Source organism: Mucilaginibacter sp. P5_A4 (assembly GCF_056400605.1).
Genome location: NZ_JBFUKX010000010.1, coordinates 1 through 115,343 on the forward strand (window position 1 = coordinate 1; position 115,343 = coordinate 115,343).

The window sequence follows — 115,343 nt, forward strand, 5'->3', positions numbered from 1 at the left end:
AAACTAACATCCGGGATTTGCATATTCAATACTTAGCATGGCGTTTACCTATCAGCGGGGTACACGCGACACGCGTGCACCAGCGAAGGATTATTAAAAGTTATAAAAATGCAAATCCCGGATGAAAGTAACATCCAGGATTTGCATGTTCAATATCTGTATAGCGGGCCACAAGACCGGAGCCTGCGGCAGCGAGATCCTTCCGGTAGCTGCGGGGCTTTATCTAATCAACTTTGCGTAGCTTAATAGGAGTTCCTTCGGGCAGATTATAAACTTGATTTGCAATGTTAAAATTGTTTAGAAGATAATTTGGGTATGTGCTTTTAAATAAATTTTCAATTTCATATTCACCACCAACTACAAATGGAATCGTTGGGCACAGTCTCTCATTATAATTAAGGTCAGACCATTGCTGAATCCATCCCAATAAGATACTTTCACCCGTGTAATAGTCAAAATCACTTTTTAATCGTTCAGTCCAATCGTCAAAGGATTTTCCTATATACTCCTTTTCACCTGTTTCAATATTAAAAAAAACAATTCCCTTAGATGAAAACCCAAATTGATTTCCAAAGACATCTTGAGCAAAGAAAAATTCATCAACCAAAATGGTTCGATAAATAAGTTGGATTTGTTTATTTAAAGAGAAAATATCATTAAAGCTTTCTGCTGTACCTACTGAATATATTTGTAAAGAGCGATTAAAAAAGAATCCTCCGTTAGCTACATTTTTTATAAAAGTAATATATCCATCATCTTGAACAGTTTCGTTTAATCCTAATATATCATCCTCACTAGGTGTTGTAGTGAGAAATTCATTATCTATATTATCAGTTAGAAATGTATATTTATTCATTTTTAGTTTGAAGGAATTATTTTAACTCTTGTTCCATTTGGTAATTTTTTTAATTGATTTCCAATTGACGCGCCAGCTCCTCTGTTATCTGATGGAGGAATGTGCTTAACGCTTGATCCTCCATTCCCATTATCAATTACGGCTGGTGGAACTTCATCTCTGTCTTTGTTCTGTTGAGTTGGAGTATCTTTTAACTTTTGCTTTCTTCGATCTTTTGCACCTTGTCTATCAACTGTACCTTCATTATTAACGCCATTATTAATCGCATCTTCTAAATGCTGAGCTGATTCTGGATATTTCTTTTTGGACACTTTAATTTCAACTGGTGAACCTCTCGCTGCCGCAAGCGTCCCCGGCTTGTGGCCCGTTTGCTAAGTATACACCATGCAGCTTCGTATATTGGTACCTTATGGCTATATATTCATTGTTAAAAATTAAAATCCCGGATGAAAACTAACATCCGGGATTTGCATATTCAATACTTAGCATGGCGTTTACCTATCAGCGGGGTACACGCGACACGCGTGCACCAGCGAAGGATTTGCATATCCAATACTTAGCATGCGGACCACAGGCCAGGAGGAACCTTGCAATAACTAGAGCGGTTTTATTCCTCAGAATATGTATATTCTTCATTATTTAAGACCTCTTTTTCTACCTTTTTCTGCACTGTTTTTACGATCTCCTCTGAGACATTGTAATTCTTAAACAAGATTATTAAAGCATCAAATATACATTCTAAGTATTCACTCAAATAATTCGTTGCATCATTAATCCTTTTGTAAGGCAGCCATAGTCCATAGTTTATAAATTTATTCCTCTTATCATATTCGGGGCCCCTGACTTCCACTTCTGTGATTCCAGAATTTGTAGCTATCACTAACCCGATATAGATATTGGGGTCTTTATCTTCTAATCCAAATGGCTTCATGATATCATCTATAATACTCTGCCTAATAAATTTATGTACTTTATGAGAAATCTCAAATTCAATTCCGGGTTCGTTGAACCAACTACCTATTGTTAATATCATATTAATTAGTTGTTCCTGGGTGATTTTGGTTACCTGGAGGGTATTTACCTTTTTTATTTATATAAGTTTGGACATTCTGTGGGCCAAGCTCTGTTGTTAGCTTAGACTGTCACTCCCTACCTACAAACTCGCAAAAAAGGAGATAATCAAACTTTAAGCAAATGTGGGTCTTCCCAAACATCTTCGTAGCTAGGCGCAATTAAAAACCTCCAGCCCGGAGCCAATCCTAAATATTTCAAAACTACAGGGCACCATTCCTTAAGGTGTTCAACATGTAATGGAACAAAGAAATCCGGGTCTGTTGAAAATTCCTCACCGGCCCAAATATACCATCCTGTYGTATCGCCTTCYAAAGGATGCCTAAGCCCATTTATTGGCCAAATTCCTTTTTTTACATTTACGGAAATTCCTACTTTAAGAAATGAAGGGGATTCATAGAAAGGTGAGCCATACTGCTCACATACTATTTTTTGCTCTTTATTGTAATCCACGTTGTTTTTTTTGTGCTTTAGAATATTTGGCCATCTCTGCGCCTTGTTTAGCCGAGCATGTTGGACACTGTGAGTTTACCGATTTTACATCTCTCATCTTCTTTTTATCTATGGTTCCAGTTTCATAATATTCCTTTACAAGTTCCGTTTTATGATTTGCAATTCTTTTTCCTCCAGTTGCGCTACAAGTTACGCAGGGCTTATTCTGTACTGAGGCCCTTTGTTCAGCTGTTGTTGCGTTATTGGGTCTTTTGTATGGTTCAGTCACTTTGGCGACTTGTCCAACCTCTCCCGGCTTCCCTTCACCACCCTCAAAACTCAAATTCAATATTGCATTAGCAACATGGACACCTAACTCAACTTTATCTGAACCTGAAGAGTTGCCTGAACTCATATCGGCAATCTTGTCGTCAATATCATTCAGACCAACAGCATCCATAATTTGGAACGCGATACCCTTTACCGCGGCCATATTGGGATGAGTCATTTTGTAGCCGCTTGTTGGAGGTCGCAATATTCCTTTTTGAGCGGACTGACTATCATCGGGATCCTCGCCTGCAGGAAAGTTACCACAGCACGGCACTCGACCATCAGGATCAGTTAACTTTACCGGATTATCAAACACATAGCCATATGGCGAAGTACTTTCCTGCCCAGCCTCAACTAAAGGATCCACACTCGTCCACCTCCCCACCACCGGATCATAAAACCTTGCGCCATAATCATACAGCCCCGTCTCTTCCTGCAGCTCCTTATGATTATAAAGGTACAAGTTTTTAGGACTTGGTACGGCGTTTTGCAAACTTTGTATAGTATACCCAAAAGCATAGTACTCCGTATGCTGCAAGTTTAAGGGCGTACGCTGGGCTGGGTCGTTGGGGTCCCAGGTCAGGGTTAAACGGGTGTCGCCCAGGTGATCTTTTAGGTCGTATTCGTATTTATATAACGTTCCGTTTTTCCTTGCCCGGCCTTCCTCGGTCTGGATAAAGGTGATGGCGCTTGTTCCGTTGTCGTATTCTATGCCGTTAACGTACTCGGTGGTGATGCTATTGCCCGTGGCAATATCTACAGCGATCTTCCGTAGCTTCCTGCCCGAGGCATCATAAATATAGGCCAGGGACACACCCGCTTTGGTTACCGTTTGCGGCAGGTTCAGCAAGTTGTAGCTGATCCCGGTGATACCCTTGTTCAGGTCTTTCAACTGGTTGCCGTTGCCATCATAGGTATATTCATTGGCCACCTTTACCGCATCGACGAAACCCCAGGTGCCGGGATAGGCAGCCGCATCGTCTACCCGCGTTTGCCGGTGGCCACTGTAGGTATAGGTCAGCGTGTCTACCTGGGTACGGCCGCCCACATTATCATACCTGCCCAGGGCGGTGATATTGCCCATATTGTCATAGGTGGCATACTCGCTGTGCAGACCGTCTTTGGATGCTGCGCCTGTGGATGAAACGGCATCGTTAAGCCGGTTCAGCTTATCATAGCGGTAATCATAGGTGAGGCTGCTGTAGGTGGTTCCAGATACCGGCGCTGTTTTGGTAGTTACGGTGGCTATATTGCCGTTGTACTGAGCCCGTGAAGAAATGGTATTGTCATACTTCAGCTCCATGCCAAACTGGTCGTTGGTGCTGCTGCTGGTCAGCCCGCCGTCTGCCGCAAGCGTTGGGTTATTGATATTGGTGAGCCAGCCTCTCGGGTTGTAGCGGTAGTTCACGTTCTGCAAAAAACTTGCTCCGCTGTTGATGGAATGCAGCGCCTTTTTAAACAGCTGCCCGGTCTCGTTATAGAAGCCTTGAGCCACAATGATCTTGGCCTGCGCTGCATTGGCGCCGTCCTTTAGCTGGCTATAGCTTACGCGCTTGCGGCCCATGTGGTCATAGGTGTAGCTGTCGGTAGAAGTCAGGTAGAGCACTTTGTCCGTTTTGCCCGCATTGGCTGCATAATGCGTCCGTACAATCGAAGTGGGCTGTTTTGTGAAGTTGTATATCGTGACTATATCGTCATAATTCCACTGGCTCAGCAGGTTTGCCCCGCCCAGGTAGTGTTGGCTGAAGGTGCGGATCACTTCACCTTCTTTATCATAGTAGTTTACCGTCCACAGGTAGTCGCCCGCGGTGTTCAGAACCAGAATTTTGGTGGCGGTTAATAGCCCCGCGGTTTGCTGACTGTAGGCCGCATTGGTGTGCTGGTCATACTGGGTAGGCAATCCGGGAATGCTGGTGTACGCATCGTAATAATTAACGCTTAAAACAGTGGTAAGAGTTGCAGGCCAGGCATTGGCCGAATAGCCGGTACCGGTGGCTACGGGCGTTTCCCAGTAAGCGGTTACCGCGTTCGCAAGGACCTGCACGGCTGCCAGATTATTTACGCCCGCCGTACTGCCCGTGTGCTGGTACACCCCAGTGAGTGCAACCCTTCCCATGGCATCATACTTGGTGACGGTCCATTCCTGCGGGGCTTTCATTCGTTGTACAGAATCCTGGGTGGCAATCGCCTGGTCGAGGCTGTTATAGATAACAAATTCCCAGCCCTTGCTCGGCACCTTCTTCTGGCTAAGTCGATTACGCGCATCATAGCGGTACTGGTAGCACTTGAGATCGATGTTGGCCTGCGAGATGGCGGCATTGTTGTCCGGGCTTACTCCTGGAGGCAGAACAAAGGCCAGGTTGCCCAGGTCATCGTACACGTAATAGGTCGACATCATTTCGGCTACCGTGATTATCATCACCCCGACCGTTTGCTTGAGGTTGTAGGTGCGCTTGAGCACTACATGGCCCTCCTTGTCCTTGTATTCCTCGGTGGTGCCAAAACAGCCGTCGCCCGGTTTCCAGTTTTCATCCCTAATGATAGTGACAGACAACTGGTTTGAGGGATAGGTAGCCGTGTTGCCCGTCCGGAGCAGGGAGCGGCTGCCGTTGGCGTTGATCGGGGCGGTATACAGAGCAACTTTGCGGCTGCCGGCGTTGGTGGAAGTGATGTTGCTTGTGCTGAAGGCGGTCTGGTCATTGGTGGAAAACACGCTGCGCAGTGTGTTTTTGCTGCTATTGGCATCCGGCGTACCCAAATTCTGCCAGGACGCTCCCGGCGCTCCCTGCTCGATCACTCGGTTCAGGGGCGAAGCCTCGAAGCCGGTCTGAGCGAAGGGATAGGGCGTTTTCACCACACCGCTATTCTGCTGCCCTTCTGCTGCGCCTCCTGTTGGATTATAATAATATCTTACCCCTTTGCCGGTGGTCAACGCGTCGTCCCGGTAAGTGCCGTAACTGGTGTTCGTGGTACTATAGGGTAAATACTTTATGACTTCCCGTCCGTATGCATCGTAGGCAAATGGCTGAATAATGTCGTAGCCCGAGGGCGATGCTTTTTGCTGTACCGTTTGCAGGGGGCGTCCAAGGCCGTCCAAGTACTGGATGGTGGTCATTACGGAGTCTTTGTTTCCCGTTAGGGCGTCAAGTTTTGTATTAGTGGTTATGACCTTTCGGGGCGCTCTCGTGCGCACGTAGTTCTGCGTGGCTGTTTGGGCAAAGGCGCTCAGGGCAAACAGCCATGCGGCTATGGCCGGCAGCATCCTGGTATATATTTTAAGGGGAGGTTGTTTCATGGTTCAGATTAATTGCCGGTGGTAGGTATATAGTTGTACTGGTAGTCTTTCAGTATATTCCGGCTTTGATCAAGCACCTGCCTAAGCCGGCCTACATTATCATAAATGAAATAGCTGATCTGGTTTTTAATGTCGCACTTGCTGCTCATGCCGGCCAGGGCTACATAGGTATAGGTGCTCATCTGCGCGTTAACGGGATAAAGCCTTACCTCGTCAACCAAACCGCTGCCGCCGATGGTGACCGACGTAGTACCGGTTACCCGGTATTCGTGGTACAACCAACCGGATATGGTATTGCCCGTAGCTGTGTTGCTTACCGTGCCGCCGCTTACCGTAACGGCAGCACCAGATTTTGACCAGAACGAAACCACGTAGGTAACCCCGGTGTTTAACCCCGGTTTTAACAGCGTATTACTGCTGCTTACCGTATAGCATTTTACGCCCATCGGCGCGGTTGCATCTGTAGTAGCCGCCGTATTGCCGTAAACCCAGTTGCCATAGCCGCCGCTGCCATAGCTTTCAAAATTGGTGTAAGCGATGCTGCCCGCATCAGCATTAAGCACTTCGGCTATAGGATAGGTATTGTACCCGGTATTATTTGCTTCCAGGTAGCCCCATATATAGCTTTGCAATGGGCCTGCAACCTGTTTTTCCTGAATGATATTGCCAAATCCATCATAACTATCAAAAGACACCAGTGGCTGGTAATGGCTGTTTTTGCTGATATTATTACTGCCTGCAAAGCTGTTTACAAAACTATTGAGCGGCGAAATGCTCTGCACCTGATAGACGGAATCCCGCAGCGGTTGGGTAGGTTTATATGTAGTAAGCACAGCCTTAATAATGCGTGCATTGCTGCCGTTGGCATTTGATTTTTGGGTGATCTCCTCGATGGGATAACTATAAATGCCGGCCATTTGCAGATTTTTGATCCCTCTTAACGAGCCGGTCGGGCTCCCCGTAATGGTATAGTTGTTAGGGTACAAAACTGTTTGGGTTATTTTTTCATTTTTACTGTTTATTGTTTGTACCTGGTTAAGCTGGAAGCTTGCTGTATCATACTGGTAATTGTTTACCGTTGTGTCGCATTTCAGGGTATCCGCCGAGCCATAGTTTTTCACTGTCTCACCCGCCAGGTAGTAAAAATTAGTATAATCGGTATACGGCCGGGCTACCAGTGCACCATCAATAAGTTGGTTGGAGTAATAAGGAAAATCCGGTTCATAGGATGATGGTTTGGGATTAAAGGCTGTCTTGATCTCGTTGGTAAAAACCTGCGAGCTGATACCATATTGACAGGTTTTATCCTGTATTTTGATATAGCTGCTGTCGGGCGCTTGTTTATAGGTTACCTGCCGCAATAAAAGCCCCCGCTCCCAGTCATGGCTCATAGGCGGCGCTACAGGGAAATCGGATCCAAAATCCATATCCCCGTTTGTTTGCGAATTGGTATAATAATACTCGGTTTTACCACCGCTCCCGTTTACCCCGTTAAATTCAGTTACGTGCGAATAGCCCACAACCGAGCCCTGCGTGGTTGCTAAAGGATAATTGGATACCGATGTCCTTGTAAAAAAAGTATCGGAATAAATGCCTTCCTGGGCGTTTCCTCCATTTACCGCTAAGTTATATTCATAATCCGGTAAAAAATCGATATAACCGCTGGATACGTTTTGCATGGGCAACATATACTGGTAGGTTTTGAGGTTGACCGGGGCGGTACCTGTTCCCGTATAATCAGCAATTTGTTTAACCCTAATACCCCCGGCTATATAATTTTTATACAAAGCCGGGTTGTTGGTATGCCAGTTGATATCTATGATGTATTTTACCGTTCCTGTCGGGTAAGCATGGTGCTTCCCGTCGGTTAATATAAGCCTGTAATTACCAGGTGACAGGTAAACCGTGATATCGCCATTTCTCACAGGTACCCCACTGCCGGGTATTGTATTATTCTGCGAGTCCATAAGCAACAAATTGGCAGTTATATCATCCGTGTTGACATCCCCTGAGTATAAGCCCGATGCATAGATACCTACGGGTACCAGGTTGCCGCCGGGTGATACAACGGTGATAATATCCTCGGGGTTATCATTGATATTATCCCAGTTATAATAGCCGCCGTTGGGATCATTGGATTTAGCCAGCTCATTATGAACGACAGGGTAACTGGCGGACGTTCCGTTCAGGTCCCGGTTAATTTGGTGATTCGCTTCATAAGTAAAAATAGTATATCCACCTGTAGGGTAATTTATCCGGGTTAGCATCCCCTTTAACATAGCCTCCTCATTACTGCTCCTGTCGGCCCCGGGCAAAATTACCGGCGCAGCGGCGCCATATGGCGTCATCGTGGCTGCTGGTATCAGCAATCCCTGGCCGTTAAAAAAATTGGCGGTGTTGCCATTATAGTATCCCCACCAATCCTGCTGGTAAAATATAGTAGATGATGACAGGTCAATGTCGGCGTTATATTGAAAACTATACTTTTCCTTTGGTGAGCCACCCAGCGTACCCAGTTGTCCTACCAGTGAATCAAGCCTCAAACGGGTACCTGCTACATTTGTATGATATAAATTGTAGGTTTTGGAAAAGCCATCGCTGTTGATGGAAATGGCATCGATCATTTTGCTGTTAGGAATATCCAGACGGCCGGTAGCAGCGGCAATGCTTAATGATCCGTTTTCGAACGTAATACCACTTAGCTTTACGCCATACATACTGCTGCTTGGTGTACAAGTGGTAAAAGGCATGGAAATTATTGGAGCGTTATAGTTAGAAACGCTATATAACATATACATACTTTGGCTTGGGGCCTGCCTTATTAAATAATTTTCGGCTGCGTAGGTGAAATTTACCTGGTGGCCTGTTGGGTCGATGATCCTTTTGATGAACCAGGAGGTAGCGTAATATTTTTTGTTGGATGTTGGGTTACAGGAATTGCCCGAATAGGTTTTTTCCACCGCCTCGTTGCCATCGCCGTCTGAGCCGAAAATGTATTTTATACCATCGGGCGTTACCGCTGTAAACGACCGGATATAGGGCCCGTTGGAATCAATGGTAAAAGTGAACTTTATTTTTTGCTGCGGTATCACCGTAACGTTGCCATAGGTGTCCATCACAAACCTACCCGAGTAACCTCCAAAATTGAAGTTATACATGTCCGCTTCCCCATCCATGCTGCCATCGGCTATCCTGTTCAGGTAGGTATTTAATTTAGCATCCGAAGTGTTGTTGGACAGGTTTGCCATAATATAAGTGATGGAATGAGCGGGATCTAAAAAACCCAGCGACTCCTCGTCGGCCAGCCCCCTGACGGTGCGGGTGATCACGCCGGCTGCGTTCAGGCTCCAGCCCAAACCTGCCGACGATGCAGATTCCTCCACCTTATTCCCCCCAGCATGGTAGCTTAAAGATATAGGCAGGCTGATTCCCCCGGATTTTATCGTATATAATGGAATGGAAACATTAGGCACCCCGGTATAAGGGCTTACCGGAATGCTCCCGTATTTGCCCAGTGCAGCCGCATCAGGAGAGGCCGGAATGGCCTTGGTGAGCGCTATACTTTCAGGTGGAAGAGATGATGATGTTTTCTGGGCATAAACCTGGCTTACGATAAGAAAAAAAAACAGCGTAAAAATTTTTTTCATAATTCTTGATCTTGAATGTGCTAAAGAGAATTTATTGGAGTAGTATGGCAGATTAATTGCCCCCGCGGCTGAGCGTGCAATGCACCATAGCCCCGTTTAAACTAATGTCCATGCCAATGGAATCGGGATAAACAATCCCGCTGTGCGGGATATCCACCCCATTCACAGTCACCTTAAAATGCAGCCCGGCGGTGTCCAGTTTCCCTTCTTCAATAGGGAACTCTCCCAGCGTGCTTTTGGCTATACCGGTAACGGAATCGCCAAGTAGGACAAAATTATAGGTCAATGGATAGGCCGTGTTGTCGGCAGTTAATAGGTTGCCGGTCCATTTGCCCGAAAGGTCGGGGAGAGCGGCGGAAAGTAAGGCTGTAAGGCAGGAAATGGATACAGCAGTGATAAATATTATTCGTTTCATAAATTGCGATAAGGTTATATTTAAGCACCGACAAAATACAATTTTAATAATACTTATGAAAAAATATTTTAATATTCATTAATTAATTTTAATTTTTAATAATAATATATTAATATAAATCGATAATTAATTCAGTTATGCTATTAATTAATTTTTAAGAGTTTAAAAGTAATAATTAAAATCACCCTATCCCCCCTTACCTGTCGACAACTCCAGGTAGATCTGCATGGTGAGTTTCTTTTCATTTTCGGCGCCCGAGCCTGGGGTTATCAGTTTAAAATCAACAGAGCGGACGATCCCTATTTGGTCTAAAGAATGTAACTGATTTAAAAACTTATTCAAATCAAAAAAATCGCCCTCAAAGTTTAATTTTTGGATGATAAACTTATCGGTATGGTAAAAAGCATCCTGGGTGGGTACTTCTATCAGTTTAACGTTTTGCTTTTCGGCTACAAGTGTTATGGTGCTTATAATATTGCTGCGTAGTAAGCTGGTATCGGCTTTATAAAGATTAAGGATGTTATTCAGGTTTGTGCTTTTTCGCTCCAGGTACCCGGGCTGGTAATCAAGGTTATTGGCTTTCGCAGCCTGCCCGGTTAATTGTGTGTGCAATAGCCAGGCTTCAACCGTTTTCCTGAACGAAAGCTGGTAGCTGATCATTAAAAACAGCACAATACCGGCTATCAATATATAATTCTTTTTTATCGGCAGGTTTTTAAGCATATCAATAATCTACTATAATGTTAAATTTCCCGGTACTCAACTCATTATTATAGTTATAGTTTTCTAACTGAACATTTTTAACCCATTTTTTTGTTTTTATCCGGGCTATCCATTCATTTACCTCAATTATTCGCGCCGAGCTTCCAGCCATCCTGATCCTGTGATCTATAAACTTTAATTCCTGACGGTTGCGGTTGCCCAGGTCGTCTACCGGGTTAATGGCTATCTCCTTCATAGTGATCTCGCCGGGAAGCAAGGCCGCAAGTTGGTCTACCAGCGTGGCCTTGTTAATACCGCCATCCCATCCCAAATCATTAAGCAATGTTTCCTTTTCCTTAATTTTATCTGTTAAAGCCTGCATATCGCTGCTGCTGTTCGCCGAAAGACTTACCTTTTCATTAAGCTGTATGTTTTCGGAATTTAGCCAGGAAAAAACTACAAAGTTAACGAGTAATAGAACAAAGAAAACACCAAGCACCAGGGCACCCTTTACTTTGAACTTTTTGGTATCGATTGTTTGCTGAAACCGCGCCTCCAGCGCCTCCACATTTGCCCTGATCAGCTCGAGTTTGGCAGCCAAAACCAATTGAAAAGCAGTGGCGTAAGGCAGTACCAGTTTTTGATCGATAACTTCCGAATCAAGCTTTAAGGTAAACGGAGCGGTGAATGACGGATCGAGGGATAAACCTGTCCAGTTCATGGCTTCATCGCGACTAATCTTATTGCCGTTAAATACCACCTCGTTTTCATAAATATTGAGCTGATTTAAAATATACGCTACAGGGAAAGGCCCAAGGCTTAGCATTAGTACTGTAAACCCCTGATGCTGCAATATATTGATCCAATGATCTGCAACTGTTCGCCTGATCATTGCCACAAACACCTGGTCGCCGGAAATAAACTGCTGCAGGTAAAAATCATTGCTATTCAAATCTGGCAAGATCCTGGAGATATCGTGCTGGTTATCTTCAGGTATCGCGGTAAGCTGTTTAAATAGGATTCCCTTCCCCGATAAATTTAACGCGAGTGGAATTTTGATATCAAGGTGCCGTGGAAGCACATCTATAGCATCCAGCTCAACCTTTTTTTCGATGGTGAGCTGCTTATGATCTGTAATCACCTGGCAACAGCTAATCTCACAGGAACCGTCCTTCTGGATATTTACTGCGACGCCGGCCGCCTGACTGATGCTATAATATTGCGCTAACAGATCCATTTGCTTACCGTATAATAGTGGACTTGATAAACAACACAGTAACCACTTTGGAGTTGGTTTTGGAGCGGCTGCTGAAGATCCATTTTAAAATAGGTATTCTTGACAGCAAGGGGATCCCCGAACCGCTGTCGTCGCTTTCTGTCCGCTCCAGGCCGCCTAATACTATTGTATCCTCGTTATGCACCCGCAAACTGGTCTCAAATTTACTGATCGCCTGTGGCGGAGGTGAACCATCAGTTGGGATGGATGTAAAATCGGATATATTTACCCTGATTCCCAAGGTAACCTGGTCATCACCGGAGACCACAGGTTTGATGGCGATTGACAGATCGGCATTAACCTCCTGGTAAACATTGGTAAATATGGATTGTGCGCTTTGAATAGAGGGGATCACGTTTTGCGTGGTATTTTTATAATAGCGCTTGCTACCAATACTTAATGTGGCCGAATGACCGTTCAGCGCGGTTAGTTTTGGAACGGAGCGTACATCTATATTGTTATTGGCTTCCAAAGCCTGTAACCTGACATAAAAATTGGGTACCACATGACCGAGGTTGAGCGAGGTCATTTTACCTACACTATTCAGGAAATCGTTCACTCCCCGGGCGCCAAAGGTATAATCCAGGCCGGGCAATACCGTTCCTCCTGTTTTTACGCTATCGGAAACTCCGGCGGAGATCCCTGTAGAAACAGTCCTGCTTTTGTGCACATCTATCATAGTCACCTCTATCATTACTACAGGTACCAATACATCCAGTTGTTTGATAAATCCTTCCACTTCATCAATTTGCGCACCTGAACCCGAAAGCAACAGGGTATTTTGCTCACGAAACTCTTTGATCTCGATACCTCTTTTCCAGTCGCTGGGGATCATGGTTAAAATGGTATCAATGGCACGGTTTTGCAGGTGAATTGCTCTAAAAGTACGTAAGCCTTCCAATTTACGATCACCTATAACATAGATGCCGTTATCGGCATGAAAGGTATACTCGGTACTTTTAAATAACAGGCTTAAAAGAGCATCATAGCTCACATCATTTACGTGAAGTGTGATGGTGCCTTTAATATCCGAATAAATAGAATAATTTTTACCCGTTTCCTGCGATGCCTGTTTAACCAGGTCAATGATGGGCGAATTGACCGCATCTGCAGAGATCAGTTTCTGCCCGTTAACTACCCTGACAAATAAACCGGTAGCCGCACCAGTTCCCTGCTGACCGGCATTGCGAAACGTTTTGCGTACCGCAGTATTTTTATCCCCATTTACATATACTTCCTCATTTTCATCCAAAGGTTGAAAAAGGTAAAAGTCGTCAGCAGTGTGCACCATTTTTATCTCGTTGGCGTAAGCAAGTTTACCCAGGGCGGCGTCAAACGGAGCGTCCGCAATGTAAGCGGTAACCATTTTGTTTTGCAATGAACCTGGTACTACAATGTTTTTACCCGATACCTGGGTTATTTTCCTGGCTACTGCCGGCAGACTATCATTAGCTAATGACAACGACAGCGTGTTATTAGCTGCATTATACTTCACCCCTATCTCCTTGGGAGGAGGCTTTAAAAACTGGTTGGGGTCTTTATATGGTGTAATATTTATAATGGACCCAATCACGGTAATATCCAGGTTGTACTTTTGGGCCAGCAGCACCAATATATTGGAGGCTGTAACGCCCGTAAAAGTATCCGAGATACTAAAATTCATACCAGGGTCCGAGCTGATGCTCAGGTTATTTGACCGGGCTATGGCGTTAAGGTATTCGTGTATGGGAACGCCGGTAACCAGCAGCTGAACTTTTTGATTAAGGCCCGGAACATTGCCGGCCAGGTCATCCAGTCGTTGTTTGATGATCGCTATCCTATCCTGCTGTTGGGCATATAGTTTTAATGATCCGGTTAAAATAAAAAAGCAACAAAGCAGACATGTAAATTTTTTCACCATGCAGTAAATCAATAGTTAAATAAAAGGGGATATATCTCATCAATGGAAGTTAATCCATCGCTAAACAGGCTAAAGGCGTTCTCTGCCAGGGTACGGATACCTCTTTCTTCTAAAAGGCCCTGAACATTCATGTTACCGTTTTTTATTTCCCTTGCCAGGTCAAGGTCTACCGGAATAACTTCATAAACCGCTTTTCTGCCCTTATAGCCGGTATAGTAACACTTTTCGCAGCCCTTGGGGGTATAGTGCAGGAGCACCTCATGATAAGGCTTAAACTGGCGGGGATACAGGGAAGCATCAAAATCCTTCCGGAGTTTGCAATGCGGACATAATAAACGGATGAGGCGCTGTGCAACAGTTGTGTTTAAGGTATTGGCCACCATGTAGGATGGAATCCCCATGTCAATAAGCCTGGAAACGGTTCCCCAGGCAGAATTGGTATGTATGGTTGATAATACCAGGTGACCGGTAAGCGCCGCCCTGATGGCCATATTGGCTGTTTCGGTATCACGGATCTCTCCTACCATGATCACATCCGGATCCTGCCGCAGAAATGTGCGTAATGCCGCGGCAAAAGTGAGCCCAATAGATTCTTTTAGCTGCACCTGGTTAACCCCCTCCAATGTATATTCAACAGGATCCTCAATTGTAAGGATGTTACGGGTTTCCTTATTCAGCAGCTTCAGGGTGGCGTAAAGGGTTGTGGTTTTACCGGAGCCCGTGGGCCCGCTGATTAGCAGGATACCGTTAGGCCTTTTTGCTCCCTGCAGGTAATTATCCAGGTCGAAAGGAGAAAATCCCAGGCTGTTCAGATCTATATCCGTAGCATCATTATTTAATAACCTCAACACAACCTTTTCGCCATACAGAGTGGGCAAAACAGAGGCCCGGATATCAAACTGGTGCCCCTGGTGACTAAAATTGATCCTGCCATCCTGCGGGAGCCGTTTTTCGGCTATATCCAGGTTGCCCATGATCTTTACCTTATTAATGAGCGCGGGGTAGTCATCCTCCTTCAGCAGGTAGCGTTCCACCATATTCCCATCTATACGGATCCTGACGCGGCACTTGTTTTCATATCGCTCAATATGAATATCACTGCTTTTCAGGTTCTTGGCCTCCCCAATCAGGTTCATCAGGAAATTATCCTCATCGTGATGTACGCTCACCTGGGCAGATCCCTTTATCGTGTTGTCCTTTATATAATACTTGGATAGTAACCGGGAAATATCGGCAGCAGCAATGGGCTCAAGCGAAATAGCGATACCCAGTAATACTTCCAGTTCGGCGGCAAGAGCGTCTGTATCTACATCATCATCACAGTATAACCAAACATGACCATGTGCACTGCCTTTTGGAAGCACACGATAATGCCAGGCCATATCCTTGGTGAGGATATGAATATGTTCGGTTAATAAAACAATCTGTAGGTCTGTGTTCATGGTATTAGGTAACGAAGCAGCCAGTAATCATCGGTAATATTTATATGAAAATACCACCAGTCGCCTGCTAAAAATACAATAAATAATAAGGATTGAAACCCGGCAAGCGGAATATATTTATTTTTATTTTTTGTTACAGATTGCCATAATATCCACATTAATAAAACAACAGGCATACTCGCGATATAAAAAAATATATAGTTAAGTACCGACAGGTAAACAGCAATAACAAGTTGGAACAAAACATCTCCCCACCCTATCAAACCATCGGTTATATTGATAAACCTACCCTTTTTAAAATAAAAATAAAGCGTTAAAACAGCCAGCACCAATACAAGAAAACATATATTATTTACAGTCTGCTGAAACACAATGGCAAAATTATGATGTTCGGGTACGTGTAGATACAATAACCCTATAGCCAACAAAGGAAATGCTATCCAATGTACCGCCCTGCACAATATATCCTGAATTAAAATGAAGGATAAAAGCAGCAAAAGAAAAATCTGTATAGTCAGCAGCACCTTAATCCGGGGTAACTTCTTTTAAGATCTTGTCCTGGTTCATTTCCCATACGTTAAAGGTACCGTTCTGGTTAAAATCAACTACAGCGGTAGCCCTGGCAGTAAAACCCGAATTGGAGGCACTGGAAATTTCTATCCGGTAATTAGCCCGGGCGTCTTTACCTTCGGTGGTTAGTTTCTCCTGGATAAAGCCCAGTTCGTTCAGGTCGTTGGTATATTTGGAGTGTTCGTAAAAATAGGTCTTTTCCAGCATCTGCACATGCTCAAGCTGTAGTTTGGCCTCGGTGGTCTTGGCCCTTGTAATTACAGGGAGCAGGTTTGGTAAAACCAGCAACACCAGGATACCGATGATGATGAGCACCACAAGAACCTCCATTAATGAAAAAGCCTGTAATGACCATTTAGGTTTTGGTTTAAGATACTTTTTTAGAAAAAACATGTATTGAAATATGTAATGGCTTAGGATCAAATCTACTATTATAATTTTGAGCCTAAGTTAATAAAATCTTCTTATTTACTAATTTATTGTTTTTAAGAAAACAATAAATTGGACGGTTATTAGCAATACGACAGAAATCATATATAAACATTTTGCTTTTTACTGGAATGTAACACTGGAAGAACTAATAAATGATACCGAAACCATAATGTTGTAACCTCGAATAATTATGCCTGTAGATTTTATATATAAAAGCCCTCAGAAACTAATCTAAGGGCTTTTTCGTGAAGCCGGAGTCAACACGAACGTGGCACAAACGGCTGTTTTTCAATGTCATTATCATGGTTTATCTGCCCGGATCACCAGGCGTTCACCAAATAGGCACTAACTGAGCCATATATTATGCTACTTAGTGTCCATAGCCATTTCTCCCGGAAAGTATCTCATCATTTAAAACGAAGAGACGCCAGCATTTCGCCTTTAGGGAGTTCCCGTGCAGTATAATGAAGGCTGAGCTCATGATTAACATTGTTCTTTTCCAACTGCAGCAGATCTTTTACCGATATTACCATATTTAAATCCGAACCGGTGGCATTGGCAAATTCAAATTTCTTCAATATATTCCCTTTCTCATCTTTGATGGCTATGCTCCTGTTGGTACCGGCCCCCTTTATAGTGCAATGTTTGTAAGTGATGCGTAGTTGGTCATTGTCGTTTGCCTTATCCAGTTGCAGCACTCTTAAGCTCAACGGCTGGTTCACCGCCTGTTTTAGGATGAGCTTGTTATTAAGATAGATCTCGTAACTGTCCAATCCGAACTTTGTTGTGAAACCAAATGCAGTGAAGCATAGTGTAATCAGCGTAAACATCTTAATAAACGCATGATTGAATGTTGTGTGTTGCATAATATAAATTTTAAATGAAATCCTTGATTATTTTCTGATAACAATATTAAGCAAACAGGAAATGAAGTAGAAAAATAGTAGACCAACAACCGGAATAGTAGACGTCAGGGTTTTATCATCATACTCCTCTACTTTTTGCGTAGTTTGTTGATGTGATTTTACTTGCTTTCCTTCAAAGTAAAACTTAAGGCAATTGAAAAAACTATGATATGTTTATAAATAAAAAGCTTATTTTCAACCAATGAGTAAATTAAATAAGGCATTCGAGCTTTTTGATGCTTATAATAAGCAAGATCCCCGTAGTTTTATATGGGAAGGTATAAGTGAACCACAGGAATATTTTTTTGCAGTTAAATTATATGAGTGGGTTTTAAAACTGGATCCCGCTGCTAATGAAGAACTATTATTAGCCTCCAGAAGTCAGCATATCGGGCGATGGGAAATCCCGCGTGAGGATTACCCGGACGGGCGCGATCCCTATCTTAAATGGCGTAAAAACCTTGCCCTGCACCATGCTGCTATTACCGGGCGTTTAATGAAAGAAGCCGGTTATGGCGATGAGGCAATAGATCGTGTTAAGCAAATCATCCTGAAACAACGAATAAAGGTTGACCCTGATGTTCAAACCATGGAGAATGCGCTTTGCCTGGTATTTCTGCAATTACAATATGAAGAATTTCGCAAAAAGTACGAGCATGAACCAGAGAAAATTATCAATATTCTTCGGAAATCATTATTGAAAATGGATGCGAACGGGCATCAGCTTGCACTGAAATTACCCTATTCGGCAAACGGACTTGACCTGATTAATAAAGCGTTAAGCAGTTTGTAGCTAACCACAGCCGAAATAAACCTGGCTGTTTCAAAATAAGTAATAAAAACGAAAGGCTGAATAACCATTTGCCAGGCAAATTAGATTATTCAGCCTTTTAAACTGATGCTGTGCAACCGCCTCCTTCGGGGCAGCTGCTTTTATTTAAACAGTCATAGTTTTATTGGGTAATGGTTACGGTGCCCATGTCTTTTACAGCGCCATTAGCAACTGTAATACCAGCCACTGTTTTGACCGCATAAGGACTTACCGGCACAAACTGTATATTATAAGTACCTGCAGCCAAGCCTGGGAAATAGAATTTGCCGGTCGCATCGCTCACAGTGCCCACAGTATCGGTGCCTGTAATGGCATACACTTTGGGAGAGGCTGCAGCGGGCGATACTATGCCGGTTAAAGCGCCGGATACGGCCTGTGGGATCGCTCTGATCACTGGTTTAAGCATATACTTACCGTTACCGGTAAGTACGATAGATCGGGCTACGTCGAAATCCAAAAGCATGGTATATGCTATACCCGCTGTTAAATTATCATGCACATTAAGTTTAACGCCGGATGTTTGACCGCTTGGCGTGGTCAAATCATAGGAGATACCGCCGATGATCACGCGATTGCCGGAATCATTAAGTACCAGCCGAATCTGCTGTATAGTGCCCGCAGGAATATCCTGATCAGCCAGTACGGTATCCTTGCCCAAACGGAATCGCAGAATATCGATCGGACCGCCATTCACATTTAATGTATGCTCGCCATTGTTGGTGATAACTACTACGCTTTTGATGTTCAGGATCACGGCATCAAAGGCGCCTGGGGCGTCAGTTAACTTCACCGTTATATGTGCGGTAGAACTGGAATTACTGTTTTTTTTACAGGCAAAAAATGAAAGGCTTAGGATTGCGGCAAATAAAAGTATTTTTTTCATCGTTGTATAATTTAGTTATAAGCTACAAGTCAAAACTTGTGCCCTAACGTTAAATGTATCGATAAACAGGCGTTTTGTATCGATGAATAGGGATTTTGCAGGCTACGATGAATTGAGTTGCTTCCACTTATCCTGAAATTAGGGCATTTCAAAAATATGATAAGTATTACACTGCATATCATAATCAGGAATAATGGTAAGTATATCAGGAGTCTGTATAAGCACAGCCAAATATTTTCACACGAACTTTGCACTACCAAATTAAAACCGGATGAAACTTGGAAAATTATTATTGGTGAGTCTGATATTGCTTATAGCGGAGGCAAATCTTCGCGCTCAGGCGGTTGACACCACCCAAAAGAAAGCAAAAAAATACCAGGCCAAAGCGCCGGAAACCCAGCCTTTTGGTTTAGCAGCCTTTAAGCGGTCAACCGGGACAACCGTTCGCTGGCTGGGCATGGCCGGATTCATGGTTAACAGCCGTGGCACCATCTTCATGATCGATCCGCTGTTGGAAGGCTATGATATGCCGCTGCTGATGAAGTTCCCCGTCCTGCCGAAAGACGTACCGCATGTGGATGTCATTATGGCAACTCATAGCGACAACGATCATTACAGCGTGGAGACCTTTCGCGATCTCAAAGCTGTAACTACTGCATACCATTCCACGGTATATGTCGATTCTCTTATGAAAAACGACGGGTTGGTTTCCAGTGGGCATCGTATTGGTGAAACTTTTAAGTTCGGGGTTGTAAGCGTAAAACTTACACCCGCTGACCATGCATGGCAGAACGCCTATCCGGGTACCAGCAAGCGGCATTTTGAACCGGAAGATGCCTGTGGTTTTTACTTCTATACTCCTGATGGTACGATCTGGGCACCGGGCGATTCGCGCCTTATGCCGGCACAATTGCACCTGCCTGCACCCGATTTGATCCTGCTGGATTACTCCGAGGACAGCGACTGGCATTTTGGGCTCGAAGGCTCAACAAAATTATTGAATGCTTATCCTCATGCCCAAGTGATCCTGGGACACTGGGGCTTTGTTGACGCACCTGATTTCAAACCTTTTAACGGCGATCCGGCAAGACTGGCGAAATTGGTTGTTAACCCCGGACGCATCCAGGTACTTGCACCCGGGCAGCCTTTCATACTGAGGTCTGCCAGAAAATAGTGAAAAACAATAACTTAAAAGAACAAGTTAAAAATGAAGAGCGTAAAACCCTGGCTATTATTCTGACCGTGGTTACAGCGGTCGGTAATGCTTCTTCCTCGCTAAGCCTAATGTTAAATTAACAAACGCTGATTAACCATGAATCAAGCAATCACCCGCATATTTTTAATACTTCTGATAACAATTACAAGTCTTACTATGAATGCACAGCAAAGTCACGAGTTAAATCCAAACGAAAAACATATTGTATTGATTGCTGCCTTTACCACAACGGGTAACCTGCCGCAATTGAAAAATGCCCTGAATGCAGGTCTTGATGCCGGATTGACTATCAACCAGATCAGGGAAGAACTGGTGCAGTTGTATGCCTACTGCGGTTTTCCTCGTAGCCTCAACGGTATCACCACTTTTATGTCGGTACTGGAGGAACGGAACTCAAAGGGTATACAGGATGCCGAAGGACAGGCCCCAACCACTGTAACAGGCAATAATGAAAGCAAATACGAGACGGGAAGGAAAACGCTGGAAACTTTAACGGGTAAGGCGCAGAACGGCCCGCTCACCGGTGCTAATGCTTTTGCGCCAGGCATTGATGCTTTTTTGAAAGAGCACTTGTTTGCCGACATCTTCGGGCGTGGCGTACTGACTTATCAGGAGCGTGAACTGGCAACGATCACCGTACTGGCGAGCCTGCCCGGACTGGAAGCACAGTTACAAGCCCACCTTGGCATGGGGATAAATGTCGGGCTTACGGAAGGACAACTGGAACAAGCTTTTGCCTTACTGGAAAGTAGCATCGGGAAACAGCAGGCAGATGCTGCACGTGCAGTACTGACTAAGCTCAAGGTCATTAAATAAAGATCTATGAAAATCAGCAATCATTTTTACAGAGCGACAGTGCGGGCATCATTGAGGATACTTGGCTGTTGCGGAATGTTATTCGTTTCTATTTTACATGCCAAAGCACAAACAGATATGCGCATGATCCGTATAGCCAAAATTGAAGTTGATTTGACACAACTCAAGGAATATAATGCAGCACTGAAAGAACAGATGCAAACCGCTGTCCGGCTGGAACCTGGCGTATTGACCTATTACGCGGTCGCCGATAAAAAAGACCCTTCGCGGATAACTATCCTGGAGATCTACGCCGACAGCGCCGCCTATCTAAAACATATTGCAACGCCTCATTTTAAAAAGTACAAGACTACCGTAGCGCATATGGTAAAGAAACTGGAACTGGTAGACGTTAACCTCGTCGGGAGTGCGAAGCAGCCCGGGTTATAGAACGTAACAGGAATTTTAACTTGTATGCAGAGGGATTTCATCCGAAGGATGCAATTAAGGCAAAAATATTAACTATAGAAATTGAATATGACAAACGTATTAATACTTGGAGCCGGCGGACAAGTCGCCGGGCATGTGATCGACAGGTTATCACAAAACCACTCCATCCATCTTACTTTGTATCTGCGTAATGCCTCACACCTGCAACATTTGGAGGGCGAACACATTAAGCTGATTGAAGGCGATATACTGGACGCCGAAAAACTTAAAAATGCTATGCAGGGACAGGATCTGGTCTATGTTAATATAAACGGTCAAGAAGATGTGATCGCCGAACAGACGGTAAAAGCCATGCAGACCTCAGGTGTGAAGCGTATTGTGTTTATTGCAGCTATTGGCATTTACGATGAAGTTCCCGGTGCTTTTGGCCAGTGGAACAAGCAGATGATCGGGCCTATACTGGAACGCTATCAAAAAGCTGCAAGCCTTATTGAGGCATCTGGCCTGGTATATACGATTCTTCGTCCGACCTGGTATACGAACAAAGATGAAGTTGAGTATACAATCACTCAAAAAGGCCAACCGGTTACCGGAACCGAAATATCCCGAAAAAGTATTGCTGACCTGGTGGTAAAACTTATAGAAAATCCTAAGCTTCATGTTAATGAAAGTCTCGGTATCGAAAAAGCCGGAACCGACGCTGATAAGCCTGGTTTTATGAATTAAAGAAATAAATGCGACACAAACGACAGGTAACTTTAAGGTAATAGGTTAAAATCCAACTTAGCGCTGTCTGTTTGTAATCCTGAACAGAGACTGCGAAATAACTCGGAAAGTCCAGGGGCAACAAAAAAATTTAGAATTAACAGAGGCTGTATCAAAATAAATTGATCAGCCTCTGTTTTTATTCGGATACCTGTTTTTAAGTGTTTTAATTAGGGTCTTCTTATGGGTTCATCCTTTTAAACATGCCTTGTAGTTCAACAGGTGTTGCTTTCGATAGCATTTCGCTGTATCCAAAAGTCAATTGATCTTTGCCTTCTTCCAGTTGTTGAAACACTGCATTAATAAAATCACTTACAGAAGGGTGCTCGCTGTGCAGCCCTTTACCGCCCAGGTCAGTGTTGAGGGCGGGCGGGATCAATTCGATGACCTCTATATTTTTTGATTTTAGCAGGTGTCTTAGCGATAGGGTGAACGAGTGAAAAAAAGATTTTGTGGCACAATAAACGGGCACCTTCGTAAGCGGCGAAAATGCCAACGCAGAAGTTACATTAATGATGGTGTCCAGTGACTTGAGTCCGGTGAATAGTGATATCAAGTGTAATGGCGCTAAAACATTTGTTTCAATTTCATTTTTTGCTTTATCATAAAAGCGCTCATCAGAAATATCCATCCAGTTTTGAATGCCTGCATTGTTTACCAATACGTTCAAATCACTATGGTGTTCAGCGATCCATTGATAAAGCTCTGTACGTCCGGACTCCTCCGATAGGTCGCAAACCTTTGTTATTACTGGCGGAAATTTGTCAGACACTTCTTGCAGCGCTTCTTTCCTTCTCCCGCAAATAATAACCTGGTTATTTTCCTGAATAAATTTTTCAGCCAATCCCAAACCGATGCCAGTGGCTCCGCCAGTGATTAAAATTTTGTTGTTTGATAATTTCATTAGTTTTTCCGTTAGTATTCGATGTTTCTAAAAGGCTTTTATTTTACTTAAACCGGCCTTTTACGGTTACAGTAAATGATTACTCCTATTGAGGAACAAAGCTCTTAATACTTTCGCTCAAGACTGTTATACGGATTCCTGTTTTACATACCATTATTCCGATTGGTGTGAAAAGCGGCCGACATATTTCGCAAAGAGCCATCAAATCCGGTTAACACTGAACTCCCTAAGCATTGCCAATGGTTTCTTTTCGATTCGCGTACCATCGTTACTAATTAATCATTGAAAGTTAATATAGCCTTACCAATACCAGTGGGAGTATAAACCAGCGCATCGTCTATCTCATATAATTTAAATTTTTTGCCAACTTTCGTTTTGAAATGCGGCATGTCAATAATATCAGGGATCAGCTTTAAGGCCTGCGAGAGTTGCTTTGGATCTCTGACGGTCTGTGAGCGGTTAGTGCTAAATGACTTAATTGTTAATCCTCTAAAAAGTATTTGACGCATAAAAATATGAAGCGGCGTATCATCATCCAACAGACCATAAGAGTAGATCATGGAGTCATTGGGCACCAGGTCTATAATTTTATTGACCGCGGCTCCGCCTACGCCATCGTAAACCGCGGTAGCCTTTAGCTTTAAAGCTATTTCTTTAAGCTGATCGTTAAAGTCCGGTTCATCCTGAGCCAGTACATATGTCGCACCAAGGCCCTTTAGTAATCGTTTGCCTTCCTCATTTCTAACTATGGATATCAGCGAAAATTGCAAGGCAAGGGCAATTCCCAACATCATAATGCCTGTAGTGGATGTTCCTGCTGTACTGATAATCCCTGTATTGCCTTCAGCTAATGATTGCATACGAAAAGCATAAGCCGTGATAATATTGGACAACGAACCGGCAAATTCCTCAGATTTGGCATTATCCGGAATAATAACACAACATAAATGGTGCATATGTGTATAATCCGACCAGCTCCCAATCGTCACGTCGGTATTATGTAAAGAGCGAAAAATTGCTACATGTTTGCCCAAATATTCTTTAGGAACACCTTCACCAATCCCTATTACTTCACCTACACCTGAAGAACCGTATACATCATGTAGGCTGCTGGCAGATCCAGGCGGATGTGGCCGGTTAATAAAAGCTTTGTCACCATGGCTAATGGCAGCATACTCCATACGGATAAGCAGATGTTCGGGCAGGGCTTTTTCCGGGCGTGGAATTCTGGTTAGCTCCGCACCACCATTAGGTATTTTACAGATTCCATTCATTAATTCTGTCATTTTTGTTGTTTTTTTTGCAGAAGTAAAACCTACACTCTTTTGGTATGCGTCATACAAAGAGCAGACTATAAACCCAACAATTGTTCAGCATTCTTACAACCGATTTTTTCTTTGGCCTCTTGTGAAATAGGCGCCGTTTCAAGAAACTGTCTGGTGTTTTTATCGATTAAATAAGGGTAATCACCTGAATAAATAATTCTGTCTGCCCCCAACTCCTCAATCACATATTTAAGTTGAGTGTTAGAAAAAAGCCCGCTTGGTGTGATATAGATATTGCTTTTATAATAATCGGAGATTTTACGATCTAATTTCAAAGTCTTGCCTAATTGATCGTCTAAGCGATTCAGGAAAAAAGGAACCAGTTCGCCCCAATGTCCTGAAATCAGTTTTAGGTCGGGCAGTTTATTAAAAATACCAGACACAATTAACCGGACAATTGCGATTCCTGAATCTAAATGCCAGCCATATCCTGCCGATGCAAACATAGCCCCTGCAACGGCAGGCCAGTTATCACTCTGATAATAATGCGCTGCGATATTTTTTGAGATGAAACCAGGGTGCATATATACAGGTACGTTTAATTCCTGGGCTTTGGAAAAAAGGGATAAAAATTCAGGTTCATCAAAAAAGCGACCATTGAAAGTTCCTGAAAGCATTGCACCTTTAAAACCTAATTCTTTCACAGTCCGGTTCAACTCTTCTCCGGCCGCAGTTGGATCAGCAACGGGCAAAGTGGCAAAGCCGGCAAATCTTGTTGGGTGCAGTTTTATTAAGTTAGCTAATTCATTATTGGCTTCCTGGCAAAGTTCAATGGCTAAGGTTTTATCTGTTATATTTTGAGGGCTTCCGGCACCATATGAGAGCACTTGCATATCAATGCCGCTTTCATCCATAAATTTTAGCCGTCGTTCTCCAACATCTTCCATATCATCACTGGTTGGCCCAATTTTCATTAACTCCTTTTGCAATGCATCGTTGGCCGCTATCCCACCATTTTCTTTGATGTTGAATGCTACTACTTTTTGCGAGATGCTTTTCAAGGTAAAATGCTCCTCAATGGTAATGATTTTATTTAATGGCTTCATGTTTATTTTAGTGATGATTTAAACTAGACTCATCGTAATGGAATCCTGTTTTAAAATAAGGAGCCTGGGATTATAATCCCAAACTCCTTTTAAGGGAATTGGTACTAATGAAAGAAATTATTTACCTGCGCCGTCATATACCTCTTTTACAATTTCTGACGCAGAAATAAGTTTAGGCCAGCCTGCATAAAATGCCAGTTGAGTCAATGCTTCACCCATTTCCTGCCTGGTAATGCCGTGCTCAACAGCCCTGCCCATATACATTCCCAGAAATTGGATATCCCCGGCCGCGATCATCGCGCATACCGTTGCCAGGCTTCTGCTTCTTGATGTTAATCCGGCACGCAGCCAAACTTCACCATATAACAATTCATTAGTATATTTAGCAAAACCTTCGGCTATTGGGGCGATGTTTTGCTTAATAAAAGCTACCCTATTTTCATCTCCCGGTAAAGCCTCATTTTTATCAAGCGTCAGTGGGTCGATTGAAGGTAATTCTGCTTGTGATATTCCATAGTTTACAAATACATCTTTTGCAACAGCCACAGCCGACATGGCGTTAGGCACTCCTGAATAGAAAGCAAGGTGAGTAATAATCTCTGAAAGTTCGCCCGGTGTAATACCGTTATTCAGCGCTTTAATAAAATAATGGGGCATTGCATTGCTTTGGTTTCTTGCTATCAGGCTTGATAGAGTAACTATGCAACGGTCATGCTTTGACAAACCCGGACGCTCCCAAACTTGGCCGACTAATTTTTCAGCAATATACTTTCCTAATGCAGGAGAGACACTACTCACATCAGCACTTGAAAATGCAGGTTTTGGAGCGGTAGCGCCGGTACCGTTTATTTTAAACGCCTTTACAATGGCTTCACCTACACTGGCGGCAGATTGCGGATTTTGGCCGGTAATCAACCTGCCGTCAATAGCGATGTTATTGTTCCAGTTGGGAGCGTGCTTGTAAACAGCGCTGTGTTTAATTAAAGCATCCTGAAGCAGGAATGGAACTACGTTGGTTGACTGCACTTCTTCCTCTTCGCCATTAGTAAAGCCTGCCACATTTTTGCCTGAGATCAAGTATGAGCCATCACTTAGTTTTACATTTACCAAAGCCGCAGGGCCGTGGCAAACTGCCGAAACAATTTTCCCGGACTCATAAAATTCCGGTACTAACTTTAAGATTGCGGGGCTATCAGCAAAATCCCACATGGTTCCGTGACCGCCTGCAAAGAATATGGCGTCATAGTCTGAAGCTTTTGCATCATCTAATTTCATGGTATTGGCGATAGCTTTACGAAAATCAGCATCCTCCCAATATTTGGCATTAACCGGATCATTGAAATCCTCTAAGCCATCTAATGGGGCTTCGCCGCCTTTTATAGATGCAATATCAACAACAACACCGCTTGCTTCTAATTTTTCCAGCGGATGGGTAACTTCACTCAGGTTAAATCCTGTTGGAATACCTGTAGCTCCTTTTACATTACAGCTTGTTACTACGAACAAGACTTTTTTTGAACCGTTTTCTTTGTTCATTTTGTTTTTCTTATGGGGATTTATTTAGATAATTATTATAGTGCCTGAAAAAAATCAATCAGCTTTGGTACAATCTGATTTACATATTCAGGTATGTCGTAAAGGGCAATGTGAGTTGCACCTTCTACAATGAATAATTCTTTTTTGCCTTTTGCGAGGCTGTAGGCCTGTTCGCTGAACAACCTGGTATCGGCCTTACTTCCGGCAATTAAAAGAATGGGTTGCGTAAGCAACGTGCTGATTTGGTCAAAGGCCGAGAAGGCTATCATTCTGTCGGTACCGGTAAATAAATATTTATTCACGGAATTTGGATGTTGTCCCCTTGGCGTTTTATAATAGTCATGACCTTCTCTCCATAGATCTGGCGTATTTTCATTGATCTCTTCTTTTGTTTCAGGTACCCAGTGCACGTAAAGGAGTTCTCCGCCATTTGCCTCTACAGTGCGCTGTTGCCCTACTTTTTTTAGCATATCCAGCAAAACAGAAGCGGGTGTCTCGTTTCCAAGAAAGTTTCGGAAGCCTTCACCCATAGGTGCTGCACTAATCGTTGCTACTGCTTTAAAGCGATGTTCTGTTTGTGCCACGCTGATGGCATAACCGCCACCTGCACAAATCCCGAACACCCCCATGCGGTCGGTATCAATGTAAGGAAGCGTTGATAAATAATCGGCACCAGCACGGGCGTCTTCCACTCTGGCAGTCGGCTCTTCCAGGTATCGGGGCTCACCCTCGCTTGCTCCCTGGTACGAAGCATCAAACGTTAATACCACAAATCCATGTTCCGCCAGCCGTGAAGCATACATCCCGATGGTTTGTTCTTTTACGCCGCCGGCAGGGTGGATACATACAATAGCGGGATATTTTTTTGTTTCAATAAAACCCTCCGGCAGATGTATTTCGGCTGCCATCTTCAGGTCTTTGTTTTTAAAACTTGTTGCTTTTTTCATTCTGGTAAATTGAATGCTTCGTTTTTTAAGGATGTAAATGAACTGTGAATGATGCCATCGGTGGGGCAAATTTGGGGTGAGCCTGTGTATAGCGCCCAGTACAATTATATCATTGATTTTTCCCAGGCACCCTGGGTATCAACTCCCGCCTTTGCTGCCAATGACTCTATCTTTTCTATTTCCTGAATAGTTAAAATAATTTTAGTGGCATTTAAAGCGTCTGCAATTTGAGAAGTTTTAGTTATGCCGATAATGGGTAAAGTGTTTTTAGCAATGGCCCACGCAATGGCAACCTGGGCAACGGAAGCATTTTTGCCGATGCCGATTTCTTTCATTATATCGGTTAGTTCTTCTACTTGCGGAAGTACTTTATTGTAGGTATTTGCCCTGGCACTACCTTCGGGAAGCGGGTTCCGGGTGTTGTACTTGCCAGACAATGTACCTTGTTCCAGCACCATATAAGCAAAAAAAGTGATGTCATGTACTTTGCAATAGTCAATTATCCCGGCATCTTCGGATGAACGGTATAAAAGACTATAATGGTTTTGAACGGCGGAAATACTAAAGCCTGCTTTTGTGAGGATACTGTTTGCCAGTTTAATTTCTTCCAGGTTATGGTTAGATACCCCAACGCTTTTTACTTTTCCGCTTTTAAGCAGCGGAATCAGTTCAGGAGTCCATTTACTAACGTCGGTGGGGTTATGAATCCAGTAAATGTCTATATAGTCCGTTCCTAAACGCTCCAAACTGCTATTCAGCATTTCCTCAACAGGGTTGCTGAAAGAACCCGCCATTTGTGGAGTGAACTTGGTAGATAACAGGATTTCTTCGCGGGGATACTGTTTAACAAATTCGCCTAAGATAGATTCGGATGAGCCCATGCCATAGGCTGCAGCAGTATCCCAAAGGTTAAACCCTGCTTTCATTGCTGTATCAAACACCTGCTTTAAATCGCCGGCGCTGAGGCTGTTACCGAAAACCTGGTCGCCTCCCGCTAAGCCTGTTCCCCATGACCAGGTACCTAATGCTATTGATGGTAATTTTTTCATTTCTCTCTATTTTTACTGATTTTGCAGAACTATATCAAATGATTCAATAGATCATTGGACGGAGCGAAGTTCTTTATACTTTTGCATCAGATAGTTATACAGATTCCTGTTTCTCTTACCATTATTTCTGTTCAGGAGTATTTCTCTACGACTTTTTGCAATACGTTTGACCCAATAAAAAAGGCCTTATGACTTTGTTTCATAAGGCCTGTGCTTGTCAAAAAATAGTTGCTAATTTTCAACAAATAAACGGGCATTTTAAGATTGGATATTAAAAACGACTTTGCCTAAAGCCCCCTCTTTGATTATAGTTTTATAAGCTTCCTTATAATCTGACATGGGATAGGTCTTGCTAATATGGATATCAAAGCCTTTTAATGCATAATTTGCCAATCGATTTAAACTTTCCGTATCTGATTTCATTAAAAGAATTTCATATTTCTTTCCAGATACCATATTATTTGAAAAAGAGTGCACAAAATTCCATAGCGAAGGGGTTACGGTAAAATATGTTGATTCAGGTTTCATCAATTTTTTAGCCTGGCTGAAAGATAATTTTGCAGAGAGTTCAATGATAACATCAAACTTCTTCTTTAAATCTGTTACTTTTTCTTTGTTATAATCAATCGTATAATCACTACCCCATTTTTTTAACAAATGATGTCCTTTTGCGCTTGAAACAGCCGTTACAATCGCTCCATGGCTTTTAGCGATCTGAATAGCAAACATACCTACTCCGGCAGACGCACCATTTATCAAAATTTCCTTCCCTTTTATGTTATTAAGGTTTTTAGTGAGCATCTGTAAAGCTGACTGGCCGACCGTTGGTATTGCAGCAGCTTGCTCAAATGTCAGATCCGCAGGCTTCTTAGCAATTTCTTTTTCATTCACCAGGATGTATTCTCCAAGGACTCCCTCTTTAAAAGGATTTGTTACGCCAAACACGTCATCCCCGGCTTTAAATTTTTGGATACCCGTACCTGTGCTTTCTATTGTTCCGGAGAAGTCGCAGCCAACAGATTTTGGGAATTTCTTGCCTGACATCAGTTTGACCTCACCCATCAAAATCTTCCAGTCAATAGGATTAATAGAAACTGCCTTTACCTTAACCAAAATTTGTTGCGTATCGGGAATTGGCTTATTTACCTCCACGGAATGTAAAACATCGACACTGCCGTATTGGTCGTAGATTATTTTTTTCATTGATTTAATTCTTTCTTAAAAATTTGTTGTTCGAGAAAATAATCAGTCACTCAATGACTTACAAGGTCGCGCATATAAAGCGCGATATCGATAACATTGAGGTGATCGTTTTTCGCTGTAAAATTACCGGAACGGAAATTGAATGTCGTTGACTTGGATCAACAAATTATAGGTGGGCAACTCTTCTTCTAACCCTGCTTAGCGTTTCTTTCCGCATGCCAAGAAAGTTTGCAATATAGTGCTGTGGAACACGCAGAAATAAGGATGGTCTTTCCTTAAGGATTTCCAAATATAACTCTTCAGGTGATGCCGATTTAATTCGGTTTGAATTTTCCATTATGGAGGCATTATCAGAAAAACTCTTATGCATTGTAAAGTTCTGAATCCATGGTGTTTTTACAGCGTTACACATATCATCGCCTGTTATACACAATAACTCGCAATCCTCAAGTGCCTGCAGGTTCATGTCCGTGGGCTTTTGCGTTATCATACTTTGGATCTGACCAACCCATGCATTTTCTTCATAAAATTGAAAAATTTTCTCATCACCCTGGCTATCCACCGAATATTCACGCAAACAGCCTTTTAAAGTAAACGACCAATACTTAGGAACTTTACCAGCTACGTAATGGAACTCACCCTTTTTTAAATAAACCGGTTTAAACAGGTTAAAAAAGAGCTCAAACTCATCGCTGGATATTTGAACGAAAGAGCAGATATGAGTATAAAGTATATCAGTGTTCATTTTAATTAAGGTTTATAAAACCCTTGATGTATCAAATTTGAAATGGGAATATTAAATGAAAATTCGTTAATTAAAGCAATATGCTATATTATAGATTTTAAAATGGCAATACGAAAAACAAAATAATGGTTGAAAAATAGCTACGCATTAGAATAGAGCTGGCGCATCTCATTTTTACAGTAATTTAGTATTAAAAAATGATAATGAACTCAGATCTGACGAAGTTGTGTTTTGTATTGCCGTAATTAGACGTTTAACAACTTTTGACAAAAGAATAGCTTTTACTATATCAAATGATTCGATAGATCATTGGACGGGGCGAAGTTCTTTATACTTTTGCATCAGATAGTTATACAGATTCCTGTTTCTCTTACCATTATTTCTGTTCAGGAGTATTCTGTTAGTTTGTTTGCAATACTTAATCTATTTTCACTTCAAATAACCGAAGTCATGGGAAATCCTCTTAGAATTGAAAGCGTGGCTCAGATCAATAACGACCGGGGGCAGAAGACCCTGCATCCATTAGTTAGTGTTCTTGACCAGTCGCTGTCGAAGCCTGTAAAGGAAGCGCGTTATATTTCCGACGTTTACATGATCTTTTTAAAAGATGAGAAGTGCGGGGAGATGAAATATGGCCGCAATCACTACGACTACGAAGAGGGAACACTTCTTTTCATTGCGCCCGGGCAAGTATTTGGTTTTGACGAAAGCGAAAACATGATACAGCCAACAGGCTGGGGATTGTTCTTTCATCCCGATTTGATCCGTGGAACCCACCTTGGCAAATGCATTAACGAATACAGTTTTTTCTCTTACGATGTGAATGAAGCGCTTCACGTATCCGATGCAGAAAGAGAAATTGTGCTGGAATGTTTTAATAAGATCCTGTATGAATTAGCTCACCCTATTGATAAGCATAGCAGGACGTTGATCGTCAGTAACATCGAAATGTTTCTGAATTATTCCATTCGGTTTTATGACCGGCAGTTTCTCACAAGGGAACATATTCATAAGGATGTATTGACTGGATTTGAGGGATTACTGAACGAATACTTCCTGTCGGAAAAGCTGCAAAACCTGGGATTGCCTTCTGTTTCGTATTGTGCAGCGCAACTCAACCTGTCTCCAAAATATTTCGGAGACCTGGTAAAAAAAGAGACCGGAAAATCAGCACAGGAGTATATACAGCTAAAATTGATTGATGCCGCAAAAGAACAGATACTTGATATCAGCAAATCAGTAAGCGAGGTGGCTTATAAGCTTGGCTTCAAGTACCCCTCACATTTTACCCGTTTTTTTAAACAGCACGTTGGGCATTCACCTAATGAATACAGGAATTCATTGAATTGACAAGAGTCGGAAATTCTCATATTCCCTTACCAAAGAGCAACTTACAGCGATTCTGTTACATTAACTTTCTAAAACTTACTCACCGAATTACGCTCCTTTTTATTGCGAAATGGTGAATAATATAGTCATTTGACTAAAAAACAAAAGCCTACAATCATTTGATTTGCAGGCTTTTAGTCTGTTTTAACATTGAACTTAGTGGAGCCGGAGGGATTCGAACCCTCGTCCAAACATGGTATAAGGTAAGCTTTCTACATGCTTAGCTTCTGTTTAATTGTAGGGAAGTGGAAGGTCAGCCGCATACCTGTACCGTCTTCCTTAGGTGCTTTATCTCGCCTGCTATGCACACCTTAAGCAGGCCAGTTCCATTTTTCGATGCCCCGGTTGCCGATCCAATGAAACGCAGAACCGGCGGGACAAAAGCTATTTAATTCTAAATTAAGCAGCTAAGGCGTAGTTATTTTCGCCATTTGTAAGTTTGAGCGTTCTGATTTAAGCGCTAATTCACCCAACGCGCTGCATGCTTACCTACTTATCTCCATCCTGTCAATTCCGGTCGACCCCATTTTTTTGAGCTCGCAGTTGCCGGTGGGCAGTTTGCAGTTAAGGGTACAAATATAAGTAAAAAAGCCGGCAAGTTGATGATAAACCAAAAATATTGATGGGCGGCAAAACTCATTTTAATCCCGAAAAACGCACTGATTTATGTTCAAAAAAATGGTTAATTGTCTGAAAAAAATGATAGAATTATCCAGAAAAATCTATAAAAATCCACATTTTATCGGGATATTTTTTTGAACCAAATTATTATCGTTCCCTGCCCCTTTCGCACCACTCTCCTACCCTTTTCGTCCACTTTATATTTCCCTCCGGAACACCTTCCAGGTACCAAAGGAACTGAGAAATTTCTTTCCTCTTTTTCATCCTCCGTCCTCCCTCCGTCTTCACCCCAAGTTCCATCTCAAATCTAATTTTGCAAAAAGCAGGCACAAGTTTTTTTTGCATCTAATCTTTTTGGTTCATTGTCGACGGATCAGGATTGCTAACTTTCTAAATGTTTCAAATTTGCCTCAAGCGATTTTAGCTTTTTAAAGAATTTAACTTTGTAATACCAATGCCCACCTATGAGTGATATAGCAGTTGCAAGTGCGCAGGTTATAAAAATGGTTTGTGGGGATAGATGCCAATCGGTGATGAACAGTTTAATAACAGCATAATAGAATGCAGGATATAAAAACAGGTAAATAATGTTAAACATCAAATAAAATCTTTTGAAGGCTGTAATAGTTTGTTTAAGGGTTACCTTTACATTGTCGCTATTGTATATAGTAAATATCTGTTCCTGCCTTTTATAACCCCATACAGTAACCATACAATAAAGCACCATTATAACCAGGTATGCAACAGACGCCAGAACGCCGGCCAGCCCGTGCAGGTAAATACCTTTAATTAGTGTAATAAGGAAAAACGCCGCCAGTACACCAATAAAAATTTGGATAATAAGCTTGCTGGTTTTACTCCAATAAATACTTTTGGAGTGTAGTTGGCCTAATGTGTCTGTTGTGTTCATAATAATTTGTTCTAATTTTTCTGGTGAAATTTTCTGTTGTTGAAATTCCTTATCCTGGATAGTGTTCCAGTGCGCTTTAAATTCGTCCAGTTCCATATTATCCGTTGTTTACAATTATTCTCAGTTTGGTACGTATTTTATTTAGGTTGAACCCAATGTTCGATTCGGAAAGACCCATAACTTCGCCGATCTCCCTGTAGCTGTAATCGTCCATATACAACATGGTAATGGCCCGTTCCACCTCCGGTAGTTTTTTTATAGCTTTATACATTTGGAGTACCTGTTCATTTTCTTCTTTATTGTCTATAGCAGCTATCTCAAACGCATTATCGTCAAATGCGGCAAATTTTTCGCGTTTCGTTTCTTTTCTAAGCCGGGTTATAGCATTATTAAGCGCTATACGGTATATCCATGTTGAAACTTTTGAGTCACCGTTAAACGAACCATAGGCTCGCCAAAGCTGCAATACGATGTCTTGAAAAAGGTCCTCTTTATCTTCGCGACTATTGCAATACATATTGCAAACCTTTAAAATCAGGCCCTGGTTATTGGTTATTAATAAAACAAACTGCTCTTTCAATTAATGATATTTATACAATTAGTCGCATGGGGTTGCAAAACCTTAGCGAATGTTAAAATTAATTTTTTGTAAGAAGGTATTTAGCTTCTCTAAAGGACCACATATTTATTTACATTTTTAAGTCGTTCAGAAAACAGGTCTTCGCTGTGCGCTACTTTTGCAATACATACGGGTTTTGCAAACTACAGGCATAGTAGTTCGAAGTCGGAGACATTCGAACAGCGGAACACTTCGGAGAGCGGGAAAATCTTGACTATTTATAACTTAACTATTTATAATATATTAGCTGTTATGAACCTATGCACAATAAATATCAATACTTCTATATTAGAAACGACTTCCCATTAAGCGTAAGGCACATACGTGAGAACAAAGAAACCTTCGACATGGCCATGTATTGATGTTGCACTAAATAAAATCTATCATATGAATTCAAGACTGACAATAAAAAAGTTAAAATCAATCTTATATTTCTTTCCGCATCTCTTTTTGCTGATAAGTTGTAAACAACGGACTATAGTCAGGCATGACGGCGAAAAAGACCTGATTTCCTTTAAGTCAATATTGGGTATTAATTACACAGAAGTGGCAAGGAGGTTAGGTAACGGTCTTTCATTTAACCAAGACGGTTATCAATTGGAACCCGATTGGCATATAAAATTGGTTTCAAACGACTCCGCATCGATATATAGCCCTACCAAAAAAAAATATATTAATTTCCCACTTACCAGGGGTTATGACTCTATATTTAATACTGCCAGAACTTGGTTTAAGGTAAAAAAAATGACACAAGATAGCCTGTTGTTACAACTTCTTGAAAGTCACGCAGATTCAATCGACACAAGAGGAACAAGGGTATTTATGACCTTCTATTCTGATAATTTTATAAAAAACGTCCTTCACAAGGACATTGCTGCTATAAAAGCACCGAGTAAACAGGATACGATGTTTGTAAAATCCCTTGTAGACTCTGCGGAAAAAGATTTTTATAAAGCTTTTTCCGCACGCCAACCTGCAATTGTCAAGAGTAAAAGTAGCCTTGTTAAAGTAAATTCCCGTCACGCTACAGGCGATATACTTAATAATTTTGATATATCCGATGATTACATGTATCCTACATACGACATCATTATTGATCGGGCATATACAAATTTTTATTATTCCTTTTCTATTATTGTTGATAGCCAGGGAGGTATTTATTATGAAAAACCCCTGGTGCCATTTTCTGGAAAAGGATATGAACTGGAGTACGTCGCTGGCTCAAAAGCCGTAATGCATAAATATTTTAAAAATTATTTTAAAATTTTGCCAGGATCTACCTTAGGGATGACACACCCGAGTAGTGTTAGTATCCATGTTGAAGGAAGAAAATAAGACTCGCTGATGTAATACATTGCTGACAGATATTCGAACAGCGGAACACTTCGGAGAGCGGGGCTTCACCCTCTTTGCGGCGTAAGCCGGAGAGAGGGTCGGCCATCCGTTAGCTAACGGAGTAGCCGGGGTGAGTTGTAGCCAGCGTTCAAAGCCAATGTTTGTATAAAACCGAACATGTCATGGGTAGTACGAAGCAATCTCCGGACTGTGCATGGTGGCTATGCATGGCGTATACTTAGCATGAGTACCACAAGGGTGGACCCTTGCAGTAACAGGCGAATTTTTAGTATCAGTAGGTGAAGAGATTTTCTTTCTCTATTTTAGGATCAACCCTTATGTGATGTATTTTATGGAGAAAATGAAAATTACTCTTTCTTATTACACAGAAATTAACGATTTCCTGGCCTCTATTCCATGGCCGGGACGAACAACTGATCCAGACTTTTACTGTTTGAGGTTAAAGCCACTCGATCAGGACCTGCAGATATACCGGCCACCTTTTAAACGTTCATTTTATTTTTTTGCCCTGCTATTCAATTCCGGTAAGATCGAAGTTACCTATGGCGATCAGACCATTCATGATCCTGATTCCTATCTCGTCTTTCATTCGCCCAATCTTGTGTATAGCTTTGCTCATAACAATGCACTGGAGGGTTATGTGATTTATTTTAAGCCGAAATGCTTCTCATTCTTCAAACCAGACTTTCACCAGCAATTTCCGCTATTTGATGTGTTACACACCAACCTGTTTAAGTTTGACCACGCCGCATTTAAACAGTTAGCACCACATTTTGAAGCTGTATTTGCTGCCTATGAAGGGTCGGCCAAAGCACAACATATTGAAGCAAGGTTAAAGTTGCTCGGTTTGCTCTACTACCTGGAAGACTTTGCGTTGGAAAAGAAAAAGGATATTCCAATGGCTACAGCGCAGCAAATCCTGTTGCGTAAATTTATTCAGTTAATTGATAACCATTATATCAATAAGCGCACCGTGCAGGAATACGCAGATCTGCTTTCGGTTACCGCTAATTATCTCTCCCAATCTGTCAAACATGTTTCGGGCAAAAATGCACTTACTTTTATTGCTGAACGCCTGGCCAGCGAAGCCAGGTCGCTTATTCAATACACCGATTTTGCGGTAGCCCAGATTGCCTACCAACTCAACTTTTCAGACCCCGCTAATTTTGGCAAATTCTTCAAAAAGCATGTAGGCTTGTCGCCTTCGGAGTTCCGGAAACAACGCAAGTAATTAAATTGACCTGTTTATCCAAGTTTTCGACCAAATCTTCTGCACCTGTTTAAGTTTTTTTGTTCCGATAATCGTAAACACTTAAAAAATTAAATGTTATGAACTACAATTCAGTTGTGGATGCTTACATGGTTAACTCGGAAGATTTTGCAAAACCGATTCTTGAGCACTGGCGCCTACTTATTCATGAAAATTGCCCGGATGCCGAAGAAACGATAAAATGGAGCCTGCCTCATTTTGATTATAACGGCGATAATATGTGCGTAATGGCATCCTATAAAAACCATTGCTCTTTCACGTTCCTGAAGGCCGAACTAATGACCGACCCGCGTTTGAAGGTAAACAAGGACTTGAAACCGATCCAAAGATTTTTAGGAAAGATCAGCAAAATAAGCGACCTCCCACCGGACGATGAATTTATAGTGATGCTTAAAGAAGCCATACAGTTAAACGAAAAAGGCATCAAGATAACAAGGAACAAGCCGGAATCTGATAAACCCAAGGTACTTGAAACGCCCGATTATCTGCTGGTCGCATTAGTATCTAACCCCAAAGCAAAAGAAGTTTTTGAAAGCAAATCCAACTCTTTCCGCAAGGAATATATTGTTTGGATTACCGACGCCAAAACCGACGATACACGACAAAAAAGAATAAAAGAAGCCTTAGAATGGATAGCCGAGGGAAAAGGCAGGTTTTGGAAACACCAAAAATAGACATCCTAAAATACCATACCACCTGGCCTCAAAACTATTGGGAATAAAAAACAAGAACCAGACTGATCATTTCCCTGTTTTTATTTCCTGTATTGTCTTTGATTATTGCGGGAATCCCACCTTAACGCAAGTCTTGTGTGCCGGAAATGCGGGCAAATGATTTGTAACAAAGCTTTTTCCATCGTAACATAACTCAAACTTATATCATTAAAGAACCTATTGATTTTAACAGAATAAATAGATTTGTAAATGTTCGCTATGTAGCCCCATTTAAATAGTTATGAAAAAAACTTCTATTATATTTATTCTATCAGCGATCATTTCTATGGGTTGTAGCAATTCGAGGACCATCGATAGGCATTTTATGCTATACAGTGATGATATTGACGATAATATAGACTTAGTGTATACCAATGACAATAGTGAAATGTTTACTGTTGTCGATAGAAAGATAATTGCTTTTAAGAAATGTAGTAATATTATTTTCATAACTCAACATCCTCTTAAAGCTGACAAAACAGTAGATGAGAAAATTATCAACTATTATATTGTTGATATGGATAGGGATTATTCTAATGAAAGTTTGAAACCATATTCAATAAGTAAATATAATTTTGATGATCAGTTTAAAAATTATTGCGGTAAAGGCGAACTTCAACGTCCGTGATTTTTTTGCCCGTTATCGTTAGCTTTTCTCCCTGTTCGGCAGGTGCAATTGCCATTTGCAGGATATAAAAATGTGTAGGATTTAACTTTGGAAGGTAAAATGCAAGGTTTATCCTGTCACAAGTTAGCCACCACACTGCCCAAATACACAAGCCTTGCGCAAAGGGGGTATTTCGCTTTTTTGCTTAGTTTAACAACATTCTTATATTTACTTATAACTAAGCATACCTTATCAGTCTTTACATATATTACAATGGAACGAAGAATAAACTGGTTACACATTACAGACCTTCATTATGGCCAAAGAGGTCAGAACATCTTATTACCTAAAATTAAAAAGGAACTTTTTAAAGATATCGAATACATAAAAGAACAAATAGGTAAGATTGATATAGTATTCTTTACCGGTGACCTAACCCAATCCGGCAAAAAGGAGGAATTTGACGAGCTGACGGTATTCTTAAATGAACTTTGGTCTCATTTTCATAAGCTTAACTCAAATCCATATTTGATTGCGATTCCTGGCAACCATGATGTCGAAAGACCGGATTTAAGCCGGGCAGCGGTAAAAGTATTACGCAACTATCACAATGACCCTGAGTTTCAAGATGATTTATGGAATGGTTTGGCAGAAAAAAGTGAGTATCATGAAGTTATAAGTAAATGTTTCGCAAACTTCACGAGTTGGTACAGGGAAATTAGCCTGCCAAAGCCTATTCTAAAAGAGGGTTTAATTCCTGGTGATATTTCAGCAAGAGTATTAATAAATAATATCACTTTGAATATAATTGGTCTTAATACGGCCTTTCTTGAGATTTCAAATGACGACTATTTGGGTAAACTCGCTATCCACCCCTCGCAATTTATCACGCTAGTCGGAAAAAATCCATTAGAATGGGTTGAAGAAGGAGATTTGTCTTTGCTTCTTACACATCATGATCCTAAATGGTATGATTCGCGGTCGGTGGAATATTATAATAATGATATAAATCCATCAGGCTCATTTTACAGTCACCTTTGTGGACACCTTCATGAAGCCAATACATTTGAGTATGGCCTAGTAGGGTCAGGTTTACGCAGAACTCAATTGGCACCTTCATTATTTGGCTTACAAAAAATAAACAATAACATAGACCGGATTCACGGATACTATGCCGGAAGCTATTTTATACAAGCAAATACCCTTATTGAGCAATTTTACCCAAGGAGGGCTAACAAGAGATATGATGGGAACTATGGAATAGATGCAGATACAGGATATCATCTTGGAAAATTGGGTTTTTTAGAATTCACCCATGCTACTGGCGAGAGTGACAATACAATCCACATAAATCCTGACACTATTACGGCAACAGATTTATCAGTTACAGAAGATGCAACAAAAACAACAACTCCATTTGTTGAGGAAAATATTTTAGATTTAAAAGGCGCGAAAGGAACACTAAAGGAACTTGAAAAAGTCCCCAAAATTAGCTACTCCCCACTCCCTCAACATTTGGGTATTAGGATAGTGGAACAAAGAAATTTTGCGGCACTAATGGAAAGGGAAAGGATTGTATGGTTGATTACCGATTGGGGACTTGATGAAACTGGTTTTATCGGCAGTGTTTCCGAAAATTTGCGACTAGAAAATTCCAGGAGCAGTTTTATTTTAAACTGCGAAGATATTGTCAATGATACAGAGTTAATCGCTGGCTTTAACGAACAATTTGGTATGACTTTACAGCGTTTTTGTAATCTGTCTGCTACCCTAAAAAACACACTTCTAGTACTCGATCACGTTAATATTAACTTGTATAATAAAGCAAATGCATACCATAGATTTTCAGAGATTTTAAAGTCAATTCTAGATTATTGCCCCAAAATGCATATCGTGGTATTAGCACGTCAAATACCAAACGTGTTATCTATCCAACATTATATAAGGCTTGCTCCACTTGATGCAGCCCAAATAAAATCCTACGTCGAACTTCACTCCGGCAACACACAGGAATTGGATGATCCGGATAATCTTCTAAAATTAATAGAAATTACAAGTGGACTTCCAAAGCATATTGATCGAGTAATAGAGACTCTGAAAATCACTACGTTTGAAGAGTTTGTAGAAGCTGAAAGGGAAACTCCTCCTGAGGAAATTTCGCCAGACGAAATACCAAAATCATTAAGGCAGGCAATAGGTATTTTATCGGATACTACAGATCGCTTTAAATTAAGAAGTTTTAAATTGCTTAAGATTCTTACAATATTGGCAAATGGGGAAACATTTAGCAATCTGAGTCGATTTGACGCTTCTCAGCCAATCTATCCGGACAATGCTAATGAATTGGAACAACTTTCATTATTGGAAGTCATTACAACTAGTAAGGTGTTGACCAAGGTCGCTGGCAACCCAACTCAACAAATAAAAATATTAAGAATACCAAGACAAATTCGGGATTATGTAAATACACTTATAACTGAAAATGAAAAGGACGACATAATAAGGTTTGCCTGTGATATGTACTTTGGAAGTAAGTGGCGTGAGGGCAATATTAAGGAAGCTTTCGGAACCTCTGTATTTGGTACAAATAAATTTTTCAACGTAGATAATTGTCACCTTATAATTAGTAGCTTGATGGCATCCGCTATAAAAAACAATAGCGAAATTGGCATTGACAGGGCGTCCTTAGTCGCTATCAATTTTTGCGATAATGTTTTCGACGTCGGGGATTATAAAAATACAATTCATACGGCAGAAGAAATTTATAACTGGTTAAAATCTACAGATCATAATCGTTCGAAGGCTCATATTGCGAAAATATTGGGAGAAGCATTAAGAATGCTCGGCAGCCATGACAAATCTAATTTAATGCTAAATGAGGCTTTGAATTTGGAAGGAGGACAATTGTCTAACCAACAGAAAAATAGAATTTACATAGACTTAGGATTTACTTATATTCAACAATCAAAGTTTGACAAGGCAATAGAATGTGCGAAAGCTATAGAAAAAACTGCGACTCCAAAACATGCACAGAGTATTCAGGCTAGGTATATTTTGGCACAAGCCACTTTAAAAGACTACGATCTCTTAAAAAAAATAAAGTCTTTGGAATCAGATGCAAAACGCGCTAATCTTACTACTCTGGTTAATACCTTGTCAATACACATCGCCGATTTAAGTGAGGATAGTGTAGAAAGCGAAAAACGCTATGATAAAATTTTAACTACAACTGGAGATGATTATAACAAGATAAGAGCAATCATCAGGAAATCTACAGAGACGTTGAAGTATAGCGAAACAACGTTGCCATTAAGTGATCTTCATTTATTGAACATGTCGTATTCTTATCTATACGCACAGCGCTTGGAAGTATTATTTACAAGTTGTCATAAGGCGCTATGGCTTTATTGCATAAAAGAGAACAGACAACAAGACCTACTAAATTTATTTAAACATAGTTCACTAGTTTGGCGTATTTCAGKAGAGAACGAATTAGAAAAATCGTACTTTGAGAAACTCGAAATTGCGGTCGGTGACTCCATTAACCAAATTGAAAGAGATGCTGTTAATAACGCTAATATAGATTATTATAACAGGAGGAAACTCGAATTTAATGACCAGAAATTGTTGATCTAAATATTATTCTAAGTCTGTGAGCCGCCTGCGAATAGAGCTAAATGTCCGTGAAAAGAGAGCCGAAATGCGACTTCACAGTATGGCTTCGCAAAGGCTTGGCGCTGCTCCGCTACCGCAAGCACTTCCCGCTGCCACAGGCCTCCGGGCCTGTGTGCCCGCATGCAAATCACGATGTTGTTGTAGAGCATTAAGCCTGTTTATTCCCCTGTGTTCGCGTTAGGGATTGAAATGGGTACCGTCCGTTGGCTAACGGAGTAATGCCTGCAGGCGTATGAATGTAAAGCCCGGCCCCGTTTCTATCAACGGGGAAACGCCCATTTGAAGTAGCAAGTAGTTAGTATCAAGTAGCAAGATAGATGGACAAAAGACAAAGGACTTTTGGACGAAGGATTAACATGGTTGAGGGCTAACGCCGTTTTTTTGGACGTTCGGACGTTCGGACTTTTGGATGCCCGGACTTTTGGATGTTCGGACTTTCGGATGTTCGGACTTTCGGCCAAAAGTCACTGTCTTGTCCAAAAGTTCTGCCCGAATTTCCGGCATACAGGGCGAAGAAGCATGGCGAATAATAGATGCTTCACTACGTTCAGCATGACAATTGGCTTTTTTGTAACAACGCCATTATAAGGCACCTCGCAAAAACGGCTGGATATATAAAACTATCTACCACTCCTCCCGCCACTCTTCCGTTACATCTCCATCATAAAATAGCCCTGCTGCTTCGGCTGCTTTTTGAATGTACTCGGTCAGGTCTTCGCGTTCCATGGTGTCAATAAAGTAGTCAAGATCTATATTTAGTTTGTCAAATGCTTTTACCACAGCTTCAATGGCTTTCCAAATGGCGTGTTCGTTTGTGGCTTTTTGTAACGCATCCAGGTAGTTATCTATCAGCTTATCGCTTTCAATAATAATCTCCTCGGTAAAAAACGCGCTGCCGTCATCCATTTGTTCTTTCCAGTTTATTGTGGGTCGTGGTATTTGTATCGGCTCCATAAGGCTTAAATTATATTTCTAATATACAGTGATTAGCAACACTTATGCAAAATAAAATAGGGGGCAGCAAATAAAGTGGGGAATTTTTTGCCGGGATAACACAAAGTGTAGCTGGGGGAGTTATTTTATCGGGCAAACGATTTATAAATGCCCCTATAAACAGCACATATTTTTAATTATCTTTACTTAAAATCCTTCTGCTGCCTAAATTAGGGTTACGTTTTAAATACATTTTAATAGCTATGAAAATCAAAAATAAACTGCTGTTTGGATTTGGCCTGTTATTCTTCGTAGTGCTTATTTTTGGCCTTGTTTCTATATATTACATCAAGGTGATATCAGAAACATCCAGTATTACTTTGAAGGATAACTATGCAACATTAAAATTCACCCGGCAAATGCGCGCCGTTTTAGATGAAAATGATTTGCCCCTACCCTTGCAGGCTGTTAAAACTTTTGATGAGACACTAAAAAAACAGGAAAACAACATCACCGAACCTGGTGAAAGCGCGGCAACAGGCAACCTGCGCAAGGCCTTCGGCTTACTTACCGACTCTTCGCTGGCTTTAAATCAAAAACAACAGGCCGAGCGGAATGCGCGCTTACAGCTGAAAAACATTGAAGGCTTAAACATGCATGCCATTGAGCTTAAAAATAATTATACCCATTCAACTGTAGATAAGTCGGCCTTTTTTCTTGGGAGCATGGTATTTATCACCTTTTTAATTCTTTTTATTTTAATTGTCAATTTTCCGGGCTTTATACTTAATCCGCTTCAGCAACTTGAAAACGGTCTGTTGCAGGTGAGTCAAAAAAGATATAATACCCGGCTATTTTTTAAAACAAGCGATGAGTTTACCAGTTTAGCCGAGGAATTTAATACCATGGTGACCAACCTTAGCGAACTGGAAAATGCAAACCTTTCGCAATTAATAGCGGCCGAATTGCGGATAAAATTACTGATAGAAGAAATGCCCGGGGCGGTAATAGGGCTTAATGAAAAACAGGAAATATTGTTTATTAACCAGGTGGCGAAAAATATATTAAACCTGGGCAACAAGTCGGTTACCGGCCAATCTGTGGCCGAGTTATCAAAAAGCAACAAATTGCTTAAATTGATACTGGAGAATAAGGATACCGAAAACCCTTTTAAAGCCAACCTGTTCGACAAAGCCTCGCATTTTCAACAAAAAACACTCGAAATTGTGGTACCCAATTTAAACCCCGACATGGATGGCCTGGCGATTGCGGGTTACTCTGCCGGCACTATCCTGGTTTTTAAAGAGGTAAAGGCTTAGTGTCGTGTTAACCGTTAGCCTTTAGTCGAAAGCCTTAAGTTCGAAGTCAAATTTGCGCAATCCAGTGATTATCAGTTCTGTGTCATTGCGAGTGGTAAAATCCGTGGACTCTGAAGGGGGAATGACGTTACTAAAAGGGCTGTCATGCTGAGTTGTAAAATTTCGCGAAATTCTGAAGGGGGAATGACGTTTTAAAAGGTTTGTCATCCTGAACGCAGTGAAGGATCTATTCGTAGACTGTACAGGGCGAAGAGGCATGGCGAATAATAGATGCTTCACTACGTTCAGCATGACAAAAGGCTTTTTTTTGCAAACATGTCATGGGTAGCCTGTCGAAGCATAGCGGGCAAAGGCCCCGCCGCACGAGTCTTCGACAGGCTCAGACTGACAGGCCTTTACACCTTGAAAGTCTAATACGTCATGGGTAGGAACGAAGCAATCGCATGCTATACAGAGCGGACCTGCACAGTTTGCGATTGCCGCGCTGCGCTCGCAATGACATCCACCCCTTAGCGCAAGGTGTGTATTAGCTTTTGGCTTTGTGCATTCTGCTTTTAGCTTTTATATGATAACAAGTAATGTTAACTGTATGACCGCCTACGAAGAAAAAGCTTATTTACTACTGAACAACTGGCAGCAAAAGATGCAAAAGAAACCATCTTTTACCAACCGGATAGCGAAGGGTATACAGAACAGGATTAACAACTTTATACCCGAAAAGGTTCACAAGGTAATAACAGTAACTATCGAAAAAATGGTTAAGGCAGTACTTTTCGGGGCTAAATATACAACCACCCAAAAGCTTGCTACCGATGCTTCCTTTCGATTAAGAGAAAGCTATATAAAACGGCAAATAAACTTTTATCAAAAAACTGCCACTGTCGAAGGAGCCGTTACAGGCGCAGGAGGCATACTAATGGGATTTGCCGAGTTCCCTATCCTTATTGGTATTAAAATGAAATTGCTTTTTAATATTGCGGCTTTATATGGTTTTGATGTAATGAATTATAAAGAAAGGCTATATATACTTTACATTTTCCAGCTTACCTACTCCAGCCAGCAACGGCGAAACGAGATTTACCATTTATTACAAAACTGGGAAGGCTACAGCGTTCTGCTGCCTGCCAATGCCGATGAGTTTGACTGGCGCACCTTTCAGCAGGAATACCGCGACTATATCGACCTTGCAAAAATGGCCCAGCTAATCCCCGTAATTGGAGCTGCTGTAGGCGCTATTGCCAACTACCAGCTAATAGCCCAATTAGGCGAAACCGCCATGAACTGCTATAGAATGCGCATGCTGAAACCGGGAAAAATAGAGAATTAGGGGGCTTTTATTTCCACGCGTCATGCGGGTATCCATCAGGGTAATCCTGGAAAAAATGGAGATGAGATGCCGGCTTTAGGGGCTCACAACAAAGATGTCATTGCGATCCGTCAGCCGACGGAGGCAATCGCGAACTGTGCAAGTCCGCTTTGTATAGCATGCGATTGCTTCGTGCCTCGCAATGACATAGATTATATCAAAAAATAGTACTGATAATCAGCAATTTACAATCACTATAAGAAACCAAGCAATCTCCGCCTTACAACGTAGCTTTGCAAATCCGATATGTATAGTTTAAAAACACAATAACTATTTCGTGGTAATCGTACCCATCTTCGCATATTCCACATCATTGGGTTCCCAAAGTTCAATTTTATTGCCTTCCGGATCCATCAGATGGACAAAATTGCCATAACTGACTCTTTCCACCGAATCTGTAGGTAAGATCCCGGAGGCTTTCAGTTTGATGAGCAACGCGTCCAGCTGTTCAACCCGGTAATTGATCATGAATTGTTTTTCTGATGGCTGGAAATACTTGGTCGTTTCCTTAAATGGCGCCCATAACGTAAAGCCTTTTTTTGTACTGTCAATACCCTGGTGCCATTCGAAGTTGGTGCCTGTTCCCACCATACGCATACCCAGGTTTTTTTCATACCAGGCTTTTAGTACCGCCGGGTTTTTGGCCTTAAAAAAGATTCCGCCGAGCCCAGTTACCCGTGGGCCGGAGATAGGTTGGCGGGTTAATTGACTGAAGCCGTAGCCCAACAAAAACGCAACCGACAATAAAGCGACGAGTGTGATTTTTTTCATCAGCAATAATTTTATCATTAAAGATAGTTAAATAATGCACCGGATTAACCAGGGTATTTTGCCAAATTAACCTGGTGGTAGGTAGTGACAACAGCGCCATTTGCGCCTCGATATGGAACTTCGGGGAGAATGGGAACCTATTAGAACACTTAGAGGGAATATTTGCTTTAAAATTTGAGTAACTCATACAGAAGAATAATAGCGAATTCGATAATCCAACGGAGATATTTTATACAATAAATTATAGAAGAATTGTTTATAATCAGTAATAATGGTTGTAAAATCAGTAATATGTATAAGTCCTCTATGAAAATAGTAATGTACCTTTATTGGAGTTGAAGTGGCTTCTCTTAAGGCGAAAGGCTTTACATCATATCACACCTAAGTTATAAATCAAATGAAAGGGACATCAAGACGAGACTTTATAAAAAGCAGCGCTACAGTAGGGCTCTCATTTTGGCTGGGCTTGTCTGCCAAGGGTACTATCCTGCATGCGACAAGCCAGGCGACAATTAAAAACTTCTCCCCTTTTATACTTGTTGAATCAAATGGACACATAACGATATTCAGTAACAAGCCTGAAATAGGTCAAGGTACCTTCCAATCTATCCCGGCTTTAATTGCTGAAGAATTTGAGGTCGATCTTAATAAGGTGCTGATTAAAAGCACCAATGGTGAAAGTGAATTTGGCGGGCAATTTGCAGGCGGGAGCAGTTCTGTGAGAGGTAGCTATACCCAAATGCGAAAAGTAGGTGCTTCCGCAAGGGAAGTTTTTACCAAAGCGGCAGCCAATAGGTGGCAAACGGATGTAGTTAATTGCTATGCTGAAAACGCAACCGTAATTAACAGGTTAAATAATGCCAAACTTTCTTATGGCGACCTTGTTGAAGATGCTTCAAAAATTGAATTATCAAAAGAACCGAAATTAAAAGAGGCCAAAGATTTTAAAATATTAACGAAGGCCGCTAAAAGGCAGGATATACCGTTAAAGACTAACGGTTCGGCGGAGTTTGGGATCGATGCGCGGGTTGCGGGCATGGTTTACGCCACAGTAGAAAGATGTCCTGTATTGGGCGGAACGTTAAAAAGCTTTGATGCAACTGGAGCGCTCAAGGTTCCTGGTGTACAAAAAGTTGTTGAGATAGAGCGTGTAGTAGGAAAGTATTCATCTGTCGGTGTCGCGGTTATCGCAAACTCTTACTGGGCGGCACTGCAGGGGCGCAAAAAGTTAAGTATTATTTGGGATTTTAAAGGGTTTGAAACTTTTGATTCTGCAGAATACGAAGCAAAACTCAGGAGCCTGGCCAGCGAGCCGGGCCTACCCGATAAAACAAAAGGCGATGTTGATGCTGTAAAAATAACAGCCCAAAATACGGTTGAGGCATTTTACGAAACGCCTCAGATAGCGCATCATCCGCTTGAACCGCTTAATTGTGTAGCCCAAATAACAGGTGATAAAGTAGAGATCTGGACATCAACACAAGTTCCCAGTGCGGTTACTGGTGGCCTTCCGGCAATGATCGGCTTTAAACCGGGAAGCGTAAAATTAAACAGCAAATTTACAGGTGGCGGTTTCGGCAGGAGGCTGCAGATTGATTATATCGCAGAAGCGGTTAACATTGCTAAGCAAACAGATAAGGCTGTTAAAGTGGTTTGGTCGCGTGAGGATACTACGGAGCAAGGTTCCTACCGGCCGATGACCTTCTCAAAACTAAAAGCTGGATTTAATGCCCAAGGCCAGCTGCTTACTTTTGAACATAAAGTGATCAGCCCCTCATATGGTGAAGCCCAGGCTGTTAAATATGATAAAAGTAAGGTTGACGGCATAATGGTTGAAGGAATTGGTGAACAGGCTTATGAAATTCCTAATGTGAAAACCTCATACGTCAGGGCCGATTATCACGTGTCCCTTGGGGCCTGGAGGTCAGTAACAAGTTCTACCGTCGCCTTTGCCCATGAATGCTTCATTGATGAATTGGCTTATAAGGTCAAAAAAGATCCCCTCTCCTTCCGGCTTGAGCTATTAACCAAACCGTCAGATACCAAAAAAGTATTGTTGAAGCTAAAAGAATTATCAAACTGGGATAAAGCATTACCCAAAGGCAAAGGAAGAGGCATTGCCGTATGGGAATTTTTTGCCGGACTTTGCGGGCAGGTGGTTGAGGTTACCTATAATAAGGATAAATCCATAAAAATAGACAAGGTCATTGCTGTAATAGATCTTGGCGAAGTAGTTAATCCTGATAACGTAAGGAACCAGGTTGAAGGAGYCATTGTAATGGCACTCGGCGCGGCTACCAAACCGGGAATTACGCTAAAAAACGGCCGTGTCCAACAGCATAATTTTTACGATAATCCTTTAGTACGTATTAATGAAGTGCCAAAGATTGAAGTACACATCCTTACCGACGGCGGCAAAATAAAAGGAGTTGGTGAACCAGGCTTACCTCCATTCGCGCCTGCATTAGCTAATGCCATCTTTGCGGCAACCGGAAAGCGGTTCCGCAAAATGCCTTTTGACTTAAAAGTGGGTTAAACAAATTGATTATAAACTAACACAAATACTATCCAATGATCAATCTAAATGTAAATCAAAAGGCGTATCAGGTCGAAGCTGATCCGAATATGCCATTACTGTGGGTGATAAGGGACATTATCGGTTTAACGGGTACAAAATATGGGTGCGGGGTAGCACAATGTGGCGCTTGCACCGTACATCTGAACGGCGAAGCGGTACGTTCCTGCGTTACAAAGGTTAGCCGTGCCGAAGGGCAAAAGGTGGTAACCATAGAAGGCCTTTCCAATAATAATAGTCATCCGGCACAGGTGGCCTGGAATGAGGAGAATGTACCGCAATGTGGTTACTGCCATTCCGGCCAGATCATGTCGGCTGCAGTACTGTTGCGTGAAAATGGAAATCCAAGTGATGATGATATAGATGCAGCTATGGCCGGCAACATCTGCCGCTGCGGCACCTATCTACGCATCCGTAAGGCTATCCATTTAGCAGCTGAATTACAAAGAAAGGAGGGCGCAAGCAAATGATGCAGCAAATAAAAGATAAACACGCTTACCGGAGTTCAGTAAGAGCGTTCACTATAATTGGTGTGCTATTATCAATGATATGTATAATGGCATTTACACTGAATTACAGCAATGATCCAAAAGTAAATGCCGGAGCAGGGCTGCCCGTAATCAGAAAAGACAGCGTCGCTTCTGTAAAAGCTTTTAAGCAGGTATATACCGTACTGATGAGTGCCAGATGTATGAACTGCCATCCATCCGGCAACATACCGTTGCAAGGCGATGACAGCCATCTGCATACCATGTCTCCACAACGAGGTGTTGATGGTAAAGGCGTATATGCCATGAAATGTTCCAACTGCCACCAGCCTACCAACACGCCCGGGCTGCATACGCCGCCAGGTAATCCAAACTGGCATTTGCCGCCTGCTGATATGAAAATGGTGTTCCAGGGTAAAACGCCGCGTCAGTTAGCGCAGCAATTAGTTGATCCTAAACGTAACGGGCATAAGGATTTGAAAAAGCTGATTGAACATGCGGACGATGGCTTAGTTTTGGCTGGCTGGAACCCGGGTGAAGGCCGTAAGCTTCCCCCAATGAGCCATGCAGCTTTCAAAAAAGCATGGTTGACCTGGTTAAATACCGGTGCCTATGCGCCAAAGAAGTAATAAGACGAACGTTCGTAAATAAATAATCACTTAACTCTTAACTACCTATGAGTACAAGTAATATATCAAGAAGGAACTTTTTACGCACAACGGGTGTTACCGGCGCTGCACTTTGCCTTGGCTTTTCATTCGTCTCGGCTACTGATAAGGCCGAAGTGGTCAACGCAGCGTCAGCCGACCCATCGGAGATAGAACTAAATGCATGGATAAAGATCGATGCGACGGGAAAAGTCACCCTGGTTGACCACCGTGCAGAAATGGGCCAGGGCTCTTACCAGTCTGTTCCGCAAATTCTTGCCGAAGAACTGGAGGTGAACCTGAATGAAGTGAACATTATATTTGCCCAAGGCAATAAAGAGAAATATGGAAGCCAGATCACCGGTGGTAGCTCTACCATCCGCGGCTCGTACAAAAATCTGTTAAAGCTGGGCGCTACTGCACGGGTAATGCTAACCACGGCAGCCGCTGCAAAATGGAAAGTTCCGATCACAGATTGTTATGCTGAAGCTGGCCATATCATCCATCGTCCATCCGCAAAAAAATTCCATTATGGCGAATTAGTTGCAGATGCCTCAAAGTTGGAGCCGCCAAAGGACGTAATATTGAAACCGAAGTCGGCATATAAATTGATCCGCCAGCCACTGCACCGTCAGGATACGCCGTTGAAAACAAATGGCACGGCAGGTTTTGGGCTTGATAAGAAGTTACCTGGAATGCTCTACGCTGCTGTAGAACGCAACCCACGGTTGCGTGGTAAAGTAAAAAGCTACGATGACACGGCGGCCCTTAAGGTACCCGGTGTTAAGAAAGTGTTTAAGGTAAAGATGGGTGTTTTTAAAACTTTTCGCGAAGGCGTGGTTGTTGTAGCTACTTCTACCTGGGCTGCATTGCAAGGCAAAAAAGCGTTACGTGTAGAATGGGATGATACCGGCTTCGATCATGTAAATACTGCTGATATTTTCAAAAGCCAGCAGGCGAAGCTAAATACTGAAGAAGGCCTGATCCTCAAAAAGCAAGGTGACCCGGATGCCGCGATAAGCGGTGCTTCAACTAAGCTGGATATTGTGTACCAAACACCTTACCAATCGCATAGCGCCATGGAGCCGGTGAATTGTGTAGCGCATTATCAAAACGATAAGGTGGAAATATGGGGGCCCATCCAGGCACCGGAATGGGTGCAGGAATATATTGCCGGACAGTTAGTCTGGACAAAAGAAAAAGTTATTGTCAATATGACTTTTTTAGGCGGGGGCTTTGGTCGTAAGGCTTTTATGGACTATCCGCACGAAGCCACCATGATCTCCAAAGAGATCGGCGCTCCAGTTCAGGTAGTCTGGACACGTGAAGATGATGCCACACAGGGACCGTACCGTCCTGGGATCAGCTATCGTTGCCAGGGAGCTATTGAAAATGGAAATATCAGTGCGCTTAAATTCCGAATGGCTGGTCAAAACAACGACCATTGGAGAGATGGGCCTAACGGAAAAGCTAACCGAAGTACATCAGAGGGTTTTTTAAAGCCCTATTATGATTCCATCAAGAATATCAGTTTTGCAGAAGTGATCTTTGAAACTCCTATCCCAACGATGTGGTGGCGCTCCGTGTATGCATCCACGAATGGCTTTGCTTATGAAAGCTTCTTAGACGAAATGTCGATTGCCGCCGGAAAAGATCCAATGGATTTGAGGAGACAGTACCTGAAAGATGCAAGAAGCCAGAAACTCATTGACAAGATGGAGGAAGTTTCTGGTTGGAAAAACCGGAAGAAAAATGAAGGTTACGGAACGGCTATTACAGAATGTTTTTCAAGCACAGTGGCTCAGGTAGTAAAAGTATCTAAAGATAACCAGGGAAAGTTAAAGATCGACCATGTATGGGCAGTTATGGATTGCGGCTGGTATGTGAACCCCGACATTGTAAAGGCGCAGGTTGAAGGAGCAATTGTAATGGGCCTGGGCGCGGCTACCATCCATGAGATCACCTTTAAAGACGGTTTGGTAGAACAACGCAACTTCTACGATTATAAAATGCCAAGAATTACCGACATTCCACCGATTGATGTTTTCATTATGGAAAATGATGAAAATGCAGGCGGCGTTGGCGAACCGGGTTTACCAGCCTTTGCGCCGGCTTTAACGAATGCCATATTTGACCTGACCGGAAAGCGTATCAGGAAATTACCATTTGATTTGACAACCGTTTAAACAGTTGTAATTTGACAGAGTTAAGGACATCGTGAATGCCTATGATAAGGCCATACAAGCCGGCAAACAAACAGCTTTGGCAACAAGTGGTGCATGCAGATGGGGCTCCTTATCACTGGGCCGGCGCATGTATGCTGGTAACTGAGGATGGCCAATTGACGGGCGTTATAAAATTATTTTTTGGCTGCTGCGTTGGCGGACCATTGCAGAATTACACTGCGGGCGGATTTGCAATCCAGTGCGATAAAATTAATGGTTGTAAAACTTTCCGCATTGGCTTTTAATTCAGTATTTTGTATTCATTCGGAGTATACCCCGAGTGAGTTGGTTTGCTAATGCCCAGATTTTCGTTGATATGCAAACTGGAGTCTTTAAACACCTTTGTAATAAACGTCGCTATACTCTTCCTGGAAATGGCGGTGCCTGTTTCGGGCTCGCCTTTGCGCGTCAAGATATAATCGACTTCATCGGTGCTGGTAAACCAGTCCGGTCTTAAAATCGTATAATCAAGGCGGGAAGCTTCTATGACATCGGCTAACTTTCGGTATGGGATCAGGACAGATCTTAACGGCACATCATAAATACCGATAGAACTGATTGCTACGATCCTTTTAACAACGGTCTCCTGCATGGCCTTAACAATATTCTTTGCCATCTCCTCCAGGTTTCCGGCAAGGTTCACATAGACGATATCCTGGCCGGCGACAGCTTCTTTTACACTATTGTAATCCATAGCATCGCCTTCAAAAACAGTGCAGCCCCCGGCATCGCTTTTTGAAAGCCTGTTCTTGTTTCTCACGAACAGCGTAAGCGATGTGTTATCTAACTGCTTTGCCTCTTCGATTACAGATTTAGCCAGGCTGCCTCCTGCCCCGATAATTAAGATCTTTTTCATGATAATTCTTTTGTATTGCTTGTTACCGCTGTTATAAACGTTTTTCGATTCAATTAGCTGGTTGTTATAGCAATTTCTGTATTACCAACTATTATTACTGATTTGAGAATATGGATAATTTGGAAAGCCATTGCTTTACCTTTTTTTGCGCCTCTTTTTCATATTGTCCCTGAATGACCAGTAACTTGCCGTCACGCTCTATACTACCTTTCATCGTAAACCCTTCCAGAACTTTGCTTTTTGGGCATAGTTCTTTGACGGTTTGAAATGTCGAGCCAACCCCATAGCCCGCGATTGTATTAAATGGGATGATAGTTTTGCCCTCCAGGTTATGCTGATGCAAGAAGCTTTTCACCGGCGGAGGCAACTGCATCCCCCAAGTGGGGAAACCGACAAATATGACATCATATTTGTCGATACCTTCAACCTGCGTTTTTAAAGGCGGCAGGTAGCCTGTTTCATTTTCTTTGGCTACCTGGTCTACCGTTGCTTTATAATTCTCAGGATAAGGTTTTTGCAGTTCTATCGGCACGAGCTTTCCGCCAACCTGCTGTTGGATAATTTGTGCGATTGCTTTGGTGTTATTTGTTCGCGAGAGATAAACGATCAGCACATTTTTATCGCTCCTGTTTTGCTGTGCTTTAGTACGTCCTGGCACCATGCACATCGTTAACAATAAAAAGGAAATAAACAGCAGTTTCATAGTGTTTGGTTTACTTGCCAACCCTTTGTTGTAAATGAGCCGGGTAGCGGTCGCCCTGAACATTCGTTTTGGCAAAGGCATCATCAATTGCCTTGACATCATCGCCGGAAAGATCAACCGTTGCACCGCCGATATTTTCTGTTAAGCGATGCGATTTTGTGGTTCCCGGAATAGGTACAATCCATGGTTTTTGTGCTAATAACCAACCCAATGCTATTTGCGCAGGGGTTGCTTCTTTTTGTTTGGCGATTTCGCCAAGCAGCTCAACTAACTTTTGATTCGCTTTCCGGTTCTCCTCATTAAAGCGGGGTACTGAATTGCGAAAGTCTGTACTGTCAAACTGCGTGTTTTCATTAATGGCTCCTGTTAAAAACCCTTTTCCTAAAGGACTGAATGGCACAAAGCCAATTCCTAATTCCTCCAGTGTTGGCATAATTTCTTTTTCAGGCTCCCTCCACCAGATCGAGTATTCGCTCTGCAAAGCAGTAACAGGTTGTACAGCATGCGCTTTACGAATAGATTCGGCGCCCGCTTCCGAAAGACCAAAGTGCTTCACTTTACCTTCCGCGATCAGCTCTTTTACCGTTCCTGCAACATCTTCCATCGGTACATTGGGGTCAACACGATGCTGATAGAACAGATCGATCACATCAGTTCTCAGACGTTTTAACGAAGCTTCCACAACCTGCCTGATCCGTGCCGGGCTGCTATTTAATCCTTTACGCGAGTCCCCGTCCTCAAATCCGAATTTGGTTGCCACTACAACTTCTTTGCGGAAGGGTGCCAGAGCTTCGCCCACTAATTCTTCATTAGTAAAGGGACCATAACATTCCGCTGTATCGAAGAAAGTTATACCTTGTTCGTAAGCCTCCCTGATCAGGTTTATGCCTTGTTGTTTATCTGTAGCAGGGCCATAGCCAAAGCTCAAGCCCATACAACCTAATCCCAGTGATGAAACTTCAAGACCGGTTTTTCCTAATTTTCTATGTTTCATTTTTTTCCTATTTGTATCTCGTGTAATGATATGTGCAAATGTCAGGCCTATTTTTAGCCTTATTGTTATACAGATTACTGGATTTCCTACCATTATTACTGATTGGCCTAACAACTTATCTTAACATGTAAGGGATAAACTATCTTTGGGTTAGTAAAGGAAATAGCAATGGAAAATGTGATGAGGATCGATACCATCGGTCAGTACAACGCGCTTAACAATAATGAGACGCTGCATCCGCTGGTTAATATAGTTGACCTGTCGAAGGCAGATAAAAGACCGAACCGCCGGAGTAATTATGGTTTTTATGCTGTATTTCTAAAGGAGATCAAATGCGGCGATCTGCAATATGGTTGTAACTATTATGATTACGAAGAAGGAACTTTGGTGTTTGTCGGTCCCGGACAGGTAATTGGAGTGGAAAACAATGGCGAACTTTATCAGCCAAAGGGTCAGGCGTTGGTCTTTCATGCGGATCTGCTTAAAGGCACTTCACTTGGCCGCCATATTACTGATTATAATTTTTTTTCGTATGAAGTGCATGAGGCGCTTCACCTGTCCAAAAGCGAGCGAAAAATCATCTATGATTGCTATGATAAGATCAGGAACGAGCTCCGGCGCGGCATTGATAAACACAGCAAAACATTGATCGTAAGTAATATTGAACTCTTACTTAATTATTGCATACGTTTTTACGACCGGCAATTTATTACCCGGGAAAACGTAAACAAGGGTACACTGCAAAAATTCGAGGAATTGTTGAATGAATACTTCAGTTCCAACAAGCCTTCAGAACTGGGCTTGCCAACTGTTGGTTACTGTGCGGATCAACTTAACTTATCGGCCAATTATTTTGGCGACCTGATCAAAAAAGAGACTGGAAAGTCAGCCCAGGAATATATACAATTGAAAACTATGGACGTAGCCAAAGAGAAAATATTCGACACCTCTAAATCAGTAAGTGAGATTGCATATGAACTTGGCTTTAAATATCCACAGCACTTCACGCGATCTTTTAAACAGCATACTGGTTTTACACCTCTGGATTATCGAATGATGAACTAGAAAATTGACCATTTCAATTGTGAAGATGTAGGATTGCATTTAATACGCTTCATCAGTGCGTTCTTTTTTCGGTATGTAAAAACAACATTTTCATTCACCCGGCGCTGCTTGCCATCGGCCAAAGCTATCAAAAAACTGTTGCCCAGGTAATTCTGTAGTGGCTGGCGCAACGAGGCATAGTTGTTATTCCGAAGTCGTTCAGCAAAGAGCGAATTGCAGAAAATTTAGACATCTTCGATTTTGTACTATCTGCTAACTGAAGCGTAATACCTGATCAAACCAAATTATATAAATCAAATCAATATGAAAAAATTATTATTAGTAACTACTTTACTATTTGCTTATTTAACACCAAAAGCACAAAACATGAAAAACTTACAGGAACTGTCAGACCGGGTCGCTCTTAAAGAATTAGTAGACACTTTTTCCATCCTTGCAGATAAAAAAGACGTGCATACCCAGGTACAACTTTTTACAACTAACGCCACCTCAGAAACCATTATCGGGGGAAACTCGGTATCCAAACTGACCGGCCGCAAACAACTGGAGGATGCATTTGGTGCTTTTCTGGTAAACTTTCAAACCGTCTATCACTTTAACGGCCAGCAAAAGGTGACGATTACCGGCGACAAGGCTGTAGGAACATCCTATTGCACCGTTACCCTGATCGGTACCGAGGACGGCAAAAAAATGAAAACCACCATCGGCGTTGTTTACGAGGACGAATTTGTGCGGGAAAACAATCACTGGCTGATCGCCAACCGCAAAGCGAATTTTGACTGGCAGGAAAAACAGCAAATGGCTCAATAGAACCTCAAGGGTCCCTCCTAAGTGAATTTGCGTTTCCTGCCGGATAATTTTATTCCGACTTTAATTTTATTAGTTTTTGAGGATCAAAAAAGTGGTTTAATGGCCCGTGTCCGTTACCGGTTTTTACGTCTTTACCATGTTCAATAGCATGTTGAACATATAGCTTACTTTGCATTACTGCTTTATTCAAGTTGTACCCCAACGCTATGAAAGATGCGATAGCAGAAGACAAACTGCACCCTGTTCCGTGTGTATTTGGGGTATCAATAGCTGTCGACCTGAAAATGCGCTCATCGCCGTGCTTATCCAGGTAAACATCAAACAGGTCGGGTCCTTTTAAATGCCCGCCCTTAACCAGTACTGCGTTACAACCGTATTGCATGATCTGAGTCGCCGCAGCTTTCATATCGGCAAGTGTGTTGATCTCAATTTCGGCCAGTATAGCCGCCTCATCCAGGTTTGGCGTAACAATTTGAGCTAATGGAAAGAGCTCTTTTTTCAACATTGCTGCCGTATCGCTTTCAATCAAACGGTAGCCGCTGGTGGCCACCATCACCGGGTCGAAAACAATGGGAACTTTGGGATAACCAGCTAATACTTCGGCAATGGCTATAGCCAGTTCGACACTGTGCACCATGCCAATTTTAACAGCCGATGGTTTTAAATCGCCCATTACAGCTTTGATCTGTGCTTTTACAAAATCAACCGGGATGGGATGTATGCCGCTAACCCCTAAAGTATTTTGTACGGTAACCGCGGTAATGGCCGTAGTGCCAAAACAGCCCAGGGCGCTCATGGTTTTCAGGTCGGCTTGTATACCGGCACCACCGCCACTGTCCGACCCGGCAATGCTGAGTACTACCGGATATCTGTATTTACTCATATATAAAGCTTAACTGTTGATTAAATAATGCCATTTTTTAAACTGTACATTTGGCCTTGGTACAGGGCTTTTATCAGCTGAATGGCCATTTTGCTACGTTGCCCCGTTTGGCAGCAGAACACCAGCTTTTTAATTGGGCGCAATAGCCCAATATGCTCTTTTAGCTCGTATAAGGGGATATTGATCCCACCAATATTATAATCTTCAAACTCATAAGTTTCGCGCACGTCAACAAGTTGTACTTCGCCCGGAGACCCGGTTAGCCAATTATTCAATTCACCCATGGTTATTTCAGAATGAGTGGCCGGGGCGGGTTCAATAATATTGATATCCAGCGATTTTGCCATTTTTTTCAGCTTTCCAACTTTAAAAACACTCGTGGTATTATCCAGCGCATTTATGGTCATTAATTTTCCGGATAAGGTTTCGCCGATACCACAAATCATCTTGATTGCCTCATTAGCCATATAGGTGCCGATGATTCCGGGTAATACACCCAGTACGCCTGTTTCGGCACAATTAGGTACTTCATCAACCGGTGGTGGTTCGGGGAATACATCCCTGTAATCGGGGCCACCCTGGTAATTAAATACCGCAACATGTCCCTCAAATTTGAATATTGAACCAAATACAAGCGGCTTATTTAATGCCACGCAGGTATCATTTACCAAGTATCGGGTACTGAAATTATCCGATCCATCTATAACCAGGTCGTAGTGCTTACAAATGCCTAACGCATTATCGGAGGTAAAACGCTCATTATAAGCTATAATATTCACGTATGGATTTAGCAACATAAGCTTTTCTTTGGCCGCATCGGCTTTCGATCTGCCTTTGTCGGCTGTAGTATATAATATTTGGCGATGCAGGTTACTCAGAGCTACCAAGTCATCATCCACAATACCGATCTCACCCAGACCCGCCGCAGCAAGGTATTGTAACACCGGGCAACCCAAACCACCTGCGCCAATCATTAGCACTTTGGCGTTTTTCAGTTTTTCTTGTCCGGATAAACCAATTTCGGGGAGGATGATTTGCCGGCTGTACCGTTTTAATTCTTCGCCTTCAAACATAATTACAGGGCTAAACTGTTATCCCAATCTTTCCAGACCGGCTCGTAACCCTGCGCTGTAATCATTTGCGCAACTTGTTGCGGACTGCGTTCATCACTAATTTCAAACTGTTCCAGCGACTCCGGCTCAACAGTATATCCACCAGGATTGGTTTTAGAACCCGCACTGATATTGGTAATGCCCAATTTGATGATATTGTTGCGGAAGTTTTCAGACTCCCGCGTTGATATGGAGAGTTCAACCTCTTCATTAAAGATCCTGTAGGCACATATCAGCTGTACGAGCTCGCGGTCGCTCATTTCTACTTTGGGTTCCAGGCCGCCGCTAAAGGGCCGTAAGCGAGGGAAAGAAAGACTGTATTTGCTTTGCCAGTATTTTTTCTCGAGGTAATTGAGGTGCAGTGCAGTGAAAAAACAGTCGGTGCGCCAGTCTTCCAGGCCTATCAATACGCCCAGACCCATTTTATGGATACCGGCCTGGCCCAACCGGTCGGGGGTTTCCAGCCGGTAATCAAAATTCGATTTCTTGCCCTTTGGATGATGTTTCTTATAATCTTCTTTGTGATAAGTCTCCTGGTAAACCAGCACTGTGTTTAGCCCATAAGGGGTTAACTGTTGGTAATCTTCCAGATCTAGCGGCTGCACCTCCATTGATATATGCGAGAATTGTGGCCGGACCAGCTCGAGTACTTTTTTAAAATAGTCTACATGAACGTTTTCATTATCTTCTCCTGTAACCAAAAGTACATGATTATAGCCCATATTCTTAATAATGCCCACTTCCTGCATGATCTCTATCGAAGAAAGCGTTTTACGCTTTACCTTATTGTCATAACTAAAACCACAATAGGTACAAATATTTTTACATTGGTTAGATAGGTAAAGGGGAACATACATCTGTATAACCTTGCCAAAGCGTTTCAGTGTTAATTGCTGGCTAATGGCCGCCATTTGCTCCAGGTAAGGCACTGCCGCCGGGGATATCAGCGCCTTGAAATCTTCCATTGTCCGTTTTTTAACTGACAGGGCCCATTCCACATCCCGACTTGTTTTGGCATAGATACTGGACTTGGTTTCGTCCCAGCTATAGGTTTCGAAAATATTTTTAAAGCTACTCATCTAAAAAGGAGGTTAAGGGGCTGCTTGCAACAGCATGGGTTACAGGCGAGGCCAGTTTGGCCTCGTAGGCCATGCGTCCGGCAATTACAGCCATCTTAAATGCTTCTGCCATTTGTACAGGATCACCCGAAACGGCAATGGCCGTATTCACCAATACGGCATCGGCCCCAATCTCCATAGCCCAAGCGGCATCAGATGGTGAGCCGATACCTGCATCCACAATAACCGGCACATTGCTCTGGTTGATGATGATTTCTAAAAAATCTATCGTTTTTAATCCTTTGTTACTGCCAATAGGCGAACCTAAAGGCATTACGGCCGAGGTACCTGCATTTTCCAATCGTTTACACAGCACCGGGTCGGCATGAATGTAAGGGAGGACGATAAACCCCAATGCTGCCAATTCTTCGGTTGCTTTTAAGGTTTCGATGGGATCGGGCATCAGATACTTAGGATCGGGGTGTATCTCCAGTTTGATCCAGTTAGTTTCCAATGCCTCCCTCGCCAGTTGAGCTGCAAAAACAGCCTCTTTGGCATTTCGCACACCCGATGTATTGGGAAGCAGGTTGATATGCGGATATTTGAGGCGGATGAGCAGATCGTCCTGGTCATTATTTCGGATATCCACACGTTTTAGGGCAACGGTTACCAATTCTGACCGGGAAGCAAGCAGGGCCTCTTCCATTAAAACAGAAGAGCTGAACTTACCTGTTCCGGTAAATAAACGTGAGTTAAAGGTTTTATCGGCTATTTTTAACATGATTTTCTGAAAAGTTTTAAATAACTTGTTTTAAAGAAGGGCTATTTAAGTGCTGATAAATTTGTTTTACAATTTGTTCGCGGTTATCCGCAAAAGTGATAGCTCCGGAAATGGCTACACCGTGAATTCCGGTTTGCCTTATTGCGGCAACATCATCCGGTAAAATACCACCTATGGCAATAACGGGTATGCAGATATTTGCTGCGTCCATTTGCTCAATAAACGTTTCATATCCGCTTAAACCCACAATCGGGCTAAGTTTTTTTTTTGTTGTGGTAAACCTGTAAGGGCCGCAGCCAATATAATCAACGCCTTCATCTGCCCTTTGCTGTATATGGGCAAAAGTATTGACAGTACCCCCGATGATCATTTTATCGCCAACAATACGCCTTGCCTGGGCTACTGGCATATCCTGCAAGCCAAGGTGTACGCCATGGGCACCTGCTGCTAACGCAATTTCAGGATGGTCGTCAATAATCAATTTAGCGCCATACTGATTGCATAGCTTAATCGCCGCCATGGCATATTCAAGGATGACACCATCGGGCTGATCCTTAACCCGGAGCTGTATCCATTTACACCCTGCCGCTAATGCCTGCTGAATAGCGGCGAGGTGCGACCCATTTCCGGATTGCTGCGAGATATAGTGTAGTTTATCGATCATTGTTGAATATTTTTAATAAGTATATACTTCGTTAAGTGCCCGAAAATTGCTTATCGCCAAAGCTGGGTCTGCCCATATCGTACCTAAAATAGCCGCTCCGTCAAAACCCATAGCCCCGATCTTTATTAAATTGGAGCCGTTAACCCCTCCCAAAGCAAATACTTTAGGTTTGATATTGCTTTTGTCCAGTTTAAAATCAGCAGGCAGGGTACTTTTATAACCCGGTTTTGATATGCTGTTGAATACCGGTCCATAAAAAACATAATCAAAGTCAGGTATTAAAGGCAGCTGCGTAATGTCATGCACAGAGGTACTTAAAGTATATCCCCCGGCTTTTTGCAAAGCCCATTTTTCATCATTTGATTCTTCTCTGTCACCTTCCGTATAATGCAGCCTTTTGATACCATAATCAGTTGCGATCTCATGAAATTGATGCAGCGATATGCGGTTATAAAACTGCGGCGCTATCCCTTCGATCAGTTCCCTAACCGATTGAATATCGCTTTCCGGTTTCCGGATATGAAAGTATTTTAAACCCACCTGAAACAGATTGTTGATGATAATGCTTTCATCATCAACAACAGCTGGGAGTGAAATAACGACTAGTTCCATATTTTACAAATAAATCTCGCTGCCTTTTTGCAGAAACTCTTTCGATTTTTCTTCCATGCCTTTGGATAATGCGTCAGCTTCGCCCATGCCGTTTTCTTTGGCGTAGTCGCGCACATCCTGCGTGATCTTCATGGAGCAGAAATTAGGGCCGCACATGGAGCAGAAATGGGCGATCTTGGCGCCATCGGCAGGCAAAGTTTCATCATGGAACTCTTTTGCCGTATCGGGGTCGAGCGACAGGTTGAACTGATCTTCCCAACGGAACTCGAAACGTGCTTTACTTAAGGCATTGTCACGATACTGCGCTCCGGGATGGCCCTTGGCTAAATCAGCAGCGTGAGCGGCAATTTTATAGGTGATCACACCGTCTTTCACATCCTTTTTGTTAGGTAGGCCTAAGTGCTCTTTGGGTGTTACATAACAAAGCATCGCCGTACCAAACCAGCCAATCATCGCTGCGCCTATAGCGGAAGTGATATGGTCGTAACCTGGTGCAATATCGGTAGTTAATGGGCCTAAGGTATAAAATGGCGCTTCGCCGCAATGCACCAACTGCTTGTCCATATTCTCTTTGATCATGTGCATCGGCACATGACCCGGACCTTCAATAATGGTTTGAACATCGTGTTTCCAGGCTATCTTGGTCAGTTCGCCCAAAGTTTCCAGTTCGCCAAATTGCGCGGCATCATTGGCATCGGCAATACAGCCGGGCCTTAATCCGTCGCCTAAGGAAAATGCTACATCATACGCTTTCATGATTTCGCAGATCTCTTCAAAATGCGTATACAAAAAGTTTTCTTGATGATGTGCCAAACACCATTTTGCCATGATAGAGCCGCCACGCGATACGATACCGGTAATCCTTTTAGCGGTAAGGGGCACATAACGCAACAAAACACCCGCGTGAATGGTGAAATAATCGACGCCCTGTTCGGCTTGCTCTATCAGCGTATCCCTGAAAAGTTCCCAGGTCAGGTCTTCGGCCTTGCCATTTACTTTTTCCAGGGCCTGGTAAATAGGCACGGTACCAATTGGAACCGGCGAGTTGCGGATAATCCATTCGCGGGTTTCATGTATGTTTTTACCGGTCGAAAGGTCCATAATGGTATCGGCACCCCAACGGCAGGCCCATACCGCTTTTTCTACCTCCTCTTCAATACTTGAAGTAACAGCAGAGTTGCCAATATTGGCGTTTATCTTTACCAGGAAATTACGCCCGATGATCATCGGTTCGCTTTCCGGGTGGTTAATGTTGGATGGTATTACCGCGCGGCCAATGGCTACTTCCTGGCGCACAAACTCAGGAGTGATATACCCTTTGGGCGTATTGGCCCCAAAGCTTTGGCCGGGGTGCTGGTGCGACATCACATCGTACTGGCCATTGAGCTGTTCATTTAATAGATCAATGCGCTGGTTCTCGCGGATAGCGATATATTCCATTTCAGGGGTGATGATCCCTTTTTTGGCATAATGCATTTGCGATACATTCATTCCTGGTTTGGCCCGATAGGGTTTGCTGATGTGTGCAAACCTTAAAGTATCAAGGCTCTGATCATTAGCGCGCTGGTTTCCGTAATCTGATGAAATATATCCCAGTTGTTCTACATCGCCACGATCGACTATCCATTGTTCGCGCAGGCGCGGCAAACCTTGTTTTACATCGATCTCAATATCCGGATCGGTGTATGGCCCGCTGGTATCATAAATAGTGACGGGGGCATTCGGTTCAGTTTCGCCAAACCTGCCGTGAAGTTTAGTTTCGCTGAGCCCAACCTCGCGCATCGCAACTTCGATGTTATGGATATGTCCTTTGACATAGACTTTGCGCGACGCGGGGAATGGCGTTCGGCTGATTGCTTGTTCTCCTGGAGTTTTTTCAGTTTTCATGTTTTGGTTGTATTTTTTATCCGCCCTGGGTTGCTTTGATAATGGTAATATGATCGCCGGGGTTTAAGAGGTGAATAACCCAATTGGCTTTAGGCACGATTTCCTGGTTCACTGCAATAGCGATGCCTTTGGCCGGCTGCGTAAGAACAGTGGCAAGCATTTGCTGCAAAGAGCAGGTATCGGATACGGAATAATTTTGTTGATTTACGGTAATTTCCATCCTGTTTAATTTTAAACGATAGGAATGGACCCGTTGGAGGATTGGTAAACAACCTTAAGGTTGTTCTACTTTTCCCTTCGGCAGTACTAACTGCATCAGGTTCAAAGGGTATTTCTCAGCACAAGGCACCCCTAAAGTTTTTTGTAAAGGTATAAATTTAGTTGATAAAAAAACTTTTAATTATAGTTGCTCCTCCCTTTAAATATTTTCGGTATTTCCTTAAATGTCCCTTATCCAAATTGATGCGCTTCGTTTCTTCGAAGTAAATAATCACTGGCAAATAGCCCGCAATGCAACAAAATGAATTATTACACCATTAGATTTAATCACCAAGCAAGACCTCAAACAATTCAAAACCGAACTGTTTGAGGAATTAAAAAAATTACCCATCGGTACTTACACCGAACAAGCAGGAAAAAAATGGCTCAAAAGCTTCAAAGCACACAAGCTGTTACAAAGCTCTGCAGGAATGCTTCAAAATCTTCGTATTAATGACACTACACTAAAGTAGTAGCCTGTTATACTATAAACAGGAAGACATTATCAAACTGCGATGAGTAAGAAATAAAAACACTGTCCATCCCAACCGGTAAAATACCTGACTCACCTACCGGTCTGTCCGGTTAAGCAACTTTTTGATTGACCCCAACCAACTGTCGCGGTACTTTTGAATTGAATAAAGCAGACATCGGAAGTACCAAATTGAAATAGAAACGACCGATTGGCTATAATTTAAATGTAAATAGAATAATTCGTCATCATAAAAATTAAAGAAAAATGGAAAATGTTAATAAAGCAAAAGGAAGTAGAGTTGTAAAAGTTGCAGCTGTACAAATCAGCCCGGTCCTATATAGTCGTCAGGGTACAGTTGAAAAGATCATCAATAAAATTAATGAGCTGGGAGAAAAAGGTGTGCAATTTGCAACCTTTCCAGAGACCATTATTCCTTATTACCCGTATTTCTCTTTCATCCAGGCTCCCTACATGATGGGGAAACAACACCAACTCCTGATGGATGAAGCGATCGTAGTTCCTTCTGCTGACACAGAGTCTATTGGGCAGGCTGCTAAAATGGCCAACATGGTCGTATCGATTGGCGTCAATGAGCGTGATGGTGGTTCAGTATATAATACGCAACTTTTATTCGATGCAGACGGTACCTTGATCCAACGCAGACGCAAACTTACACCTACCTACCACGAGCGCATGGTTTGGGGGCAGGGCGATGCATCCGGATTACGTGCTGTAGACAGTGCAGTTGGGCGTATCGGTCAATTGGCTTGTTGGGAGCACTACAATCCGTTATTTCGGTACGCCATGATAGCCGATGGCGAACAGATCCACTCTGCAATGTATCCGGGATCTTTTTTGGGTCATTTGCACGGTGAGCAGACAGAAATTAATGTACGCCAGCACGCCCTGGAATCAGCCTGTTTTGTAGTTTGCGCGACAGGTTGGCTTGATGCCGACCAACAGGCGCAGATCGCAAAGGATACAGGCGGCCCTATTGGCCCAATTTCAGGTGGCTGTTTCACTGCCATTATAGCCCCCGACGGACAAATAATTGGTGAACCAATAACATCGGGTGAAGGTGAAGTAATTGCCGATATCGATCTTGCTCAAATAGATGCGCGCAAACGATTGATGGATGCAAACGGCCATTACAGCCGTCCCGAATTAGTTAGTTTGCTTATTGACCGGACCCCTGCCACTCAGGTACATGAACGCAAAACATATGGGCAGCCTACAGTCGAAAATCAACAGCTCATATCATATAACGAACCCGTCAAAAAATGAAAAATCTTGGTGATAAACATGTTATAATAACTAAAATTAAAGAAATGAAACCTTTTCAAAAACTCTTATTAAGCCTGCTAACTATTTTTAGTATAGCTATATTCTTTAATCCCGCGAAGGCTATAGCACAACAATCGGGAATCATACGCACAGATCTTCAGCGACATGATATCAGTGTTGCCGGACATGAAGCAATTCAAGTACGTGTCGACTTTAAACCTGGTACTGCATTCGGAATGCACGCTCACCCCGGCGAAGAGATTATCTATGTGCTGGAAGGGATACTGGAATATGAGATTGAGGGTAATCACCCGGTAACGCTAAAAGCCGGAGATGTGCTTTTCGTACCGGCCGGAAAGTACCACTCGGCCAGGAATGCAGGAAACATTAATGCTGCTGAACTCGCAACTTATATTGTAGAAAAAGGTAAACTTCTCCTTGTCCTAAAAAAATAACACGATTTATTTACGGAGATTAGCTCCCCTACCCGCGCAAATCTGCCATTGCTTCACCTATACCCAAAAAAAACCGGACTTCGACCGGCACTAAAAACGGGTTCATGAACTACCCTTGTTTGTATGGATAACGCCCCGTTTCCATCATTATTGCGCGCAAAAAAATATAGTTAGGAAACGGCGTTTTGATACCTGATACCTTATATTTTTGGCTTTGCGCACCTCAAAAAAACATCAGTATGATACCGGAAAATAAAAAAGAAGATAAAAACATGAACACATTTATACTTGGGTTTCAGGAAATTGAAAGATCAAAATTTATGGCTGTGGGAGGCAAAGGCGCTAACCTGGGCGAACTGTCGGGGATCAAAGGGATACGGGTGCCGGAGGGTTTTTGCGTAACCACCGAAGCGTATAAAAAAATAACCCAAAATAATCAGGAACTTAACAGCTTGCTGGACGAATTAACGCGTTTTAAAGCCGAAGAAAGGGGAAATATCAGCGAAATCAGCGCAAAAATCCGTATGGTCATTGAAAACACACCGATTTCTGAGGATATAGCTGAAGAGATTGCGGCTTATCTAACCAGATTTGGTGAAAAAGATGCCTTTGCTGTGCGGTCCAGTGCTACGGCGGAAGACCTGCCAACGGCATCCTTTGCAGGCCAACAGGATACCTATTTGAACATTATGGGAAAGGTGGCCATTCTAAAGCATATCAGCAAGTGCTGGGCGTCACTATTTACCGAGAGAGCAGTAATTTATCGCCTTCAAAATGGCTTCGACCATCATAAAATTCACCTTTCGGTAGTTGTTCAAAAGATGGCCTTCCCGCAGGCGGCAGGAATTTTGTTTACTGCCGATCCTGTTACTTCTAACAGGAAAGTGTTATCTATTGATGCCAGCTTCGGGCTTGGCGAGGCCATGGTTTCCGGCCTGGTGAATGCAGATCTCTACAAAGTGTGTAATGGCAATATTATCGATAAAAAAATATCCACCAAAAAACTGGCCATTTATGCATTAAAAGATGGCGGTACGAAAGAACAGGAGATTGAGCCTGAACAGCAGAATAAGCAAGCATTGACGGATGAGCAGATTTTAAGGCTTGAGCACATAGGCAGAACGATTGAAGAACATTTCGGCAGTCCCCAGGACATCGAATGGTGCTTGGCCAGCGATATATTTTATATTGTGCAGAGCAGGCCAATCACTACTTTATACCCGGTCCCTAAAGCGGATGATCAGGAAAATCACGTGTATGTATCTGTCGGTCATCAACAGATGATGACTGATGCCATGAAACCATTAGGGTTGTCTTTTTTCCTGTTAACGACCCGCGCACTCATGCGTACAGCCGGAGGAAGGTTGTTTGTTGATATCACACCTATGCTGGCTACTCCTGCCGGCAGAGAAACTATATTGAATGTACTGGGAAAATCCGATCCGCTCATAAAAGACGCCTTTACGATTATTATAGAGCGGGGAGATTTTATAAAATTATTACCTGACGATAATTCCGGCAAAAGCAATAAAAGTCCATCCCTTGCAGATTATAAAGCACTAAATGAATATGATCCTGCCATCGTTACTGATTTGATCAAGCATAGTCAAACGTGGATAGAAGAATTAAAACAAACCATCCAAACGAAATCTGGCCTGGATCTATTTGACTTTATCCTGGAAGATCTCCAGCAATTAAAGCAACGTTCAGCTGAATCACAAAGCTTTAGTGTAATCATGACTGGTATGAATGCTGCATCATGGATCAATGAAAAAATGAACGAATGGTTAGGTGAGAAAAATGCAGCAGACATACTTTCTCAATCTGTACCAAACAATATTACTTCGGAAATGGGCCGGGAACTATTGGATGTTGCAGATGTAATTCGTCCTTATCCTGAGGTAGTTGAATATTTACAGCATGTAAAAAACGATAACGTTTTGGATGAACTGGTTAAGCTGAATGGTGGGCAGGAAGCCCGTGGCACTATCGAGGCTTATCTCAACAAATACGGAATGCGATGTGCCGGGGAAATCGATATTACTAAAACCCGCTGGAGCGAAAACCCAATTACACTTGTGCCCACAATTCTTAGTAATATCAAAAACTTTACGCCTGGTGCCGGCAACCGGAAATTTGAGCAAGGACGAAAGGAAGCTTTGAAAAAAGAACAGGAGTTATTAGATCGATTGGCGTCACTACCAGATGGTGAACAAAAAGTCAACGAAACACAACGAATGATCAACCTTGTCCGGAATTATAGTGGTTATCGTGAATATCCAAAATACAGCATCGTTAATCGTTACTTCATTTATAAGCAGGCTTTGCTGAAAGAAGCCGAACAACTGGTACAAGCCAACATTATTCATAAAAAAGAGGATATATACTATCTCACATTTGAGGAGCTTCGCGAAGTGGTACACACTCACAAACTGGATTACTCCATCATCAACAAACGGAAAGACGAATACAAAATCTATGAAAAACTAACTCTGCCGCGTGTTATTACATCTGATGGCGAAATCATTACAGGTAAGTACAAACGAGAAAATCTCCCGGCCGGAGCTATTGTAGGTTTACCTGTTTCTTCCGGAATGATAGAGGGACGGGCACGTGTTATCTTAAACATGGAAGAAGCCGACCTGGAAGATGGGGATATATTAGTCACCGCCTTTACTGACCCCAGTTGGACACCATTGTTTGTATCCATAAAAGGCCTGGTCACCGAAGTTGGCGGACTGATGACCCATGGAGCAGTTATCGCTCGTGAATATGGCATACCGGCAGTTGTCGGGGTGGAGAATGCTACCCGGCTGATCAAAGACGGACAGAGAATCCGTGTAAATGGAACAGACGGATATATAGAAATACTATAAATTGAGGCGCTTTTTATTAGTGACGATGCAAATTCATTTAATATTCCATTATACTACCCGGAATATAGTAGCCCCATAATTATAAAAAAGATCTAAAAACAATTTAAGATTACAATCTTTTATTAATTCTATTTACCWTTAATAAACCAAAGACAACCCATTGTTTAAACCTTATCTGCATCCATATGAAAATTACAAATCACTGGTTAGAAGCCGACTCGAACGGCGAAAAAATAAAAATTTCTAAATCCGGAAATGTCAGAGATCCTATAGATCCCGATTATTTGGTAATTCATTATACCGCCACAGATACTGCACAGTCAGCAATAGACTGGTTTATGGACACCCGGTCGAACCCCGATAAAATTGCGGCCCATATTGTATTAAATACCGATGGCACAATTACACAGCTGATACCTTTTAATCACAGGGCAAATCATGCCGGTACCAGCACCTGGGATGGGGTAGATAGTTTTAATTATCATTCCATAGGGATAGAAATTGTAAACCCTGGTTTTGTGGAAAAGCTGGCAGATAATACTTTTAAACGCGCTACAGATGATGGTGTAAAAATTTATCCGGCTACCGATGGCGATAAGTTTATGAAAATTGATCATAAGCATAAGTTTTGGACAGGTAAAAACAACCATTACTGGCGTATTTTCCCGGATGCTCAGCTACAGGCTCTATACAAGCTTTGTAAGGTATTATTTGACACGTATCATTTAATAGCAGCCGTGGGGCATGACGATATCTCTCCGGCACGTAAGCCAGATCCCGGACCAGCATTTCCCTGGGATACATTTAAAGCAAATGTATATGGCAGTACTAACAACACTGGTAAAATTTATACGGTAAACACAGAAGGCACTAATTTTAGAGAATCATTTTCTACCAATGCCACTGTACTTAAAAAATTAACAAAAGGTTATGAAGTCGGCTTGATAGAAACAAACGGACAATGGAGTAAAGTATACCTGGTAAACAGCCAGGCCGAAGTATTGCAAAATGTGGATGGCAAGTTAAGGAGCATTAAAACCATAGGATGGATATTTAGCTCATTATTATCTTTAAAAGCTGGCCAGTAAGCATTTGACAGGCTACCCTATGGTTCCCCTTATTCTTCAAGATACTGATTAGCTTTATGTCCTTGGTCTTTGCGGGCTTGTAAACCTTTATAACGCATTTTTTTAGTCATCGCCAGCGATCCGTCAGCTCACCATTCCACGATTACCGATCTTGGAAGATCCCTGGTATCTTTTCCCTCATATTTCCGAAACAGGACGCGTAAGTATAACGCTGAGAAGGATTATAAGTAACTTTTTTATGAAGATAGTCAGCATAAATCATTTAACGGCGCAAAATCAGACCAAAGAATAATTTTATTCTTTAATTTGGCTCTTCATAAGAAGAGTATCCTATTTTGCTATTATACCTGAAAAATTAAGATAAATATGCTTTTGGTTTTAAATATAATTTTCCTGCTTTCGTTCCTGGTTTTTGCCTGGTTAAATCTGAATGATGTTGATTGGTACTTATGGGTACCCATATATCTAAGTGCTGCTGTATGTTGCGGGATGGCTGCTTTTGGTAAGTTTTACCCTGTTATTTATCTTTTACTCACAGCCTTTTATCTTGTTTATGCAGCAATTCTATTTTTTCAAAAAGACGGTGTACGCGACTGGATAACCAAATATAATAAACCCAGTTTGGTTGAAAGCATGCAGGCAACCAAGCCCTATATCGAAAAAACAAGGGAGTTTTTTGGTTTACTTATTATTGCCGGGGCATTGCTTATTAATTATTTTGCGCTTTAACAAACGGTTATGACCACCTACAATAAAGAGGAATTAAACGCTGCGATCGTGGACATAATCCAGGATAATATCAACCCGGTTTCCTGGGCCTGGCTCGGTGCAAAAAGCAATACAATCAGTAATTTAGCGCTTAATACCGCATTTACCATTGCGCCGCGTAAAACAGGCAAAGCAATCATAACTTTAACGCAGAAGCAACACGAATTATTAGCATCTATCAGACCAGGTTTTACAATCGATTACTGGACCGCTGACAGGCTTAGCAGGGTTTGGTTGTTGACTAAATATAATCATACCGATCACGACCGTTATTTCCAGGTGATTGAAAACCTTTTTTCGGTTGCCGAAATGAATGAACAAATTGCTTTATATTCTGCACTTCCGGTATTGCCGTACCCCCAACTATGGGTTAAACGCTGTATGGAAGGCATCCGAAGTAATATAGGCACCGTGCTGGAAGCCATTATGTACGATAATCCTTATCCGGCAGAAAACCTGGAAGAACCGGCATGGAATCAAATGATTTTAAAAGCTTTTTTTACAGAAAAACAGGTAAACAGGATATACGGCCTGGACCAAAGGGCTAATGAAGAACTTGCCCGCATATTAATCGACTATGCCATGGAACGCCATGCAGCCGGGCGGAAAGTAGACGATATGCTTTGGTATCTGGTTGGAAAATTTGTTGACCAGGCGCGATTGAGCGATATAAAGCAAGGAAAATTTTAGAAAAATTAAGAAAAATCGAGAATTATAAGATATTGATCATATAAAAATTAAACAAAATGTGTTGCAGCCATAATATAGAGGAAAGAAGTGTGCCATCGGTGCAATCTGCAGAGAAATTTGATATGGATTTAATAAAGGGAATGAAATTCTTTGATCCACATGTTCATATGACATCGCGCACTACCGACGATTACCAGGCCATGGCCGACGCGGGAATAGTTGCTCTTATTGAACCTTCCTTTTGGCTGGGGCAGCCGCGTACGGGAGTAGATAGTTTTAAAGATTATTACAGCAGCCTGGTTGGCTGGGAAAGGTTTCGTTCCTCGCAATTTGGAATAAAGCATTATTGCACCATAGGGCTCAACTCAAGAGAGGCAAATAATGAAGCCCTGGCCGAACAGGTTATGGAAATGCTGCCGTTATTTATGTATAAAGATGGCGTGGTTGGAATTGGCGAAATAGGATTCGACGACCAAACCGCAGCAGAAGAAAAATATTACCGTTTGCAGCTCGAACTGGCAAAGGAAGCCGGTTTACCTGTACAAATTCATACACCTCACCGCGATAAAAAACGGGGAACCCAACGCAGCATGGATATAGCCATTGAACATGGGCTCGATCCGTATATGGTAATTGTTGACCACAATAACGAAGAAACTGTAAAAGAAGTGCTGGACAGGGGCTTTTGGACGGCCTTTACCATTTATCCGTTTACTAAGATGGGAAATCAGCGCATGGTTGAAATCACGAAGCAATATGGTTCGGAAAGGATCATGGTTAATTCTGCAGCCGACTGGGGCATTAGCGATCCGCTGGCGGTACCAAAAACTGCAGCTTTAATGAAGCTCAATGGAATAAGCGACGCCGACATAGAATTGGTTACCTATCGAAACGCCATAACCGCTTTTGCTCAAAGCGGGCAAATTAACGAAGCCGACTTTGTTGCGGCCATTGATCAAAGCGCCAGGTTTGAAGGAAACAGTATTTTACGGGGCGGCCAACAGCCCCGCATCAATAAATCCTCTATTATTATTAGCTGACGGTGTTGAAAAAAATATTGGATTATTTACGGATGATGCGCCCCGCCAACGTTGTAACCTCGGTTGCGGATGTGCTGGCTGGCGCAGCCATAGCGGGTGCTTTTTCACAAGTGGCTTTCAAAGATCATTTACAGGCCATTATTATGCTTTGTTTTTCCACAGCATGCTTATATGGTGGCGGTATAGTGTTTAATGACGTTTTTGATGCCGAGCTGGATAAGATCGAACGCCCGGAACGTGCTATCCCAAGCGGCCGTATCAGTCTTGTGCAGGCAGCGGTATTTGGCAGCGCTCTTTTATTGGCAGGGGTTATAGCTGCTGGTATGGTTAGCCTGGTATCAGCATTATTGGCAGCAGGAATCAGCTTTTTTGCCTTGTTGTATAACAAGATCAGTAAGCATCACCCCTTTTTTGGTCCGCTTAACATGGGGTTATGCAGGGGTTTAAATTTGCTTTTAGGTATCAGCATAGTAACAGTTGCTTTAACGCAATGGTATTTTTTCGCAATTGTGCCTATCGTTTATATCTTTTCAATTACCATGATCAGTCGCGGAGAGGTGCATGGCGGCAGCAAGCGAAATTTATACATTGCCGCGCTTTTGTATGGTATAGTAACCGCTTTTATCCTTTACTTTTCCTACCTGAATAATAAATTGCTCCTATCTGTTATTATCCTTATACCATTTTTGTGGATGATCTTTAAACCATTGTTTAAGGCAATTCAAAATCCTATAGGTAAAAATATTGGCGGGGCAGTTAAAGCCGGCGTTATTTCATTAATACTGATGGATGCTGCATGGGCGGTAACATTCAGCACTGTTTATACTGCATTAATGATAGCCTGTTTACTGCCATTATCAATCTGGCTGGCAAAATTTTTTGCCGTCACGTAATTACATTAATTAAAAAACGTTTTTTCTGTATATGAAGCATTTATCTCAATCTTTTTCTGTAAAGTTTGAATACCAGGTTTATTTTACCACTGGCCTTTTTAATAAAACCAACAACTTATTTAACGACTTTTTACAAGGTTCCGGCACACCGGCTTCATTACGTAAAATACTTTTTGTTGCCGATAAAGGCGTTCTTGACGCGCACCCTAAGCTGATAGCAGAAATACAGGAATATTTTGCCTTTAGCAACCATGTCCGGCTTATTCCGGATATTTTGGTTGTACCGGGTGGTGAGGTAGTAAAAAACGACATAACTTATTTTGACAGCGTTGTTGAAGCTGTTAATACCTATGGCATCGACAGGCACTCCTATATTGTAGCTATTGGTGGTGGCTCGGTGCTCGACATGGTGGGTTATGCTGCGGCGGTATCACATCGTGGCATCAAACATATACGTATACCAACCACGGTGCTCTCGCAGAATGACTCTGGAATCGGGGTAAAAAATGGAATTAACTTCTTCTCCAAGAAAAACTTTTTAGGAACATTCATGCCTCCGGCGGTAGTTTTTAATGATGATGATTTCTTAAAAACATTAACCGATCGCGAATGGCGTTCAGGAATTTCTGAAGCGGTAAAGGTTGCTTTATTAAAAGATGAGCAATTTTTCAACTGGATTGAAAAAAATACCGGAGCATTGGTTCAACGCGATATGGAAACAATGAATTACCTGGTATGGAAGTGCGCACAACTCCATATGGAGCATATTGCCGGCAACGATCCCTTTGAAAGCGGATCATCACGCCCGCTTGATTTTGGGCATTGGAGTGCACATAAGCTGGAGTACCTGAGCAATTTTGAAGTACGCCACGGTGAAGCAGTGGCCATGGGCATTGCACTGGATACCGTTTATTCTGATCTTTCGGGCCGTTTACCATCTGCACAAAGCACCAGGATAATCCAAACCTTGCAAAGCCTTGGCTTTGAAGTTTCACATCCTTTATTGCAAATAGATAAAGACAACAGCCCAATATTAGCCGGACTGGAAGAATTTCGGGAACATTTAGGCGGGCAACTAACCATTATGCTGCTTAACGCTATTGGCGAAGGCGAAGAAGTGCACGAAATTGATACCAACCTGTTAAAACAGGCTGGCGAAAAATTAGCGCAGATGCATAAACTTCAATTGCACTAATCATCTACATTTATGAAACTTACAGCAGGGCATTTAACCTATTGCACCAATATACACGCCGGCGAAAACTGGGCTGATCATTTCGATGCTTTGAAACTTAGCTTTCCCGAAATAAAGCAACAACTATCACCGGATGCACCAATGGGTATTGGGCTGCGGTTATCTAATATTGCCAGTATCGAGCTACTCCAGGGCGATAATCTGCGGCAGTTTAAACAGTGGTTACAACTTCATGATGCTTACGTGTTTACAATGAATGGCTTCCCGTATGGCGGGTTTCATCATGTTATAGTTAAAGACCAGGTGCACGCCCCCGACTGGACAACCAGCGACCGCGTGGCTTATACCATTAGGCTATTCCATATATTGGCTGTTTTGCTGCCCAACGGCATGGAAGGCGGTATATCAACTTCGCCGTTAAGTTACCGCAATTGGTTTGATAGCGAGGCGGCACTTGAAGCGGCCAAATCAGCGGCCACAAAAAACATATTACAGGTAGCTGCAGAACTGAACATCATAAAGCAAAAAACAGGTGTTAAATTACATTTGGATATAGAACCCGAGCCCGATGGGATCCTGGAAACAGGGAAAGAGTTCATCGAATGGTTTGAGCGGGACCTGCTGCCGCAAGGTGTTGGTTTTTTTGAAAAGGAATATAAAATACCAGCTGCCGAATCGCAACAGCTCATCAGGGATCATATAAATTTATGTTATGATGTTTGCCATTTTGCCATAGGTTACGAACCGCATGAACTCATCATTGATGAATTAGCCCAAAAAGGAATAAAGGTGGGTAAGATACAGATCAGTGCTGCACTTAAAGCAACATTTGATGCATCGCGCGCCAATAAAAAGGCAATCCTGGCAGAGTTTGAAAAATTTAATGAAGCTACCTACCTGCACCAGGTTATTGCCAGGCTTGCCAACGGGGAATTGTTGCGCTACCCTGATTTGCCCAATGCATTAACAGCAACTGATGATGCTCATGAATGGAGGGCGCATTTTCATGTACCCGTATTTTTAGAGAATTTTGGACTGCTTCAATCCACACAAGCCGATATTATAAAGGTATTAGCCATCCAGGAGCAAAACCCTTTTACCGATCATCTTGAAGTTGAAACTTATACATGGGGGGTATTACCGGATGCTTTGAAGATTCCCCTTACTCAATCTATTATCAGGGAACTTGAATGGGTTAAATATAAATTAACAAACTGATTTGGCATTATGAATAAAACGGTTGTTATTGATATTGTAGGCTTATCTACCGCTGTGATTGGCGAACATACGCCTTTTTTAAAAGCGTATATCGCCCGAAAAAACTTAAATACTATTGAGCCACTTTTGCCGGCCGTAACCACTGCCGTGCAATCAGCCTATCTTACAGGGAAATATCCATCTGAAAATGGCATCGTAGGTAACGGCTGGTATGACCGTATTGACAGCGAAATTAAATTCTGGAAACAATCAAACAAGCTGGTAAGCGGAGAAAAGATATGGGATAAGGCAAAAAAAGAAGACCCTTCTTTTACCTCATCGATGATGTTTTGGTGGTATAATATGTATTCTACCGCCGATTATTCGGTAACACCCCGGCCCAATTATTTAGCCGACGGTAGGAAGATGCCTGATTGCTATTCGCACCCTGCCGAACTGCGTGATGTGCTCCAGGAAAAGCTTGGGCAGTTTCCGCTGTTTCAATTCTGGGGGCCAGGGGCAAATATCAAATCGAGCAAATGGATAGCAGATGCATCAATGTATACCGATGACCTGCACAACCCTACCCTTACATTGATTTATCTTCCGCATTTGGATTATTGCCTGCAAAAGTTTGGGCCCGATGAATCAAAAATAGCCAAAGAGCTTGGAGAAATAGATGCCCTTGTTGAAGAACTGGTTACTTTTTATGAAAAGAAGAAAGCACGTATCGTCCTGTTGTCCGAATATGGTATAGCCCCGGTAAGCAAGCCCATACATTTAAACCGTTTATTCCGCGAGCATAACCTGGTACAGATACGTGTGGAACGCGGCTTAGAACTGCTTGATCCCGGCGCATCCAAAGCGTTTGTAGTTGCTGATCATCAGATAGCCCATGTATACATTAATGACCCATCGGTAACGGAACAGGTAAAAACTTTATTAAAAACAACACCGGGTATCCAGCTTGTGCTTGACCGTAAAGAGCAGGCCGCTTATCATATAAATCATGAACGTGCCGGCGACCTGGTATTAATGGCTGATGAAAGTTGTTGGTTTACCTATTATTTTTGGCTGGATGATGCCAAAGCACCTGATTATGCCCGCGTGGTTGACATTCACAAGAAACCGGGCTATGATCCTGTAGAAATGTTTATGACCTCAAAAGCCCGTGCAGGATACAAACTGCTTCGTAAAAAAGCCGGATTTAGGTATGTAATGGATGTTATCCCCTTAGATGCCACATTGATTAAAGGGTCGCATGGGCGGACTGGTGTTCCTGAAAAGTATAAACCAGTATTAATAACCGACAATAAGATTTTACAGGATCATATTGCTCCGGTTGATGTTTTTGACATTATCTGGAAACATTTAACAATGAAATAGCAAATTGAAGCGCAAAAACGATAAAATGAGGTGATTGATTATCCCCTCATTTTATCAAAAAATGGCGTTTTTCTTTCCTGCACGCAGGTTGCAGCATACAGGTATAAAGCGGCGCTCCAGCTTTGCCAGTCAACCCCCATTACCTGGCCATTCTGCGCCTTTATCCATTCATTAAAGCCAAACTCAAGATTTTGGTCCTGGGATAACCTTACCAGTTTGGTTAGCTCCATCAATTTTTGCTCTGCAAGCCGATACCGTTTAGCAGCAACAAGCGCCGCAACATAAAACCCACATATAAACGGCCAGATTCCGCCATTGTGATAATTGCCGGGCATGTTAAAGTTCTCGTAGCGGGGATGCCAGTCAGCATCACCAGGCAGCACAAAGGGGAAAAAATTTGGCGGAATGTCAGCAGCCAGATCGCCTTTTTCCTTCATAAGCCTGCATTCTTCTTCTACCCAGGCTATAATTTCTTCAGCTTTTGAAACAGATACCAGGCCGGCAAGAATAGCCATACTATTACCCAGCAGATCAAACCGTTCGCTAAAATGAACCTTGTATGACCAGAAAGCATAATACGGCTTGCTTTTAACTTTAAGCCCTTCGTGTTTGTGAAACGGGATGTAATCCTCAATGGTAAACCGTTTCATTTCTTTGCACATCTGGTCTGCCCGCTCATCCTGCCCAAGCAGGCGCAGGTAACTGTAAACAACCGTATTTACAAACAAACCATATCCTAATACCCATTGCTCATCGCGCCAGTCGCTGGTTGGCTGCTGGGCAACCATTATCCGGTCAGACGGGCTTTGATACTCCATCCAGGTCAATGATTTTTGCACGGCGTCTTCTAAAAAATCTGCCTCGCCTGTCAGCTCCCTGAATATGCCAACTCCCATTAAAAACAATGGCGTAGTATCGCTTGCACCCCGGTCATCTTTATCATGTACCAGCGAAGTTATATGGCCATGACTGGTTTGGTTTTTTGCAAGCGTTTGTAATACTTTACGGGTGCTTTCAATAAGGTGCTTGTTACCGCTCACCGCTATGCCTAAAATAGACAACATCAGGTCGCGGGTGTAGGGCTCAGGGTATCCCCATCCGGCGGTACGCGGTAAACCATGAAATGGTCCATGCGAATTATGGATCAAAATTTCGGTAGCGGCTTTTTTTGCTGCTTCAATCTCCAACCAGTTTACTGTTTCCATAGCTTGCTCAATTTAGGATATCCTTAATTTACGGGTCACTGTTTCAACAAATTTTTTGGCTACTATCCTGTAATCAAAATTCTCAACCACCCGTTTTCTGCCTGCCTTACCCAACTCAATCCTTTTTAAGGGGTGGTTCATCAGCTCAAGTAAAGCTGCAGCTATATCATCTACGTTTGCCCGATAATCTACCGTACGGGGGATATCAAATTCAACAATATGATTCTCCTCATAGCCTGCAGCTTTTCCTAAGGTAACCTGGTTTACCACAATATGCTGTGCTATATTAGCAAGCAGGGCAGTTTCGCCGTCAACCATTGTATCCAGCATACCCATCGCTTTCATGGATATAACCGGTTTGTGGCAGGCATTTGCTTCCACTTGCGACATACCAAAACCTTCCAAACGCGAAGGTGCTGCATAAATATCACACGCCCCCATTAAATAAGGTATAAAATTCCGCGATACAATGCTGTTTGCATAAACCACGCGTTCTTCAATACCCAGCTCCCGGGCAAGTTCCCGGTCAGCCTGGTTTTGCAGATCAGTACGTGGCTGTGGCCATACCTTGCAAACATATTTCCAGGGGGGTACTTTGTCTTTTATTAGGGCAAGCGCGCGCATTACTTCCTGCGCGCCCTTTGATGCTGCATCCCCGCCAATGGTAAGCAGCATCAATTCAGCAGGCGATATACCCAATGATGCTTTTACTGCTGCAATTTTCGGATCATCATTTTCACGGGGTATAAAAGCATCTGTATCACAACCCACGGGTAACACCTCAATATTTTCAACGCTTATTCCATCGCGCACATACATTTCCTTTACCCAGTTTGAAGTGACCAAAATCAACGGTAACTTATTCAACACATCCTGGTAATTGGCAATATAACCGTTGGCAACTAACCAGGGAACAGGCTGAACTCCAAATTTCTGCGGATGGAGGATCAGATCAGGCGTATGCCCCCAATAACCAATACCCGTTACCACGTCGGGTTTAAACCAGCGGTAATACCATTCCTTTTCCTGCGGGGATTCGCAATTTACAGCAAAGGTCTCCACACCCATTTCAATCAGGCCCTTGTAAAGCAGTTCACCTTGCGTTGCCAAACCGCTGGGAGACGGGGGATAATCATATAATAATAAAACTTTCATATATTATCTGTTAACCAACCAATCATAGGCCTGGTCGGCGCTTAAAAATTGCCAGAAGGCCTCTTCCCCTGGGGTAGTTTGCGCTTCCCAACTGTCCGGATTAAATCCGTATATATTTGTAATAATGTTATATTTCCTTTGCCAAATTTCATACGGTAATTCATAAAAAACAGGTGCGTTTTTTATCGCAACAGGAAAATGAGCCCTTTGATGATCTTCAAAAGCAAAAGGCCAAAATTCGCTGGTTGTCAATTTACCCGAGTGCCATAAACGGATAACGGCGCTGCCTATTTCCTCATGTCGGCGGTGCCTGGTATATTCCCCGTAAATACTATGGGTTATAATAAGGTCAAAGTGGTTCAACGGCAATAATGCAAGAATTGCATTTTCTACTTCGTGCTCTGGCAGTGGGCTTTGTTCGGGGCTATCATCCATATCCCCCATCGCGCCGTTTGCACCTAAAATATTTATTACATTTTCAAATTTGGGAGCGCGGTCGGGGTCGTTTTTCCGGCAAAGGCTGGCAATAAAACACTGCCAGTAAGCATTGCTTAAAATAGTCCCCCCGGCCCACAAGGTCTCATCATCCGGATGTGCCACAATAATGGCCACTGTCTTTGTTTTTTTGTCCATCAGGTCAATAAAAAACACTTATTCCCGTAAATAGTTTTTAAAGATTACGCCATGCATGTGAGTGGGCGTCCTGTGAAGTTGGGTAGTGGTGAATGGAGTTTTCACGTATTTTTTGTTTTTTATATACCCAAAACTGTCGAAAAGCGGGTATACAAAAGGTAGTCCGGGTAAATAAAAATGGTGCTAACTTTTCAGTCAACACCATTCTTGTTTTACTTGTTTCTTTTTAAGCGATGCCATTTTTCAAGTGCTTCCTTTTGAAGCAATTTGGTACGCTCTATTGCTAACCCTTGTTCGTCTTTTTCACAAAGCGGTCCTTCGGTTTTTATTACCGGTGCCCTTGGCTGGTTTGAAACAGCCGATTGATTTCTCTTTAATAACATAGCCTTTAGTTTTGTGTTAAACATTATCCGGCGACTGTTCGTCATGGTCCTTGTGAGCCTCCGGCTTAAGTTCCGACTGTATCAATTCTTTCTCAAATTTCTTTTCGTCCTTGATGTTCCTTTTGATCAGCCAGATTACCAGTATAGCCATCAGGACGATAAACAGACCGATCCACCAATAATTGATATCCATGACCTTTAAATTAGTGCATATTTATAGTGTTAACTCGGTGTATTTCTTTTTTCGTTTATACCAGGAGACCTGTTTCCTTACCACCTGGTAAAGCTGATCCAGGTCGAATGGTTTTTTAAGATAATCATCAAAGCCCAGCTCCCGATAATGTGCATCAATGTTGTTATCGCAGCTTATAGCAATTACCGGCAGGCCTGGAAAATGCGACTTGATCCATTGGCAAACCTGCTTGCCGGAGTGATTACTGAGCCAGCAGTCCAGCAGCACAAGCTTTGGGCGGTGCTGCCTGATCATATCCAGAACATTTTCGTTTTGATCAGTCAGGCTGTAAACACGGAATCCCTCCATTTGTAGAGCGATACTGAGCACATCTAAAGTGGCAGCATCGTTTTCTTGTACCATGATCGTTTCCATAAGCTTTATTTTTTTATCAATAAACAATAGAAACACCGGCAGAAATAATTTTGGTGTTGGTTGAATAAATGGTATGATTTTAACGTAGTGTTTGCCCCGTTAGTATATAATTAACAAAGAAAAAATCAGTCCCTTAATATGGGTTAAATTTGGGTACGCACCAGGCAAGGCCCCGAATCATTAGTGACACTAAAACATTCCATTTTTCAGGCTGTTAATTTAAAAAAGGAGGTTTTATGCCCTGGTATAACGGAGATTACCCGCCATCTTATAAAAATCAGCCAAAAAAGCTTCGGGAAAAGGCGGTAGAGATTGCAAATGAAGTGTTGAAAGATGGCGCTGAAGAAGGCATCGCCATTGCTACAGGATTGAAACGTGCGCGTCAGTTTTTTGCTAACCGAAAGAAAAAGGAAGCTAAATAACTACCCGAAAAGTTAGATTGACCCGGGCTGTCGTTGGGTTAGCGGATTTAGATATTCCAACAATTCTTTTGGCAATCTCGTGCGCTGTCCGGCTTCTGCAAAAAAACGCAGCTGTTCCATATAAGTCCCTCACCTCTCCCCTTTTAAACCGTTTCTACGTAACCAATGATGAACCTCGCCAGTTGTTCCTGTTCCGCAACGGTGAGTATTTCGCCATCATAAATCCAGTAACCCTGTGCATCAAACAATATCCTGCCTAAGTAATCAGGGTTATCTTCAAAGGCAGTATACAAGTGATAGCACAGCACAGCTCCCTTACTTTCCGTATCGGGCATTACCCGCACAATCTCGTCAGGGCCGCTTTTACGTTTAATCCATGCTTTTGCTTCTTTGGTCAACTCCATATTCTTCATCATGATAAAACAAATGTCAAAATTATTTTTTAATTCTTCATATAAATTGCTAAATTTATTAGCAATTTTACATTTCCAAATTGAACGTGTATGCCCGATACCAAAAAAAATATCATCAGTCAGCTCCGAAAGGATATTTTGCTTTTGGAGGGCTTTAAGCCGCCGGCAGCAGGCGCTGCTTCTGTTATGGGGTTGGGATCAGTCGAAGCCGCTTTTCCTAATGGTATTTTTCCGACCGGAACAGTACATGAATTTTTAGGCACAGAAACGGAGCAGGCTGCGGCTTGCGGTGGCTTCATGGCCGCGTTATTAGGCAGGCTGATGCAAAATGATGGTATAGGCGTATGGATCAGCACCTCCCGGAAACTATTTCCCCCTGCCCTCAAGGCATTTGGCATCGAGCCCGACCGGGTAATTTTTATCGATCTTCAAAAAGAAAAAGATGTGCTTTGGGCAATGGAAGAAGCCTTGAAATGCGAGGGGCTCGCTGCTGTTATCGGGGAAGTGCCGGAGATTAGCTTTGCGCAATCACGAAGACTGCAACTGGCGGTCGAAACCAGCAGGGTGACTGGCTTTATCCTACGTACTGATGCCCGTAAACTAAGTACTACAGCTTGTGTTGCCCGGTGGCAGATCACTTCAATACCAAGTGAACCGGAAAACAATATGCCGGGCATAGGTTTTCCGCGCTGGCAGGTGGAGCTGCTAAAAGTCCGTAACGGCAATCCGGGCGCCTGGCAGATGGAATGGGCAATAGACCGGTTTATACCTATCCACAAACCTGCCACCGAAAATGAATTACCACTGCAACCATTAAAGGCCGGTTAATATGCAAAAGCGTTTTGTTACCATATGGTTTCGTCATTTACTTACAGACTGGCTTACCCTCCGCAAGCCTGAATTAAAAGGCGTGCCTTTTGTATTTGCCGCACCCGATCACGGCCGCATGGTTATTACTGCAACAAACAAAGAGGCAGTATTACAAGCGGTTACTATCGGTATGGTAGCGGCTGATGCCAAGGCCATTGTTCCCTGCCTGCAGGTGATCGATGACATTCCCGGCAAAGATGTAAAACTGTTGACATTATTAGGCGGGTGGTGTATCCGTTATACACCTTTTGTAGCAGCCAACCCGCCGGATGGGCTGATACTTGATGTTACCGGCTGTACCCATTTATGGGGTGATGAAAAAGGTTTTTTAAAAGAAGTGCTTACCCGGTTAAGAGGTAAGGGTTTTGATGTACGGGCAGCAATGGCCGATACCATTGGTACCGCGTGGGCTGTTGCCCGGTTTGGGCAGGTTAAAGCCATTATTGAGCCCAACGGGCAAACTGAAGCTTTGCTGCCCTTACCACCTGCCGCGCTTCGCCTGGACAATATTATTACGGAGCGCCTGCAAAAATTAGGGTTTCGCAGCATTCGCAGCTTTATTACCATGCAGCGCTCTGCTTTGCGGCGGCGTTTTGGGCAAAACCTGCTTTTGCGGCTTGACCAGGCTTTGGGCCAGGCAGAGGAAGTAATTCAGCCATTGCAACCTATTGAACCTTACAGCGAACGGTTGCCTTGCCTGGAACCGATCAGGACAGCTATCGGGATTGAAATTGCGATTACACGCTTACTGGAAATGCTTTGCCTGCGTTTAAAACAGGATGGTAAGGGGCTGCGGACAGCCATTTTAAAATGCTACCGGATTGACGGCAAAGTAGAACAAATAGCCATCGGCACTAACAGCGCTACCCACCATATTCCGCATTTGTTCAAATTGTTTGAATTGAAAATTGCAACTATAGAACCCGCTTTAGGCATCGAGCTGTTTGTAATGGAAGCGCCGAAAGTAGAAGATGCATCCATAGTACAGGAAGCTTTATGGGCAGGCAGCCCCGGCCTGGAAGATACGGCAATTGCCGAACTGCTTGACCGGCTGGCAGGGAAAGTTGGCGCCAATGTTATACACCGTTACCTGCCGGTAGCACATTACTGGCCGGAACGATCGGTTAAAGCGGCCTGTTCACTCCAGGACAAACCGGAGATTGACTGGCGTACCGATAAACCACGACCTATATCATTGCTAAACGTACCCGAAACCATTGAAGTAACGGCGCTGATACCCGATAACCCGCCTATGCTGTTTATTTACAAAGGTAAGGTGCACCAGGTTAAAAAGGCAGATGGCCCGGAGCGTATTGAGCGGGAATGGTGGCTGGAAAACGGCGAACACCGGGATTATTATATGGTGGAGGATACTGATGGCAAGCGTTACTGGCTATTCCGCTTAGGACATTATTCGGGCGACAAAATGCACCAATGGTTTATTCATGGATTTTTTGCGTAAAAGAGGTAAATGATGAGTTACACCGAATTACAGGTCACATCCAATTTCAGCTTCCTGCGGGGAGCTTCTCATCCTGATGAGCTGGTGGAACAGGCTGCGGCCTATGGGTATTTGCGGATTGCCATTACTGACCGCAATACGCTGGCCGGGATTGTTCGCGCCCATGTATCCGCAAAAAAAATTGGTATTTCCATTATTCCCGGCTGCCGGCTGGATCTGCTGGATGGCCCAGGCCTGTTAGCCTACCCTACTGACAGGGATGCTTATAGCCGTTTATCCGGCTTACTAACAGTTGGCAACCTTAGAGCGGAAAAGGGTCAGTGTCATTTATACCGGGCAGATGTGTATGAACATGCTAAAGGCATAAAATTTATTGTTGTACCGCCAGCTTCGCTGAATAACCGGTTTGATTTTGAGAATAATTTTAAAAGCGCTTTAGCAGAATACCGCGAGGCGCTGGGATTGGAAGTTTACTTAGGTGCTATGCGCCTGTATAACGGTGATGATACCAAGCAGCTTTACCAGCTGTCTCAATTAGCAGAAAAGCTGGACATACCGATGGTAGCTACCAATGACGTGCATTACCATGAACATGCCCGGCGGGAGCTACAGGATATTTTAACCTGCGTTCGTGAAAAATGCACGATCCAAAATGCGGGTTTTCTGCTGCATCAAAACGCCGAAAGATACCTGAAACCCATAGCTGAAATGCAGCGCCTGTTCAGGCAATACCCTGATGCTATTTTGCGTACACAGGAAATCGCCGAAGCCTGCCGGTTCTCCTTAGATAGCCTGGAATATGTTTATCCCGAAGAAATAACCAGTGATGGCCGCACTCCTATGGAAGAATTAACCTTTTTAACCTGGCAGGGGGCTGAGGAACGATTTGGTGGAGCTATCCCCGAAAAAATAGAAAATACGATCCGGACTGAACTGGCCTTTATGGAAAAACGAAATCTGGCGGCCTATTTCCTTACGGTTCATGACTTTGTGCGTTTTGCCAGAAGCCAGCGCATCTTATGCCAGGGACGGGGTTCGGCAGCCAACTCGGTTGTTTGCTATTGTCTCGGTATTACCTCCGTTGATCCCTCCAAATTCAGACTGCTGTTTGCCAGGTTCATGTCTGAAGCCAGGAATGAACCACCCGACATCGATGTAGACTTTGAGCATGAACGCCGCGAAGAAGTAATCCAGTATATCTATAACAAATATGGCCGAGACCGTGCCGCCATTGTTGCCACAGTAACGCAGGAGCGGCAAAAGGGTGCAATCAGGGATGTGGGCAAAGCCATGGGCTTATCTGTAGATACCATTAACCGTTTATCCGCTTCTATCTGGGAATTTACCGATGAATGGTTTGAAGGCAAATTACTTACCAGCCAGGGCCTGGATCCCAAAGATCCGTATTTGAAAAAAGTACTGGAATTGACCGGCCAACTCATGGGTTTTCCGCGCCAGCTTGGTCAGCATACCGGCGGCTTTGTCATCACCCAAGGTAAATTATCCGACCTGTGCCCCGTGATGAATGCGCGGATGGAAAACCGTACCTGCATCGAATGGAACAAGGATGATATAGATGCATTGGGATTTTTAAAAGTGGATGTGCTGGCGCTGGGGATGTTGACATGTATACGTAAGGCGTTTGACCTGGCCAAACAGCATTACGGGCTTAACCTAACCTTAGCCAATGTTCCGCAGGATGATCCCGCCGTTTACGAAATGATCAGCCATGCGGATACCATCGGTGTTTTCCAGATTGAAAGCCGGGCACAAATGTCCATGCTGCCCCGCCTGCGCCCCAACTGCTTTTACGACCTCGTGATCGAGGTAGCTATTGTTCGCCCGGGGCCAATCCAGGGTGATATGGTGCATCCCTACCTGCGCCGCCGTAATAAGGAAGAACCGGTGGACTACCCCTCCAAAGAACTGGAAGAAATCCTGGGCCGGACATTGGGCGTGCCTTTGTTCCAGGAGCAGGCTATGGAGATTGCCATTGTAGCCGCAGGCTTTACACCAGCAGAAGCAGACGAACTGCGCCGAAGTATGGCTTCTTTTAAAGCCAATGGCAAGTTGTACCTATACGAAAAGAAAATAGTGGACGGCATGATGGCCAGGGGTTATGAGGAGGACTTTTCCAGGCGGATTTTTAAACAGCTACAGGGGTTTGAGGGCTACGGTTTCCCCGAAAGCCATGCGGTTTCCTTTGCGCTGCTTGTTTATATTTCCTCGTGGCTAAAACATTATTATCCCGATGTTTTTGCCACTGCCTTGTTAAATAGTTTGCCGATGGGCTTCTACCAGCCTGCGCAGATTGTGATTGATGCACAAAAACATGGTGTAGAGGTAAAACCGGTAGATATCAACCTCTCGCAATGGGATAACCTGCAGGAAGAAAAATCAGGCAGGTATTGCGCCGTTCGTTTGGGTTTCAGGCAGGTTGCTGGCTTGCGCGAAGAAGATATTGAGGCCCTGATTGCCGGAAGATTAGCCGGCTACTCTTCGATTACCGCTTTGCGCGATGCTGGTGTGCCGCAGGTGACATTGGAAAAGCTGGCAGACGCGGATGCTTTCTGCTCTTTAGGGCTCGATCGCAGGCATGCTTTATGGGAGGTATCCGCTTTAGGCGACAGACCGGTTGAGCTTTTTAAGGGCCAGCCGTCTGAAAGCGCGACCGAAATACAGGTAGCCCTGCCGCTCATGACAAAAAGCGAACATGTGGTACAGGATTATGCTTCAACGTCGTTATCGCTCAAGGCCCACCCAGTGAGTTTTTTACGCGAAAAATTGAAGTTGCTGCATGTTTTACCGGCAAAAGAACTGGGCACGGCCAAAGATGGCGATTTTGTAAAAGTAGCTGGTTTGGTGCTGGTACGCCAAAGGCCAGGTACCGCAAGCGGTATTTGTTTTATTACGATAGAGGATGAAACCGGAACAACCAACCTGGTGGTTTTTCAAAAACTGTTTGATCAGTACCGCAAAGAGATCTTACAGTCCAAACTCATCATGGTGGAAGGCAGGCTTCAAAAAGAAGGCGAGGTTATCCATGTCGTTTTAAAGCGTTGCTACAATTTTAATAAGCTACTGGGCAACCTCACCGCTGCCAAAAATGAAGACCTGCCGGTACTTACCTTATCCCGCGCAGACGAAAAAAGTGTGCCAGCCATTGCCCAAAAAGATGTTTTCCATAAGGGAAGGAATTTTAAGTAAATTATATAATTGAACCAACCCGTATAACAGGCAAAATGTGGTGGAATTTTTCCCGAAAAGCAGCATTTTTCTGATACAAATCCATGCGGGCAAAGTCTGTTTATACAAGCTTTAATCAAACACTTTTTAGCCAAAATATGTTAATATTTTGATCATAAAGTGATTCGGTATGGAAAAAGAAATTGGCTCACCAAACTTTGAAAAAAGGTTCCTGGAATGCAATGATAAGTTTAATACCATATTTAAGCAGACCAGTGCCGCCAGCAAGATCATTGCGTCGGATTTAACAATCCTAAAAGCAAATAATGCCCTGGCAGAACTACTGGGTTATTCCACCGCAGAAATCGAGGGCTCAAAAATTCTTGATCATGCCTGCGAAGAATATAAACAGCATTGGCATGAATTGCAGATGGAGCTTTGGTCAAAAAAAGTTCCTTTTTTTAAACTCCAGGCTTGTCTTCACAAAAAAGACCGATCCCTGGTATGGGTAAACGTGACAACGATTTTGTTTAAAGATGAAGGCGAAACCTTTGGTTTTACCGTATTAGATGACTACACTGGTTTGAAGCGTTTTGAAGAAAGCGAAAAACGCCTGAATATGGCGCTTAAGTATTCAAAAATGGCGGTATGGGAGCTGGATTTAAAGGACAACACGGTTTACCGTTCAGAAGGGCACGATGAAATATTTGGTTATGATCGGCAGCAGGAAAACTGGAGTATAGAAACATATTTCCCGCATTTGTGGAAAGAAGACCTGCCAAAGTTCCAGGCAGCGATCAACTCCTTACCCGAAAGTGATATGATAGACTTGCAAGTCCGGCTTGTTACCCGGGACGGTTCGGTTAAATGGGTAAATTTCCAGGGGAAAACAGAGACTGATGCTACAGGGAAACCTTTGAAGATATTGGGAACCATCAGCGATATAACCAAAGATAAATTAATAGAACGCCATAAAGATGACTTTATCAGCATTGCCAGTCACGAACTGAAAACACCTATTACCAGTTTAAAGACCTCTCTTCAGCTATTGGACAGGATGAAAGATGGTTTAGCCGACCGGTTAAAAACATTAATTCTTCAAGCGAATAAGAGCGTTAATAAAATTGTTATGCTGGTTGATGACCTGTTAAACGCAAGCAAGACTTATAGGGATCAGCTGGATTTAAAAAAGACAACCTTCAACCTGTATAAGGTCGCAGAAGAATGTTGCAATTATCTACGCGTCGAAGGATTCCCGCAGGTCGTCATTAATGGTTCGAAAGAACTCGAAGTTAACGCGGACGCAGAGCGGATTGAAAGAGTAATTGTAAACTTCCTGGGTAACGCGGTTAAATATGCCCCGGAATCGAAGGAGATCCATATCCGGATTGAGCAAGTTGCGACAACAGTAAAAGTATCGGTAACCGACAGGGGTCCGGGCATATCGGCTGATAAGCTGCCCCTCCTTTTTGACCGCTACTACCAGGGGAATAGCATGGAAAGTCAATATTCCGGCCTGGGTTTGGGATTATTTATAAGCGCAGAGATTATCAGGAAACATGGCGGCGAAATAGGCGTTGATAGTAAGGTGGGAGAAGGAAGTACTTTCTGGTTTAAAATTCCGATATAACGCTTATGCTGCTTGCTTAAGCTTCTATTTTAGGAATATGTTTCCTCAATATCCTGTAAAGCAGATCCAGGTCAAAGGGTTTGGCGATATAACCATCAAAACCAAGCAGGCTGTACTCGTGGTTAATATTACTATTGCAACTGGTAGCAATAACGGGCAGATATGGGTATTTATTCTTGACACTGTGAAGCACCTCCAGGCAGCGATAGCCGGTTAAACGATAATCCAATATGACCACATGCGGCCTGACCCGGTCTATCAGGTCCAGAAAACCTTCATCAAAATCCATTATCGGGTAAACCTTAAAATTTTCCATCTCCAAAGCCTCGGTAAGGATTTCTAAAATAGCTTTGTCGGTATCCTGTACAATTATCGTTTCCATACCTGTATGGTTTAAGTAAATGCCCGAAGAGAAGGGTTTGTAAAGGACTAATTAACTTGATTTCAGGGCCCCACAAAGATATTAATTAAATTATTAAGATACAGAAACGTATACTTCAATCATCTGATTACACCGGCGAAAATCGCCAGGCGCAATAATAATTGGTTTCATATGGACTGCAAAACGATTCTTGCAACGCTCATTGTTACTTTATCACCCGTTTGTTTCCCTTAATATCAAATATAACAATGCTTTTCATGCTATCATCAACCTGTAAAAACCGTGCAGATTGCGACAGGAACGAGTTACCATAATAAAATTCATGTTTTGTCTTTCGCCCGTCGTTATAAATGATCATGGCGTAAGCATCCAACTCGGCGGCGGCTATGGTTTTAATCTTTGCATTTAGCTTAAATAACTTCAAAGCATCCTTGTTCTGGCTGGCAGCTAATAGCATGTTGCCGGTCTTATCACGCAGCTTTACCAATGCTTTTCCATTACCAGGGATATAAATACCACTTTGCAAAATGCTAAGTGGTTTAAAACCGCCTTTACCATCACCTTTTAACATTAAACCGTTCAGGGCATCGTAACGGCCAACAGACGCATCAGCGCCGTAGTCATTGCCATTCATCACCACATCAAGGTTTCCGTCACCATCAAAATCGCCGGTCTCCATGCCATTTAATACAGACACCTGGGCTTCAACCGGTAAGGGAATGAGTGCGAACTTACCATTGCCATCGTTACGTAAATAGCATGATTTTAACAGGTTGGCTTTGAGCCTTAAGGCCCCGTTTAGTTGTTCGGGCGTGAGCATATCCTGCAGGGTAGCTGTGGCAAATGATTTATAATTGGTATACTTCTTTTTAAGGCTGATCATTTGCTTTAACTGATCTTCGCGCCCATGCAACGGGAACTCCTTTTTATCTCCGGTAACATCAGGAAAAAAAACGGTTGGGATAGTGCTGTAGCCACTGCCATCAAAGTTTTTAGCTGTAATGTATATCGGATACTGGTCGCTGGCTTGTAACAGGCTGTTTTGGCCAAGGTTGCCCACAATATAATCGGTACGCCCGGTATGCCTGAAATCGCCGCCGGTTATGGTATTCCACCATCCCAGTTTATCACTTATGCCCGATTTTGCGGTGGTATTTACAAATCTGCCATGATCATTTTTAAGGAACGTTATGGGCATCCATTCACCGGCCATGATCAAATCTGGCCAGCCATCGTTGTCAAAATCGGTAAACAGCGCATCACAAATCAGCCCGGCGTTTTTTAATGCAGGAGCCGCCTGGGCAGTAACATCGGTAAATTTAATGTGGCCATGTTGGCTATCGTTCCTTAAAATAATGCTGGATACGGGTTGCGGATATTTCCATGGCTCAACCCGTCCTGAAATAAACAGATCGAGCTTGCCATCCTTATTATAATCGCAGGCCCTTACACACAGTTTACTGGTAAAGTTTGTGGGTAGCGCATCTGTTGCCAATGTAAAATTGCCCTTTCCATCATTTAAATAAAGCCTGTCCTGGTATTCGGGGCTATTAGCAGCTGCCTCATAGCCACCACTTGCTGCATACAAATCCAGTTTACCATCGCCATTGGCATCAAAAAGTAATAAGCCGGCGTCTTTATACTTTCCCTGATTTTGCATGCTGTTCTTAAGCAGGTCGCGCTGCACAAATTTACCGTTGGGTTGCTGCAAAAACACCTGGGCCGGAAAGTTGGAGTTGCCGCCTATAACCATATCATCCAGCCCATTATTATCTACATCGCCTACCGCCAAAGCCGGGCAATACTCTGATAGTTTATGCGGTAAAAGTTTTTGAATGTTAAAGTCGACAAAATTAGCATCCTTGCTCACATAGCCTATTCCCAGGGAATCTGTAACTTCTTTAAACAGCGATTTTGTATAAACTTCGGGTAATATCGACGAGTAATTATCTTTAGCATCGGCAATGTTTACGATTATCTTTTGATCAGCCTTTGCATGAAGCAATACCTGCTTTTTGCCCCGGGGCCATTTTATCACTACCGAATCAATCTTGCTCACCCTACCTAAGCCAAAATGGGCAATACCCTGTACGGTTGATAAATATCCCCGGTACGGGTTGTTTTCATAAACCTGTTGCTTGCCTTTATCATAAAATATTGCCACCAAAGCACCCAGACCATTAATATTTTGTTTATCTCCCTTAAAGCCGATTTGCAGGTAATGGGTGCTATCTGATTTCTTTTTATCGTCCCGTGATGTATTGCGGTATACCGATGCTTCATCATTGATATTGTTTACGACCATATCCATAGTGCCATCATTATCCAGATCGACGTAAACTGCCCCGTTAGAAAACGTTGGTGTGCTCAGCCCCCAGCTTTTACTTACATCCCGAAAAGTAAGATCGCCATTATTTTGAAAAGCATAGTTGGGGATCTTAATTTGAGGAATTTGTTCCAGCACCGTTTTCTTGGGGACTGCTGCGTAAGCCTGCTGTCGGTAGGTCATAAAGTCACGGTCAGAAACGTCCTTAGGAAAACCGTTGGTAACGATAAGGTCGCGGAAACCGTCGTTATTAAAATCGGTTACCAGTGGTGTCCAGCTCCAGTCTGTTTGCGATATACCGCTCATAAACCCTACCTCGCTGAATGCCGGGCTGCCTACTACCCCATTCTGGCCTAAACGCGGTCCCTGGTTAACCTGTAACGTATTGCGCACATATTGATACTGCGTTTTAAACATATCAAAAAGCTGGAAGATTTGGTAGCTGTTGGCACCGAGGATCATTTTTTTACGATAATTATCCTCGGGGTTCATATCCAGCTCTATCACATCGGCCAGGCCATCGTTATTAATATCCACAATATCCTGCCCCATGGCGTTGTAAGACGTGTGCTTAAAATATTCTTTTGACCTATCGGTAAAGGTGCCGTTATGGTTGTTGATATATAAAATATTACTGGATACAAAATCATCGGATACATAAATATCTTTCCAGCCATCGCCGTTAATATCAACGGTAGTAGCGGCATGGCCAAAGCCATCTAAATTGATGCCTGCCTGCCCAGATACATTATGAAATACGGCATGATGTAGGTTTTCGTCCCAGTCATTACGGTACAGTTGCCCGGTGCTGCTGTTGCTGGCGCGGGTAGTCTTGCCAAAAACGTTGGGGTAATAGGCCGATGACGCGGTATTAACGGTAAGATACATATCCAGGTCGCCATCGTTATCGTAATCAAAAAAGCTGGCCATGGTTGATTGTTTGGTCAATTCCAAACCATACGCCTTGGCTTCATCTTTAAAATGAGGGATACCATCCTTATCAAGCCCCTGGTTTATGTATAAAATATTTTTTCGGCGCGATGAATCGGGATAAATGGTATTACATACGTAAATATCAGTTAATCCGTCGTTATTAATATCAACAACGGCAACACCGCGGCCCCAACGGCCCATGCCGCTTACACCGGCAGCATTGGTCATATCCTCGAATTTAAAATCGCCTTTATTAAGATACAAGCGATTGGATACCAGGTTGCCCGTAAAATACAGATCCTGTAAGCCGTCGTTATTAAAATCGCCAACGCCTACGCCTCCTCCATTGTAAATGTTGGTTAGATCCAACGGATTAATAGTATCATTCTCGATTATTTCATTGTTAAAATGAATACCCGAGTGAGATGAGGAAATTTGTTGAAAGAGCGTTTCCCTTTTGCAAGAAAATACACTTAACAGACAGCAAACAAACAAAGCTTTGTATAATATCTTCATATAATTGTAGTGTATATTACACAACTTGCCAAAATTTATAAATCAGCAAAAATGCTGTATCTTTTTTTGATACAGCATTTGTATTAACGTAAATAAATAATTTTAATTAATAGCCCGGATTTTGGGTAAGGTTTGGATTAAGCCCCCTTGCCTGTTGCGGGATGGGTAATATATCACGTCCGTCTGGTAAAGCAGTGCGCCAAACACCATGCAGCTTTCCATCGGCAGTTGGCCCATATGGATATGGCTGAGGGGTTATAGTAGCATCTGTGCCATAATTAGTATGGATAAAATCCTGTGCATAAGTTTTACCTGTGGTACTTTTGCCAGCTCTGCGCAATAGATAAAATAACGAATATTCACCGGTTAGTTCATGCCTGTACTCGCTTAAAACCATCTGCATCGGATCTGTTATTGCTGTAGTAGGTTTGCCATCAAAAGTAAGCCCATCTTTCATAACTGCCGGGGCCGATCCGCCAAAAGCTCTGTCTCTAACCACTTTAATATCAGCTAAGCCTCCGTTAACATCGCCGGTGCGAATTTTACATTCGGCTCTGCTTAACAATACTTCTGCATACCGCATCAAAATCTGGTTTTGAGCGCCGAAAATAGTCGATGAGCCGTTAGCACCTGTAAGGTTTGGATCGCGCCATTTTTTTGCACAATAATATCCCGAACGTGTAAGGTCATCGCCATACCACGGCTGCCTTAACGCGCCGCAGGTATTGATAATTTTGCCGTCATCGCCGGCGTAAGATGGATATTGTTGTGTAGCATTATCTTTAACACCGTTTGCAAACCCAGCTTGTACTACAGCATAGCCTTTAATACCACCCCATTTGGCAATTATACCCGGGCTTTTAATCTCATCGCCAGGGCCTATAATAGTTACTCCTTTGCGCAAATCACCGTCCTGATATGAATACCACAAACCTGGGTTACCATAGTCATATCCAAAGCCGCTTATTTCATGAGGCCAGCTAAAGTCATCTATCCAGGCAACTTCACCGCCATTTTGCCAGCCGCCATCCCAACTTTGTGAACCTTGAACATCAAACTGGATCTCAAATAACGACTCGTCATTATTCTGATGATCAAACTCATGTACATCAACAAATTTTGGCAATAAATGATAATTTGCCGTAAGCTCGGTATTATTAAAAGCGGCTAATGCAGCTGCATAATCTTTAAGCCACATTTGAGCAGAACCTTCGTAAGCATAGGCGGAGCCTTTTGTAGCGCGCCCCAGATCCTTAGGGTCAAGCGTTGTTTTTGAAAGCAAAAGGGTTTCCGCCTGTTTCATATCGGCTACTACCTGCTTAAACACCTCATCCTGTGTATTACGTGGTGTTAAGCCATTCGTTGATGCTTTCAACTCCAACGGTACACCACCAAAAGTTCCTGCAAGGTAATAATAGCTCATTCCACGTAAAAAGTAAGCTTCACCTAATAACCTATTGCCTAACGCTTCAGTTACTACACCTTTTGTTTTTGCTTCTGCGATGATCTCCAATGCAGAGTTAGCCCTGATAATGTCAACGTAAGCGTTGTTCCAAAAGGTAGACAAAGCTCCAAAATCCGGACCAATAGCATAATAGTTCCATGCTATATCCGCACCATCGTTATACCAGTCATGTGTTTGGAAGTTGGCATAATACCAAATCGATTTTTTTAACAAGTCGCTATTCTGATAACCGTCATAAATGCTGTTTACCAATGCAACAACATCCGACGATTTTTGAAAAGACGCGTCTTTTGTAGACGAGAACGTATTGGTTTGATTTAAAAAGTTCTTTCTGCAGCTAATCGGGATTAGCATTGCAGAGAACATAGTAATGATTACTATATTTTTCTTATTCAGTTTCATATCTAAATATTTTATCTTCCTTATTAAAATGTTACGTTTAAGCCGATGGTATAAAACCTTGATGATGGATAAGTACCGGCATCTACACCATTTTGGGTGGCGTTACCACCTTGTACACCAATTTCCGGATCAAGCCCCGTATACTTGGTGATAGTGAACAAGTTTTGAGAAGAAACGTAAAACCTTACTTTTGATAACGATATAGTTTTTGTTAACGAAGAAGGCAAAGTATAACCTACGGTAAGATTTTTCAGTTTTAAGAAACTACCATTTTCAACCCAGGTACTTGAAGGTAATACGTTACCGTAAGGCCCGTCATTATAATGAATTCTGGCATACCTGTTTGATTGATTAGCTGATGTCCAGGCATTTTGATAGTATTGCTGGCTTATGTTTTCAATACCAACAAAGCCGCGGTTTGAAAAGCTTTCCAAATTGCTCTCCTGGTAGTTTAAAATTTTATTGCCATACACGCCATAGAAATAAGCGTTAAAATCCCATGATTTATAAGAAGCGTCTAACGTAAACCCGCCAAAGAATTTAGGCTGCGGGCTGCCCAGGCTTACCTGGTCATCCGGCGTCACATGCCCGTCGCCATTAACATCTGCGTAATAACGATCGCCCGCGCCTGTTTTAGCCTGCTGATAAAAGGTATTTCCCTTTGCAACAGCCGCTGCATTTGCCGCAGTTATTTGCGCTTGAGTGAAAATACCAATTGTTTTGTAACCATAAAACTCGCCCACAGGCTGACCTATGTTGGTTTTGGTAAACGTAGACCAACCTGGCCCGGTTAAACCCAAGCCGCCAAAATTGGTAACAAATGTAGTTCCAGATGTAATACCTGTAAGTTTATTTTTAATTACAGAAACTGTTAAGCCTAAACCGTAATGAAAACCGCTTACACTATGGTTATAGTTTGCAGCAAACTCCCAGCCCTTATTACTCATAGTACCCACATTTTGAGTTAATGAATTATAACCGGTTTGAGCAGGTGCCGCAAGGCTTAGTAAGAAATCCTGAGATTTTCTGTTAAACCAATCAACTGTAACAGTAAGTTCACCGTGTAAAAAAGATATGTCTCCACCAATATCTGTTTGATAGTCGGTTTCCCATTTCAAGTTTTCATTTGATGGCTGCACTGATGCAATGCCGGCATAGTAAGTACCGTTGCTGCCCCCGGTTTTACCAAACGGATAACCCAGGTTACCGCTGCTTGCCGCCGGCGCGCCCGATGAATATAAGGCCTGGTACTGGAATGGATTAATAGCGCTCTGGTTACCTACTTTACCATAGCTTCCTCTAAATTTCAGGTCATAAAGCCAGTCTACTCCTTTTAAAAAAGATTCCTCTTTGGCTTTCCAAGCGACTGCTCCTGATGGAAACACACCATACTGATGGCCTGGTGCAAATTTAGATGATCCGTCGCGCCTTACGGTACCTGTAATGATGTATCTATCGGCAAATTTATAGCTTAACCTTGCAAATTGCGATGCAAAAGAAACAATGTTTTGACCGTTACCTGTATTTGAACCCGACGGGTTATTTGCCTGCAGTAATAAGTTTGTTCCCTGGTTTAAATCTTTGGTAACATTGTTGTACGGGATAACACTACCAGCCATACCGTTCCAGGTTGTTTCCTGTTCAGACACACCGCCAACAAAGCTGATATTATGCTTGCCAAAAGTTTTATCGTACGACAACGTATTTTCCCAAAGCCAATCGAAGGTACTGTTAATACTTTGACTATATAAAGCATTGCCGGTTGCACCGGCGGCAGCGCCGTACTGATCAATTATACGCGTATCAGATGGCTGAAAAAAAGAGCCTGAATAACCGGTATAATTAATACCTGCCAATGTTTTGATTTTAAGCCCGTCGAAAAGTGTAGCTTCTAATGACGAATTAACCAAAAAGTAATTTGTTCTATTTTTATACTCATTTTTGTTAATGCTATAAATAGGATTGCCATATTTAGCTACATAACTGTAAATTGGATTGAAAAAACCATAATTACCATTCCCGTCGCTTATCTTGTTGGTAACTTTGTTGCCACCATCAAGGGTTGGTGGTAATTGATTGATGTTTCCTAACCCATTACTTCCGGTACCAAATGGAGTTTTTGAATCCTGGAAGCTGTATTTTGAACTGGTTGATGACCGTAGCCATTTAAGAGGTTGATAATCTAAATTATTACTTAATGTAAGTCTTTTAAAGTATGAACCCAGTACTATACCTTTTTGACCAAAATAACCTATAGAAGTTGCCGATTGAACCTTGTCGCTACCACCGCGAATAGCTATACTGTAGTTTTGTGTTAAACCCGTACGATATATTGCTTTTTGCCAGTCGGCATTGGTTAATGCGGATGGATTATTCCAGGCAGGCAATACTGTAAATTGCTTATCCGGGTCGTCAGTTTCCTGTTGTTTTGCCAATGTTGCAAACTGTTGTGCATTCAAAAGTTTATACTCCTGAGGTCTGCTTTGAAAAGCGCTATAGGCATCTACCGTAAGTTGTACGCCGTCTTTTTTACCTTTTTTTGTGGTTACAATTACAACACCGTTAGCAGCCCTTACACCGTAAATCGCTGTGGCCGATGCATCTTTTAATACATCTATAGATGCGATATCACTTGGATTTATGCTACCTATACCGCCGTTTAACGGATAACCATCAACTACATATAATGGACTGTTACCGCCGCTTGCCAAGCTACCTGTACCTCTTATCAATACGGTTATATTACCGCCGGGGCTGGCATCATTGTTAGTTACCTGCACACCTGCTGCACGGCCTTGCAGTGCCTGATCAACCGAAACAACGGGCGCTTTAGCGATGGTTTCTGCCGAAACAGAACTTACCGAGCCGGTAAGGTCTTTACGTTTTGAAGTACCATAACCCACAACTACCACCTCGTTAAGAGCCTTATTTTCCGGAGATAATTTTATGTTTATTGTTGCGTTGCCACCAACTGCCACTTCCTGGCTTGTATAGCCAATGAAGCTAAATATCAGTGTGGCGTTACTGCCTGCGGTAATTGAATAAGCGCCTTCGGTATTGGTGCTTGTTAACGCACCGCCGCCTTTTACCTTTACGGTAACACCCGGTATTGGCAGCCCGTCGTCGGAGCCGGTTACCTTACCGGTAATTTTACTTTGGGCATACCCAGACATACTTACCAGCAATAGCGCTAAGTTGATCCAGATTAAAGCCACAAATTTTTTGATGTGTAGTTTTCCTCTCATACATTATTTTATTAGAATTTGAAAATTGGTTTGTGATCAAAGCGTTTCAATATTTTTTATCAAGCGAAAAAAATTACTGAACCTTGATACCAAATCTATGCAACAGGCGCAATCGATTGTAACACATATGTTAAAATTGATACAACAAATGTTACGCAGTATTAAATACCTAATTGACAATTATTTACAAGCAACACGGAGTAATAAAGGTTAAAAATGCATCATATATAGTATGCTATTGCCCTGTTTTATGGGGTATAAAATGGCCCGGTTTTTATCCTTAAACCATTGCGTTACATTTGTAAAATACAAGGAACAGGCTGCCTGTTTAGCTGCAGCAAGGCGAGGAACCAATGGGCTGGCTTATCAACTGTTAAAACGTTAAAGGGTAGAAAAGCATCCAGAATTTTCGGCTGCTATAATGCATTGACAGGCTTATAGCGGCTATTTTATTAAGACCGGAAATTTCTCAAAGATTTTTGCCAACGAATTTATGCCGGAATATCCTCCTGCTCTTTATTACGCAATTCAATAATATATTCTGAAGGGAGCATACCATATTCTTCGCGGAATACCTTGGCAAAGTAGGCCGCATTGTTAAAACCTACCTCGTAGGCAACATTGGCAATGCTTAGTTTGCTTTTCTCCAACAACTGAACCGCCCTTTTTAAACGGATGGTGCGAATGCAATCAACCGGGGTTTTACCGGTAAGGGCGAGCAATTTCCTGTACAACGAAACCCTGCTGAGCGCCAGGTGACGGCTTAACTCTTCTACCGAAAAATTGGGTTGTGTGATGTTTTGTTCGATAAAATCTAAAGCGTTTTTCAGAAACTTTTCATCTTCAGATACCACCGCCACATCCTGCGATTGTATTTCGACTTGTTTTTGATAGGTTTCTTTAAACGTTTGCTGCATCAGCAGCAGGTTATGAATCTTGGATAGCAGTATCTCGAAATTAAAAGGCTTAATAATATAATCGTTGGCGCCGCATTCCAGGCCGGCCAGTTGCTCCTGTTCACCGGTTATGGCGGTTAACAATATTATGGGGATCTGGGCCGTACGGGAATCTCCTTTTATTTTTTTTGCCAACTCAAGGCCGTTCATTTCGGGCATGGCTATATCGCTCACTATCAATTTTGGGTGCAGGGCAAGCGCCTTTTGCCAACCCTCTTTGCCATTTATAGCCTCAACAATATGAAAATTATTTTTCAGGTTCTCTTTCAGGTAAAACCGCAGGTCGTCATCGTCTTCAACCAATAAAATGGTTGGCTTTTTGTTTGTTCCCTGGATACCATCTGTATTTTTCAATACATAATTTGCCGCTTTTTCGCGCACTGCCGGCGAGGCCGCAGGTTTCTCGATTTTACCCTCAACAGGCAAACTTATAATAAAGCAACTGCCATAGCCGGGCTCGCTTTCTAACTTAATGCTGCCGCCATGCAATTTTACAAACTCTTTGGTGATAGACAAACCTATGCCACTACCCTGGTTCAGGAGGCTTTCGGGGATGTCATCCTGGAAAAAACGCGCAAATATCATTTCCTGGTTTTCCCGGGTGATACCTATTCCAGTATCAATCACCCTTATTTCCAGCATTTTTTGGTCGCCCGGGAGTGTTTCTGTTTCCGGCAGGTTTAATATCACACTGATGCTGCCGCCCGGCGGCGTAAATTTAAAGGCGTTGGATAAAAGGTTGAATAAGATCCGTTCTATTTTATCATGATCAAATTTGGTAATGAAACCATCTATCTCACTTTCAAAAAGGTACTGAATGCGTTTTTGATGGGCAACATCAGTAAAAGATGCGGAAACCTCCTTAATAAAATGGATAATGTCGCCACCGGTTAAGCACAGCTTCAGTTCGTGATACTCCATCTTCCTGAAATCAACCAACTGGTTAACCAGGTTAAGCAGGCGCCTGCCGTTTCGCTTTATCATGGTCAGGTGATGCTGCTGGGCGGGCTTATCGGTTATCCTGATCAAATCATCAATAGGCGATAAGATAAGGGACAAAGGCGTTCTGAACTCGTGGCTGATGTTTACAAAAAATTTGATCTTCATCATATCCAGTTTGTGCATACGTTGCGCCTCTTCGCGCTCATTGGCAATTTTCCGCTCCGCCTCTATTTCTGCGTGCTTAAGCTCAAATTGCTGCTTCAGTTTAATAATGCCACGATGCCTTATATACAGTATTATACCAACTGCCAGCAATGCGCATATGGCATAAGCAACGGGCGTTTTCCAAAAAGGAGGTAATACAATAATATCGAGTGAAATTTCCTTATTGGTACCCTGGGCTCTCACTTTAAAAACATAGTCGCCGCCATCAAGGTTAGTATACGTTACGCTACGGCTGTTTGCGGGGAAGGTTATCCAGCCTTTATCAAACCCCTCCAGCATATATTGGTATTTTATTTTATTGGAGTAAAAATATTCGCAGGCTGCAAACTCAATATCAAATACGTTTTCGTTATGATTTAATACCAGTGATTTTGTTTCTGCTATCGACGTATCTAAAATAACCCTTCCTTTTACCGAATCGCCGGCTGCAACACTTTTATTAAATAACCTAAAATCGGTAAACACCAGTTTCGGATCGGGCTTTAGCGTTGTTACTCCCTCCGGATCAAATAAATTAAACCCGTGCGAACCGCCAAATATCATATGGCCATCCTTAAGTCGCAAAGCAGCGTATAAATTAAAATCCCTGCCCTGCAAGCCATCTACTTCGTTATAGTTATTGACCTGGAAAGTATATTTATCGCCTGCTCTGTTAAGTTTAATGTTTGCAAGCCCGCTGGTTGTACTTACCCACATCCGCCCCCGCTTGTCCTCTAAAATATTTGATACATTGCTGGCAGTCAGGCTTAATCCATCACCCAATGCCAAAAACTTCTCGGTTTGAGGGTTTAAAATGCTTAGTCCGCTTTTTGTACCTATCCACATCAAACCACGGCTATCCTGCATAATGATATTTACATCGCTGCCGGCAAGGCTGTTTGGTTTTTTAGACTGATAGTAATAATGTTTTACCTTATTGGTTTTTCGATCAATTACATCCACGCCTTTGTCTCTGCCTATCCATATATTTCCCAGCCTGTCTTTATATAAAATAGCGGTATAATCAGATACCATTATATAATCCGGATGACTAAAGCCGTTGGTTTTACGATCAAGTACATTAAGCCCGCCCATAAATGTGCCCACCCATAAATTTAGCTGCGCATCCTCCGTTATGGTATAAACCCGGTCATCGGAAATAGATGACGGCACTTTGTCGTTATGCCGGTAGTGTATAAACTTATTACCATCAAAAAGCTCTAAGCCGCCAAAGTAAGTACCTATCCATAATTTATGCTCGTGATCGATGTATAAACTAATAATGATATCGTTGGATAAACTGTTAGGATTGGCGGCATTGTGTTTATACTGCTTATAAACTTTGGTTTGCCTGTTAAAATTAATTAAACCACCGCCGTTTGTACCTATCCAGATACTTCCATCCCGGTCTTCTGCAAAGGCGTTAATATCTTCATAAGGTAAGCTATTTGCATCGGTTGATAAATGCCTGTAAACCTGGAACTGGAGAATTGCCTTGTGGTAATAATTGATACCCTGTTTAAAGGTACCCGCCCAAATAATACCTTTATCATCTTTATATAAAACAATGCTGTTACCACTGATGGATTGAGGGTCGCCCTCTTTATTCACCAGGTAGGTAACTTTATTGGTCAACGGATCGAGCACATTAATTCCGCCATGATCGGTGCCTATCCAAATCTTACCATCATCAGCCTGTATAATAGAATTGATGATATTGGAGTTAAGCCTGCCTACAGGCGTATCCTTGTTAAAATGTACTAACGATTTGTTTTGCGTGTTAAAACAAAAAGCCCCAAATGGCCCGGCCGCCGAGTAGATCCATAAATTGTTTTTGTTATCAACGCTGATAGTATACGACTCGAACCGGGAATTGGCTTTTGCTACGCCATTAAACAGGCTGGTTATTTTATTTAACCTGGTATCCAGCTCTTCAATAATACCATCGCCATAAATAAGCCATACTGCATTTTTTTTTGTAACCGCCACATCTGTTACATCGTTTGCATGCAATATTGTTTTTGAATAAGACGATGTGCAATAAAAATTGGTTAAGCCTGTTACCGGGTTATAGCGATACAAGCCTTTACCCCTGGTAATAAACCAAAAATTTCCGTCCTTATCCTTTTTTATTGATGTTAGCTGGTCGGTTATTATTTTGTAGCGTTTCAACTCATCGGCTACGCTTGTAGAAAAATTTTCGGTAGTTGAATTATAAATACTGATATCGCCATGCGTAAATATCCATAACTTCTTATCCGGGCCTTCGCTCATTCGCGAAACAAAGCTTTCTGTTAAAGAGTTTTGGTCGCGGGGATCGTGTTTAAAAACTTTAAATGTATGTCCGTCGTACCGGTTAAGGCCCGAATTTGTACCAAACCACATAAAGCCTTTATCATCCTTAAAAACACAGTTAATATGATTATCAGACAAGCCATTTGTTAAATCCAAATGCGAAAACTTATACGGTTCGTTTTGGGCATATAGCCATTGCCATTGCCCGGTAAATACAAGTAAAATAAGGGATATATAAACTTTAATGTTCATGAAAGGCGTTTACCAGCAATCGATTGCAGAGCTTAAAAAGTTGATTTATAACAGGGATAAAAGTACAAATATATGGGAGCTAATTTAAAAGATTAACTAATAATAAAATGAAGAAATGGCAAAATGGACCAAAAATGGCATTTTGAGCTAACCAATACACTTTTTACGATAAGTAGTCGATGCGGCAGACGTTTTATTATTTTTATAAATTATTGCTGCTTCCATCTGCTGCAAAACTGAGGATGCTGTGGTTTATACCGATCAATGCAAAAAGCCGGATCATTTTAATGACCCGGCTTTGTAATCCAGTTGCAGGTTCCGTTAATTGTGAAGAATCTTGTTCAGGAGGAGGCTGCCGTTGGCCGAATCGGTTAGGTAAAGGGTATAAATTTTACCGGCCTGCAGATCCGTCACGTCGAAGTTTCCTATATTATTCCGGGATGCAGTGCCATAAAATTGTACAGARAGGGTTCCGGGATCTACATACTTATAACCGCTCGAAATATCTCTGGCCATTGTAGTCACCAGGTCATCCCCCGAGGAATTTTTTATAGTGATAACAGAAGGCGCATTATCGCTTAAATGGATAAACTTGATCTTTACCTTGCCATTATTCGGAGTCGCGAGATCGTCCTCAAAAGATTTGACCCTCGCTGTCGATCCTTTTCCGGCCATGTACACTGTAAAATTTACACCATTAGTTGTGTAAAGTGACCCAGTTGCGTAAACATGACTTGTTCCCTCGTCTTTGAACTCCATAACCATATTTTTTCCGGATGCAGCGGTAATGTAAGCAGAGGCATCGCCAAAGCTCAGTCCGCCGTTCACCAGCACAGAATTTGCCAGGGTAAAACTTTGCGGACCCGAAGTTGAGGCGGCATTGACTACTTTGATATTGAATTGTCCCGAAGGATCAATAGTGTTTTTTTTGCATGATGAAAAAGATATGGCTGCTACCATCAGGAACAGGCCGGCGAATAGCTTTCTATAAATTATTGAAGTTTTCATAATAGTTTCTTTTTTATGTTAATTTTAGAATGTGTTTTTAAGAATGTAAGGGCTGGCTTCTGCATGGCAGGGAAGCATTACTTACATATACTTTACCTTTATTTCAATTTTTTGCCGGGACTTTAAATCGACTTTGAAATCGTCGAAAGTTGGCTTTTTCATCTTTTCCATAAAGAAGTTGGAAAACCCGAATCCTTCTTTTGGCATCCTGATGATATTTTTGTCGATCTTACCGTTTTCGTTTTCATCATCCACCATGGTGAATCCATAGATGCCCGGCCCAAGCTCACACTTCAGGGTTACAGTCCCGTTAGCAATTGCTTTTTTGTCGAACACGAATTTCTTGCAAGGTTTTTCATCATCATAGCTCGCATTGTCTTTAAATACGTTTAGGATAATTTTCCCCTTAGGAGATCTGATCCCGGTTACCTTAACCTCAGTTTCGTGCTGTGCCTGTATATAGGAAGCGAAGAAAATAAAGAGCAGGCCGACCAACAGATTAATACCGAATACAATTGTTTTTTTCATAGTTGTAAAATTAAATTTGACCTTATTTTGAATTGAAGGTATGGGCATTCAGCAGGGTCTTAAATCAAAAACTGAGTGAAACGGGCATAATAACGCCCGAATGTTATTATAGCCGGTTTGAAAAAACCGCCATGCAGGCCACAGATAAGTGTACACATCTTTTAGATTCTATAGATACTTAAAAACGATTGTCATACGAACGAACCAGGGTGGGAATTAAGCGCCAGGGTGAGGAGAAATGACAATTTCCTTTTATTAAAAAGATGTGTGCACAGTAGCCCAACGGGAAGGGTGTGTTGGGATGTGGAGTGGCAGGGAGGGGTTTCTACAAGCGACTTGGGTATGCAAAGCGTTGTTGTGTACCTGATCTAACCCCTTCCTCCTCCTTCCCCGAGGAAGGAATCGCACATCCCCCCGCTTTTTTATTTCTTTCGAACACTCAAGGTTTCAAACCCATCGCTATAGTGAACGGTCTTAATTGAATTTTAAAGCGATTTCCCTAACGGTAGCACGAATGAAGCAGCCTTTATTACGTTTGCTGTTTGTAACCGTTTGATATCATTTCAATTCCGGTTTTAAACGTTTCGGGTTTGCTTTTGCCCGGTTCGGTTAACAATCCCAAAACAACCCACTATCGATTGATTATATTTGTTAATATGGAAGAAAAGTTACCTTTAAAACGTTTAAACCATCTCACCTGGCTACAATCGATAATTATCGGTTTTATCTTCTATGTGGTTGTTTATAACAGTGGTACGCCAAGTCATATAATACCGTTCACGATACTTACCATGTCGGGTATCTTGCTGGTGGGATATGCTGATATCTGTTTGATGATGGTGTTGGCGAAATTTTTTTCGATCAGGTCGAAAAAATTTTCAATTTATCGCCGCCTGTTAACCTACCCTGCCAGTATCCTGATTTACCTCCTGTTAAGGCCTTGTTTTTCTTACGTGTCGGGTAAAGTATGGTCATTTTGGGAGCCCGGTTCATTCTTCGCATTTGTTGGATCAGGTATCGTCATCAATACGCTTATTACGCTGATACACGATTCCGTGTTATTATACGAACACAAATTGGAAAGCGAACTGGAGCTTTCCAAGTTAAAAGCGGCCAATGCAGAAGCAATGAACCTTGTTTTAAAGCAGCAGATCCAGCCGCATTTCCTTTTCAACGCTTTGAATACCCTAAAGGCACTTTACCATAAAGACACTCAAACCGCCGATACTTATATAGTACATATGGCCAATTTTTTAAGGGCCTCCATCTTTCATCAGTCATCCAATATATCCAGCCTGGAAGATGAAGTAAAACTGTTATACGATTACCTCGCCATGCAGCGCATCCGGTTTGGCAGGGCGATGGACTGTACGGTATCATTAACAGACAACGCTTTAAAAAGCTATTTTCTGCCTTCTTTTTCGCTACAGCCATTATTGGAGAACGCCATTAAGCACAATAATTTCACACAGGAAGATCCGTTGAAAGTCAGCATCACCCAAAAAGATGAATGGCTTGTTATCAGCAATAATATTCAATGCAAAAAAGTTAAAGTAACATCTACTCAGTATGGCCTGGCGAACCTTGCAGAAAGATACCGTCTCTGGTCTGGCGATGATATCATCATCAAAGAAGATCAAAACTCATTTTCGGTAAGTATTAAATTATTAAAAAAGTAATCATAGTAATTATTTGGGGATGAAATATTAGTTGTCGACGACCTCGGGCTTAACATCAGGAATTTGATGGGCGAGCCTGCAGATATTACCCAGTTCAGATCCTCCTCTCACGCTTCGCACCTGCCCGTGGCGTTTTTGCAAAAAAAGGGATTTGTCATCCTGAACGTAGTGAAGGATCTATTATACGTTATGCTTCTTCGCCCTGTACAGTCTGCAAATAGATCCTTCACTCCGTTCAGGATGGCAACCTTTTAAAACGTTATTACCCCTTCAGAGTCCAGAATTTTTATAACTACCCATGACGTCTTTGCAAAAAAATCCTTTTGTTATGCTGAACGTTTGAAGCATCTATTATTCGCCATGCTTCTTCGCCCTGTACAGTCTGCGAATAGATCCTTCACTGCGTTCAGGATGACAAACCTTTTAAAGCGTCATTCCCTTTCAAAGCCGCCGGATATTCTATAAAATGACATTGGTCTTTTTCTTTAACCGCCTGTATTCCGCTTCCGGCGCAACTTTGCCCGCTTCGGTTATCTTTCTCTGTTAAGGTAAGCAACGGCACCGCATCTTTGAATCAAATAACACGATCAGCCCCGGGCTGCAAACAAAAAAATCACTAATAAAAAAAGAAATTTATGAAAAAGTTAATCTTAGCTGTTCTTATTCTTACATCCGCGAAGGCCTTCAGTCAAACAACTCCAACTCAAACAACACCGGCTCCCGAAGAGAAAGGATTCCTTAAAAAGATCGGGAGCCGTCTTGAATTCGGAATCAAAGCGGGTGGTAACTACAGTAATTTTACCAATGCCAATTTTTCAACGGATCCACTACCTGGCTTTAACGCCGGCCTTACCGTAGCCTACAAATTTACCGACAATTTTATGGTACAGGAAGAATTCCTTTATTCATTGCAAGGTGCTAAAGTAAAAGCCGGCATCCTGGGTACCCAGGATATCAAACTTTCTTATGCCTCGGTTCCAATCCTGTTCAAATACCGCACTAATTCTGGCTTTTATGTTGTAGCTGGTCCGCAGGCAGGTTTTAAAGTAAAGGAAGACATTGGAGGCTTAACTGACACCAAATTTGCTAAAAAAGTTGATTTTGGCGCTGTCGGCGGTCTTGGTTACCAATCTAAAATGGGTTTAGGCATAGACGCAAGATACTATTACGGCATCCAAAAGGTGTCTGAAACCCCATCTGCTATCCTGGGCGATTTTAAGAATAATAGCATACAAGCAAGTATATTTTACGTTTTTTAGATCAATAATTAAGATCATTTACCCCTGATGACTATGATCCCGGTTGCAAATTGCGCCGGGATTTTTTGTACGTATTGTTTTCAGGAATTTATTTGACTGAGTTGCTACTTATTTTTAACAGAGGCTTACTTACCGGCTATTATTTTTAATAGCCCACTGCTTTAAAACAGTAATGGCATCATACAAAACGCCAGCCTCACCCCTGAAATCACCTGATCCTTTTGGAGCACCGGTTTGCACATTATACCATTCAAAAAAACCTTTGTTAGCCAGTGCCCTGTCAATCATTGGCAACAATTCTGTGTACGCATCCTCAACATAGCCGTAATCAATCAAAACGCCTATCATACGTGCGCCAAACCAGGTCCAGTCGCCCCCATTTTGGTAATTATACGGCTTCATGTTGGGGTACTGTTTGGCCGGGTATGGCGGGTAAACCGTGATACCAACAGTGGCATACTTTTCTTTAGCAGCACACGCTACCATTTGCCTGTTTATTTCTTTAACCTCGGCAGGTGTATTAAAGCCAGCTAAAATGGCGCATACAGAACCACCTGTGTACAATAGCTCTTTTTCGTTAAAATCAGGCGAAAAAGGGCTGCCATTTAGGTAGATGTGTGGTATATACTTTTGAGCTGTAGTATCCCACAGGTATTTACGTACGTTTTTGGTGATACCTGATGCCACTGAGGCCCAATCCCTTTGTGTTTTGTAATTTTTAGGTTTCATGGCCAGGAAATCGTGAATAGCCTTTACATACATGGCATTATCATAAATATCAATTGCCCATTTGGTTTTATCGTTAATGGCAACACCCCAACCGGTTTCTGTTTGCACATCCCCCCAGTCTATCGTGGTAGCACCCGTTACAAGGCCATATTTAACCGACCACCTGTCCTTTTGTATATAACTAAAGGCATCTTCCATACGCTGAAGTACTGTTTTACCACCAATAACTTCGTTAAGAATGGACGTGTCGCCCGTTACATCAATATATTTTTTTACCGCCTGAACCAAAGACGATTCCTGGTCGGTTTCAACAGTATTTTTATGAGCAGCCCATCCACGCAACAACGGCGAATAACGGTAATTATAACCAACATGTGCTTTCGCACTATCCACTACCCCATCAACTATATTGCCGTCCCCGCCCTGCATTTTAAAAAACATCAGAAGATTGGTTTTCACTTCTTCTTTAGGGTGCACTATAAGTGAACCTTTAATAAAGGTATTAAAATCACGGATCCATACTTCATTATAGGATGTGCCTGCAGAAAAACCCGAAAGTAATTTTAAAGCCCTTGCCTGGATGGTATCCAATCTGTTGTCAGAAAGGATAGCTTTCGCTAATTCTGATTTTTGGAGTACTTGCGCGTTAGCATTTGAATTGATAAAAAAAGACAAAGAAATTAAAACGGGCAAAAGTAGTTTCATGCAGGAATGGATTTAAGGCATCAATAAGATTAGCCGGGAATCAACACTTGTTTATATGTACAAACATAAAATATATTCCAAACTCCTACTATATTTTTTACCAAAAATCACCCTAACTTTAAGTTAGAATGCATTTAAAAGAACAAGCTCAATAATTATTTGATAATTATCGATATATATAGATATAACCATTATTATGTTCGTCCATTAATCATTTAATTTGCAATACATATTGCTTGTAAAATTTAAAGAAATACCGAGATATGAAACTTGCTATTGACCATAAAAGCGCCATCCCACTTCATATACAGGCCGAAAATTTATTAAGGGAACTCATTAAGGACCCCGAATATAAGTCTGGAAAACTATTACCAAACGAAGTGGATCTGGCAAAAATACTGGCTATTTCAAGGACCACCCTTCGCCAAGCAATTAATAAATTGGTTTATGAAGAGTTGCTGATCAGGAAAAAAAGATTGGGAACAAAGGTGGCTCCCCCAAAAATGAGCTCAAAATCAATGAATTGGCTAAGTTTCACACAAGAAATGCAGGCGCGTGGCATTCCGGTTAAAAATTACGAGCTGCACGTTAGCTGGGTATATCCGGATGAGTTCATCGCCAATTTTTTTGATATAAAAACAGAGAAGAAGATCATGAAACTTGAGCGGCTCAGGGGCAATGCCGAGGAAGCATTTGTTTATTTTGTGTCTTATTTTCATCCAAGGATAGGTCTAACCGGCGACGAGGACTTTAAAAAGCCATTATACGAAATGCTTGAACTTGACCACTCGGTAGTAGCCAACTTGTCAAAAGAGGAGATTAGCGCAAAAGCAGCTGACAAACTTATTGCCGGCAAGCTGGAGATTGATCCAGGTAGCCCGGTACTTTTCAGAAAACGTTTTGTTTTTGACCAGGGAGACCGGCCAATGGAATATAACCTGGGCTATTATAAAGCCGAAAGCTTTATATATACAGTTGAAAGCAGGCGCAACAGTTGATTATATCGGTAAAATCTCATATGAGGTTTAACTGGGTATTAATATAACGACGTCTATTAGATCAATAGTATTTTTTTTACCTTTAAGCGGCCATGTATTATTGAAAAACAATCGAAGTATAAATACCTAAAAGCCAAAGGCTAAAAGCGAGATCATCTCGTGGCTTTTATTTCTTATTACTGTTTCAGCAGCTTGCTCTCCCCTTCTATCTCCACATTGGCTTGCTCAACTATGGCTTTATATTCATAGTTTTCTTTTAAGGGTAAAGTTTGCTCAAAAGAACCATCGGGTTTAATAGTTACCCAGGTACCGGTTGTCCATTTGCCGGCATAAAGCGTTTCAACCTGTCCTTTGTATGGGCGGTAATCAAAGCGGGCTTTCTTAATAGATAGGTCTTTGTAGTAGTTTAATACCCTGCCCTTTAAAACAGCACCACCTTTAACCAAAGTAGTACTCCCGGTTTCAACTATAACCGCTTCTTTAAATGCAGGAGCAACATTATCTAACTTGATAACTACCGGGTTTGGCCAGCGATGATCATCATAAATACGCTGGGCTTTCACTACCGATACTTCCAAACCCTTTGTTGTTTGCCGGTATCGACAACTAACATCATCGTTTTTATACTCAATTACCTGGCTATTTTGCCCTAAAACACTTATTTGTGTATTGGCCGTGCTAATAGCAGAACGGATCAGGAATGTTTTACGGGTACCCTCCTTCCAATCCTGCGCATCAGTAATGATGGCATAAAGCGTATGCCCGTTTTTTGATGTAAACCAGGTATCTCCCTCCTTACTCACCACCCAGCCGCGTACGTCATCAGTGCATTCATGATTTACAAAATACCATGCCGACATTTCGCGCAGGCGCTCTTCCTGTTCTATCGGCAATTCACCATTGGGTTTGGGGCCAACATTCAGTAATAACGAGCCGCCTTTAGCACGTGCCTCAATCAATAAACCTATCAACTGACTGCCCGATTTATAGCGTTCATTGGTTGGCTGATAACCCCAGGCAGTACCCATAGTGATGCAGGATAACCAGGGCTCATTGATCATAGTGCCGGGCATGATCTGCTCAGGTGTTTTGATAGCGCCCCGGGTGATGAGCAGGTCGGGCTGTAATTTCCAGCAGGTTTGTTTTACAATTTCTTTAGGGTCGCCATCAATAAAAAGTACATCTATTTTACCATATTTGGTCATTAGCTCCTCGCATTGCCGCCGGGTATAATCATCATAAGCCTTACGGGCGGCCGCGTCCATTTTCACATCGGTTCTGCTAATAGGGATCTGATGATCCCGCAGGAAATTAAAATCCTCCGGTGAAAAATAAAAGCCAACCTGCAGCCCTGCTTCGCGTGTAGCATCTACAAACTCTTTTAACAGGTCTTTTTTATAAGGGGTATGAGTAATATTAAAATCAGTTGTTTTGGTATCCCACATACAAAAACCAGAATGGTGTTTGGTGGTAAACACAATGTATTTCATGCCGRCCAGTTTTGCTAAAACAGCTATCTGGTGCGGGTCGAATTTTGAGGGATCAAAAGTTTTGGGAAGATCATTAAAATACCTGTTCACATAATCGTTGCTTGCACCTACCAGCGAATGGCTGATAACCGTACCTAACTGCCCATCCATACTAAAATGGATAAACAAGCCCATACCTGTATTTTTAAGCCAAAGTTCGCGTTCGGGTTTATTCAGGTTATTGTTACTGGCATTGTCATCTTTCACCAGGTCGTTTTGTGCCGAAGCGATTTGGATAGATAGTATAAGCAGCAGAAAAAAACAGTATTTTTTATACATCTTTAAAAATAATCAAAAAATCAGGAAGGGTATACAACCCTCCCTGAAACCAACTGAAACCAACTTATTAATCAAATCACAAAATAAGCTTTATTGTTTATCCCACCAGATCCTGGTCAGGAAGTCATCCACACCCTGCCGGGCTATCGCAGCCGCGTAAGATGCCGCGTTGAGATTTTGTTCCGATATCGGGTACAGCATCCTCCTGAATATTTTACCACCGGTTGCATTACCAACATAGTTATTAGGCACCAATGCCGGGTAACCTGTGCGCCTGTAACTGGCAAATACTTCCTGCGCGTCTGGGAATACACCAAGCCAAAACTCGGTATAGATCTGTGCCATTTTTTGATCAAGCGTACCGGCCGAATTAAATTTGTGGTAGCTGATGTATGTATTGATCTGTGCATCAGTTATAGCGCCGGCACTGCCGCCAATTATTGCCCATTGACGCATAGAAGCAGCTATACCGCTTTCATATAATGATGAAGCTGTAGCGCCACTATACCACCCTCTTGAGGCTGCCTCGGCTAACAGGAAATAGTTTTCAGTTGCTGTAAATACCAGGCGTGGAGAGTTCAACAATAATATGGTTTTAGGATTAGGCTCCGAGTAAGTTACAAAATCGGCAGGTTTTGTGTTTAGTGATGCCGACATGCCTTTTTGTTTAGCAGCGGTTGTATCAGCTACACCCCCATTGTACACAATAGATACAACACCCAAACGAGGGTCTTTATTAGTTTTAAGATAATTGATAAACACATCCTGGTACTTACCACCTTCTGTATTTGTAGTGCCATTTTGTGCTATATAATCATTATTCCAGAGGTCGTTTGCCAGTGGGTTTTTATTAATATCCTGGCCCGATCCTACATAAGGTATTAGGGCAATATCGGCATCATTTAAAATAATACCACCGGCAATGGCCTTTGTGGCCCAGCTTTGCGCAGATGCAATATCTACCTTAGTCATGCGCATAGCACATCTTAACATCAGGGAGTAAGCAAATTTTTTCCATTTATTAGTATTACCACTGTAGATTAAGTCTGCAACGCCAAATGTAGCCTTGCTTGCATCAAGACTTGCAGCCGCCTGGTCAAGCTCTTTAAGCATATCTGCATAAATATCCTTTTGGTTATCATAAGCCGGTTTATATAAGGCTCCATTATATCCTTGTGCCGCCTGTGAATACGGAATATCGCCATATAGATCGGTAAGCCTGCTAAAGCAGTACACCTTCCAGATACGGGCCTCGGCAACAAGATTAACCTGCGATGCATCAGTTCCCGCAGCCTTAATTACTTCAATCAGTTCATTGATCTCGTTGGGGTAAGCACCGTTGAATGCCGCTGCCGATTGCTGGCTTTGGCTCAATACATACTTTGACCCAAAACCGGCCACATCGTTAAAGCTGGTGGTATATTGCATAGTACCCAATAACAGATCGAGCATGCGGGCGGTGCCATCATATTCAGCCTTAGTAAACATGTACTGCGGAACTGCTTTTGGTGAAGCGTTTGGGTTAATGTTGAGTGTATCGAAATTTTTAGTACATGATTGTATGATAATAATGCCAAGCGTTAGCAGCAAACAATATGTATATTTTGTTATATGTCTTTTCATCGTGTTCAACTTTAAATATTAGAATTTAACTGAAAGGTTTACACCAAGTGAACGTGTACGGGGCAAGCCGATTGATTCGAAACCTTGTGTATTACTGTTGGTAAAGCTCTCCTCGGGGTCAAAATTGTCTGTCTTTTTGTAAAGCGTCCACAAGTTACGTGACACCAGCGAAATGCTTGCCGACTGAATATGAACCTTTTCAAGGTCAAGCGCAGGCAAATTATAAGACAATATAACCTGGCGAAGCTTTACAAAGCTGCCATCGTGTGTAAACAGGTCTGAATAAATTTTATAGTTATCATAATATGTACGTAAGCCACTTACCGGTACTGTGCGTGTATAAGCAGCACCTGTTTGGTCTACACCATTTAGCACTAACCCATTTTCACGACCAGGCAGCGTTGATTTCATTAAACCTAAACGGGTAGCATACACTTCCATTAAAGAAAACACCTTGTTGCCAAACTTGCCATCGAGCAGGAAGCTGAACGCAAAACGCTTGTACCTGAATTCGTTGGTTAAACCCATGGTAAGCGGGGCGACACTTTTTCCAAGCGGTTGATATGCCGATTGAACCGGCAGGCCGGTAGTTGCATTGAATACCACTTGTCCGCTGCTATTTTTCACCATATGTGTGCCATATAGGGTACCAAATGACATCCCTTCTGTGTTATTTAATACTGCATAACCATTTACTGATGTCGCCAGTTGTATGGTCGACAGGCCAGGGGCGAGTTTTACTACTTTATTATCATTATATGCTACGTTATAGCTCGCGTTCCAGCTAAAATCTTTTGATTTTATTGGCGAACCGTTCAACAACACTTCGATACCTTTATTACGTACTTCGCCAACGTTAAGGATTACATTATTATAACCCGAAGTTGATGAAATGGCCGTATTTACAATATCGTTTGTAGTTTTACGATCATACAAGGTAATATCCAATCCTAAGCGGTTTTGCAGCATCTGTAATTCAAGACCTGCCTCTGTAGTTGTAGAGGTGTAAGGTTTAAGCGCGTTGTTGGTAATGTTATTACTGGTAACATTTTGCAGCGGTTGCCCCGCACTGGGAACATTGCTATAGGTAAGATTAATTACATATGGATCAGGAGCACCGCCGCCTACCTGCGCCCATGAAGCCCTTAACTTGGCAAGGGTAAAAAATTGCGGTAGCTTAACAGCATCTGACAATATAAAGCTACCACCTACGCTTGGATAAAAGATGCTGTTGTTTTTAGGGCTCAATGTCGAAAACCAATCTTTTCGACCGGTAAACGATAAGAATAACAGACTTTTGTAATCAAAATCGGCCGAACCAAACACCGAGTTGGTTACTATTTTGGCGTAATAAGGAGTAGTTGACGTTGTAGCAAGGTTGGTTGAGCTGTAAAAATAAGGAATAACAAACTGCGAACCGTTTACTGTTTGCTGATTTGTAGTGTTTTTACGGCTATTTACACCACCTAATACCGCGCCATTAAAATCACTTACAATTTTTGTTTTGTATGATACTGTCACCAGTTCGTTGGTTTCAGATACATCCGACTTTATAGACTGGTATTGCCCATTGGGGATGTACAATGTGCCAGTCGGCAATATATTTGAATAATTGTAGTTAAAAAAGTCGCGGCTTAAG

At 42.5% G+C, this 115,343-nt stretch carries 95 protein-coding genes, 1 other RNA gene and 1 riboswitch (1 of these 97 running past the window's edge); of the genes, 39 read left to right on the top strand and 57 right to left on the bottom strand.

Going from position 1 to position 115,343, the window contains the following annotated elements; translation table 11 throughout:
• Window positions 1-223: 223 nt before the first annotated feature.
• The 14 genes from AC1DQW_RS08420 to AC1DQW_RS08485 form a co-directional block, all read right to left on the bottom strand.
• A complete protein-coding gene (locus AC1DQW_RS08420) occupies window positions 224-856 on the bottom strand; it encodes an SMI1/KNR4 family protein (RefSeq protein WP_477453671.1) in 633 nt (210 codons plus the stop codon).
• Between the two features lie 2 nt (window positions 857-858).
• Window positions 859-1,167 (bottom strand): NucA/NucB deoxyribonuclease domain-containing protein, encoded by a 309-nt coding sequence (locus AC1DQW_RS08425; RefSeq protein WP_477453672.1) that lies wholly within the window; start codon window positions 1,165-1,167, stop codon window positions 859-861.
• A 296-nt stretch (window positions 1,168-1,463) separates the two neighbouring features.
• Window positions 1,464-1,889: a hypothetical protein gene (locus tag AC1DQW_RS08430; protein WP_477453673.1), complete on the bottom strand. Its 426-nt coding sequence runs from the start codon at window positions 1,887-1,889 to the stop codon at window positions 1,464-1,466.
• A 146-nt stretch (window positions 1,890-2,035) separates the two neighbouring features.
• The gene (locus tag AC1DQW_RS08435; RefSeq protein ID WP_477453674.1) at window positions 2,036-2,380 is read right to left on the bottom strand and encodes an immunity protein Imm33 domain-containing protein; all 345 of its coding nucleotides are present in this window, start codon (window positions 2,378-2,380) and stop codon (window positions 2,036-2,038) included.
• On the bottom strand, window positions 2,367-5,984 hold the full coding sequence (locus tag AC1DQW_RS08440) for a DUF6443 domain-containing protein (RefSeq protein ID WP_477453675.1): 3,618 nt from the start codon (window positions 5,982-5,984) through the stop codon (window positions 2,367-2,369). The genes AC1DQW_RS08435 and AC1DQW_RS08440 overlap by 14 nt, the downstream gene beginning before the upstream one ends.
• 8 nt (window positions 5,985-5,992) lie before the next feature.
• Complete coding sequence (locus tag AC1DQW_RS08445) at window positions 5,993-9,631, bottom strand: hypothetical protein (RefSeq protein WP_477453676.1); 3,639 nt, start codon at window positions 9,629-9,631, stop codon at window positions 5,993-5,995.
• A 52-nt stretch (window positions 9,632-9,683) separates the two neighbouring features.
• A complete protein-coding gene (locus AC1DQW_RS08450; protein WP_477453677.1) occupies window positions 9,684-10,046 on the bottom strand; it encodes a hypothetical protein in 363 nt (120 codons plus the stop codon).
• 186 nt (window positions 10,047-10,232) lie between these two features.
• Window positions 10,233-10,769: a hypothetical protein gene (locus AC1DQW_RS08455; RefSeq protein WP_477453678.1), complete on the bottom strand. Its 537-nt coding sequence runs from the start codon at window positions 10,767-10,769 to the stop codon at window positions 10,233-10,235.
• 1 nt (window position 10,770) lies between these two features.
• Window positions 10,771-11,985, bottom strand: coding sequence for a hypothetical protein (locus tag AC1DQW_RS08460; RefSeq protein WP_477453679.1), 1,215 nt, complete (start codon window positions 11,983-11,985; stop codon window positions 10,771-10,773).
• A 4-nt stretch (window positions 11,986-11,989) separates the two neighbouring features.
• On the bottom strand, window positions 11,990-13,924 hold the full coding sequence (locus AC1DQW_RS08465; RefSeq protein ID WP_477453680.1) for a type II secretion system protein GspD: 1,935 nt from the start codon (window positions 13,922-13,924) through the stop codon (window positions 11,990-11,992).
• Window positions 13,925-13,932: 8 nt separating this feature from the next.
• Window positions 13,933-15,366 carry a GspE/PulE family protein gene (locus AC1DQW_RS08470; RefSeq protein WP_477453681.1) on the bottom strand — a complete coding sequence of 478 codons (1,434 nt, stop codon included), beginning with the start codon at window positions 15,364-15,366 and terminating at the stop codon, window positions 13,933-13,935.
• Window positions 15,363-15,737: a hypothetical protein gene (locus AC1DQW_RS08475; protein WP_477453682.1), complete on the bottom strand. Its 375-nt coding sequence runs from the start codon at window positions 15,735-15,737 to the stop codon at window positions 15,363-15,365. Before AC1DQW_RS08475 ends, AC1DQW_RS08470 begins: the two co-directional genes overlap by 4 nt.
• Before the next feature lie 154 nt (window positions 15,738-15,891).
• Window positions 15,892-16,329: a type IV pilin protein gene (locus AC1DQW_RS08480; RefSeq protein ID WP_477453683.1), complete on the bottom strand. Its 438-nt coding sequence runs from the start codon at window positions 16,327-16,329 to the stop codon at window positions 15,892-15,894.
• Window positions 16,330-16,775: 446 nt separating this feature from the next.
• Window positions 16,776-17,234 (bottom strand): hypothetical protein, encoded by a 459-nt coding sequence (locus AC1DQW_RS08485; RefSeq protein ID WP_477453684.1) that lies wholly within the window; start codon window positions 17,232-17,234, stop codon window positions 16,776-16,778.
• Between the two features lie 241 nt (window positions 17,235-17,475).
• On the opposite strand from AC1DQW_RS08485, the gene AC1DQW_RS08490 reads away from it, so the two are divergent.
• Window positions 17,476-18,066 carry a DUF4202 domain-containing protein gene (locus AC1DQW_RS08490; RefSeq protein ID WP_477453685.1) on the top strand — a complete coding sequence of 197 codons (591 nt, stop codon included), beginning with the start codon at window positions 17,476-17,478 and terminating at the stop codon, window positions 18,064-18,066.
• A gap of 160 nt (window positions 18,067-18,226) precedes the next feature.
• Here the strand turns inward: AC1DQW_RS08490 and AC1DQW_RS08495 are convergent, their stop codons facing one another.
• A complete protein-coding gene (locus AC1DQW_RS08495; protein WP_477453686.1) occupies window positions 18,227-18,988 on the bottom strand; it encodes a DUF4382 domain-containing protein in 762 nt (253 codons plus the stop codon).
• Window positions 18,989-19,259: 271 nt separating this feature from the next.
• Between AC1DQW_RS08495 and AC1DQW_RS08500 the strand changes: the two genes are divergently transcribed.
• From AC1DQW_RS08500 to AC1DQW_RS08515, 4 genes are all read left to right on the top strand, one after another.
• Window positions 19,260-20,162: an MBL fold metallo-hydrolase gene (locus AC1DQW_RS08500; protein ID WP_477453687.1), complete on the top strand. Its 903-nt coding sequence runs from the start codon at window positions 19,260-19,262 to the stop codon at window positions 20,160-20,162.
• A 138-nt stretch (window positions 20,163-20,300) separates the two neighbouring features.
• Entirely contained in the window at window positions 20,301-21,020 is a 720-nt protein-coding gene (locus AC1DQW_RS08505) for a carboxymuconolactone decarboxylase family protein (protein ID WP_477453688.1), read from the top strand.
• A gap of 6 nt (window positions 21,021-21,026) precedes the next feature.
• Entirely contained in the window at window positions 21,027-21,449 is a 423-nt protein-coding gene (locus AC1DQW_RS08510) for a putative quinol monooxygenase (RefSeq protein ID WP_477453689.1), read from the top strand.
• An 87-nt stretch (window positions 21,450-21,536) separates the two neighbouring features.
• Window positions 21,537-22,175 carry an SDR family oxidoreductase gene (locus tag AC1DQW_RS08515; RefSeq protein ID WP_477453690.1) on the top strand — a complete coding sequence of 213 codons (639 nt, stop codon included), beginning with the start codon at window positions 21,537-21,539 and terminating at the stop codon, window positions 22,173-22,175.
• A 220-nt stretch (window positions 22,176-22,395) separates the two neighbouring features.
• Here the strand turns inward: AC1DQW_RS08515 and AC1DQW_RS08520 are convergent, their stop codons facing one another.
• The 8 genes from AC1DQW_RS08520 to AC1DQW_RS08555 form a co-directional block, all read right to left on the bottom strand.
• On the bottom strand, window positions 22,396-23,118 hold the full coding sequence (locus tag AC1DQW_RS08520) for an SDR family oxidoreductase (protein WP_477453691.1): 723 nt from the start codon (window positions 23,116-23,118) through the stop codon (window positions 22,396-22,398).
• Window positions 23,119-23,393: 275 nt separating this feature from the next.
• Window positions 23,394-24,404: a zinc-binding dehydrogenase gene (locus tag AC1DQW_RS08525; RefSeq protein ID WP_477453692.1), complete on the bottom strand. Its 1,011-nt coding sequence runs from the start codon at window positions 24,402-24,404 to the stop codon at window positions 23,394-23,396.
• 65 nt (window positions 24,405-24,469) lie between these two features.
• Window positions 24,470-25,489 carry an amidohydrolase family protein gene (locus AC1DQW_RS08530; RefSeq protein WP_477453693.1) on the bottom strand — a complete coding sequence of 340 codons (1,020 nt, stop codon included), beginning with the start codon at window positions 25,487-25,489 and terminating at the stop codon, window positions 24,470-24,472.
• A gap of 117 nt (window positions 25,490-25,606) precedes the next feature.
• On the bottom strand, window positions 25,607-27,025 hold the full coding sequence (locus AC1DQW_RS08535) for a carboxymuconolactone decarboxylase family protein (protein WP_477453694.1): 1,419 nt from the start codon (window positions 27,023-27,025) through the stop codon (window positions 25,607-25,609).
• 35 nt (window positions 27,026-27,060) lie between these two features.
• Window positions 27,061-27,972 carry an alpha/beta hydrolase gene (locus AC1DQW_RS08540; RefSeq protein WP_477453695.1) on the bottom strand — a complete coding sequence of 304 codons (912 nt, stop codon included), beginning with the start codon at window positions 27,970-27,972 and terminating at the stop codon, window positions 27,061-27,063.
• A gap of 104 nt (window positions 27,973-28,076) precedes the next feature.
• Window positions 28,077-29,021: an aldo/keto reductase gene (locus tag AC1DQW_RS08545; protein ID WP_477453696.1), complete on the bottom strand. Its 945-nt coding sequence runs from the start codon at window positions 29,019-29,021 to the stop codon at window positions 28,077-28,079.
• Window positions 29,022-29,279: 258 nt separating this feature from the next.
• Entirely contained in the window at window positions 29,280-30,224 is a 945-nt protein-coding gene (locus AC1DQW_RS08550; protein WP_477453697.1) for an NAD(P)-dependent alcohol dehydrogenase, read from the bottom strand.
• 166 nt (window positions 30,225-30,390) lie between these two features.
• Window positions 30,391-30,969 (bottom strand): Crp/Fnr family transcriptional regulator, encoded by a 579-nt coding sequence (locus AC1DQW_RS08555; RefSeq protein ID WP_477453698.1) that lies wholly within the window; start codon window positions 30,967-30,969, stop codon window positions 30,391-30,393.
• A gap of 450 nt (window positions 30,970-31,419) precedes the next feature.
• On the opposite strand from AC1DQW_RS08555, the gene AC1DQW_RS08560 reads away from it, so the two are divergent.
• Window positions 31,420-32,319, top strand: coding sequence for a helix-turn-helix domain-containing protein (locus AC1DQW_RS08560; protein ID WP_477453699.1), 900 nt, complete (start codon window positions 31,420-31,422; stop codon window positions 32,317-32,319).
• A 196-nt stretch (window positions 32,320-32,515) separates the two neighbouring features.
• Here AC1DQW_RS08560 and ssrA read toward each other — a convergent pair.
• The 3 genes from ssrA to AC1DQW_RS08575 form a co-directional block, all read right to left on the bottom strand.
• Window positions 32,516-32,883: a transfer-messenger RNA gene (gene ssrA, locus AC1DQW_RS08565) on the bottom strand.
• Window positions 32,884-33,361: 478 nt separating this feature from the next.
• A complete protein-coding gene (locus tag AC1DQW_RS08570) occupies window positions 33,362-33,985 on the bottom strand; it encodes a hypothetical protein (protein WP_477453700.1) in 624 nt (207 codons plus the stop codon).
• 1 nt (window position 33,986) lies between these two features.
• Window positions 33,987-34,469, bottom strand: coding sequence for an RNA polymerase sigma factor (locus AC1DQW_RS08575; protein WP_477453701.1), 483 nt, complete (start codon window positions 34,467-34,469; stop codon window positions 33,987-33,989).
• 426 nt (window positions 34,470-34,895) lie between these two features.
• Here AC1DQW_RS08575 and AC1DQW_RS08580 point away from each other — a divergent pair, with 426 nt between their 5' ends.
• The 5 genes from AC1DQW_RS08580 to AC1DQW_RS08600 all read left to right on the top strand — a co-directional run bounded on the left by AC1DQW_RS08580 (window position 34,896) and on the right by AC1DQW_RS08600 (window position 42,090).
• A complete protein-coding gene (locus AC1DQW_RS08580) occupies window positions 34,896-35,843 on the top strand; it encodes a hypothetical protein (protein WP_477453702.1) in 948 nt (315 codons plus the stop codon).
• Between the two features lie 361 nt (window positions 35,844-36,204).
• Window positions 36,205-37,095, top strand: coding sequence for a helix-turn-helix domain-containing protein (locus AC1DQW_RS08585; RefSeq protein WP_477453703.1), 891 nt, complete (start codon window positions 36,205-36,207; stop codon window positions 37,093-37,095).
• A 98-nt stretch (window positions 37,096-37,193) separates the two neighbouring features.
• Window positions 37,194-37,808, top strand: coding sequence for a YdeI/OmpD-associated family protein (locus AC1DQW_RS08590; RefSeq protein ID WP_477453704.1), 615 nt, complete (start codon window positions 37,194-37,196; stop codon window positions 37,806-37,808).
• A gap of 280 nt (window positions 37,809-38,088) precedes the next feature.
• The gene (locus AC1DQW_RS08595) at window positions 38,089-38,475 is read left to right on the top strand and encodes a hypothetical protein (protein ID WP_477453705.1); all 387 of its coding nucleotides are present in this window, start codon (window positions 38,089-38,091) and stop codon (window positions 38,473-38,475) included.
• 252 nt (window positions 38,476-38,727) lie between these two features.
• Window positions 38,728-42,090, top strand: coding sequence for a metallophosphoesterase (locus tag AC1DQW_RS08600; protein ID WP_477453706.1), 3,363 nt, complete (start codon window positions 38,728-38,730; stop codon window positions 42,088-42,090).
• Between the two features lie 663 nt (window positions 42,091-42,753).
• On the opposite strand, the gene AC1DQW_RS08605 is transcribed toward AC1DQW_RS08600, so the two are convergent.
• On the bottom strand, window positions 42,754-43,083 hold the full coding sequence (locus AC1DQW_RS08605; protein WP_477453707.1) for a hypothetical protein: 330 nt from the start codon (window positions 43,081-43,083) through the stop codon (window positions 42,754-42,756).
• Between the two features lie 242 nt (window positions 43,084-43,325).
• Here AC1DQW_RS08605 and AC1DQW_RS08610 point away from each other — a divergent pair, with 242 nt between their 5' ends.
• Together AC1DQW_RS08610 and AC1DQW_RS08615 are read left to right on the top strand one after the other, a co-directional pair.
• On the top strand, window positions 43,326-44,381 hold the full coding sequence (locus AC1DQW_RS08610; protein ID WP_477453708.1) for a HAMP domain-containing protein: 1,056 nt from the start codon (window positions 43,326-43,328) through the stop codon (window positions 44,379-44,381).
• Between the two features lie 589 nt (window positions 44,382-44,970).
• Entirely contained in the window at window positions 44,971-45,708 is a 738-nt protein-coding gene (locus AC1DQW_RS08615) for an EcsC family protein (RefSeq protein WP_477453709.1), read from the top strand.
• 309 nt (window positions 45,709-46,017) lie between these two features.
• Here AC1DQW_RS08615 and AC1DQW_RS08620 read toward each other — a convergent pair whose 3' ends face one another.
• Entirely contained in the window at window positions 46,018-46,518 is a 501-nt protein-coding gene (locus tag AC1DQW_RS08620) for a VOC family protein (RefSeq protein WP_477453710.1), read from the bottom strand.
• A 397-nt stretch (window positions 46,519-46,915) separates the two neighbouring features.
• Here AC1DQW_RS08620 and AC1DQW_RS08625 point away from each other — a divergent pair, with 397 nt between their 5' ends.
• The 5 genes from AC1DQW_RS08625 to AC1DQW_RS08645 all read left to right on the top strand — a co-directional run bounded on the left by AC1DQW_RS08625 (window position 46,916) and on the right by AC1DQW_RS08645 (window position 52,698).
• Entirely contained in the window at window positions 46,916-49,054 is a 2,139-nt protein-coding gene (locus AC1DQW_RS08625) for a xanthine dehydrogenase family protein molybdopterin-binding subunit (RefSeq protein ID WP_477453711.1), read from the top strand.
• A 35-nt stretch (window positions 49,055-49,089) separates the two neighbouring features.
• Window positions 49,090-49,563, top strand: a complete 474-nt coding sequence (locus AC1DQW_RS08630; RefSeq protein ID WP_477416764.1) for a (2Fe-2S)-binding protein — start codon at window positions 49,090-49,092, stop codon at window positions 49,561-49,563.
• 86 nt (window positions 49,564-49,649) lie between these two features.
• Window positions 49,650-50,210 (top strand): cytochrome c family protein, encoded by a 561-nt coding sequence (locus AC1DQW_RS08635; RefSeq protein ID WP_477453712.1) that lies wholly within the window; start codon window positions 49,650-49,652, stop codon window positions 50,208-50,210.
• 47 nt (window positions 50,211-50,257) lie between these two features.
• Window positions 50,258-52,414 (top strand): molybdopterin cofactor-binding domain-containing protein, encoded by a 2,157-nt coding sequence (locus tag AC1DQW_RS08640; RefSeq protein ID WP_477453713.1) that lies wholly within the window; start codon window positions 50,258-50,260, stop codon window positions 52,412-52,414.
• A 35-nt stretch (window positions 52,415-52,449) separates the two neighbouring features.
• The gene (locus tag AC1DQW_RS08645; RefSeq protein ID WP_477453714.1) at window positions 52,450-52,698 is read left to right on the top strand and encodes an XdhC family protein; all 249 of its coding nucleotides are present in this window, start codon (window positions 52,450-52,452) and stop codon (window positions 52,696-52,698) included.
• Here AC1DQW_RS08645 and AC1DQW_RS08650 read toward each other — a convergent pair.
• From AC1DQW_RS08650 to AC1DQW_RS08660, 3 genes are all read right to left on the bottom strand, one after another.
• Window positions 52,695-53,309 (bottom strand): NAD(P)H-binding protein, encoded by a 615-nt coding sequence (locus AC1DQW_RS08650; RefSeq protein ID WP_477453715.1) that lies wholly within the window; start codon window positions 53,307-53,309, stop codon window positions 52,695-52,697. The two genes, AC1DQW_RS08645 and AC1DQW_RS08650, sit on opposite strands and share 4 nt — an antisense overlap.
• A gap of 94 nt (window positions 53,310-53,403) precedes the next feature.
• Window positions 53,404-54,012, bottom strand: a complete 609-nt coding sequence (locus AC1DQW_RS08655) for a flavodoxin (protein ID WP_477453716.1) — start codon at window positions 54,010-54,012, stop codon at window positions 53,404-53,406.
• Between the two features lie 10 nt (window positions 54,013-54,022).
• Window positions 54,023-55,006, bottom strand: a complete 984-nt coding sequence (locus tag AC1DQW_RS08660; protein WP_477453717.1) for an aldo/keto reductase — start codon at window positions 55,004-55,006, stop codon at window positions 54,023-54,025.
• 168 nt (window positions 55,007-55,174) lie between these two features.
• Here AC1DQW_RS08660 and AC1DQW_RS08665 point away from each other — a divergent pair, with 168 nt between their 5' ends.
• Both AC1DQW_RS08665 and AC1DQW_RS08670 read left to right on the top strand, forming a co-directional pair.
• On the top strand, window positions 55,175-56,071 hold the full coding sequence (locus AC1DQW_RS08665) for a helix-turn-helix domain-containing protein (RefSeq protein WP_477453718.1): 897 nt from the start codon (window positions 55,175-55,177) through the stop codon (window positions 56,069-56,071).
• Between the two features lie 303 nt (window positions 56,072-56,374).
• Entirely contained in the window at window positions 56,375-56,881 is a 507-nt protein-coding gene (locus tag AC1DQW_RS08670; RefSeq protein WP_477453719.1) for a nuclear transport factor 2 family protein, read from the top strand.
• 49 nt (window positions 56,882-56,930) lie between these two features.
• On the opposite strand, the gene thiD is transcribed toward AC1DQW_RS08670, so the two are convergent.
• The 8 genes from thiD to thiS are packed head-to-tail and all read right to left on the bottom strand — an operon-like array spanning window position 56,931 to window position 64,098.
• A complete protein-coding gene (gene thiD, locus AC1DQW_RS08675) occupies window positions 56,931-57,764 on the bottom strand; it encodes a bifunctional hydroxymethylpyrimidine kinase/phosphomethylpyrimidine kinase (RefSeq protein ID WP_477453720.1) in 834 nt (277 codons plus the stop codon).
• A 20-nt stretch (window positions 57,765-57,784) separates the two neighbouring features.
• A complete protein-coding gene (gene moeB / locus AC1DQW_RS08680; protein WP_477453721.1) occupies window positions 57,785-58,837 on the bottom strand; it encodes a molybdopterin-synthase adenylyltransferase MoeB in 1,053 nt (350 codons plus the stop codon).
• Between the two features lie 2 nt (window positions 58,838-58,839).
• Window positions 58,840-59,955, bottom strand: a complete 1,116-nt coding sequence (gene thiH, locus AC1DQW_RS08685; protein WP_477453722.1) for a 2-iminoacetate synthase ThiH — start codon at window positions 59,953-59,955, stop codon at window positions 58,840-58,842.
• Window positions 59,948-60,715, bottom strand: a complete 768-nt coding sequence (locus tag AC1DQW_RS08690) for a thiazole synthase (protein ID WP_477453723.1) — start codon at window positions 60,713-60,715, stop codon at window positions 59,948-59,950. Before AC1DQW_RS08690 ends, thiH begins: the two co-directional genes overlap by 8 nt.
• Window positions 60,716-60,731: 16 nt before the next feature.
• The gene (locus tag AC1DQW_RS08695; protein WP_477453724.1) at window positions 60,732-61,379 is read right to left on the bottom strand and encodes a thiamine phosphate synthase; all 648 of its coding nucleotides are present in this window, start codon (window positions 61,377-61,379) and stop codon (window positions 60,732-60,734) included.
• Window positions 61,380-61,391: 12 nt separating this feature from the next.
• Window positions 61,392-61,991, bottom strand: coding sequence for a thiamine phosphate synthase (locus AC1DQW_RS08700; RefSeq protein WP_477453725.1), 600 nt, complete (start codon window positions 61,989-61,991; stop codon window positions 61,392-61,394).
• 3 nt (window positions 61,992-61,994) lie between these two features.
• Window positions 61,995-63,878: a phosphomethylpyrimidine synthase ThiC gene (gene thiC, locus AC1DQW_RS08705; protein WP_477453726.1), complete on the bottom strand. Its 1,884-nt coding sequence runs from the start codon at window positions 63,876-63,878 to the stop codon at window positions 61,995-61,997.
• 16 nt (window positions 63,879-63,894) lie between these two features.
• Window positions 63,895-64,098, bottom strand: coding sequence for a sulfur carrier protein ThiS (gene thiS, locus AC1DQW_RS08710; protein ID WP_477416732.1), 204 nt, complete (start codon window positions 64,096-64,098; stop codon window positions 63,895-63,897).
• Between the two features lie 55 nt (window positions 64,099-64,153).
• A riboswitch (TPP riboswitch) is annotated at window positions 64,154-64,241 on the bottom strand.
• Between the two features lie 634 nt (window positions 64,242-64,875).
• Here thiS and AC1DQW_RS08715 point away from each other — a divergent pair.
• From AC1DQW_RS08715 to AC1DQW_RS08765, 11 genes are all read left to right on the top strand, one after another.
• Window positions 64,876-65,895, top strand: coding sequence for a nitrilase-related carbon-nitrogen hydrolase (locus AC1DQW_RS08715; protein WP_477453727.1), 1,020 nt, complete (start codon window positions 64,876-64,878; stop codon window positions 65,893-65,895).
• The gene (locus AC1DQW_RS08720; RefSeq protein WP_477453728.1) at window positions 65,892-66,350 is read left to right on the top strand and encodes a cupin domain-containing protein; all 459 of its coding nucleotides are present in this window, start codon (window positions 65,892-65,894) and stop codon (window positions 66,348-66,350) included. The genes AC1DQW_RS08715 and AC1DQW_RS08720 overlap by 4 nt, the downstream gene beginning before the upstream one ends.
• Window positions 66,351-66,589: 239 nt before the next feature.
• Window positions 66,590-69,226: a phosphoenolpyruvate synthase gene (ppsA, locus tag AC1DQW_RS08725; RefSeq protein WP_477453729.1), complete on the top strand. Its 2,637-nt coding sequence runs from the start codon at window positions 66,590-66,592 to the stop codon at window positions 69,224-69,226.
• A gap of 185 nt (window positions 69,227-69,411) precedes the next feature.
• Window positions 69,412-70,314, top strand: coding sequence for an N-acetylmuramoyl-L-alanine amidase (locus AC1DQW_RS08730; RefSeq protein ID WP_477453730.1), 903 nt, complete (start codon window positions 69,412-69,414; stop codon window positions 70,312-70,314).
• 366 nt (window positions 70,315-70,680) lie between these two features.
• Entirely contained in the window at window positions 70,681-71,043 is a 363-nt protein-coding gene (locus AC1DQW_RS08735; protein WP_477453731.1) for a transmembrane 220 family protein, read from the top strand.
• 9 nt (window positions 71,044-71,052) lie between these two features.
• Complete coding sequence (locus AC1DQW_RS08740; protein WP_477453732.1) at window positions 71,053-71,772, top strand: EboA domain-containing protein; 720 nt, start codon at window positions 71,053-71,055, stop codon at window positions 71,770-71,772.
• A gap of 122 nt (window positions 71,773-71,894) precedes the next feature.
• Window positions 71,895-72,812 (top strand): TatD family hydrolase, encoded by a 918-nt coding sequence (locus AC1DQW_RS08745; RefSeq protein WP_477453733.1) that lies wholly within the window; start codon window positions 71,895-71,897, stop codon window positions 72,810-72,812.
• Window positions 72,813-72,814: 2 nt separating this feature from the next.
• Window positions 72,815-73,705, top strand: a complete 891-nt coding sequence (gene eboC / locus AC1DQW_RS08750) for a UbiA-like protein EboC (protein ID WP_477453734.1) — start codon at window positions 72,815-72,817, stop codon at window positions 73,703-73,705.
• Window positions 73,706-73,736: 31 nt separating this feature from the next.
• Window positions 73,737-74,900, top strand: a complete 1,164-nt coding sequence (locus AC1DQW_RS08755) for a 3-dehydroquinate synthase (RefSeq protein WP_477453735.1) — start codon at window positions 73,737-73,739, stop codon at window positions 74,898-74,900.
• A 12-nt stretch (window positions 74,901-74,912) separates the two neighbouring features.
• Window positions 74,913-76,118, top strand: a complete 1,206-nt coding sequence (gene eboE / locus AC1DQW_RS08760; protein ID WP_477453736.1) for a metabolite traffic protein EboE — start codon at window positions 74,913-74,915, stop codon at window positions 76,116-76,118.
• Between the two features lie 9 nt (window positions 76,119-76,127).
• The gene (locus AC1DQW_RS08765; RefSeq protein ID WP_477453737.1) at window positions 76,128-77,483 is read left to right on the top strand and encodes an alkaline phosphatase family protein; all 1,356 of its coding nucleotides are present in this window, start codon (window positions 76,128-76,130) and stop codon (window positions 77,481-77,483) included.
• Between the two features lie 38 nt (window positions 77,484-77,521).
• On the opposite strand, the gene AC1DQW_RS08770 is transcribed toward AC1DQW_RS08765, so the two are convergent.
• From AC1DQW_RS08770 to AC1DQW_RS08795, 6 genes are all read right to left on the bottom strand, one after another.
• Entirely contained in the window at window positions 77,522-78,688 is a 1,167-nt protein-coding gene (locus AC1DQW_RS08770) for a glycoside hydrolase 100 family protein (protein ID WP_477453738.1), read from the bottom strand.
• A 12-nt stretch (window positions 78,689-78,700) separates the two neighbouring features.
• Window positions 78,701-79,843 (bottom strand): glycosyltransferase family 4 protein, encoded by a 1,143-nt coding sequence (locus AC1DQW_RS08775; protein ID WP_477453739.1) that lies wholly within the window; start codon window positions 79,841-79,843, stop codon window positions 78,701-78,703.
• Between the two features lie 3 nt (window positions 79,844-79,846).
• Window positions 79,847-80,476 (bottom strand): PIG-L deacetylase family protein, encoded by a 630-nt coding sequence (locus AC1DQW_RS08780; RefSeq protein ID WP_477453740.1) that lies wholly within the window; start codon window positions 80,474-80,476, stop codon window positions 79,847-79,849.
• A 212-nt stretch (window positions 80,477-80,688) separates the two neighbouring features.
• A complete protein-coding gene (locus AC1DQW_RS08785; RefSeq protein WP_477453741.1) occupies window positions 80,689-80,859 on the bottom strand; it encodes a hypothetical protein in 171 nt (56 codons plus the stop codon).
• Window positions 80,860-80,875: 16 nt separating this feature from the next.
• Window positions 80,876-81,052: a hypothetical protein gene (locus AC1DQW_RS08790; protein WP_477453742.1), complete on the bottom strand. Its 177-nt coding sequence runs from the start codon at window positions 81,050-81,052 to the stop codon at window positions 80,876-80,878.
• A 21-nt stretch (window positions 81,053-81,073) separates the two neighbouring features.
• On the bottom strand, window positions 81,074-81,466 hold the full coding sequence (locus AC1DQW_RS08795) for a response regulator transcription factor (protein WP_477453743.1): 393 nt from the start codon (window positions 81,464-81,466) through the stop codon (window positions 81,074-81,076).
• Window positions 81,467-81,702: 236 nt separating this feature from the next.
• Between AC1DQW_RS08795 and AC1DQW_RS08800 the strand changes: the two genes are divergently transcribed.
• Window positions 81,703-81,888 carry a DUF2188 domain-containing protein gene (locus AC1DQW_RS08800; protein ID WP_477453744.1) on the top strand — a complete coding sequence of 62 codons (186 nt, stop codon included), beginning with the start codon at window positions 81,703-81,705 and terminating at the stop codon, window positions 81,886-81,888.
• 143 nt (window positions 81,889-82,031) lie between these two features.
• Here AC1DQW_RS08800 and AC1DQW_RS08805 read toward each other — a convergent pair whose 3' ends face one another.
• Window positions 82,032-82,304: a hypothetical protein gene (locus tag AC1DQW_RS08805; RefSeq protein WP_477453745.1), complete on the bottom strand. Its 273-nt coding sequence runs from the start codon at window positions 82,302-82,304 to the stop codon at window positions 82,032-82,034.
• Window positions 82,305-82,391: 87 nt separating this feature from the next.
• On the opposite strand from AC1DQW_RS08805, the gene AC1DQW_RS08810 reads away from it, so the two are divergent.
• The 4 genes from AC1DQW_RS08810 to AC1DQW_RS08825 all read left to right on the top strand — a co-directional run bounded on the left by AC1DQW_RS08810 (window position 82,392) and on the right by AC1DQW_RS08825 (window position 89,449).
• Window positions 82,392-83,129 (top strand): ImuA family protein, encoded by a 738-nt coding sequence (locus AC1DQW_RS08810; RefSeq protein ID WP_477453746.1) that lies wholly within the window; start codon window positions 82,392-82,394, stop codon window positions 83,127-83,129.
• 1 nt (window position 83,130) lies between these two features.
• Window positions 83,131-84,633, top strand: coding sequence for a Y-family DNA polymerase (locus tag AC1DQW_RS08815; RefSeq protein WP_477453747.1), 1,503 nt, complete (start codon window positions 83,131-83,133; stop codon window positions 84,631-84,633).
• Between the two features lie 9 nt (window positions 84,634-84,642).
• A complete protein-coding gene (locus tag AC1DQW_RS08820) occupies window positions 84,643-87,840 on the top strand; it encodes an error-prone DNA polymerase (RefSeq protein WP_477453748.1) in 3,198 nt (1,065 codons plus the stop codon).
• 169 nt (window positions 87,841-88,009) lie between these two features.
• Window positions 88,010-89,449 carry a PAS domain-containing sensor histidine kinase gene (locus AC1DQW_RS08825; protein WP_477453749.1) on the top strand — a complete coding sequence of 480 codons (1,440 nt, stop codon included), beginning with the start codon at window positions 88,010-88,012 and terminating at the stop codon, window positions 89,447-89,449.
• Between the two features lie 16 nt (window positions 89,450-89,465).
• Here AC1DQW_RS08825 and AC1DQW_RS08830 read toward each other — a convergent pair whose 3' ends face one another.
• The 7 genes from AC1DQW_RS08830 to AC1DQW_RS08860 form a co-directional block, all read right to left on the bottom strand.
• Window positions 89,466-89,831, bottom strand: coding sequence for a response regulator (locus tag AC1DQW_RS08830; RefSeq protein ID WP_477453750.1), 366 nt, complete (start codon window positions 89,829-89,831; stop codon window positions 89,466-89,468).
• Between the two features lie 205 nt (window positions 89,832-90,036).
• Complete coding sequence (locus tag AC1DQW_RS08835) at window positions 90,037-93,606, bottom strand: VCBS repeat-containing protein (protein WP_477453751.1); 3,570 nt, start codon at window positions 93,604-93,606, stop codon at window positions 90,037-90,039.
• A gap of 106 nt (window positions 93,607-93,712) precedes the next feature.
• Window positions 93,713-95,473: a RagB/SusD family nutrient uptake outer membrane protein gene (locus AC1DQW_RS08840; RefSeq protein WP_477453752.1), complete on the bottom strand. Its 1,761-nt coding sequence runs from the start codon at window positions 95,471-95,473 to the stop codon at window positions 93,713-93,715.
• 23 nt (window positions 95,474-95,496) lie between these two features.
• Window positions 95,497-98,718 (bottom strand): SusC/RagA family TonB-linked outer membrane protein, encoded by a 3,222-nt coding sequence (locus tag AC1DQW_RS08845; protein ID WP_477453753.1) that lies wholly within the window; start codon window positions 98,716-98,718, stop codon window positions 95,497-95,499.
• Between the two features lie 491 nt (window positions 98,719-99,209).
• Window positions 99,210-103,367 (bottom strand): two-component regulator propeller domain-containing protein, encoded by a 4,158-nt coding sequence (locus AC1DQW_RS08850; protein ID WP_477453754.1) that lies wholly within the window; start codon window positions 103,365-103,367, stop codon window positions 99,210-99,212.
• A gap of 321 nt (window positions 103,368-103,688) precedes the next feature.
• Window positions 103,689-104,375, bottom strand: a complete 687-nt coding sequence (locus tag AC1DQW_RS08855) for a DUF4397 domain-containing protein (protein WP_477453755.1) — start codon at window positions 104,373-104,375, stop codon at window positions 103,689-103,691.
• Between the two features lie 81 nt (window positions 104,376-104,456).
• Window positions 104,457-104,903, bottom strand: a complete 447-nt coding sequence (locus AC1DQW_RS08860; protein ID WP_477453756.1) for a DUF2141 domain-containing protein — start codon at window positions 104,901-104,903, stop codon at window positions 104,457-104,459.
• A 656-nt stretch (window positions 104,904-105,559) separates the two neighbouring features.
• Here AC1DQW_RS08860 and AC1DQW_RS08865 point away from each other — a divergent pair.
• Window positions 105,560-106,582 (top strand): sensor histidine kinase, encoded by a 1,023-nt coding sequence (locus AC1DQW_RS08865; protein ID WP_477453757.1) that lies wholly within the window; start codon window positions 105,560-105,562, stop codon window positions 106,580-106,582.
• Between the two features lie 635 nt (window positions 106,583-107,217).
• A complete protein-coding gene (locus AC1DQW_RS08870) occupies window positions 107,218-107,841 on the top strand; it encodes a porin family protein (RefSeq protein ID WP_477453758.1) in 624 nt (207 codons plus the stop codon).
• A gap of 129 nt (window positions 107,842-107,970) precedes the next feature.
• Here the strand turns inward: AC1DQW_RS08870 and AC1DQW_RS08875 are convergent, their stop codons facing one another.
• Window positions 107,971-109,275, bottom strand: a complete 1,305-nt coding sequence (locus tag AC1DQW_RS08875) for a glucosidase family protein (protein ID WP_477453759.1) — start codon at window positions 109,273-109,275, stop codon at window positions 107,971-107,973.
• 263 nt (window positions 109,276-109,538) lie between these two features.
• On the opposite strand from AC1DQW_RS08875, the gene AC1DQW_RS08880 reads away from it, so the two are divergent.
• Window positions 109,539-110,273, top strand: coding sequence for a GntR family transcriptional regulator (locus tag AC1DQW_RS08880; protein WP_477416674.1), 735 nt, complete (start codon window positions 109,539-109,541; stop codon window positions 110,271-110,273).
• A gap of 176 nt (window positions 110,274-110,449) precedes the next feature.
• On the opposite strand, the gene AC1DQW_RS08885 is transcribed toward AC1DQW_RS08880, so the two are convergent.
• From AC1DQW_RS08885 to AC1DQW_RS08895, 3 genes are all read right to left on the bottom strand, one after another.
• Window positions 110,450-112,081 (bottom strand): alpha-L-fucosidase, encoded by a 1,632-nt coding sequence (locus tag AC1DQW_RS08885; protein WP_477453760.1) that lies wholly within the window; start codon window positions 112,079-112,081, stop codon window positions 110,450-110,452.
• A 90-nt stretch (window positions 112,082-112,171) separates the two neighbouring features.
• A complete protein-coding gene (locus AC1DQW_RS08890; RefSeq protein WP_477453761.1) occupies window positions 112,172-113,704 on the bottom strand; it encodes a SusD/RagB family nutrient-binding outer membrane lipoprotein in 1,533 nt (510 codons plus the stop codon).
• Between the two features lie 18 nt (window positions 113,705-113,722).
• A protein-coding gene (locus AC1DQW_RS08895; RefSeq protein WP_477453762.1) for a SusC/RagA family TonB-linked outer membrane protein crosses the window boundary here: on the bottom strand, window positions 113,723-115,343 show its 3' portion. It continues 1,829 nt past the right edge of the window; 1,621 of the gene's 3,450 nt are visible here — the last part of the coding sequence; its start codon lies off the right edge, out of view; it ends in the stop codon at window positions 113,723-113,725.

Excerpts from the sequence above, each read along its gene's own strand:
- AC1DQW_RS08420 (WP_477453671.1), bottom strand. The coding sequence starts at position 856 with ATGAATAAATATACATTTCTAACTGATAATATAGATAATGAATTTCTC.
- AC1DQW_RS08430 (WP_477453673.1), bottom strand. The coding sequence starts at position 1,889 with ATGATATTAACAATAGGTAGTTGGTTCAACGAACCCGGAATTGAATTT.
- AC1DQW_RS08440 (WP_477453675.1), bottom strand. The coding sequence starts at position 5,984 with ATGAAACAACCTCCCCTTAAAATATATACCAGGATGCTGCCGGCCATA.
- AC1DQW_RS08445 (WP_477453676.1), bottom strand. The coding sequence starts at position 9,631 with ATGAAAAAAATTTTTACGCTGTTTTTTTTTCTTATCGTAAGCCAGGTT.
- AC1DQW_RS08450 (WP_477453677.1), bottom strand. The coding sequence starts at position 10,046 with ATGAAACGAATAATATTTATCACTGCTGTATCCATTTCCTGCCTTACA.
- AC1DQW_RS08455 (WP_477453678.1), bottom strand. The coding sequence starts at position 10,769 with ATGCTTAAAAACCTGCCGATAAAAAAGAATTATATATTGATAGCCGGT.
- AC1DQW_RS08460 (WP_477453679.1), bottom strand. The coding sequence starts at position 11,985 with ATGGATCTGTTAGCGCAATATTATAGCATCAGTCAGGCGGCCGGCGTC.
- AC1DQW_RS08465 (WP_477453680.1), bottom strand. The coding sequence starts at position 13,924 with ATGGTGAAAAAATTTACATGTCTGCTTTGTTGCTTTTTTATTTTAACC.
- AC1DQW_RS08470 (WP_477453681.1), bottom strand. The coding sequence starts at position 15,366 with ATGAACACAGACCTACAGATTGTTTTATTAACCGAACATATTCATATC.
- AC1DQW_RS08480 (WP_477453683.1), bottom strand. The coding sequence starts at position 16,329 with ATGTTTTTTCTAAAAAAGTATCTTAAACCAAAACCTAAATGGTCATTA.
- AC1DQW_RS08485 (WP_477453684.1), bottom strand. The coding sequence starts at position 17,234 with ATGCAACACACAACATTCAATCATGCGTTTATTAAGATGTTTACGCTG.
- AC1DQW_RS08490 (WP_477453685.1), top strand. The coding sequence starts at position 17,476 with ATGAGTAAATTAAATAAGGCATTCGAGCTTTTTGATGCTTATAATAAG.
- AC1DQW_RS08495 (WP_477453686.1), bottom strand. The coding sequence starts at position 18,988 with ATGAAAAAAATACTTTTATTTGCCGCAATCCTAAGCCTTTCATTTTTT.
- AC1DQW_RS08500 (WP_477453687.1), top strand. The coding sequence starts at position 19,260 with ATGAAACTTGGAAAATTATTATTGGTGAGTCTGATATTGCTTATAGCG.
- AC1DQW_RS08505 (WP_477453688.1), top strand. The coding sequence starts at position 20,301 with ATGAATCAAGCAATCACCCGCATATTTTTAATACTTCTGATAACAATT.
- AC1DQW_RS08510 (WP_477453689.1), top strand. The coding sequence starts at position 21,027 with ATGAAAATCAGCAATCATTTTTACAGAGCGACAGTGCGGGCATCATTG.
- AC1DQW_RS08515 (WP_477453690.1), top strand. The coding sequence starts at position 21,537 with ATGACAAACGTATTAATACTTGGAGCCGGCGGACAAGTCGCCGGGCAT.
- AC1DQW_RS08520 (WP_477453691.1), bottom strand. The coding sequence starts at position 23,118 with ATGAAATTATCAAACAACAAAATTTTAATCACTGGCGGAGCCACTGGC.
- AC1DQW_RS08525 (WP_477453692.1), bottom strand. The coding sequence starts at position 24,404 with ATGACAGAATTAATGAATGGAATCTGTAAAATACCTAATGGTGGTGCG.
- AC1DQW_RS08530 (WP_477453693.1), bottom strand. The coding sequence starts at position 25,489 with ATGAAGCCATTAAATAAAATCATTACCATTGAGGAGCATTTTACCTTG.
- AC1DQW_RS08535 (WP_477453694.1), bottom strand. The coding sequence starts at position 27,025 with ATGAACAAAGAAAACGGTTCAAAAAAAGTCTTGTTCGTAGTAACAAGC.
- AC1DQW_RS08540 (WP_477453695.1), bottom strand. The coding sequence starts at position 27,972 with ATGAAAAAAGCAACAAGTTTTAAAAACAAAGACCTGAAGATGGCAGCC.
- AC1DQW_RS08545 (WP_477453696.1), bottom strand. The coding sequence starts at position 29,021 with ATGAAAAAATTACCATCAATAGCATTAGGTACCTGGTCATGGGGAACA.
- AC1DQW_RS08550 (WP_477453697.1), bottom strand. The coding sequence starts at position 30,224 with ATGAAAAAAATAATCTACGACCAATACGGCAGTGTCGATGTTTTACAT.
- AC1DQW_RS08555 (WP_477453698.1), bottom strand. The coding sequence starts at position 30,969 with ATGAACACTGATATACTTTATACTCATATCTGCTCTTTCGTTCAAATA.
- AC1DQW_RS08560 (WP_477453699.1), top strand. The coding sequence starts at position 31,420 with ATGGGAAATCCTCTTAGAATTGAAAGCGTGGCTCAGATCAATAACGAC.
- AC1DQW_RS08570 (WP_477453700.1), bottom strand. The coding sequence starts at position 33,985 with ATGGAACTGGACGAATTTAAAGCGCACTGGAACACTATCCAGGATAAG.
- AC1DQW_RS08580 (WP_477453702.1), top strand. The coding sequence starts at position 34,896 with ATGAATTCAAGACTGACAATAAAAAAGTTAAAATCAATCTTATATTTC.
- AC1DQW_RS08585 (WP_477453703.1), top strand. The coding sequence starts at position 36,205 with ATGAAAATTACTCTTTCTTATTACACAGAAATTAACGATTTCCTGGCC.
- AC1DQW_RS08590 (WP_477453704.1), top strand. The coding sequence starts at position 37,194 with ATGAACTACAATTCAGTTGTGGATGCTTACATGGTTAACTCGGAAGAT.
- AC1DQW_RS08595 (WP_477453705.1), top strand. The coding sequence starts at position 38,089 with ATGAAAAAAACTTCTATTATATTTATTCTATCAGCGATCATTTCTATG.
- AC1DQW_RS08605 (WP_477453707.1), bottom strand. The coding sequence starts at position 43,083 with ATGGAGCCGATACAAATACCACGACCCACAATAAACTGGAAAGAACAA.
- AC1DQW_RS08610 (WP_477453708.1), top strand. The coding sequence starts at position 43,326 with ATGAAAATCAAAAATAAACTGCTGTTTGGATTTGGCCTGTTATTCTTC.
- AC1DQW_RS08615 (WP_477453709.1), top strand. The coding sequence starts at position 44,971 with ATGACCGCCTACGAAGAAAAAGCTTATTTACTACTGAACAACTGGCAG.
- AC1DQW_RS08620 (WP_477453710.1), bottom strand. The coding sequence starts at position 46,518 with ATGAAAAAAATCACACTCGTCGCTTTATTGTCGGTTGCGTTTTTGTTG.
- AC1DQW_RS08630 (WP_477416764.1), top strand. The coding sequence starts at position 49,090 with ATGATCAATCTAAATGTAAATCAAAAGGCGTATCAGGTCGAAGCTGAT.
- AC1DQW_RS08635 (WP_477453712.1), top strand. The coding sequence starts at position 49,650 with ATGGCATTTACACTGAATTACAGCAATGATCCAAAAGTAAATGCCGGA.
- AC1DQW_RS08640 (WP_477453713.1), top strand. The coding sequence starts at position 50,258 with ATGAGTACAAGTAATATATCAAGAAGGAACTTTTTACGCACAACGGGT.
- AC1DQW_RS08645 (WP_477453714.1), top strand. The coding sequence starts at position 52,450 with ATGCCTATGATAAGGCCATACAAGCCGGCAAACAAACAGCTTTGGCAA.
- AC1DQW_RS08650 (WP_477453715.1), bottom strand. The coding sequence starts at position 53,309 with ATGAAAAAGATCTTAATTATCGGGGCAGGAGGCAGCCTGGCTAAATCT.
- AC1DQW_RS08655 (WP_477453716.1), bottom strand. The coding sequence starts at position 54,012 with ATGAAACTGCTGTTTATTTCCTTTTTATTGTTAACGATGTGCATGGTG.
- AC1DQW_RS08660 (WP_477453717.1), bottom strand. The coding sequence starts at position 55,006 with ATGAAACATAGAAAATTAGGAAAAACCGGTCTTGAAGTTTCATCACTG.
- AC1DQW_RS08665 (WP_477453718.1), top strand. The coding sequence starts at position 55,175 with ATGGAAAATGTGATGAGGATCGATACCATCGGTCAGTACAACGCGCTT.
- AC1DQW_RS08670 (WP_477453719.1), top strand. The coding sequence starts at position 56,375 with ATGAAAAAATTATTATTAGTAACTACTTTACTATTTGCTTATTTAACA.
- thiD (WP_477453720.1), bottom strand. The coding sequence starts at position 57,764 with ATGAGTAAATACAGATATCCGGTAGTACTCAGCATTGCCGGGTCGGAC.
- moeB (WP_477453721.1), bottom strand. The coding sequence starts at position 58,837 with ATGTTTGAAGGCGAAGAATTAAAACGGTACAGCCGGCAAATCATCCTC.
- thiH (WP_477453722.1), bottom strand. The coding sequence starts at position 59,955 with ATGAGTAGCTTTAAAAATATTTTCGAAACCTATAGCTGGGACGAAACC.
- AC1DQW_RS08690 (WP_477453723.1), bottom strand. The coding sequence starts at position 60,715 with ATGTTAAAAATAGCCGATAAAACCTTTAACTCACGTTTATTTACCGGA.
- AC1DQW_RS08695 (WP_477453724.1), bottom strand. The coding sequence starts at position 61,379 with ATGATCGATAAACTACACTATATCTCGCAGCAATCCGGAAATGGGTCG.
- AC1DQW_RS08700 (WP_477453725.1), bottom strand. The coding sequence starts at position 61,991 with ATGGAACTAGTCGTTATTTCACTCCCAGCTGTTGTTGATGATGAAAGC.
- thiC (WP_477453726.1), bottom strand. The coding sequence starts at position 63,878 with ATGAAAACTGAAAAAACTCCAGGAGAACAAGCAATCAGCCGAACGCCA.
- thiS (WP_477416732.1), bottom strand. The coding sequence starts at position 64,098 with ATGGAAATTACCGTAAATCAACAAAATTATTCCGTATCCGATACCTGC.
- AC1DQW_RS08715 (WP_477453727.1), top strand. The coding sequence starts at position 64,876 with ATGGAAAATGTTAATAAAGCAAAAGGAAGTAGAGTTGTAAAAGTTGCA.
- AC1DQW_RS08720 (WP_477453728.1), top strand. The coding sequence starts at position 65,892 with ATGAAAAATCTTGGTGATAAACATGTTATAATAACTAAAATTAAAGAA.
- ppsA (WP_477453729.1), top strand. The coding sequence starts at position 66,590 with ATGATACCGGAAAATAAAAAAGAAGATAAAAACATGAACACATTTATA.
- AC1DQW_RS08730 (WP_477453730.1), top strand. The coding sequence starts at position 69,412 with ATGAAAATTACAAATCACTGGTTAGAAGCCGACTCGAACGGCGAAAAA.
- AC1DQW_RS08735 (WP_477453731.1), top strand. The coding sequence starts at position 70,681 with ATGCTTTTGGTTTTAAATATAATTTTCCTGCTTTCGTTCCTGGTTTTT.
- AC1DQW_RS08740 (WP_477453732.1), top strand. The coding sequence starts at position 71,053 with ATGACCACCTACAATAAAGAGGAATTAAACGCTGCGATCGTGGACATA.
- AC1DQW_RS08745 (WP_477453733.1), top strand. The coding sequence starts at position 71,895 with ATGGATTTAATAAAGGGAATGAAATTCTTTGATCCACATGTTCATATG.
- AC1DQW_RS08755 (WP_477453735.1), top strand. The coding sequence starts at position 73,737 with ATGAAGCATTTATCTCAATCTTTTTCTGTAAAGTTTGAATACCAGGTT.
- eboE (WP_477453736.1), top strand. The coding sequence starts at position 74,913 with ATGAAACTTACAGCAGGGCATTTAACCTATTGCACCAATATACACGCC.
- AC1DQW_RS08765 (WP_477453737.1), top strand. The coding sequence starts at position 76,128 with ATGAATAAAACGGTTGTTATTGATATTGTAGGCTTATCTACCGCTGTG.
- AC1DQW_RS08770 (WP_477453738.1), bottom strand. The coding sequence starts at position 78,688 with ATGGAAACAGTAAACTGGTTGGAGATTGAAGCAGCAAAAAAAGCCGCT.
- AC1DQW_RS08775 (WP_477453739.1), bottom strand. The coding sequence starts at position 79,843 with ATGAAAGTTTTATTATTATATGATTATCCCCCGTCTCCCAGCGGTTTG.
- AC1DQW_RS08780 (WP_477453740.1), bottom strand. The coding sequence starts at position 80,476 with ATGGACAAAAAAACAAAGACAGTGGCCATTATTGTGGCACATCCGGAT.
- AC1DQW_RS08785 (WP_477453741.1), bottom strand. The coding sequence starts at position 80,859 with ATGTTATTAAAGAGAAATCAATCGGCTGTTTCAAACCAGCCAAGGGCA.
- AC1DQW_RS08790 (WP_477453742.1), bottom strand. The coding sequence starts at position 81,052 with ATGGATATCAATTATTGGTGGATCGGTCTGTTTATCGTCCTGATGGCT.
- AC1DQW_RS08795 (WP_477453743.1), bottom strand. The coding sequence starts at position 81,466 with ATGGAAACGATCATGGTACAAGAAAACGATGCTGCCACTTTAGATGTG.
- AC1DQW_RS08800 (WP_477453744.1), top strand. The coding sequence starts at position 81,703 with ATGCCCTGGTATAACGGAGATTACCCGCCATCTTATAAAAATCAGCCA.
- AC1DQW_RS08805 (WP_477453745.1), bottom strand. The coding sequence starts at position 82,304 with ATGATGAAGAATATGGAGTTGACCAAAGAAGCAAAAGCATGGATTAAA.
- AC1DQW_RS08810 (WP_477453746.1), top strand. The coding sequence starts at position 82,392 with ATGCCCGATACCAAAAAAAATATCATCAGTCAGCTCCGAAAGGATATT.
- AC1DQW_RS08815 (WP_477453747.1), top strand. The coding sequence starts at position 83,131 with ATGCAAAAGCGTTTTGTTACCATATGGTTTCGTCATTTACTTACAGAC.
- AC1DQW_RS08820 (WP_477453748.1), top strand. The coding sequence starts at position 84,643 with ATGATGAGTTACACCGAATTACAGGTCACATCCAATTTCAGCTTCCTG.
- AC1DQW_RS08825 (WP_477453749.1), top strand. The coding sequence starts at position 88,010 with ATGGAAAAAGAAATTGGCTCACCAAACTTTGAAAAAAGGTTCCTGGAA.
- AC1DQW_RS08830 (WP_477453750.1), bottom strand. The coding sequence starts at position 89,831 with ATGGAAACGATAATTGTACAGGATACCGACAAAGCTATTTTAGAAATC.
- AC1DQW_RS08835 (WP_477453751.1), bottom strand. The coding sequence starts at position 93,606 with ATGAAGATATTATACAAAGCTTTGTTTGTTTGCTGTCTGTTAAGTGTA.
- AC1DQW_RS08840 (WP_477453752.1), bottom strand. The coding sequence starts at position 95,473 with ATGAAACTGAATAAGAAAAATATAGTAATCATTACTATGTTCTCTGCA.
- AC1DQW_RS08845 (WP_477453753.1), bottom strand. The coding sequence starts at position 98,718 with ATGAGAGGAAAACTACACATCAAAAAATTTGTGGCTTTAATCTGGATC.
- AC1DQW_RS08850 (WP_477453754.1), bottom strand. The coding sequence starts at position 103,367 with ATGAACATTAAAGTTTATATATCCCTTATTTTACTTGTATTTACCGGG.
- AC1DQW_RS08860 (WP_477453756.1), bottom strand. The coding sequence starts at position 104,903 with ATGAAAAAAACAATTGTATTCGGTATTAATCTGTTGGTCGGCCTGCTC.
- AC1DQW_RS08865 (WP_477453757.1), top strand. The coding sequence starts at position 105,560 with ATGGAAGAAAAGTTACCTTTAAAACGTTTAAACCATCTCACCTGGCTA.
- AC1DQW_RS08870 (WP_477453758.1), top strand. The coding sequence starts at position 107,218 with ATGAAAAAGTTAATCTTAGCTGTTCTTATTCTTACATCCGCGAAGGCC.
- AC1DQW_RS08875 (WP_477453759.1), bottom strand. The coding sequence starts at position 109,275 with ATGAAACTACTTTTGCCCGTTTTAATTTCTTTGTCTTTTTTTATCAAT.
- AC1DQW_RS08880 (WP_477416674.1), top strand. The coding sequence starts at position 109,539 with ATGAAACTTGCTATTGACCATAAAAGCGCCATCCCACTTCATATACAG.
- AC1DQW_RS08890 (WP_477453761.1), bottom strand. The coding sequence starts at position 113,704 with ATGAAAAGACATATAACAAAATATACATATTGTTTGCTGCTAACGCTT.